The sequence below is a fragment of the Rhizobium mesoamericanum STM3625 genome (assembly GCF_000312665.1).
In the GTDB taxonomy this organism is placed as follows: domain Bacteria; phylum Pseudomonadota; class Alphaproteobacteria; order Rhizobiales; family Rhizobiaceae; genus Rhizobium; species Rhizobium mesoamericanum.
Genome location: NZ_HF536772.1, coordinates 782,821 through 878,716, shown reverse-complemented (window position 1 = coordinate 878,716; position 95,896 = coordinate 782,821). Strand labels below are relative to the sequence as shown.

82 protein-coding genes (1 of these 82 cut by a window edge) are annotated in these 95,896 nt (G+C 58.1%); 43 read left to right on the top strand and 39 right to left on the bottom strand.

Going from position 1 to position 95,896, the window contains the following annotated elements:
• The first annotated feature begins 237 nt into the window (after positions 1–237).
• From hrpB to BN77_RS04200, 3 genes are all read left to right on the top strand, one after another.
• On the top strand, positions 238–2,694 hold the full coding sequence (gene hrpB, locus BN77_RS04210; protein ID WP_040676718.1) for an ATP-dependent helicase HrpB: 2,457 nt from the start codon (positions 238–240) through the stop codon (positions 2,692–2,694).
• A 27-nt stretch (positions 2,695–2,721) separates the two neighbouring features.
• On the top strand, positions 2,722–4,032 hold the full coding sequence (locus BN77_RS04205; protein WP_007528790.1) for an ActS/PrrB/RegB family redox-sensitive histidine kinase: 1,311 nt from the start codon (positions 2,722–2,724) through the stop codon (positions 4,030–4,032).
• Positions 4,033–4,101: 69 nt separating this feature from the next.
• Positions 4,102–4,677, top strand: a complete 576-nt coding sequence (locus BN77_RS04200) for an ActR/PrrA/RegA family redox response regulator transcription factor (protein WP_007528789.1) — start codon at positions 4,102–4,104, stop codon at positions 4,675–4,677.
• 3 nt (positions 4,678–4,680) lie between these two features.
• Here the strand turns inward: BN77_RS04200 and BN77_RS04195 are convergent, their stop codons facing one another.
• Entirely contained in the window at positions 4,681–5,175 is a 495-nt protein-coding gene (locus BN77_RS04195; protein WP_040676717.1) for an MmcB family DNA repair protein, read from the bottom strand.
• A gap of 181 nt (positions 5,176–5,356) precedes the next feature.
• On the opposite strand from BN77_RS04195, the gene BN77_RS04190 reads away from it, so the two are divergent.
• Positions 5,357–6,043 (top strand): L,D-transpeptidase, encoded by a 687-nt coding sequence (locus BN77_RS04190; RefSeq protein WP_007528787.1) that lies wholly within the window; start codon positions 5,357–5,359, stop codon positions 6,041–6,043.
• Between the two features lie 77 nt (positions 6,044–6,120).
• On the opposite strand, the gene BN77_RS04185 is transcribed toward BN77_RS04190, so the two are convergent.
• The 5 genes from BN77_RS04185 to hslV form a co-directional block, all read right to left on the bottom strand.
• Positions 6,121–8,292 carry a malate synthase G gene (locus BN77_RS04185; RefSeq protein WP_007528786.1) on the bottom strand — a complete coding sequence of 724 codons (2,172 nt, stop codon included), beginning with the start codon at positions 8,290–8,292 and terminating at the stop codon, positions 6,121–6,123.
• 91 nt (positions 8,293–8,383) lie between these two features.
• Positions 8,384–9,796 (bottom strand): cytochrome P450, encoded by a 1,413-nt coding sequence (locus BN77_RS04180; RefSeq protein ID WP_007528785.1) that lies wholly within the window; start codon positions 9,794–9,796, stop codon positions 8,384–8,386.
• Positions 9,797–9,847: 51 nt separating this feature from the next.
• Positions 9,848–10,795, bottom strand: coding sequence for a DUF1402 family protein (locus BN77_RS04175; RefSeq protein WP_040677554.1), 948 nt, complete (start codon positions 10,793–10,795; stop codon positions 9,848–9,850).
• 189 nt (positions 10,796–10,984) lie between these two features.
• Complete coding sequence (gene hslU, locus BN77_RS04170) at positions 10,985–12,292, bottom strand: ATP-dependent protease ATPase subunit HslU (RefSeq protein WP_007528783.1); 1,308 nt, start codon at positions 12,290–12,292, stop codon at positions 10,985–10,987.
• 39 nt (positions 12,293–12,331) lie between these two features.
• Positions 12,332–12,859 carry an ATP-dependent protease subunit HslV gene (gene hslV, locus BN77_RS04165; protein ID WP_007528782.1) on the bottom strand — a complete coding sequence of 176 codons (528 nt, stop codon included), beginning with the start codon at positions 12,857–12,859 and terminating at the stop codon, positions 12,332–12,334.
• 179 nt (positions 12,860–13,038) lie between these two features.
• Here hslV and hisB point away from each other — a divergent pair, with 179 nt between their 5' ends.
• The 7 genes from hisB to coaA are packed head-to-tail and all read left to right on the top strand — an operon-like array spanning position 13,039 to position 17,691.
• Entirely contained in the window at positions 13,039–13,647 is a 609-nt protein-coding gene (hisB, locus tag BN77_RS04160) for an imidazoleglycerol-phosphate dehydratase HisB (protein ID WP_007528781.1), read from the top strand.
• A gap of 23 nt (positions 13,648–13,670) precedes the next feature.
• Positions 13,671–14,156: a DUF2628 domain-containing protein gene (locus tag BN77_RS04155; protein WP_007528780.1), complete on the top strand. Its 486-nt coding sequence runs from the start codon at positions 13,671–13,673 to the stop codon at positions 14,154–14,156.
• Complete coding sequence (gene hisH, locus BN77_RS04150; protein ID WP_007528779.1) at positions 14,156–14,806, top strand: imidazole glycerol phosphate synthase subunit HisH; 651 nt, start codon at positions 14,156–14,158, stop codon at positions 14,804–14,806. The genes BN77_RS04155 and hisH overlap by 1 nt, the downstream gene beginning before the upstream one ends.
• 26 nt (positions 14,807–14,832) lie before the next feature.
• A complete protein-coding gene (gene hisA / locus BN77_RS04145) occupies positions 14,833–15,582 on the top strand; it encodes a 1-(5-phosphoribosyl)-5-[(5-phosphoribosylamino)methylideneamino]imidazole-4-carboxamide isomerase (protein ID WP_007528778.1) in 750 nt (249 codons plus the stop codon).
• Positions 15,579–16,361, top strand: coding sequence for an imidazole glycerol phosphate synthase subunit HisF (hisF, locus tag BN77_RS04140; RefSeq protein WP_007528777.1), 783 nt, complete (start codon positions 15,579–15,581; stop codon positions 16,359–16,361). The genes hisA and hisF overlap by 4 nt, the downstream gene beginning before the upstream one ends.
• 14 nt (positions 16,362–16,375) lie before the next feature.
• Positions 16,376–16,699, top strand: coding sequence for a phosphoribosyl-ATP diphosphatase (locus BN77_RS04135; RefSeq protein WP_007528776.1), 324 nt, complete (start codon positions 16,376–16,378; stop codon positions 16,697–16,699).
• Positions 16,696–17,691, top strand: a complete 996-nt coding sequence (gene coaA / locus BN77_RS04130) for a type I pantothenate kinase (protein WP_007528775.1) — start codon at positions 16,696–16,698, stop codon at positions 17,689–17,691. The genes BN77_RS04135 and coaA overlap by 4 nt, the downstream gene beginning before the upstream one ends.
• Here coaA and BN77_RS04125 read toward each other — a convergent pair.
• The 3 genes from BN77_RS04125 to BN77_RS04115 all read right to left on the bottom strand — a co-directional run bounded on the left by BN77_RS04125 (position 17,688) and on the right by BN77_RS04115 (position 20,439).
• Complete coding sequence (locus BN77_RS04125) at positions 17,688–18,296, bottom strand: alpha-ketoglutarate-dependent dioxygenase AlkB (RefSeq protein ID WP_007528774.1); 609 nt, start codon at positions 18,294–18,296, stop codon at positions 17,688–17,690. The genes coaA and BN77_RS04125 overlap by 4 nt on opposite strands.
• A gap of 1 nt (position 18,297) precedes the next feature.
• Positions 18,298–18,732, bottom strand: coding sequence for an alternative ribosome rescue aminoacyl-tRNA hydrolase ArfB (gene arfB, locus BN77_RS04120; protein WP_007528773.1), 435 nt, complete (start codon positions 18,730–18,732; stop codon positions 18,298–18,300).
• A 96-nt stretch (positions 18,733–18,828) separates the two neighbouring features.
• Positions 18,829–20,439, bottom strand: coding sequence for a phosphoenolpyruvate carboxykinase (locus tag BN77_RS04115; RefSeq protein WP_007528772.1), 1,611 nt, complete (start codon positions 20,437–20,439; stop codon positions 18,829–18,831).
• Between the two features lie 341 nt (positions 20,440–20,780).
• Here BN77_RS04115 and BN77_RS04110 point away from each other — a divergent pair, with 341 nt between their 5' ends.
• The 12 genes from BN77_RS04110 to trxA all read left to right on the top strand — a co-directional run bounded on the left by BN77_RS04110 (position 20,781) and on the right by trxA (position 38,421).
• On the top strand, positions 20,781–21,512 hold the full coding sequence (locus BN77_RS04110; protein WP_208856452.1) for a response regulator transcription factor: 732 nt from the start codon (positions 20,781–20,783) through the stop codon (positions 21,510–21,512).
• Positions 21,513–21,590: 78 nt separating this feature from the next.
• A complete protein-coding gene (locus tag BN77_RS04105; RefSeq protein ID WP_007528767.1) occupies positions 21,591–23,381 on the top strand; it encodes a sensor histidine kinase in 1,791 nt (596 codons plus the stop codon).
• Positions 23,378–23,827, top strand: coding sequence for an HPr kinase/phosphorylase (locus BN77_RS04100; protein WP_007528765.1), 450 nt, complete (start codon positions 23,378–23,380; stop codon positions 23,825–23,827). Before BN77_RS04105 ends, BN77_RS04100 begins: the two co-directional genes overlap by 4 nt.
• 157 nt (positions 23,828–23,984) lie before the next feature.
• Positions 23,985–24,386 carry a PTS sugar transporter subunit IIA gene (locus BN77_RS04095; RefSeq protein ID WP_007528763.1) on the top strand — a complete coding sequence of 134 codons (402 nt, stop codon included), beginning with the start codon at positions 23,985–23,987 and terminating at the stop codon, positions 24,384–24,386.
• A gap of 16 nt (positions 24,387–24,402) precedes the next feature.
• Positions 24,403–24,678: an HPr family phosphocarrier protein gene (locus tag BN77_RS04090; protein WP_007528761.1), complete on the top strand. Its 276-nt coding sequence runs from the start codon at positions 24,403–24,405 to the stop codon at positions 24,676–24,678.
• 167 nt (positions 24,679–24,845) lie between these two features.
• Entirely contained in the window at positions 24,846–26,246 is a 1,401-nt protein-coding gene (ahcY, locus tag BN77_RS04085; RefSeq protein WP_007528758.1) for an adenosylhomocysteinase, read from the top strand.
• Positions 26,247–26,450: 204 nt separating this feature from the next.
• Complete coding sequence (locus BN77_RS04080; RefSeq protein WP_007528756.1) at positions 26,451–29,033, top strand: PAS domain-containing sensor histidine kinase; 2,583 nt, start codon at positions 26,451–26,453, stop codon at positions 29,031–29,033.
• Complete coding sequence (locus BN77_RS04075; RefSeq protein ID WP_007528753.1) at positions 29,030–30,529, top strand: bifunctional tRNA (adenosine(37)-N6)-threonylcarbamoyltransferase complex ATPase subunit type 1 TsaE/phosphotransferase; 1,500 nt, start codon at positions 29,030–29,032, stop codon at positions 30,527–30,529. The genes BN77_RS04080 and BN77_RS04075 overlap by 4 nt, the downstream gene beginning before the upstream one ends.
• Positions 30,530–30,554: 25 nt before the next feature.
• Complete coding sequence (locus tag BN77_RS04070; protein ID WP_007528752.1) at positions 30,555–31,286, top strand: nucleotidyltransferase family protein; 732 nt, start codon at positions 30,555–30,557, stop codon at positions 31,284–31,286.
• Positions 31,287–31,289: 3 nt separating this feature from the next.
• Positions 31,290–34,484, top strand: coding sequence for a double-strand break repair protein AddB (gene addB / locus BN77_RS04065; RefSeq protein ID WP_007528750.1), 3,195 nt, complete (start codon positions 31,290–31,292; stop codon positions 34,482–34,484).
• On the top strand, positions 34,477–38,028 hold the full coding sequence (addA, locus tag BN77_RS04060) for a double-strand break repair helicase AddA (RefSeq protein ID WP_040676714.1): 3,552 nt from the start codon (positions 34,477–34,479) through the stop codon (positions 38,026–38,028). The genes addB and addA overlap by 8 nt, the downstream gene beginning before the upstream one ends.
• 72 nt (positions 38,029–38,100) lie before the next feature.
• Entirely contained in the window at positions 38,101–38,421 is a 321-nt protein-coding gene (gene trxA / locus BN77_RS04055) for a thioredoxin (protein ID WP_007528746.1), read from the top strand.
• Positions 38,422–38,478: 57 nt separating this feature from the next.
• Here the strand turns inward: trxA and BN77_RS04050 are convergent, their stop codons facing one another.
• The 10 genes from BN77_RS04050 to BN77_RS04005 all read right to left on the bottom strand — a co-directional run bounded on the left by BN77_RS04050 (position 38,479) and on the right by BN77_RS04005 (position 48,416).
• The gene (locus BN77_RS04050) at positions 38,479–39,831 is read right to left on the bottom strand and encodes a bifunctional folylpolyglutamate synthase/dihydrofolate synthase (protein WP_007528744.1); all 1,353 of its coding nucleotides are present in this window, start codon (positions 39,829–39,831) and stop codon (positions 38,479–38,481) included.
• Between the two features lie 21 nt (positions 39,832–39,852).
• Entirely contained in the window at positions 39,853–40,755 is a 903-nt protein-coding gene (gene accD, locus BN77_RS04045; protein ID WP_007528743.1) for an acetyl-CoA carboxylase, carboxyltransferase subunit beta, read from the bottom strand.
• Between the two features lie 39 nt (positions 40,756–40,794).
• Complete coding sequence (trpA, locus tag BN77_RS04040; RefSeq protein WP_007528741.1) at positions 40,795–41,634, bottom strand: tryptophan synthase subunit alpha; 840 nt, start codon at positions 41,632–41,634, stop codon at positions 40,795–40,797.
• A gap of 3 nt (positions 41,635–41,637) precedes the next feature.
• Positions 41,638–42,858 (bottom strand): tryptophan synthase subunit beta, encoded by a 1,221-nt coding sequence (gene trpB, locus BN77_RS04035; RefSeq protein WP_040676711.1) that lies wholly within the window; start codon positions 42,856–42,858, stop codon positions 41,638–41,640.
• 2 nt (positions 42,859–42,860) lie between these two features.
• Complete coding sequence (locus BN77_RS04030) at positions 42,861–43,529, bottom strand: phosphoribosylanthranilate isomerase (protein WP_007528737.1); 669 nt, start codon at positions 43,527–43,529, stop codon at positions 42,861–42,863.
• Positions 43,530–43,603: 74 nt separating this feature from the next.
• On the bottom strand, positions 43,604–44,365 hold the full coding sequence (locus BN77_RS04025) for a M48 family metallopeptidase (protein ID WP_007528735.1): 762 nt from the start codon (positions 44,363–44,365) through the stop codon (positions 43,604–43,606).
• A 93-nt stretch (positions 44,366–44,458) separates the two neighbouring features.
• Positions 44,459–44,893 carry a DUF2852 domain-containing protein gene (locus BN77_RS04020; RefSeq protein ID WP_007528733.1) on the bottom strand — a complete coding sequence of 145 codons (435 nt, stop codon included), beginning with the start codon at positions 44,891–44,893 and terminating at the stop codon, positions 44,459–44,461.
• Between the two features lie 145 nt (positions 44,894–45,038).
• Positions 45,039–46,316, bottom strand: a complete 1,278-nt coding sequence (locus BN77_RS04015; protein ID WP_007528730.1) for a polyhydroxyalkanoate depolymerase — start codon at positions 46,314–46,316, stop codon at positions 45,039–45,041.
• Positions 46,317–46,520: 204 nt separating this feature from the next.
• Entirely contained in the window at positions 46,521–47,363 is an 843-nt protein-coding gene (locus tag BN77_RS04010) for a fumarylacetoacetate hydrolase family protein (protein WP_007528728.1), read from the bottom strand.
• A gap of 99 nt (positions 47,364–47,462) precedes the next feature.
• Positions 47,463–48,416 carry a glutathione S-transferase family protein gene (locus BN77_RS04005; RefSeq protein ID WP_007528726.1) on the bottom strand — a complete coding sequence of 318 codons (954 nt, stop codon included), beginning with the start codon at positions 48,414–48,416 and terminating at the stop codon, positions 47,463–47,465.
• A 452-nt stretch (positions 48,417–48,868) separates the two neighbouring features.
• Here BN77_RS04005 and BN77_RS04000 point away from each other — a divergent pair, with 452 nt between their 5' ends.
• Entirely contained in the window at positions 48,869–49,462 is a 594-nt protein-coding gene (locus tag BN77_RS04000) for a nitroreductase family protein (RefSeq protein ID WP_007528722.1), read from the top strand.
• Positions 49,463–49,524: 62 nt separating this feature from the next.
• On the opposite strand, the gene gyrB is transcribed toward BN77_RS04000, so the two are convergent.
• The 5 genes from gyrB to BN77_RS03975 form a co-directional block, all read right to left on the bottom strand.
• On the bottom strand, positions 49,525–51,960 hold the full coding sequence (gyrB, locus tag BN77_RS03995; protein WP_007528720.1) for a DNA topoisomerase (ATP-hydrolyzing) subunit B: 2,436 nt from the start codon (positions 51,958–51,960) through the stop codon (positions 49,525–49,527).
• Positions 51,961–52,094: 134 nt separating this feature from the next.
• On the bottom strand, positions 52,095–52,472 hold the full coding sequence (locus BN77_RS03990; RefSeq protein WP_007528719.1) for a helix-turn-helix domain-containing protein: 378 nt from the start codon (positions 52,470–52,472) through the stop codon (positions 52,095–52,097).
• Positions 52,469–53,029 (bottom strand): Smr/MutS family protein, encoded by a 561-nt coding sequence (locus BN77_RS03985; protein WP_007528717.1) that lies wholly within the window; start codon positions 53,027–53,029, stop codon positions 52,469–52,471. Before BN77_RS03985 ends, BN77_RS03990 begins: the two co-directional genes overlap by 4 nt.
• Positions 53,029–54,147, bottom strand: coding sequence for a murein transglycosylase A (gene mltA, locus BN77_RS03980; RefSeq protein ID WP_007528715.1), 1,119 nt, complete (start codon positions 54,145–54,147; stop codon positions 53,029–53,031). The genes BN77_RS03985 and mltA overlap by 1 nt, the downstream gene beginning before the upstream one ends.
• Complete coding sequence (locus BN77_RS03975; RefSeq protein ID WP_007528712.1) at positions 54,144–54,845, bottom strand: Tim44/TimA family putative adaptor protein; 702 nt, start codon at positions 54,843–54,845, stop codon at positions 54,144–54,146. The genes mltA and BN77_RS03975 overlap by 4 nt, the downstream gene beginning before the upstream one ends.
• 125 nt (positions 54,846–54,970) lie before the next feature.
• On the opposite strand from BN77_RS03975, the gene BN77_RS03970 reads away from it, so the two are divergent.
• Together BN77_RS03970 and secB are read left to right on the top strand one after the other, a co-directional pair.
• Complete coding sequence (locus BN77_RS03970) at positions 54,971–55,459, top strand: FxsA family protein (protein ID WP_007528710.1); 489 nt, start codon at positions 54,971–54,973, stop codon at positions 55,457–55,459.
• Between the two features lie 89 nt (positions 55,460–55,548).
• Entirely contained in the window at positions 55,549–56,031 is a 483-nt protein-coding gene (gene secB, locus BN77_RS03965; protein WP_007528707.1) for a protein-export chaperone SecB, read from the top strand.
• Between the two features lie 57 nt (positions 56,032–56,088).
• On the opposite strand, the gene dnaQ is transcribed toward secB, so the two are convergent.
• Genes dnaQ through BN77_RS03940 form a run of 5 tightly spaced genes read right to left on the bottom strand, consistent with a single transcriptional unit; the run spans position 56,089 to position 59,705 of the window.
• Positions 56,089–56,799: a DNA polymerase III subunit epsilon gene (gene dnaQ, locus BN77_RS03960; RefSeq protein WP_007528705.1), complete on the bottom strand. Its 711-nt coding sequence runs from the start codon at positions 56,797–56,799 to the stop codon at positions 56,089–56,091.
• Positions 56,792–57,403, bottom strand: coding sequence for a dephospho-CoA kinase (gene coaE, locus BN77_RS03955; protein WP_007528703.1), 612 nt, complete (start codon positions 57,401–57,403; stop codon positions 56,792–56,794). The genes dnaQ and coaE overlap by 8 nt, the downstream gene beginning before the upstream one ends.
• Positions 57,403–58,260 (bottom strand): shikimate dehydrogenase, encoded by an 858-nt coding sequence (locus BN77_RS03950; RefSeq protein ID WP_040676708.1) that lies wholly within the window; start codon positions 58,258–58,260, stop codon positions 57,403–57,405. Before BN77_RS03950 ends, coaE begins: the two co-directional genes overlap by 1 nt.
• Positions 58,253–58,852: a Maf-like protein gene (locus tag BN77_RS03945; protein ID WP_007528699.1), complete on the bottom strand. Its 600-nt coding sequence runs from the start codon at positions 58,850–58,852 to the stop codon at positions 58,253–58,255. Before BN77_RS03945 ends, BN77_RS03950 begins: the two co-directional genes overlap by 8 nt.
• A gap of 31 nt (positions 58,853–58,883) precedes the next feature.
• Complete coding sequence (locus BN77_RS03940) at positions 58,884–59,705, bottom strand: pyruvate, water dikinase regulatory protein (RefSeq protein WP_007528697.1); 822 nt, start codon at positions 59,703–59,705, stop codon at positions 58,884–58,886.
• Between the two features lie 427 nt (positions 59,706–60,132).
• Here BN77_RS03940 and hemE point away from each other — a divergent pair, with 427 nt between their 5' ends.
• From hemE to BN77_RS03900, 8 genes are all read left to right on the top strand, one after another.
• Positions 60,133–61,161 carry a uroporphyrinogen decarboxylase gene (hemE, locus tag BN77_RS03935; protein WP_040676705.1) on the top strand — a complete coding sequence of 343 codons (1,029 nt, stop codon included), beginning with the start codon at positions 60,133–60,135 and terminating at the stop codon, positions 61,159–61,161.
• A complete protein-coding gene (gene hemJ, locus BN77_RS03930) occupies positions 61,145–61,681 on the top strand; it encodes a protoporphyrinogen oxidase HemJ (protein WP_007528693.1) in 537 nt (178 codons plus the stop codon). The genes hemE and hemJ overlap by 17 nt, the downstream gene beginning before the upstream one ends.
• A gap of 191 nt (positions 61,682–61,872) precedes the next feature.
• On the top strand, positions 61,873–63,138 hold the full coding sequence (rho, locus tag BN77_RS03925; protein ID WP_007528691.1) for a transcription termination factor Rho: 1,266 nt from the start codon (positions 61,873–61,875) through the stop codon (positions 63,136–63,138).
• A gap of 95 nt (positions 63,139–63,233) precedes the next feature.
• Entirely contained in the window at positions 63,234–64,547 is a 1,314-nt protein-coding gene (gene mnmE, locus BN77_RS03920; RefSeq protein ID WP_007528689.1) for a tRNA uridine-5-carboxymethylaminomethyl(34) synthesis GTPase MnmE, read from the top strand.
• Positions 64,548–64,651: 104 nt separating this feature from the next.
• The gene (gene mnmG / locus BN77_RS03915; RefSeq protein ID WP_007528687.1) at positions 64,652–66,526 is read left to right on the top strand and encodes a tRNA uridine-5-carboxymethylaminomethyl(34) synthesis enzyme MnmG; all 1,875 of its coding nucleotides are present in this window, start codon (positions 64,652–64,654) and stop codon (positions 66,524–66,526) included.
• A gap of 31 nt (positions 66,527–66,557) precedes the next feature.
• Positions 66,558–67,175, top strand: coding sequence for a 16S rRNA (guanine(527)-N(7))-methyltransferase RsmG (rsmG, locus tag BN77_RS03910; RefSeq protein ID WP_007528685.1), 618 nt, complete (start codon positions 66,558–66,560; stop codon positions 67,173–67,175).
• 17 nt (positions 67,176–67,192) lie between these two features.
• Positions 67,193–67,987, top strand: coding sequence for a ParA family protein (locus tag BN77_RS03905; RefSeq protein ID WP_007528683.1), 795 nt, complete (start codon positions 67,193–67,195; stop codon positions 67,985–67,987).
• A gap of 27 nt (positions 67,988–68,014) precedes the next feature.
• Positions 68,015–68,899 (top strand): ParB/RepB/Spo0J family partition protein, encoded by an 885-nt coding sequence (locus BN77_RS03900; protein ID WP_007528681.1) that lies wholly within the window; start codon positions 68,015–68,017, stop codon positions 68,897–68,899.
• Positions 68,900–68,908: 9 nt separating this feature from the next.
• On the opposite strand, the gene holA is transcribed toward BN77_RS03900, so the two are convergent.
• From holA to leuS, 3 genes are read right to left on the bottom strand one after another with little or no spacing between them, the layout of a single operon-like run.
• Positions 68,909–69,943 (bottom strand): DNA polymerase III subunit delta, encoded by a 1,035-nt coding sequence (gene holA / locus BN77_RS03895; protein WP_007528679.1) that lies wholly within the window; start codon positions 69,941–69,943, stop codon positions 68,909–68,911.
• A gap of 11 nt (positions 69,944–69,954) precedes the next feature.
• Positions 69,955–70,476 (bottom strand): LPS assembly lipoprotein LptE, encoded by a 522-nt coding sequence (gene lptE, locus BN77_RS03890; protein WP_007528677.1) that lies wholly within the window; start codon positions 70,474–70,476, stop codon positions 69,955–69,957.
• Positions 70,466–73,096 carry a leucine--tRNA ligase gene (leuS, locus tag BN77_RS03885; protein WP_007528675.1) on the bottom strand — a complete coding sequence of 877 codons (2,631 nt, stop codon included), beginning with the start codon at positions 73,094–73,096 and terminating at the stop codon, positions 70,466–70,468. The genes lptE and leuS overlap by 11 nt, the downstream gene beginning before the upstream one ends.
• Positions 73,097–73,295: 199 nt before the next feature.
• On the opposite strand from leuS, the gene BN77_RS03880 reads away from it, so the two are divergent.
• On the top strand, positions 73,296–73,955 hold the full coding sequence (locus BN77_RS03880; protein WP_007528674.1) for a YggS family pyridoxal phosphate-dependent enzyme: 660 nt from the start codon (positions 73,296–73,298) through the stop codon (positions 73,953–73,955).
• A gap of 80 nt (positions 73,956–74,035) precedes the next feature.
• Positions 74,036–75,946, top strand: coding sequence for a propionyl-CoA synthetase (locus tag BN77_RS03875; protein WP_007528672.1), 1,911 nt, complete (start codon positions 74,036–74,038; stop codon positions 75,944–75,946).
• Positions 75,947–76,003: 57 nt separating this feature from the next.
• Here the strand turns inward: BN77_RS03875 and BN77_RS03870 are convergent, their stop codons facing one another.
• Positions 76,004–76,702, bottom strand: a complete 699-nt coding sequence (locus BN77_RS03870; protein ID WP_007528670.1) for a DUF1013 domain-containing protein — start codon at positions 76,700–76,702, stop codon at positions 76,004–76,006.
• Positions 76,703–76,925: 223 nt separating this feature from the next.
• On the opposite strand from BN77_RS03870, the gene acs reads away from it, so the two are divergent.
• A complete protein-coding gene (acs, locus tag BN77_RS03865) occupies positions 76,926–78,881 on the top strand; it encodes an acetate--CoA ligase (RefSeq protein ID WP_007528668.1) in 1,956 nt (651 codons plus the stop codon).
• Positions 78,882–79,288: 407 nt separating this feature from the next.
• Here acs and BN77_RS03855 read toward each other — a convergent pair whose 3' ends face one another.
• Entirely contained in the window at positions 79,289–79,513 is a 225-nt protein-coding gene (locus BN77_RS03855; protein ID WP_007528664.1) for a DUF1674 domain-containing protein, read from the bottom strand.
• 124 nt (positions 79,514–79,637) lie between these two features.
• Between BN77_RS03855 and htpX the strand changes: the two genes are divergently transcribed.
• The 4 genes from htpX (at position 79,638) to purH (ending at position 85,473) form a co-directional block, all read left to right on the top strand.
• Complete coding sequence (gene htpX / locus BN77_RS03850) at positions 79,638–80,600, top strand: zinc metalloprotease HtpX (protein WP_007528662.1); 963 nt, start codon at positions 79,638–79,640, stop codon at positions 80,598–80,600.
• The gene (locus BN77_RS03845; protein ID WP_208856422.1) at positions 80,591–81,985 is read left to right on the top strand and encodes an RsmB/NOP family class I SAM-dependent RNA methyltransferase; all 1,395 of its coding nucleotides are present in this window, start codon (positions 80,591–80,593) and stop codon (positions 81,983–81,985) included. The genes htpX and BN77_RS03845 overlap by 10 nt, the downstream gene beginning before the upstream one ends.
• Positions 81,986–82,096: 111 nt before the next feature.
• Entirely contained in the window at positions 82,097–83,761 is a 1,665-nt protein-coding gene (locus BN77_RS03840; protein ID WP_007528658.1) for a heparinase II/III family protein, read from the top strand.
• Positions 83,762–83,856: 95 nt separating this feature from the next.
• Positions 83,857–85,473: a bifunctional phosphoribosylaminoimidazolecarboxamide formyltransferase/IMP cyclohydrolase gene (purH, locus tag BN77_RS03835; RefSeq protein WP_007528656.1), complete on the top strand. Its 1,617-nt coding sequence runs from the start codon at positions 83,857–83,859 to the stop codon at positions 85,471–85,473.
• 15 nt (positions 85,474–85,488) lie between these two features.
• Here purH and BN77_RS03830 read toward each other — a convergent pair whose 3' ends face one another.
• Complete coding sequence (locus BN77_RS03830) at positions 85,489–86,877, bottom strand: MFS transporter (protein WP_208856451.1); 1,389 nt, start codon at positions 86,875–86,877, stop codon at positions 85,489–85,491.
• Positions 86,878–86,904: 27 nt separating this feature from the next.
• Positions 86,905–91,680: an NAD-glutamate dehydrogenase gene (locus BN77_RS03825; protein ID WP_007528652.1), complete on the bottom strand. Its 4,776-nt coding sequence runs from the start codon at positions 91,678–91,680 to the stop codon at positions 86,905–86,907.
• A 254-nt stretch (positions 91,681–91,934) separates the two neighbouring features.
• Here BN77_RS03825 and pdxY point away from each other — a divergent pair, with 254 nt between their 5' ends.
• Complete coding sequence (gene pdxY, locus BN77_RS03820) at positions 91,935–92,810, top strand: pyridoxal kinase PdxY (protein ID WP_007528649.1); 876 nt, start codon at positions 91,935–91,937, stop codon at positions 92,808–92,810.
• A 71-nt stretch (positions 92,811–92,881) separates the two neighbouring features.
• Positions 92,882–93,523: a carbonic anhydrase gene (locus tag BN77_RS03815; protein ID WP_007528646.1), complete on the top strand. Its 642-nt coding sequence runs from the start codon at positions 92,882–92,884 to the stop codon at positions 93,521–93,523.
• Between the two features lie 51 nt (positions 93,524–93,574).
• Here the strand turns inward: BN77_RS03815 and BN77_RS03810 are convergent, their stop codons facing one another.
• The 3 genes from BN77_RS03810 to BN77_RS03800 all read right to left on the bottom strand — a co-directional run.
• The gene (locus tag BN77_RS03810; protein WP_007528644.1) at positions 93,575–94,396 is read right to left on the bottom strand and encodes a lytic murein transglycosylase; all 822 of its coding nucleotides are present in this window, start codon (positions 94,394–94,396) and stop codon (positions 93,575–93,577) included.
• Between the two features lie 169 nt (positions 94,397–94,565).
• Positions 94,566–95,600 (bottom strand): aspartate-semialdehyde dehydrogenase, encoded by a 1,035-nt coding sequence (locus tag BN77_RS03805; protein ID WP_007528642.1) that lies wholly within the window; start codon positions 95,598–95,600, stop codon positions 94,566–94,568.
• A gap of 112 nt (positions 95,601–95,712) precedes the next feature.
• On the bottom strand, positions 95,713–95,896 hold the 3' portion of the coding sequence (locus tag BN77_RS03800) for a hypothetical protein (protein ID WP_244426159.1). It continues 35 nt past the right edge of the window; only the last 184 of its 219 coding nucleotides appear in the window; its start codon lies off the right edge, out of view; it ends in the stop codon at positions 95,713–95,715.

The window sequence follows — 95,896 nt, the reverse complement described above, 5'->3', positions numbered from 1 at the left end:
TGGCTATCCGCACGAGCCATGGCGGCGACTCCTGCCTGTACTTTCCGTCCAGCTTCCACTCTCAGATGCAGAATCTTCACGGTTTGACATCCGGAGCCTCCGCGGATGACATGACTTGCGCACAACCGCGCTGTGTCAGTAGTTTCACGGGCGATACCCCCGGGCATGACATGGCTGATCCTAAAAGGATAAGCGTGCCATCCTCGCTTATGAAACGAAGACGCGCACGTGACCCGCATGACTTGTCTGCCGGAACTTCCGGTTTCGCATGTTCTCCCTGAGATCGGAGCGGCGCTGGCCACACAGGGCCGCGCCGTGCTTTCCGCCCCGCCGGGCGCCGGCAAGACGACACTTGTTCCCCTTTATCTGCTCGATCAGGATTGGCGGGGTGACGACAAGATCATCCTTCTGGAGCCGCGGCGCCTCGCCGCGCGCGCAGCGGCAGGCCGCATGGCCTCGCTACTTGGCGAGACCGTCGGCGAGACCGTCGGCTATCGCATGCGGCTCGACACCAGGGTATCCGCCAAGACCCGCGTCGAGGTCGTGACCGAAGGTGTGTTCGCCCGCATGATCCTCGAGGATCCTGAGCTCTCAGGTGTCTCAACCGTGATCTTCGACGAATTCCACGAGCGCTCACTGGATGCCGACTTCGGCCTGGCACTGGTGCTTGATGTGCAATCCGCCTTGCGCGACGACCTGCGCGTACTGGTCATGTCAGCAACGCTTGACGTCGCCCGAGTCATGACGCTCCTCGACCAGCCGCCTCTAATCGAAAGCATGGGGCGAAGCTATCCGATCGAAATCCGCTATCAGGATCGCCCAGGCGGCGAGCGCATCGAAGACGCAATGACGCGCGCCATCGTGGACGCCCACGCCAGCGAGAGCGGATCGATCCTTGCCTTCTTGCCTGGCCAGTCGGAGATCGCCCGAACCGCCGAGCGGCTCGAAGGACGCTTTGGGCCACAGACGCTGATTGCACCGCTTTTCGGCAACCTGTCACAGCGGGAACAGGACGCGGCGATCCGGCCGGCCGAGCGTGGGACGCGTAAAGTCGTGCTCGCCACCTCGGTTGCCGAGACGTCGATCACAATTGACGGCGTACGAATCGTAATCGACAGCGGCCTACAGCGGCTTCCGGTGTTCGAGGCATCAACCGGCATCACACGACTGGAAACGGTGCGCGTCTCGCGCGCTTCGGCTGATCAGCGTGCCGGACGCGCGGGGCGAACCGAGCCGGGTATTGCGATCCGTCTTTGGCATCAGGGGCAGACCGCCGCCCTGCCAGCGTTCACGCCGCCGCAGATACTTTCCAGCGATCTCTCCGGCCTGCTTCTCGATCTTGCCCACTGGGGCGTGCAGGATACCCGCGCGCTCTCCTTCGTCGACCAGCCTCCGGAGACGACGCTGTCGGAGGCGCGGAGCCTGCTGCTGCAACTCGGCGCGCTTGACAAGGATGGAGCACTCACGAAGCGCGGGAAGATGATGCGCGACCTTGCGCTGCCACCGCGTCTCGCCGCTATGGTGATCACGGCCGGGGAGACGGGGCATGCGAGGGACGCGGCAGCCCTTGCCGTGTTGCTGACCGAGCAGGGCCTCGGCGGCCTAAGCATAGACCTCGAAGAGCGAATGCGACGCTTCCGGTCGGAGCGCGGCGATCGCGCCGAAGATGCGCGTCAGCTGGCGGCTCGACTGGCCAAGGGTCTCGATGTCGCCAAGGCGACGGAACCCGGCCAGACGGGACGGCTGCTGCTGCACGCCTTCCCTGACCGAATCGCCCTGCAGCGCGGCGGCAGAGGGCGGTTCCTCATGGCGAATGGCCGTGGCGCGGAACTGCCCGAGACCGAACGGCTCGCCGGCAGCCCGATGCTCGTCATCGCTGACTTGACGGGCCGGGCGGCGCAGGGGCGCATCCTGGCGGCAGCCGAGATTTCCCGTGCCGACGTCGAAGAAGACCTGCCCGGTTCAATTTCGACCGGCGATCAGATCTTTTTCGACCGGCAAAGCCGGCAGGTCAGAGCCAGGCGGGCGACCCGGCTCGGCGCCATTGTCTTCGACGAAACGCCACTGCCACGTCCAACCGGCGAAGCTGCCAGCCGTGCGCTGGCAGAAGGTGTGTACGAGCTGGGATTGGAACAGCTGCCGTTTTCCAAAGATGCCATGCAGCTGCGGGAACGCATCGGTTTTCTTCATCGCAGTATCGGCGATCCCTGGCCTGATGTCAGCGACAAGGCATTGCTTGCACGGCTCGATGAGTGGTTCATTCCCTACCAGATCGATGCCCGGGGAATTTCCGAGATTTCCCCCTCCGGTCTTTCGAATGGGTTGATGGCGCTAATACCGCACGAGATGCAGCGGGATCTTTCACGACTAGCACCAACGCATTTCGAAGCACCGACGGGGCAACGGCATCCGATCAAATATGACGGAGAGGAACCGACATTGACGATCCGCGTGCAGGAACTCTTCGGCCTCAAGCAGCATCCGGCAATCGGTGGCGGACGACTGCCGCTGCTTCTCGAGCTGACCTCGCCGGCACACCGGCCGATCCAAACGACCCGTGATCTGCCCGGATTCTGGGCCGGCTCGTGGAAGGACGTGCGCGCCGACATGCGCGGCCGCTACCCCAAACACCCCTGGCCCGAACGGCCGGAAGACGCCATGCCGACGACAAGGGCCAAAGCTCGTGGTACATGAGCGCTAGTACGGTTCAAGGGATGTCAGATGGTCGACAATGTCGAGAGTTCGTCGGAAGAGGACAGGCATAGTAGCAGGCGCCTGAGATTGCAGACACTGGTGCGGCTGCGATGGCTTGCTGTCGGCGGCCAGGCCGTGACGGTGTTCATCGTTGCCTTCTGGTTGAAGTTTCCGCTTCCGCTCGTCGCGTGCGCGGTGCTGATAGCAGCACTGGCAGCGGTCAATTTCTACCTGATGATCCGCTATCCGCCGACCCATCGGCTCTATCCGGGCGCGGCCTTCGCGCTGCTCGGTTTCGACCTTCTGCAGCTATGTGCACTGCTCTTCATCACCGGCGGCCTTGCAAATCCTTTCGCCGCGCTCGTTTGCGTTCCTGTCATCATTTCCTTTGCATCACAGCCGATCCGCTTCAGCACGGTGCTCATTTTCATTGCAATGGTCTGCATCACCATCCTCGCGTTCTCGCCTTTTCCCTTGCCGTGGTTCGATGGTGTTGAGATCAATGTCCATACCGTGATGCAGTTCGGGGTCTGGTGCTCGATCGCATCAACCATGGCCTTTGCCGCTTTCTATGCGTATCGGGTCTCGATGGAAGCGAGCCAGCTGGCCGATGCGCTGGCGGCAACCGAACTCGTGCTGCAGCGGGAAAAGCACCTTTCGCAGTTGGACGGCCTTGCGGCCGCTGCCGCACACGAGCTTGGAACGCCGCTCGCTACAATCAGCGTCGTTGCCAAGGAGATGGAACGGGAACTCAAGGATGACGATCGCTTTCGCGAGGATGTGCAGCTTTTGCGCAGCCAGAGTGAGCGGTGTCGCGACATCCTGAGGCGGCTCGCCACACTCTCCGCTGAAGGCGAGGCCCATCTCCGGCGGCTGCCACTGTCATCGATGATGGAAGAGATCGTGGCACCGCATCGTGAATTCGCAATCAAGCTTGAGCTGATCGAGAAGAGCCCGCGCAAAGGCGAGCCTGTGACCGACCGTAATGCCGGCATCATGTATGGGCTCGGAAACCTGATCGAAAACGCCGTCGATTACGCGCGCCAAAAAGTCACGGTGACCGTTGAGCACGATGCACGGAAGGTCCGCATCACGGTCGAAGACGATGGCGAGGGCTACTCGTCGGATATTCTGACCCGGATCGGCGAGCCCTACGTAACCAAGAGACAGCGGGAAGACCGAGCCGGCGGGCTGGGACTGGGGCTCTTCATCGCCAAGACACTCCTGGAACGATCCGGTGCGTCGCTGGTGTTCGAGAACCGCATGCCGGAGGCGGCCGGAGCCCGGGTCCGTGTCGAATGGCCGCGCATGCTGATCGATGCAAATTCGACAAAATGACGCTATCGGCATAATGAAAGAAGGGAAACTTGACTTATATCAGGCAGGCGATTGCCGGGATTGACGAATATGAACGAGCTTGACCGAGAATCCTCCCACGCAGATGTAGATCATATTGGTCCGGATGCCAGCCTGCTGATTGTCGATGATGACGGGCCGTTCCTGCGCCGCCTGGCACGCGCCATGGAGACGCGCGGATTCAAGGTGGAGACTGCGGAATCGGTCGCCGAGGGTGTTGCCAAGTCGAAGACGCATCCGCCGAAATACGCCGTGGTCGACCTGCGACTCGGCGATGGCAATGGCTTGGACGTGATCGAGGCCATCCGGCAGCGTCGGGACGACACGCGGATCATCGTCCTGACCGGCTATGGAAATATTGCAACCGCCGTTACGGCGGTAAAGCTCGGCGCCGTCGATTACTTGGCTAAACCCGCTGATGCCGACGACGTCTATGCCGCGCTGACGCAGCGGGCCGGCGAGAAGGCGGAGCTTCCGGAAAACCCAATGTCAGCCGACCGGGTGCGCTGGGAGCATATTCAGCGGGTTTATGAAATATGTGAGCGCAATGTTTCTGAAACGGCGCGCCGGCTCAATATGCATCGACGAACGCTGCAGCGGATCCTAGCCAAGCGTGCGCCCAAGTAAGCTCTAAATATCGTCGATCTCGAATGGCTTGCCATTTGACCATTCGGCCATCAGCAATCGCTGGGCGGCTGCTCGGGAGAAATTCAGCGTGACCGATTTGCGGGTGGTAGGCGCAAGGCGATGCTCCGGCGCCTCGCGGATCATGTGAGCGCCGTAGCCGTCAGATAAAAATAGGCCGCAATCCTCAGGAAAGATTTCGAGCGGAACATCCTTGTGTGTCGCGAAGAACAGTCGGTCACAGTGGAGGCGATAATCCGGCCACTTGCGGTCGACTCGGAAGTCTTCGATCGAGGTCTTGATCTCGATGATCCAGATCTCTCCTTTCTCCGAAATGGTGATCAGATCCGCGCGCCGTCCGCTCGACAGCGACAGTTCCGGCAATACAGCGTGACGCATCTCATGAAGTAAAATCTGAGTCCCGCGGCGTACCAACATAGCTCTGTCCGATTGCCGACCGTCTATTAACGGATTGTTATTGTAAACACTCAAAATCGTCATGGAGAACCGTCAGTCTGGTACGCGCGTTGTTGCAAAAAAACCATGCGCTTCTAATTTGCCGCTGCGTATTGGTTTTGCCGCACTGCAACGGCTTGCAAAGGCAAAGTTAATCGAAAATAAACCATAATCAAAGATGGTTCAAAAGACCGTTCCTCCCTTGCCTATTTCCTAAGAGACATCCATGCGCATCCGCAATGCATTTCCTGTATTCGGCCTAATGGCGACGCTCGCTGTGGCCGGTTGCTCCTCGACTACCGAAAGCGCCTTGGTCGAGGAGAAGGTCGCGCCAGGGCCGACCGTCCAGACCGCGCAGATCTTCGATGACGCTTACGGCGTTACGACGGATGCCGGATATTCATTGCCGGCGATCCCGATCCAGAAGGTCAAGCCGCAATTCCGCCGTCAGATCGTATCTTACGAAACCACCGAGCGGCCGGGCACTATCATCGTCAACACTCGCGAGCGTTTCCTTTATTACATTCTGCCCGGCGGCAAGGCGATGCGTTATGGAATCGGTGTCGGAAAGCAAGGCTTCGCCTGGGCCGGCACTGCCTATGTCGCCTGGAAGCAGGAGTGGCCGACCTGGCATCCACCGAAGGAAATGGCCGAGCGCAAGCCCGAAGTCGCCAAATATGTTGAGGATGGCATGGGCCCCGGCCTTAGCAACCCGCTCGGCGCGCGCGCCATGTATCTCTTCAACGAAAACGGTCAGGACACCCTGTTCCGTCTACATGGAACGCCGGAATGGGCTTCGATCGGTACGGCTGCCTCCTCTGGCTGCATTCGTCTGATGAACCAGGACGTTATCGATCTCTACAGCCGCGTGCGCCCGGGCAAGACGACCTCGAAGGTCATCGTTATCCAGTAAGCTGCAAGCCGAAATGGGGTATTTAAAAGGCCGCCGAAACATTGTTTCGGCGGCCTTTGTCTATTTGCGTATTGTCGTCAGATCGTCTGGGTGGCCTTTAGCTCCAGGCGGCGGCGATGCAGGACCGGCTCTGTGTAGCCATTTGGCTGCGCCCTGCCCTTCAAGACCAGGTCAAGTGCCGCCTGGAAGGCGATCGAACCGTCGAAATCGGGAGCCATCGGTATGTAGGCTGGGTCGAATGCATTCTGCTGATCCACTATCGCGGCCATGCGTTTCATCGTTTCAACGATCTGCGCTTCGGTGGTGACCTTGTGATGCAGCCAGTTAGCCATATGCTGGGCGGATATGCGCAGCGTCGCACGGTCTTCCATTAGGCCAACATTGTTGATGTCAGGCACTTTGGAGCAGCCGACGCCCTGATCGACCCAGCGGACAACGTAACCCAATATGCCCTGGGCATTATTGTTGAGTTCGCGCTGGATTTCCTCCGGTGTCCAATTCGGACGAACCGCGACGGGAACTGAAAGAATATCGGAGAGCTTGGCGCGCGCACGATCCTTTAGGCCCTGCTGGACGCGGGCGACATTGACGCGGTGGTAATGGGTGGCATGTAGCGTCGCGGCGGTCGGGGACGGAACCCAGGCGGTGTTTGCGCCGGCTTTCGGGTGCGCAATCTTCTGCTCCAGCATCGCCGCCATCAGATCCGGCATGGCCCACATGCCCTTGCCAATCTGCGCGTGGCCGGAAAGGCCGCATTCGAGACCTATATCGACGTTCCAGTTCTCATAGGCGCTGATCCAGGCTGCTTGCTTCATGTCGCTCTTGCGGATCATCGGCCCGGCTTCCATCGAGGTGTGGATTTCATCGCCGGTGCGGTCGAGGAAGCCGGTATTGATGAAAACCACACGTTCGCGAGCGGCACGTATGCATTCCTTCAGATTGACAGTCGTGCGCCGCTCCTCGTCCATGATGCCCATTTTGATGGTGTTTCGCGCCATGCCAAGCGCATCCTCGACGCGCGAGAAGATCTCGGTGGCGAAGGCGACCTCCTCGGGACCATGCATCTTCGGCTTGACCACGTAGACCGAGCCAGTGCGGGAATTCTTGTGGCGGCCATTCGGGCCGACGTCGTGGAGGGCAATCACGCCGGTGATCATCGCATCCATGATTCCTTCCGGCACTTCATTGCCATCACGATCAAGGACAGCCGGATTGGTCATGAGATGGCCGACGTTGCGGACCAGCATCAAAGAGCGGCGACGCACTTCGAAGGGCGCGCCGGTCGGGCCGTTGTATTCCACATCGGAATTGAGCTTGCGGACGAAGCTTAAGCCGCCCTTGGACACCTCCTCTTGAAGGTCACCCTTCATGAGGCCCAGCCAATTGCGATACACGACGACCTTGTCTTCGGCGTCGACGGCAGCAACCGAGTCTTCGCAATCCATGATCGTCGTGATCGCCGATTCCAGCCAGACGTCGGAAATGTGCGCCGGATCGCTTTTGCCGATCGCGGTCGAGGTATCGACGACGATGTCGATGTGGATGCCGTTGTTCTTGAGCAGGATGTGAGACGGAGCTGCGGCATCACCCTGATATCCCGCAAACTGTGCCACATCGGTCAGCGAAACATGTTCGCCGTCGGTCGAGGTAATGGCGAGAGCACCGTTCTTGACAGCAAAGGACGCAACCTCCTTCCAGCTCCACCCAGCCAGTGGCGCGGCTGTGTCAAGGAAATCGCGAACCCAGGCTATTACCTTCTCGCCGCGCTTCGGATTGTAGCCCTTGCCTTTTTCTGCGCCGTCGCTTTCAGGAATCGCATCCGTCCCGTAGAGCGCATCATAGAGCGAACCCCAGCGGGCGTTGGCAGCGTTCAGCGCGTAACGAGCATTCATGACGGGGACGACAAGCTGAGGACCAGCGATCGAGGCAATTTCTGGATCGACGTTCGTTGTCGTAACCTGGAAATCCGAGCCCTCCGGCAAGATATAGCCGATGCCGCGGAGAAACGCCTGGTATGCTTCGATATCCGTCGGTGCACCGTGCTGGCGGTACCAATCATCAATGCGAAGCTGCAGCGCATCGCGCTTGGCGAGCAGCTCGCGGTTGCGTGGCGCCAGATCGTGAACGATGGCCGAGAAATCAGCAAAGAACTTGTCGGCATCGATGTTCAGGTCGGGCAGCGCTTCCTTCACCAGAAACTCAAGAAGGACGGCTTCAACAGCAAGACCGTTTTTATCGATGCGGCTCATTCAATGTCTCCTAAAAACCCAGGACAGCTTTCGCATGCTGCCACTTTGCCCTGCTTTCATTCATAGTCAATTATGCAATAGTTCGAAAGATTTATGCCAATTTGGGAAAAGACCGTGGCGTAACGCGCATCGGCAGACCGTTCTGCGGCTGGGTCGTCAGCTTCTGAACGGGCCAGGGCTTCGTCTGCTCCGTCATGTCGAAGCGAAAACGGTGCATGAGTACCGCCAGAGCAATGACGGCCTCTTGCAGGGCGAAGGTCGCGCCGATGCAGACCCGCGGACCGGCACCGAACGGCAGGAACTGGAAGCGCCCGATCTTGCCGCGATTCTCCGGTAGGAACCGTTCCGGAATGTATGCTCGCGGCTTGTCCCAATAGAGTTCGTGACGATGCAGCGTCCATGGCATGATGAGAATGGTAACGCCGGGCTCGATCTCGACCGCCTCCCCTTTCGCGTCGGTCCAGCGATCGGCCTCGATGGCAGCACGATTGATCGACGGCGCCGGCGGGTAGAGCCGCAGCGCTTCCTCGAAGGCAGCGCGAGTGTAAGGCATCAGATCCAGCCACTTCACCGGTTCGACATCCTGGGCAAGCACGCGATCGATCTCTTGCTCCATCGCCTCGCGGATGTGCGGCGTGTTGGCGACGCAATAGAGCGTCCAGGCGAGCGCGCGCGCGGTCGTCTCGTGGCCAGCGCCAATGAAGGTGAGGATATTGTCTTCAATTTCATCGTTCGTCAGCCCGCCACTTTCTGCCTGCTCGAGGAGCAAGGTCAGAAAATCATCCGGGGCGGCAGTGCGATCGGCCCGCATCTGGGCGAACCGGGCGTCCATTGTCTGGCGCACGATATTTCGGAACTTGTCGAGTACCTTCTGACCTCCGATACGGGTCAGACGCGGAACCCAGGACGGTGCACGCAAAAGGTCCATCGGATCGACGCGCCCCATGCGGTGCAAAAGCGCGTTGACGTCATCGGCAAAACTATCGGAGGATGTGACGATCTCGCCTGAAAACAGCGTATCGGCGAGAACGGCAAAGGTCAGCTCTGTCATGTCGGCCGCGATCTCGAAGACCTTGCCGTCTCTGTCGGCGGATTCGTATTTCCTCGCATAGTCCTCGGACTGGCGAAGCATCTGCCCCGCAAAGCCGTTTGCATGGCGCGGCGTGAAAACCGGTGCAACCGCCTTGCGGGACCGCTTCCAAACGTCCCCTTCCGCCGTCAGCAGCCCGTCGCGCAAGATCGGACGCAAGATGAGCTGGCGAATATCCGACATGCGGTAATTGGCGGCATTATCGACCAGCACATGGCGGATCAGCCCGGGATCGTTGACAATCAGGGTTCTTTCACGAAAAAACCGTGTCTGAATCCATGGCAGCGTATAGGAAGGCTCACCCCATAGTTCCAGCGGGTTGCGCAAGATGGTGCGGATGATCTCAAACCGGCTCGGCGGCACCGTACGGGGCAACGGTGCAGGCGGCTCAAAGGGATCCGGACGCATGTCCATTGGAACTCAGCCTTTTCGCAGGAGAAGTAAGCCCTCCCGGCAAGGCAAAAGCTAGAGCAGACGCTCCAGCTCGTCCAGCTTATCGTTGATCAGCCAGCCGTAATAGTTCTCTTCCGGCCAAACAGTTTCCCCGGACGCCCGGTTCTTGGCAGCAAGGGCAGCCGCGCGCTGGCGCGAGTTGCCGACGTTGTAGAGTGTCGCTGTCAGGCCCGGATTCTTGGAAATGTCCATGTCGGCGATCTGCTTGTAATCGTCAATCGAGCGCCGGATGGAGGCGGCGACGAAGGCGAGTGAGACATCCGGCTCCATGATCGCCTTGTAGACGGAACCGGCATCCTTCTCGTTGAGCTTCTCGTAGCCCGACACCTTGGAGACGAGATCCGAGAGCATCAGCGCCGTCAGCGGGTTAATCTGCCCGAGACCAAAGGTCTGACCCGCGTAGAAAGGCTGGAAGAAAACCGCGCTGAAGCGGTTGTTCGGGAAGCTCGTGGCGTCGACGGTCTTGCCACGGAAGTCGCTTTCCCAGACGTCTTCGCGGCAGCTCCACAGCATATAGGAATCGCCCTTGCCATTGCATTTAGCAAATTGCGGCCGCTTGATGAAGTCGTCAACGTCCTCGCCATTATAAGCGAAGCGGAAGCTCTCGCCCGCGTAGGAAGCAGCCTTTACATAATAGGACTGCAAGCGGTCATAGGCATCGACATTGTAAGTATGCTCGCCGACGATCGCGCCGATCACATGGATAGGGTCGATGCCGTAAGCTGCTGAGATCTTCTTGATCTTGGCCATCAGCTCGTGATCCGAGGCCAAAAGGTCATGGACCTTCTCGTATTTGCGATCGAACGAGGTCTTCGTGCCCTGCGTGCGGCGGACCGACGCGCCCGGAATATCGGGTTGCTCGGCGTGTCGATTGCCTGGCGGCACCACTTGCATGGCAAAAGCCGGCGCCGAGGTCAGCAAGGCAGTAGCAATCAAGAGATTTGTTAGAAGGCGTCGCACCATCAGCATTCCCGTCGGTTCATGGCATTCTCGCGAAGCGCGCTGACTGGCCTACAATCTTGGCCGAATAATGCTGGCGCCCATAACTAAGCGGGCCCTTCACTAAAAAGTAAAAGGCCCGCTGTCGAGAGTTCAAACTGCCAAAATCGCGGCATCAGATCAGCAAAGACATGACACGATGCTCGTTCATCACAGGATGAAGCGGGACAGATCCGTGTTCTGCGCCAGATCGCCGACGTGCTCGCGAACATAGTCGGCGTCAATCGTCACGGTCGAGCCGCCGCGGTCCGGAGCGTTGAAGGAAATTTCGTCCAGAACCCGCTCCATGACAGTCTGAAGTCGGCGTGCGCCGATATTTTCGACTGACGAGTTCAGATGGACGGCCACGTCAGCCAGGGCATCGATGCCATTGTCGGTGAACTCGAGGAGGAGGCCCTCCGTTTCCATAAGGGCCTTGTACTGCCTGATAAGGCTCGCCTCGGTTTCCGTCAGGATACGGCGGAAGTCTTCCTTGGTGAGCGCGCGCAGCTCGACGCGGATCGGCAGACGACCTTGCAGTTCCGGCAATAGATCGGACGGCTTGGATACATGGAAGGCACCGGAGGCGATGAAAAGGACATGGTCCGTCTTCACCGGGCCGTACTTCGTCGACACGGTCGTACCTTCTACTAGCGGAAGCAGGTCGCGTTGCACTCCTTCTCGCGAAACGCCGGCACCCATGCCGCCGTCGCGAGCGGCGATCTTGTCGATCTCATCCAAGAAGACGATGCCGTCATTCTCGACCGCACGGACTGCCTCGCGTTGGATGACTTCGTTGTCGATCAGCTTGTCGGATTCGTCGCGGATCAGATCGGTGTAGGATGCCTTGACCGTCGTGCGGACCTTCTTAGTGCGGCCACCCATCGCCTTACCGAACATTTCGGAGAGATTGAGCACGCCGATATTGGCGCCCGGCATCCCGGGAATGTCGAAACCACCCATGCCGGTACCAGTGTCGGCGATCTCGATGTCGATCTCCTTGTCGTCAAGTTCACCATTGCGCAGCTTCTTGCGGAAGCTTTCGCGCGTCGCCGGCGAGGCCGTGGCACCGACGAGCGCATCGAGGACGCGTTCTTCGGCACTCATATGCGCCTTTGCCTGCACTTCGCTTCGCTTCTTCTCGCGAGCCAACCCGATGCCGACCTCGACCAGATCGCGGATGATCTGCTCCACGTCACGTCCGACGTAACCGACTTCGGTAAATTTGGTCGCTTCAACCTTGATGAAGGGGGCGCCCGCCAGTTTGGCGAGGCGGCGAGAGATCTCCGTCTTGCCGACACCGGTTGGCCCGATCATCAGGATGTTCTTTGGCATGACTTCATCGCGAAGATCCGGATCGAGCTGGTGGCGGCGCCAACGATTGCGCAGCGCAATGGCCACCGCACGCTTGGCCTCATGCTGGCCGATAATGTAACGGTCGAGTTCGGAAACGATCTCGCGGGGGGAAAATGTAGTCATATCGAATATCCCATGGGGGCGTGAATCTTTGAAACCAGATCAAGCTTCGGCATCGAGCGTTTCCACCACCACATTATGGTTTGTGTATACGCAAATGTCGGCGGCAATATCGAGCGCGCGACGCGCGACCTCTTCGGCCGATTTCTCTGTATCCATCAGGGCGCGCGCAGCAGCGAGCGCAAAATTGCCCCCCGAGCCGATCGCCATGGCGCCATGCTCCGGCTCAAGAACATCTCCGTTGCCGGTTATCGCCAGCGTCACCGATCTGTCGGCGACAAGCATCATGGCTTCGAGATTGCGGAGATACTTGTCCGTGCGCCAATCCTTAGCGAGCTCGACGGCAGCACGCATCAGCTGGCCCGGATATTGTTCGAGCTTCTTTTCAAGGCGTTCGAGGAGCGTGAAGGCATCCGCGGTGGCGCCTGCGAAACCGGCAATGACTTCGCCCTTGCCGATGCGCCGCACTTTGCGGGCATTGCCCTTCATCACGGTCTGGCCAAGGCTGACCTGACCATCGCCGGCCATGATGACCTTGCCGCCCTTTCGAACTGTAATAATCGTTGTCATCCATTACACCTTTGCCCGTCTGCCGGGCTTGTTATGTCGGGCCGCACACCAGCCCTGTCGAGCCCTATGTAAGTGCGGGCACGCCGATTGCAATTGGCATCGTTTTCTGCTGCCGCGGTTCTGGATATTTCACGGCTTGCCTGATAAGGAACCCGCGTATTTCCTGATGGAGCAGCCATATGGCCGAGACCGCAGCAAGCCGCACTGGTACCGTGTCCCGCAAGACGAACGAGACTTCCGTTTCCGTTTCCGTCAGTCTTGACGGTACCGGAAAGTCGAAAATCTCGACGGGCGTAGGCTTCTTCGATCATATGCTCGACCAGTTGTCGCGACATTCGCTCATCGACATGGAGATCGAGACCAAGGGAGACCTCCACATCGACGATCACCATACGGTCGAAGACACTGGAATCGCGATCGGCCAGGCGATCGCGAAGGCGCTCGGCGATCGCCGCGGCATCACACGCTACGCATCGATTGATCTCGCCATGGACGAGACGATGACGAAGGCCGCCGTCGACCTTTCCGGTCGACCTTTCCTCGTCTGGAACGTCGCCTTCAGCGCACCTAAAATCGGAGCGTTCGACACGGAACTCGTTCGTGAGTTTTTCCAGGCGCTTGCCCAGAACGCTGGTATCACCTTGCATATTCTCAACCATTATGGTGCCAACAACCACCATATTGCAGAGACATGCTTCAAGGCCGTTGCCCGCGCACTGCGTGCGGCGACAGAGATCGATCCGAGACAGGCGGGCCGTGTTCCCTCAACGAAGGGCACGCTCGTCTGAGCCCCCTGAGGGAGCTTGACGATATGACTTCCAGCTATCTGGTTCTGACCGCGCCCGGCGGAACGGACGCAAACCACGAGAAGACGCGCTTTGTTCGCGATGGCTTCACGGTGCTCGGGTTCCTCTTCCCCTGGATATGGCTGGCCTTCCATCGCCTCTGGCTCTACGCCATCGCGGCATTTCTCCTGCAAAGCCTTGGCGGCGCGCTGACAGACCAAGCGGACCTCTGGCCAGTCGGCCTCGCGATCACCTTCGGCACAAGTCTTCTGGTAGCGCTCGAGGGTCAGAACCTTCGAATCCGCGATCTGGTCGCGAAGGGCTGGGGTGAAGCCGACCTCGTTTCGGCCGACTCTCTCTCGACCGCAGAAGAGATCCATTTTTCGAATGTTCCGACTGATACCGGCAACAGCCGTCCGGCACCCTCGCCGCAATGGGATCACGCGACCCATGCCCCGCAAAACGGCAATGCCACCTCGCTCGGTCTCTTTGGTTTTGATGGAGGACGCTGATGCGCGTCGCAATTATAGATTACGGTTCCGGCAATCTGCGTTCGGCGACGAAGGCCTTCGAGCGAGCCGCGCGGGAAGCCGGCATCGATGCTGAGATTGACCTAACGGACAAAGCCGAGGCCGTAGCGGCCGCCGATCGCGTGGTGCTGCCAGGTGTTGGCGCCTATGCCGACTGCCGACGCGGGCTCGACGCAGTTCCAGGCATGTCGGAAGCGCTAATCGAAGCGGTCGAGAAAAAGGCTTGCCCGTTTCTCGGCATCTGCGTTGGCATGCAGCTGATGTCATCGCGCGGCCTTGAAAAGACGGTGACGAACGGTTTCGGATGGATACCCGGCGACGTTGTTGAAATGACGCCTGGGGATGCCAATCTGAAGATCCCTCAAATCGGCTGGAATACGCTCGATCTGAAATCCTCTCATCCGCTGTTTGAGGGTATTCCCACGGGACCGACCGGGCTGCACGCCTATTTTGTGCATTCGTACCATCTGGCGGCGAAGGACCCCAGCGATGTGGTTGCAACGGCCGACTACGGCAGCCCGATCACCGCTTTCGTCGGTCGTGACAACATGGCCGGAGCCCAGTTCCATCCCGAAAAGAGCCAGAAGCTCGGCCTCGCCCTGATTGCCAATTTCCTGCGCTGGAAGCCTTGAACCTGCGCACTGCAAGGACTGACAGAATGATCCTATTTCCTGCAATTGACCTGAAGGACGGGCAGTGCGTTCGCCTCAAGCTCGGCGACATGGACCAAGCTACCATTTACAATCCCAATCCTGGTGCCCAGGCAAAGGCCTTTGAAGATCAGGGATTCGAGTGGCTGCATGTCGTTGACTTGAATGGCGCTTTCGCCGGCGAAAGCGTAAACGGCGCTGCGGTCGATGCGATCCTGGAGGCAACGAAGAACCCGGTTCAGCTTGGTGGTGGCATCCGTACACTCGATCATATCGAGAGCTGGCTGTCACGCGGCCTCGCCCGCGTCATTCTCGGCACGATCGCCGTGCGCGATCCGGCACTCGTGATCGAAGCCTGCAAGAAGTTTCCCGGCCGCGTTGCCGTTGGCATCGATGCCAAGGGCGGAAAGGTCGCCGTCGAAGGCTGGGCAGAGGCCTCCGAGCTCGGCGTCATCGAACTCGCGAAGAAGTTCGAGGGGGCTGGCGTTGCCGCGATCATCTACACCGACATCGACCGCGACGGCATCCTCACTGGCATCAACTGGGCGTCGACGCTCGAACTTGCCGAGGCTGTGTCGATCCCGGTGATCGCGTCCGGCGGACTCGCTTCGATCGAAGATGTGAAACGGATGCTCGAACCCGACGCACGCAAGCTCGAAGGTGCGATCTCTGGCCGCGCGCTGTATGATGGACGTATTGATCCGAAAGAGGCTTTGGCGCTGATTTCGGCCGCACGCGCGAAGGAGACTGCGCAATGACCCTGAAGGCACGCGTCATTCCCTGCCTCGACGTCAAGGACGGCCGCGTCGTCAAGGGCGTCAATTTCGTTAATCTGGTAGATGCAGGAGATCCGGTCGAGGCTGCCAAGGCTTACGATGCCGCCGGCGCCGACGAACTCTGCTTTCTCGACATCACCGCTTCGTCGGACAATCGCGAAACGATCTTCGACGTCGTGGCTCGCACTGCCGAGCAGTGCTTCATGCCGGTCACTGTCGGTGGCGGCGTTCGCACCATCGCTGACATTCGTAAACTGCTGCTTTGCGGTGCCGACAAGGTTTCGATCAATTCGGCCGCCGTCAACAATCCAGATTTCGTTGCGGAAGCTGCGGATAAGTTCGGCGACCAGTGCATCGTCGTCTCGATCGACGCCAAGCGGCGGACTAGCCAGGCGCAAGGCGATGTCAGCGGCTGGGAGATCTACACGCACGGTGGCCGCAACGCGACCGGCATCGACGCCGTGGACTTCGCTCGGAAAATGGTCGAGCGGGGGGCCGGCGAACTACTTGTCACCTCGATGGATCGGGACGGAACGAAGGTCGGCTACGATCTCGAACTGACACGCGCCATCGCGGATTCGGTTCGGGTGCCCGTGATCGCCTCCGGCGGCGTTGGTGACCTCGACGATCTCGTGGCGGGCGTCAAGGAAGGGCATGCCAACGCGGTTCTCGCCGCATCGATCTTCCATTTCGGCACCTATTCCGTGGGCGAAGCGAAGCGCTATATGTCGTCCTGCGGCATCGACATGCGCCTGGACTAAGGGAACGCATAATTATGAGCGAATTCACCCTTGCCGACCTGGAAAAGATCGTCGATGCGCGATCGAAGGCCTCGCCGGACGAATCCTGGACGGCAAAACTCGTTTCCGCGGGTCAGCCGAAAGCTGCCAAGAAACTAGGCGAAGAGGCGATTGAAACGGTAATGGCAGCGGTTGCCGACGATCGTGAAAACCTCATCTATGAAGCCGCCGACCTGCTTTATCACCTATTGGTCGTATTGAAGGTGGCGGGCATTCCGTTGCAAAGTGTCATGGCGGAGCTTGAGCGCCGTACCGCTCAGTCCGGCCTGAAAGAAAAGGCGAGCCGGCAAAGTTCATGAGTATCGCAAGACAGCTCACCGGAGCGCCCGAGACGCTCGATCATTTTCAGGCGAATGCCTATTCGCCCTATCACTTCTTTTCTTCGGAGGAGTGGGCGCGCTTCCGTGCGGATACGCCGCTCACCCTAAAGGGGGACGAGGTTAAGCGACTGCGCTCCATGGGCGACCCGATCGACCTTGATGAAGTACGGCGGATCTATCTATCGCTGTCTCGCCTGTTGTCGGCGCATGTGGAATCGTCGCAGCTGCTTTTCGAGCAGCGCAACCGCTTCCTCAGCCTCTCCAACGTCGCAAAGACGCCGTTCGTGATCGGCATCGCGGGGTCGGTGGCCGTCGGCAAATCGACGACTGCCCGTATTCTGAAAGAACTACTATCACGCTGGCCATCCAGCCCGAAGGTGGATCTCGTTACAACTGACGGCTTCCTGCATCCGAACGCCGTGCTGCAACGTGAAAACCTGATGCAGCGCAAGGGCTTTCCCGAGAGTTACGACACCGCGGCAATTCTACGCTTCCTTGCGGCGATTAAGGCCGGACAGCCGAACGTCAAGGCGCCGTCCTATTCGCATCTGGTCTATGATGTGCTGCCGAATGAATACAAAATCGTCGACCGGCCCGACATCCTCATTTTCGAGGGCATCAACGTCCTGCAATCGCGCGACCTTCCGGCCGGTGGCAAGATCGTGCCGATGGTCTCCGACTTCTTCGACTTCTCCATCTACATCGATGCGGACGAAAGCCGGATTCACGACTGGTATGTGACACGCTTCATGCGGCTGCGCGAAACGGCGTTCCGCGATCCCCACTCCTTCTTCCACCGCTATGCTTCGATCAGCGAAGGGGAAGCGCTGACAATCGCTGAAGGGCTCTGGGAAAACATCAACCTAAAGAACCTGCGCGAGAACATCCTACCCACGCGTCCGCGCGCCGACCTGATCCTGCGCAAGGGCAACAATCACCTCATCGAGCAGGTCGCCCTAAGAAAGCTCTAATCCGCTACCCGGCGAAGCGTCAGATTGATCCTGCCGCCGTTTTTCAGCAGCGTCGATGTCGACGGATAGATCTTGTCGACGCCGTGGAAACAAAGGCGCCCTTCCGCGCCTAGGATCACGACATCGCCGCTTGAGAGTCTGAAGGAAAGCGTACGGTCGTTGTGCGCTAGGCCACCGACGCGAAAAAGGCAGCTATTGCCAAGCGATATCGACACGACAGGTGCAGCGAGATCCTGTTCGTCCTTATCCTGATGCAGGCCCATGCGCGCCTCATCGGAGTAGAAGTTGACAAGGCAGGCCTGTGGCGGCTTGTCGTAGCCAGATACGTCGTTCCAGATTTCCAGTAATTCCGCGGGCATGTCCGGCCACGGCTTGCCCGTGATGGGATGGGTCGCTTGGTAACGATAGCCGTGCTCCTTGTCGGTGACCCAACCGAGAGGGCCGCAGCTCGTCATGCGCACCGACATCGGCCTTCCGGTTCGGGGCATGACGGGGATGAAAAGTGGCGCATCCGCAACGATCGACCGGATGGTATCGACCAGCGCCTGCTGCCGCGGGCGACTCAGATAGTCTGGAAGATGACTGACGCCGTTCGGAAGCAGCATATCAATCTCCGAGTGGCCGCCCGCGCATCTTTTTCACCTCGGCGCGACCTGACTTCTCCTTCAGCCGGCGTTCAATCGATCCCTTTGTCGGCTTGGTTTTCTTCCGCGGCGCCGGCGGCGGTTTGGCAGCTTCCAGAATTAGCTCCTTCAGGCGCTCGCGCGCGTCTTCGCGGTTGCGGTCCTGGCTCCGGAAGCGACTTGCCTCGATCATCAGGACGCCCTCCTTCGAGAGGCGCTTACCGGCAAGCTTCACGGCATTCGCCTTCACTCGCTCGTTCAAGGATGGTGAGTTCAGAATGCTGAAGAACAGCTGGACTGCTGTCGACACCTTGTTGACGTTCTGCCCGCCTGGGCCGCCCGCCAGGACGAACTGCTCCGTCAGCTCCCATCCAGCGATGGTGATTCGATCGTTGATGAAAAGCGGGTCGCTGGCCATGCGATTTCTATCTCACATCAGCCGGTCCTTGGGAACAGACAAAGAAACCCGGCGGAGACCGCCGGGTTTCACGTGAATCATCAATGTTTTCGCACATCATTCAGCGGCGGCGCGAAACCCCGGGGCCGCATCGCGCACCCCGCCATCGACGTGGCCCTCGAACTTTGCGAAGTTCTCGATGAACATCGTCACGAGCTTGCCGGCCTGCGCGTCATAGGCGACCGGATCCTGCCAGGTCGAACGCGGATCGAGGATGGCCGTGTCGACGCCCGGCACCGTGACGGGAACCGCGAACCCGAAGTTCGGATCGACGCGGAAATCCGTCTTGCCGAGTTCGCCCGAGAGCGCTGCAGCAAGCAGCGTGCGAGTCGCCTTGATCGGCATGCGCTTGCCGGTGCCGTAAGCACCGCCTGTCCAGCCTGTATTGACCAGCCAGCATTCAACGCCGTGGCGGCCAATGAGATGCTTCAGGAGATTGCCGTATTCCGACGGATGGCGCGGCATGAACGGCGCGCCAAAGCAGGTCGAGAAGGTCGCTTCCGGCTCGGTAACACCCCGCTCTGTACCGGCCACCTTGGCGGTGTAGCCAGACAAGAAGTGATACATGGCCTGGTCCGGCGTCAGCTTGGCGATCGGCGGCATGACGCCAAAGGCATCGGCCGTCAGCATGATGATCGTCTTCGGGTGACCGGCAAGACCGGTCTTCGACGCGTTCGGAATGAAATCCAACGGGTAGGCGCAACGCGTGTTTTCCGTGAGTGAGCCATCGTTAAAGTCAGGCTCGCGCTGGTCGTTCAGAACAACGTTTTCGAGTACAGTTCCGAAGCGCTGCGTCGTTGCATAGATTTCCGGTTCAGCTTCCGCCGACAGGCGGATTGTCTTGGCATAGCAGCCACCTTCAAAATTGAAGATGCCGTCCTCGCCCCAACCGTGCTCATCGTCGCCGATCAGCGTTCGGGCTGGATCTGCCGAGAGCGTCGTCTTGCCGGTGCCCGAGAGACCGAAGAAGACCGCGGCATCGCCCTCAGGGCCGACATTGGCCGAGCAGTGCATCGGCATGACGCTCTTTGCCGGCAACAGGTAGTTCAGCACGGTGAACACCGCTTTCTTCATTTCGCCGGCATAAAGCGTGCCGGCGATCAGCACTTCGCCGTTCGTCAGATCGCAGGCGATAACGGTTTCGCTACGGCATCCGTAACGCGCCGGATCGGCCTTGAAGGTCGGCAGATTGATAATCGTCAGTTTGGGAACGAACGCCTCAAGGGCCAAGCGCTCCGGACGGATCAGCAGATTCCGAATGAACAGCGAGTGCCACGCAAATTCGGTGACGACACGTGTCGGCAGCGCGTTGTTGCCGTCGGCACCGCCGATGAGATCCTGAACGAATAGATCCTTGCCGGCTGCATGAGCAAGCATATCCTGCCTCAACAGCGCGAAGTGCTCAGGCGACATCGGCTTGTTGTTGTCCCACCAGATCTGACCATCGGTGTTGGCGTCACGAACGACAAATTTGTCGCGCGGCGAGCGCCCGGTGTGCTGCCCCGTCAGGGCACGCAGGGCTCCATGGGCGGTCAGCTCAGCCTCGCCCCGGCGAATCGACTCTTCATAGAGAGCGGCGGCCGTAAAGTTATAGCGAGCGCTGTTTGCGCTCCCCAAACCGATCGTCGCCAGCTCTATCGCCGGGTTGTGGACTCCGAACAGCTCCATGGTCATTTCCTTCCTTGAGGCTCGTGCCGTTAAGAACTCCCGGCGACCGTACGGGCGGTTTTTTTAAAACGCAATAGAGCAAAATCAATAAAATCTAGTGATATCAAACTATTAATCGATTTAAATTTTCCCGCGATATTTTAAATCGTTTGAATCGGAATTAGCTCGGCCAAGTTCCCATGCAGCTTTTGGTTGCCATCAAAACTTTACAACAATCCCACCCTTTATCTTTGCCACAATTTGTTCCACCTTTATCCCCATAAGCGCATCCGGTTCAGAAAGGCCGCCTGGGGGACCTTCAAAATTCCTGGAGACGCGCATAGATGACGGAGATGAATACCATGCCGACAATCGCGCTCGTTGATGACGACCGCAACATCCTCACCTCGGTATCGATCGCACTCGAGGCTGAAGGGTATAAGGTCGAGACTTACACGGACGGCGCATCCGCCCTCGACGGTCTTCTCGCCCGTCCGCCGCAGCTTGCGATCTTCGACATCAAGATGCCACGCATGGACGGCATGGAACTCCTGCGTCGCCTGCGGCAGAAATCCGACATGCCGGTCATCTTCCTCACCTCGAAGGACGAGGAAATCGATGAGCTGTTCGGCCTGAAGATGGGCGCCGACGACTTCATCACTAAGCCATTCTCGCAGCGTTTGCTTGTCGAGCGCGTTCGCGCCGTGCTGCGCCGCGCTTCAAGCCGCGAAGCCGCAGCTGCAGCCGGTGGTGCCGCCCCCAAGCCGGGCACGGCACAACAGCTCGCACGCTCGCTGGAGCGAGGCCAGCTGGTCATGGACCAGGAACGCCACACCTGCACCTGGAAGGGCGAGGCGGTGACCCTCACGGTAACCGAATTCCTCATCCTGCACTCGCTGGCCCAGCGTCCGGGCGTCGTGAAAAGCCGTGACGCATTGATGGATGCGGCCTATGACGAGCAGGTCTATGTCGACGATCGGACCATCGACAGCCACATCAAACGGCTTCGCAAGAAATTCAAGATGGTCGATACCGACTTTGATATGATTGAAACGCTTTACGGAGTGGGATACCGCTTCCGCGAAGCAGCCTAACGCCGAAGCGGCGCGGCATTAAGAATTGTCGAGAGCAGGCGATCGCGAAAGCGGTCCGCTCTCCGAAAGGGCGTGTCGTTGGCACAGTTGGTGCAGGAAAGGGATCTGGATGAAGCGGAAGGCGTAAGCAATCCCCGCGTCAGGGGAAGACGCTGGTCGCATCCCTTCACGATCATCCGCCGCATCTTCGGCAACGCCGTTTTCTCGAGCCTGACGCGCCGCATCCTCTTCTTCAATCTTGCGGCGCTTGTCGTTCTTGTCGGCGGGATTCTCTACCTCAACCAGTTCCGTGAAGGGCTGATCGATGCCCGCGTCGAGAGTCTGCTGACGCAGGGTGAAATCATCGCAGGCGCCGTCTCGGCTTCCGCTTCGGTCGATACCAACTCGATCACCATCGACCCGGAAAAACTGCTCGAACTGCAGGCAGGCCAAAGCATTACGCCGGTTCCAAACGACGAGGATCTCGAATTCCCGATTGATCCGGAGAAGGTCGCACCGGTGCTGCGTCGGTTGATCTCGCCAACCAGAACCCGTGCACGAATTTTCGATGCCGATGCGAACCTACTGCTCGATTCTCGCCACCTCTATTCACGCGGTCAGGTGCTGCGTTTTGATCTGCCCCCGGTCGACGACGAGGAGCAGACTTGGGGCCAATGGTTCACGACGATCTTCAACAAGGTGCTGCAGCCTGGAAACCTGCCCCTTTATAAAGAGGCGCCCGGCGGTGATGGCTCTATTTATCCCGAAGTGATGAACGCGCTGACCGGCGTGCGCGGCGCCGTGGTCCGCACCACCGAGAAGGGCGAGCTGATCGTTTCGGTCGCCGTTCCAATCCAGCGCTTCCGCGCTGTGCTTGGTGTGCTGCTGCTGTCCACGCAGGCTGGCGATATCGACAATATTGTCCACGCCGAGCGCCTGGGCATCATGCGCGTGTTCGGGGTCGCGACACTTGTCAACGTTCTCCTGTCTCTGGTTTTATCCTCGACGATCGCCAATCCGCTGCGGCGCCTCTCTGCCGCCGCGATCCGCGTTCGCCGCGGCGCAAAGGAGCGCGAGGAAATTCCGGACTTTTCGGCGCGTCAGGACGAGATTGGCAACCTCTCCATTGCGCTGCGTGAGATGACGACAGCTCTCTACGACCGCATCGATGCGATTGAAAGCTTTGCGGCCGATGTCAGCCATGAACTGAAGAACCCGCTGACGTCGCTCCGCAGCGCCGTCGAAACGCTACCGCTCGCCAAAACGGATGATTCCAAGAAGAGGCTTCTGGATGTCATCCAGCATGACGTTCGCCGTCTGGATCGCCTGATCAGCGATATCTCCGACGCCTCTCGTCTTGATGCGGAGCTCGCGCGCGTCGACGCCGGTTCGGTCGATTTGGAAATCCTGCTTCGCGACCTCATCGAGGTGTCGCGGCAGATCCGCAATCGTAAGAAAGAAGTGCAGATTGAGTTCGCCATCGAGCGCAAACCCGGCGTCAAAACGCGTTTCGTAGTGAACGGCCACGACCTGCGCATCGGGCAAATCGTTACCAACCTCATAGAAAACGCGCGCTCCTTCGTTCCGGAGCACGACGGCAGGATCACCGTTCGACTGGTCAGAACGCGTTCTCGCTGCATCGTTTATGTCGAGGATAACGGGCCGGGTATTCAGGCCGAAAACATCGATCGTATATTCGAGCGTTTTTACACCGACCGACCGGAATCCGAAGGCTTCGGTCAGAACTCTGGCCTCGGTCTGTCGATCAGCCGCCAGATCGCTGAGGCACATGGCGGCTCGCTGCGCGCGGAGAACATCATCGACCCCGAGAGCGAAAAACTACTCGGAGCGCGCTTCATCCTCGCCCTTCCCGCCAACACCACCACATGACGGACACCCCTTCAAATATCCACGCAACCGCCATCGTCGTCGGCAGCACCGGCCTTCTTTTCATGGGTCCCTCGGGATGGGGAAAGTCGATGCTTGCCTTTGCCTGCATCACCGAAGCACAGCGCGTCGGCATGTCGGCGATACTCGTTGCCGACGACCAAGTGCTGATTTCGAAGCACGAGGGAGTGGTGGTAGCCACCTGCCCTGCGTCGATTTCCGGTTTGATTGAATTGCGCGGCACCGGCATCGTTCGTGTGCCGTACGTCGCAAGTGCTGCCATGCACTATGCAGTACTGCCGGGAAACGTGTCTGGAGAAAAACGGCTGCCGCCGGATGGCGAGAGAACGACTATTATCAACGATATAGATCTTCCGGTCATTCGGTTGCTGGCTAATACTCCAGTGCCCCTTGCCGCATTGCTGGCGAAAGCGCCGGATATCGGATGATAATGCCTGCGAAATTGGCAAATCCCGCCCGAAAAGTCGTATTTTTGTCTTGCACTTCGACTTTTCATCGCCAAGATGTGCCCGCACGGTGGACGCGATTGCTGCATTGCGATATTGAGCCCACCGTTTTGCATACGCCACTAGGAGCAGTAATATCATGATCGGACTTGTGCTTGTCACTCATGGCAAGCTGGCTGAAGAGTTTCGTCATGCGGTCGAACACGTTGTCGGTCCTCAGAAATTCATCGAAACGGTCTGTATCGGTCCCGAAGACGACATGGATCAGAGGCGACAAGATATTCTGGAAGCAGTGTCCCGCGCCGACGACGGCCACGGAGTCGTCATCCTCACCGACATGTTCGGTGGCACCCCCTCCAATCTGGCAATATCCGTCATGAGCAGCGGCCACACGGAGGTCATCGCAGGCATGAATCTGCCGATGCTGATCAAACTTGCTGGCGTACGCGGCGAGAACAATATGGAAAAGGCGCTCGTCGAGGCCTCAGAAGCCGGACGGAAGTACATCAACGTTGCGAGCCGCGTCCTCAGCGGCAAATAGTGAGCACATCGCGCCCATGACGGCACTCTCCCGAGAAATTCTGATCATCAACAAACGCGGGCTCCACGCACGCGCTTCGGCAAAGTTTGTTCAACTCGTCGAGAATTTCGATGCCGATATTACCGTATCGAAAGACGGGATGACGGTCGGCGGGACTTCGATCATGGGCTTGATGATGCTGGCAGCGAGCCCTGGTTCAAGCGTCCTTGTTTCTGCAAGCGGCAACCAAGCCGCACAGGCCCTTGATGCGCTTGACGAGCTGATCCAGAACCGGTTCGGCGAGGAAATGTAAGCTCCTTGCCGCTCATATAAACATATAAAGACTTCTTTATATCATTGTTGCCTTCGCCATAGAAGCCTGCTAAACGGCCAGCATAGCCGCGCATGCCGCGTGGACGCTACCTGGCGCACAATACGTGCGCTTTCGAATTTGAGCCGCTTTTCAGCCTGGAGAACCCAATGAGCACTGAAAAAGATTATGTCGTCGCTGACATCGGCCTCGCGGACTTCGGCCGCAAGGAAATTACGATCGCAGAAACCGAGATGCCGGGCCTGATGGCCTGCCGTGCAGAATTCGGCGAAGCAAAGCCGCTGAAGGGCGCGCGCATCACCGGCTCGCTGCACATGACGATCCAGACGGCTGTTCTCATTGAAACGCTCGTTGCACTTGGCGCCGAAGTCCGCTGGGCTTCGTGCAATATCTTCTCGACGCAGGATCATGCCGCAGCCGCAATCGCTGCTTCAGGCGTTCCTGTTTTTGCCATCAAGGGCGAGTCGCTGGAAGACTATTGGGTTTACACCGATAAGATTTTCCAATGGGCTGACGGCGGTCTTTCCAACATGATCCTCGATGATGGCGGCGACGCTACCATGTACATCCTGCTCGGCGCGCGAGCGGAAGCCGGCGAGGACGTGTTGTCGAACCCGCATTCCGAAGAAGAAGAAATCCTCTTCGCACAGATCAAGAAGCGTCTGGCCGCTTCGCCGGGCTGGTTCACCAAGCAGCGCGACGCCATCAAAGGTGTAACGGAAGAAACCACAACGGGCGTCAACCGGTTGTATCAGCTGAGCCAGAAGGGCCTCCTTCCTTTCCCGGCGATCAACGTCAACGATTCAGTCACCAAGTCGAAGTTCGACAACAAGTACGGCTGTAAGGAATCGCTGGTTGACGGCATCCGCCGCGGCACCGACGTCATGATGGCCGGCAAGGTCGCCGTGGTCTGCGGCTACGGCGACGTCGGCAAGGGATCGGCCGCTTCGCTTCAAGGTGCTGGCGCCCGCGTCAAGGTGACGGAGGTCGATCCGATCTGCGCGCTCCAGGCGGCCATGGACGGTTTCGAAGTCGTCACGTTGGAAGACGTCGTGTCGTCGGCGGACATCTTCATCACCACGACAGGCAACAAGGACGTCATTCGGATCGACCACATGCGTCAGATGAAGGACATGGCGATCGTCGGCAACATCGGCCACTTCGACAACGAAATCGAAGTTGCAGCGCTGCGTAACCTGAAGTGGACGAACATCAAGCCGCAGGTCGACCTGATTGAGTTCCCGAAAGGCAATCGCATCATCTTGCTCTCGGAGGGTCGCCTGCTCAACCTCGGCAACGCCACGGGGCATCCATCCTTCGTCATGTCGGCTTCCTTCACCAACCAGACGTTGGCGCAGATCGAGCTCTTCACCAAGACCGGCCAGTACAAGAACCAGGTCTATATCCTGCCGAAGCACCTCGACGAAAAGGTTGCGCGCCTTCATCTCGACAAGCTCGGCGTGAAGCTGACACAGCTTTCTGCTGAACAGGCAGCCTATATCGGCGTCACGCCGCAAGGTCCGTACAAGGCAGAACACTACAGATATTGATCCCAAACTGAATATCCACAACATCTAGAGGCGCGCCAGATTGACAAATGTGGCGCCCTTATTTTTTGACACACATCTTTCCGCCGATTCCCTTCCGAAGTATTGTTTTAACACTCGATTCGTGGCCACGGACGTGTCCGTTTGCTTCGAAAATGGGATGTCTTGTCGTGATGCGGCACATTAAAGGACGGAGACATACCGCGCATGTCGGAAATGATGCACAGCCTGGTGGAACAGGCGGAGGATGGCGCGTACGCTGCCTCCTGCCCGCTTTATCCAGGTGAACGGAAACCAGTCGGCGGCTCAAAGACAATCGCCGGCAAGCCGGGAATACTGGCTCGTGTCGTGCGGATTTTTGCCGCGGGCACCGCAATCGTGTTGGTTGCACCGCCGGTTTTCGCACAGGTCGACACTGCGGCTGTCGCATCTGCGCATCTTTTTACTTCATCGCAGGTCGTTGGTCTCTCCGTCGTTATCGGTGTGATCTCCGCTGCGCTGCTTTCGACTCTCTGGGTTGTACGCCAGCGCGGCAACCTTGAAAGCGAGAGCCGAGAAATCCGCTCGGCACTCTCGGACGCACAACAGCGCATCTCGCAATATCAGGCGCTGATCGCCGACAAGAATCGCCGGATCGTCATCTGGGATGGCAACGAGCGCCCTGAGCTTATCGGCCAGCTGCCGGCGGAAACCGGCGCGCCGCAAGACAGCGAATTCCTTGCTTTCGGGCTGTGGCTCAAGTCGCGCTCCGCGTCCGAGCTGGAGCGTGCAATCGATCGCCTTCGCGGCTCAGCTCAGAGCTTCGACATGGTCGTTGAAACCCATCGCGAGGAAATTCTTGAGGCCCAGGGCCGGGTTTCCGGCGGTCGCGCATTTGTCCGTTTTGTGGCGCTGAACAATCTCCGAGCTGAGCTTGCCGAGCTTAAGATCGAACGGGACAGGCTGCTGTCGTCGATCTCGGCGTTTCAGAGCATGCTCGATGCAATTGATCTGCCGGCATGGCAACGTGACAGCGATGGTCGGTTAACCTGGGTCAACCACGCCTATGGCGAAGCAGTCGAAGCAAGCACGCCCGCGCAAGCGGTCGATGAGGGTCGGGAATTCCTAACGACCGTTGCCCGCGAGCGTATCCGCGCCACGGCCACCACCGAGTCGCCTTTCCACGACAAGATTTCGACGGTAGTGCGTGGCAATCGCACGTTCTTCGACGTTGTCGATGTCAAGGTGCCTAGCGGATCTGCCGGCATTGCTGTCGATGTTTCCGGTATTGAGGCCGTTCGCGCGGAACTCGAGCGAACACTGAAGAGCCACGCCGAGACCCTTGATCACCTCGCGACCCCAGTGGCAATCTTCGACGGCGACCGGCGGCTGCAGTTTTACAATCAGGCGTTCGTCTCGCTCTGGGAACTCGATATTGCGTTCCTCGAGAGCCGGCCCGACAATGCAGAACTGCTTGAGCGGCTACGCGCTGCGAAAAAGCTGCCGGACCAGCTGAACTGGAAATCCTGGAAGGAAGCTGCGCTTTCGGTATACCGGGCACTCGATACGCAGTCGGACCTTTGGCACTTGCCGAACGGTCAGACGTTGCGGGTTTTCGCAACAGCGCATCCGCAGGGCGGCGCCACCTGGGTGTTCGAGAACCTGACCGAGCAGGTCGATCTTGAGACACGCTACAACACGCTTCTCAAGGTTCAAGGCGAGACGATCGACCATCTCTCGGAGGGTGTTGCCGTCTTTGGGCCTGACGGACGCATTCGCCTCTCGAATCCCGCCTTCCGTGCGCTCTGGGGAATCACGGAAGCTGACGCGAAGCCCGGCACGCATATCCGCGCCCTTGGCGATGCATGCTCTCAATCCTATGATCGCCCGGATGGATGGAGGACCTTCGCCGAGCTGATCACCAGCTTTGACGACGAGCGCCGCTCCAGCCAGGGGACGCTCGAGCTATTCTCGGGTCTCGTGCTCGACTATGCTGTCATTCCGTTGCCGAATGCACAGACGATGTTGACCTTTGTCAACATGACCGACAGCGTCCGCGCCGAGCGCGCGTTGACGGAAAAGAACGAAGCACTGCGCAAGGCGGACGAACTCAAGAACGACTTCGTCCAACATGTCTCCTACGAACTGCGCTCGCCACTGACCAACATCATCGGCTTTACAGATCTGCTACGCACGCCCGGACTCGGACCACTGAACGACCGGCAGGCAGAGTATATCGACCACATTTCGACCTCATCTTCGGTCCTGCTGACGCTGGTCAACGACATCCTCGATCTTGCTACGGTCGACGCCGGAATCATGCACCTAAATTACTCACCGATCGATCTCGGCGACCTTTTGGACGACGTATCGATGCAGATTGCCGACAGGCTGCAGGAAAGCGGCGTGACGCTAGAGATCACCGCGCCGGCGCATCTGGGCTCGATCATTGCTGATCCGCAAAGGCTGAAGCAGATCCTCGTAAAGCTGCTTTCCAACGCTGCCAACTTCTCCCCGGAAGGCTCGTCAATCGCACTGGAATGCCAGCGCGACGGGACAGATTTCGTCTTCTCCGTCAGCGATCGTGGTCCAGGTATTTCGCAGGACATGATCGCCAACGTGTTCGACCGATTCGCCACCGGTGCGAAGACTGGCAAGAGGGGCGGAGCAGGACTCGGGCTCTCGATCGTCGACAGCTTCGTCAGTCTCCACCACGGGACGGTCACCATCGACAGTCAGCCCGGCAAGGGCACGGTCGTGACCTGCCGGATTCCTTCAGTCGATCTCCCGACGTCCGTCGCAGCCGAATGATGACCCCTATCATTTCCCTCTTCCTAAAGGATGAGGCGGAAACAACCCGCTTTGGGAATGATCTTGCGCTGGCACTAAGGCAAGGTGACTGCCTTGCCCTTTCGGGTGACCTCGGCGCCGGAAAATCCTCCCTTGCTCGCGCGTTCCTGCGCGCGATGGCGGATGACGACGATCTTGAGGTGCCGAGCCCCACCTTCACCCTGGTGCAGAGCTATGACCTGCGCATACCAGTCTCGCATTTCGATCTCTACCGCCTCGGAGATCCGGCCGAACTGACCGAACTTGGCTTCGGCGAGGCTCTCCAGGACGGCATCTGTCTCGTGGAGTGGCCCGAGATGGCGAGCGAGGAGCTGCCGGCAGACCGGATTGCATTGAAGCTCGAGCACGAGGGCCCAGGTCGGCGGGTGACCATTGCGGCGCCGGACAAAAACGCCGCCCGAATTCGCCGCGTCCTCGCGATCCGTGATTTCCTCGATGCCGCGGGATATCCCTTGGCGAAACGTCGTTTCCTGACCGGTGACGCATCTCTCCGCGCCTACGAGGCGGTCTATCCCGGTGATGGAAAGCGCCGCATCCTGATGGACTGGCCGCCGTTGCCGGAAGGGCCCCCGGTTCTGGATGGCAAGTCATATCCGAAAGTCGCGCACATCGCGGAGAACGCCTATCCCTTCGTCGCCGTAGCGAATGTGCTTCGACGGGAGGGCTTTGCAGCACCCGACGTTTACCACGTCGACTATGAGCAAGGCATTCTGCTGCTGGAGGACCTTGGCGTCGACGGCGTACTGGATGTGCAGGGCCGGCCTATCACCGATCGTTACCGGGCAAGCGTCGCCTGCCTGGCGTTTCTCCACTCGCTGGCAATCCCGCGGGACATCCACGTCACGGAAAGCCATGTCCACCACATCCCGGATTTCGACAAAACGGCGATGAAGATGGAAGTGCGCCTCGTTCTCGACTGGCATCTCCCCTGGAAGCGCGGGGGTACTCCTGCCAGCGGCGCAGAGCGCGATGAGTACCTCGCTATCTGGGATGGGCTGATCGACGAATTGGAGACCTCCGAAAAAGGACTTCTCCTTCGTGATTTTCATTCGCCGAATATCATCTGGCGCGAGAATGAGAAGGGGATTGCGCGCGTTGGCTTGATCGATTTTCAAGATGCGATGATCGGCCCCACTGCCTACGATCTCGCGTCGATCACGCAGGACGCGCGCGTCACGATCGCGCCCGATCTCTTCCAGCAATTGATGGACGACTATCTGGCGTTACGCAGAGCACAGGGCGACTTCGACGAGGTCCGCTTCCTCAAGAGTTGGGCCATCATGTCGGCACAACGCAACTGCAAGCTTGCCGGGCTATGGGTTCGCCTGATGCAAAGGGACGGAAAGCCGGGCTACATGAAGCATATGCCGCGGACGCTCTCCTATCTTTCCGTGGCGTTAGAACACGAAACGCTTGCCCCCTTGCGCGACTGGCTCGTAAGGGCTGGAATAGTGTAAAGCGAATCATAGTTTCTCGGATCAAATGAGCATCAAGCAAGCCATGGTTCTTGCTGCAGGTCTTGGGACCCGCATGCGGCCAATCACCGACACCATTCCGAAACCGCTCGTGAAGGTCGACGGTAAGGCGATGATCGACTATGCGCTGGATTCGCTTGCGGAGGCCGGCGTGGAACGGGTCGTGGTCAATGTTCACCATCATGCCGACCAAATGATGACTCACTTGGCTTGCTACAAAAACCTCGAGATCACTGTTTCCGACGAACGTGAGAAACTGATGAACAACGGCGGTGGGCTTGCAAGGGGCCTGAAGCTGCTTCCACCCGGCAAGGTGTTCGTCACGAATGCCGACCTTTTCTGGATCGGGGAGCGTCCGGGCGCTCCAAGCAACCTGACACGTTTAGCCGGCTTCTTTGATCCACAACGCATGGACATGGCGATGCTTTGTGTAAAATTGGAGGATACCACCGGGCATAATGGCAAGAACGATTTTAATATGGCCGTGGATGGCCGATTGACGCGCTTTACCGAATCCGGGCCCGGCCCAGTCGTCTACGCCGGTGCGATTGCCATGGACACATCGTTCCTTGATGACGCTCCGGCCGATCCATTCAACCTCAATCTCTATTTCGACAAGGCGATCTCTCGTAGGCGACTTTACGGCACAGTCCTCGAAGGACACTGGCTTACGGTCGGCACGCCCGAGGCGATCGGCGAAGCGGAGGAAACGATCCGGCGATACCGGACGTTTGCATGACCAATGGTCGAAGAGCATCGGCCGAGGATTTTGACTATCCCAGCAGGGTTTCCTTTCCTGAAGACCCTTGCCGAAAGCCTCTGTGACGGCAGGCTGACGCGTTGTTTCCGGTATGATCCTGACGACCCTCTGTCGCTTTCAAAGGTAACCATCTATCTGCCGACGAGACGCGCCGCGCGCGTGCTGCGTTCCGAATTCGTCGATCTCCTTGGCGGCCGATCGGCAATCTTGCCGGTCATCCGGCCGCTTGGTGAAACTGACGACGACATGGGGTATTTTGATGAAGCCCTGCCGGCGACGTTGGATCTCGCCCAGCCGCTTTCGAACACCGCCCGCCTGCTAGAACTCGCACGCCTCGTCCTTGCCTGGCGAAATAAGCTGCCGGAGATCGTCCGCAGCATCCATTCGGATTCGCCACTCGTCGCGCCCGCGAGCCCTGCTGATGCCATTTGGCTTGCGCGCAATCTTGCGGAATTAATTGACGCCATCGAAACCGAGGATCGGGATTGGACCGAACTGTCTCGCCTGAACGCGAAAGACTATGCGCTCTGGTGGCAGCTGACCGCCGAATTCCTGCAAATCGCCAGTGTTTATTGGCCCGAAAGATTGAACGAGCTCGGCAAGTCGTCCCCTGCGAGGCACCGCAACGCTATCCTTCGCGCGGAAGCGAATCGCATTGCGACAGTCCCCCCGATGGGGCCCATCATCATTGCTGGATCGACGGGCTCGGTGCCGGCGACAGCCGACCTGATTGCGGCGGTGGCCAATCTTCAGGATGGTGTCATTGTGCTGCCGGGTCTCGACCTCGGGATGCCTGAAGGGCATTGGAGAATGGTGGCGCCGGAGGACCGAAAAGATCAGCCGGCGGACCCGGCAAGTCGCAGCCACTCGCAATACGGCCTCGCTCAACTGTTGAAGCGGCTGCACCTTACTCGTGACGACGTAATGCCGCTTGCGGAGCCTACCGAGGACTTGCGGCTGCGTAGTGAAATCCTCTCGCATGCGCTCGCGCCGGCCGAAGCCAGCAGCGATTGGGGCGCGTGGAAGGCGGGCCTGTCCGACGCGGCCATTTCTTCAGCATTCGCCGACGTCTCGTTGATCGAAGCGGGCAACGAGCGAGAGGAGGCCACTGCCATCGCCATCGCGCTCCGTCTGGCGCTCGAATGCCCCGGCATTGACGGTGAAAGCCGCGCGGCGCTGATCACGCCCGATCGTAATCTGGCGCGCCGGGTGACCACGGAATTGTCACGCTTCGGCATCATCGCCGACGACTCAGCCGGCACCCCGCTGTCAGCGACACCGCAGGGGACATTGCTGCAACTGCTGCTCGAGGCAACGCTTCGCCCGGGCGATCCTGTCGCCATTGTGGGCTTGCTCAAACATCCGCTTGCACATTTCGGGCTGGAGCGCCGCGTGCTTGCCGAAGCGGTAAGGGCACTTGAGCTTCTGGCGCTACGCGGTGGCATCGCCGACGTCGACATCGCTACACTGGAACCGCTCCTCGAAAAACGGTTGTCTGAGCACGCCTTGGATCGCCACGCGCCGCAGTGGCGCAAAGCACTCCCCGTGAATGCCATCGACTTTGCGCGGGAGCTTGCCCGCCGGGTTACTGCAGCCACCGAACCGCTGGCATCCGCGCTTGTCAGATGCCTGCCCGAAAAACGTGGCTTGACGACCAGTTTCGCGCTCTCCGACTGGGCAAGACGCACCGGGCGCACGCTGGAGGCGGTAGCGAGGGACGAACGTGGCGACCTTGCCGGATTATGGTCGGGAGAGGCCGGTAATACGCTGGCTTCAATGCTCGGCGAAGTCATCGAAACCGAAGGGCAGATCGACGCCGACGGTCCGCAATGGATCGATATCGTCGCAGCACTCTTGGCGGGACAGGCGGCAAAACCACGGGCGCTGAGCCACCCTAGAGTGTTCATCTTCGGCACGCTGGAAGCGCGCCTCCAGAGCGTGGACACGCTCATCCTCGGAGGGCTGAACGAAGGATCGTGGCCGGGGCAGACGTCCAACAATCCCTTCGTCTCCCGCACGATGAAGACGGAGATTGGCCTTGAGCCGCCGGAACGGCGGATCGGCCAGCTGGCGCACGATTTTGAAATGGCGAGTGGGACGCGTCATCTCATCTATTCACGCGCCCTGAGACAAGGTTCGACGGCCACCGTCGCATCGCGCTGGCTGCAACGACTGCTTGCCTTCGGGGGCAAGGCGTTCGAAGCCGAACTCAAAAGCCGTGGTGACAGTCTTGTGCACTGGGCAAACCTGATTGACCAAGGTGACCGACAAGCGCCCGCGCAGCGTCCGAGTCCGACGCCGCCGCGGGAGATGCAGCCGAAGTCGTACTCGTTCAGTGAAGTCGGGCGCTTGCGCCGCGACCCCTATGCGATCTATGCGCGCCGCGTTCTACGGCTCGATCCCGTCGCTCCGTTCAACCGAGATCCTGGCGCCGCAGAGCGCGGAACGCTCTATCACAAGATCATCGACCGCTTTGTAAGCGAAGGCCATATCGCTGGAACACCGGCTGCGGAAAGCGCGATGGAGATTATTCTGACTGAGCTCTTCGATACGGAGCAGCTCCCCGCACATATCGATGCGGTTTGGCGTCCGCGTTTCCGGGAGGTTGCCCGTTCTTTTCTTGAGTGGGAGGCACAGCGGCGGCCAGGCATTCGAAGAACGCTGACAGAGGTGCGTGGTGGTATCGAGTTGGAGCCCATCGGTATCCGGCTCAGCGGCGTCGCCGACCGGATCGATATCACTGCAACTGGCACTGCGGACATCATCGATTACAAGACTGGGCATAATCCCTCGCCGGCTCAGGCGCGTGCACTTCTCGATCCCCAATTGGCGCTGGAGGCGGCCGCGCTTCGTGCCGGCGCCTTCCGGGATGTTGGCAGTCTGGTTCCACAGGATCTTCTTTACGTACGCTTGCGGCCGGGCGATCGCTTCCGGGTCGACACGGTCAACAACGAGACCTCGACCAGAGCTGACAGGGCGAAATCGGCTATGGATCTGGCTTCGGACTCGATCGATCAGTTGATCAGGTTCGTTTCGCTTCTGCAGTCGGGCGAGAAGGGTTTCACCTCGCGGCTTGTGCCGGCACAACAGTTTGACTTTGGTGGCGACTACGATCATCTGGCGCGCGTGTCCGAATGGTCTGCTGCAGAAAGCGAAGAGGCAACCGGCGATGAATGACGAACCTTCATTGCCCGAGGACGACGATCCCCTCGCCTGGACGAGTTGGACGACGATCCAGCAATCGATTGCATCGGATCCGCAGCGCTCGGCCTGGGTTTCGGCGAACGCCGGCTCGGGAAAGACCCACGTTCTGACACAGCGCGTCATTCGGTTGCTGCTCGCCGGAGCGCGGCCATCGGCAATATTATGTCTCACCTATACGAAAGCAGCGGCCTCGGAAATGTCTAACCGCGTCTTCGAGCGGCTCGCAGAGTGGGCCGTTCTGTCGGACGAAGAGCTTGAAGAGCGGATCGCGCGGATCGAGGGCAAGGCGCCGGATGCCCTGAAGCGTGCGGACGCAAGGCGGCTTTTTGCCAAAGCGCTCGAGACACCAGGCGGCCTGAAGATCCAGACCATTCACGCATTTTGTGAGGCCCTGCTGCATCAGTTTCCGCTCGAAGCCAACGTGGCCGGGCACTTCTCGGTGCTCGACGATCGGGCAGCCGCAACGCTTTTGGCGGATGCACGGCGGTCTCTCCTCACGGCGACCACGCCGGAGGATGACCCCGCACTCGCGCGGGCCTTTGCCTATGTCCTCAATCTCGGCGATGAATCGGGCCTGGAAAACCTGCTGGAAGAGATCATTGCCAATCGCAATGCGATCCAGAGCTTTATGCGAGAAGCAGAACGAAAAGGTGGTCTCGATACCGTCCTGCGCAAGAAGCTTCGCCTTTCGGCCAATGACACGGCAACTGCAATCGCCGAAGAGTATTGGCCGCTTCCGGGCCTGTGCGGCGGTGTACTTGACCTGTATTTGGGCGTTGCCGGCCAGAAGGGTGGCGTCAAGGTGCAGGATATCGCAGCCGGCTTGCGGTCGGTTGCGCGCGAACATGATGCTGCGCGCCGCGCTTCGCTGCTGGAGAAGATTTTCCTGACCGCCAAGGGAGAACCGAAGGCGGATTCGCAATTTGTCGTGAAGGCAATGTTGAACGAAGCGCCCGAACTGGCCGATGCTGTGGCAACGGCCCGAGCGCACGTCGTGTTGTGCCGAGATCGGTTGAAAACGGCGCGTATGTTCGAGGCCACGCACGCAGCGCTGATTCTCGCTGACCGCCTCAACAAGCACTACGACGACCTTAAGAAGCAACGCAGCCAACTCGATTTCGAGGATCTGATAACGCGGACCGCCGAGCTCTTGAACAAGAGCGACGTTGGCCCATGGATCCACTACAAGCTCGACCAGGGCATTGATCATATCCTCGTGGACGAGGCACAGGACACGAGCCCGATCCAGTGGAGCGTCATCCAGTCGCTGGCCGAAGATTTTTTTTCAGGCGAAAGCGCCCGCAATGCAGTGCGAACCCTGTTTGCCGTTGGGGATGAAAAGCAATCCATCTATTCGTTCCAGGGCGCTCGTCCCGAGCGCTTCTCGCAGGAAAGCCAGGAGACGCGCCGGCGCGTCTCCCAAAGCGGGCTTGCTTTCTCGACGGTCCGGCTTCCGCTCTCGTTCAGATCGACCTCGGATGTCCTCGCCGCTGTCGATCATATCTTCACGCCGGCCGAAAATGCTCGCGGGTTGAGCGCGACGGGCGAGCCGGTAGTTCATCGTTCAAATCGCATCGGCCATCCCGGCGCAGTCGACCTCTGGGACATGGTTGTGCCTGAGGTGGCGATTAAGGAAGAAGACTGGACCGCACCTTTTGATGCGACGCCGGAGAGCGCCCCGCCATCCATTCTCGCGCGTCGCATCGCCCATACGATAGGCAATCTGGTGGGTCGGGAAACCATTGTCGAGAAAGGGAAAGAACGACTGATCGAGGCTGGGGATATCCTCGTCCTCGTGCGCAAGCGGGACGCTTTCGTCAACGCATTGACCCGTGCGCTGAAACGGCGTGGCGACATACCGGTTGCCGGTGCCGATCGCCTGCGCCTGACAAGCCACATCGCAGTTCAGGACCTCGTGGCGCTCGGTCGCTTTCTGCTACTGCCCGAAGATGACCTTTCCCTGGCCGCGCTCATGAAGAGCCCGCTTCTCGATCTGAGCGAAGAGGACGTGTTTGCCGTTGCGGCCCTTCGCTCGGAAGACGCGAGCGCTTGGGTGCACGTGCAAAAGTTCGCCGCCGACGGCAGGGCGCGCTTCGAGACGGCGGTCTCACGTCTCAAGGTCTTCTTGGATGAATCCAAGAGCCTGTCGGTCCACGACTTCTATGCGCGCGTTCTCGGCTGCCATGGCGGACGACGACAATTCCTGGCCCGGCTTGGAACCGAGGTGAGCGATATTCTTGATGAATTCTTGACGTTCGCGCTCGATCACGAAAGTTCGGGTCTGCCCGGTCTGCAATCCTTCATATCCACGCTTGAGATCGAAGCGCCAGAGGTAAAACGCGAGCAGGACAAGGGTCGCAACGAAGTTCGGATAATGACCGTGCACGCATCAAAGGGCCTTGAGGCACCTGTGGTGTTCCTTGTCGATGGCGGATCCAAAGCCTTCACGCACTCGCACATGCCCAAACTCCGGTTGCTGGAGCAGGAGCAGGGCGAACCGCCGATGCCAGCCTGGGTTCCGCTCGGCGACCTCAGCAACTCCCTTACCAAAGCAGACGCGACACGCATCCAGGCATTGGCGGAACAGGAATACCGACGCCTGCTCTATGTCGCGATGACCCGAGCTGCCGACCGACTTACCGTTTGCGGTTACAGAGGTGTCCGGCCCAACACAGACACCTGGCATGCAATGATTTCTGCTGCGATGACAGACAGCCACCCGCACGTATCGGCAGCGACATTTTCTGGACCGGACGGTAGCTGGGCTGGCGTCGAATGGCGGGTTCCGCGGGTCGCGCGAAGCTTTGAACGACTGGGACACGTCGAACAGGCGGCTAGGCAAGAGTCCATCCCGCCCAGCCTCGACAGGCCGCTGCAGTCGCGCAAGCAACTGCCTCGCCCGCTGAGCCCATCTGGGGTGGGAACGATCGTTGATGATGGGGCAGACGATCTCCTAGTCGCCTCCCCACTTTTTGCTGAAAAAGGCAAGCCGGACCGGTCACTGCAGAAGGGAAGGCTTCTCCACCGTATGCTGCAGACGCTGCCAGACGTGCCGCATAGCGTGCAGGCAGATGCGGCCATGCGCTACGTCAGACGTGCGGCGTCTTTCTGGCCGGAAGCCGAGCGACAGCAACTGGTCGATTCAGTATTGAGACTGTTGCGCGACCCGAACCTCGAGCCGGTGTTCTCGGCCCATACACAGCCGGAAGTCTCGATCATGGGCACACTGACGATCGGCGGAGTGGACCACGCCGTTTCGGGTCGCGTGGATAGAATGGCGGTTTTCGACGATCGCGTCGTGGTGCTCGACTATAAGACCAATCGCGTCCCGCCGCAGACGGAAGAGTCGATCCCTTTTGCCCACAAGGCGCAGCTTGCCATCTATCGCGAGATCTTGGCACCACTCTATCCAGGCAAGGAAATCGATTGCCTGCTCGTCTACACCGAAAACGGTTCCGTTCACATGTTGACGCCCGATGCCCTGGCGTCGGCGCTTGCGCAACTCGAAACAAAGTGAAATACCGGGCATTGAAATTGCCGCGCCGCACGCTCACATGAGCTTCAACAGGAATCCGTAAAGGAGCAGCCTATGGCTACCGTAAAAGTCGATATTAACAACTTCCAGTCTGAAGTTCTCGAATCCGCAGAACCCGTCGTCGTCGATTTCTGGGCTGAATGGTGCGGACCATGCAAGATGATCGCTCCGAGCCTTGAAGAACTCGCCGTTGAGTTTCAGGGCAAGGTGAAGGTCGCAAAGCTCAACATTGATGAGAACCCAGAACTTGCCGCTCAGTTTGGCGTCCGTTCCATTCCGACGCTCGCCATGTTCAAGGCCGGCGAAGTTGCTGACATCAAGGTTGGCGCTGCCCCGAAGACCGCTCTTTCGAGCTGGATCTCTAGCGCCGCTTAAATATTTGCCTGCATGCAGATAAGAAGAAGCCCGGCATTTTTGAACTGGCCGGGCTTTTTATTTCGGTGGCGTACCATTGTCGGCAAGCACATCGCCGACGAGATAGAGAGAACCGCCGATCAGAATGCGCGGCGGATGGGCCTGTTCGAAGGCGCCTTCCTTGATTGCCTCCAACGCATCACTGACAGTCGACATCGGCTCTGCTACGAGGCCGGCATCGTAGGCGGCATTCGCGAGGATAACTGGATCGATCATTGCGTCACTGCCACGGATCGGCACGCAATAGACCTTCTCGGCCAATCCCTTGAAAGCCCTGAAGTAGCCCACCGGATCCTTAGTGTTGATCATGCCGATGATAAGGAAGAGCGGCCGCGGCTGCTTTTCCTCGAAATTCGCCATTGCTTCGGCAATGACTTCACCGGCCCCAGGGTTGTGCCCCCCATCGACCCAGATTTCCGCCTTTGCCGGTGCGTTGGCCATCAGGTGTCCGTCGCTCAGACGCTGAAGACGACCTGGCCAGTCGACCGATAGCAGCGCCTTTTCCATCATCGTTTCGGTGACCGTAAAGCCGGCAGCCTTGACCGCGCGGATCGCCGCAGCGGCGTTGGCATATTGATGACGACCCGGAAGGCGGGGTAACGGCAGGTCGGCGAGACCGAACTCATCCTGATAGACGAGACGCCCGTATTCCTCATGTGCCATGTAATCCTGACCAAAGACGGCGGTAGGGCATTTCAATCGCTCGGCAGTCGACATCAGAACGTCGAGCGCGGCATCGTATTCCTGCTTGCCGATGACGACCGGGCAGCCGCGTTTCATGATGCCAGCCTTTTCGGCTGCGATCAGCTCGACCCGATCCCCCAGATAGGGTTGATGATCCAGCGAGATCGGCATAATCACCGAGACGGCGGGGTCAGAGATGACATTCGTCGCATCGAAACGCCCACCGAGACCTACCTCGATAATGGCGGCATCGGACGGATGCTCGGAAAACAGAATGAAAGTGACGGCAGTCAGGATTTCGAAAACTGTAATCTTCTGCCCATCATTGGCAGCCGCCACCCGCTGCACCGCCTCTGCGAAAACAGCATCTCCCACGAGCTGCCCGCGACCGCCCTTGGCGCCGATCCGGTAGCGTTCATGCCAGTTGACTAAATGTGGGGATGTATGGACGTGGGCGCTATAGCCGCCTGCTTCCAGAAGTGCGCGGCTAAAGGCAGTCACCGAACCCTTGCCGTTCGTGCCCGCCACGTGAATGACCGGCGGCAGCTTCTTCTGCGGATCACCAAGGACGGAAAGCAACCGCGTAATACGGTCCAGGGATAGATCGAAGCCCTTGGGATGCAATCCCATGAGCTTATCGATTTCCTGCGCTGCTTCGCTCACGCCGGCCTGACCCCTTGGTATCATCGCACGACCCGCCTAGTTGGATCAGGCGCTCGCGGCTATCGCGAGCGTCCCGCTTTCCTTGTTGAGGTTTGCCGCAGGCTTCTTGGTCAGGATTTTCAGGACGCGCGCCAGCGTATCCGGAATATCGTGGCGCTTGACCACCATATCGACCATGCCGTGCTCCAGGAGGTATTCCGACGTCTGGAAGCCTTCCGGTAGCTTCTCGCGGATCGTCTGCTCTATGACGCGCTTGCCGGCAAAGCAGATTTCCGCGCCCGGTTCGGCCAGATGCAGGTCACCGAGCATTGCGTAAGATGCCGTAACGCCTCCGGTGGTAGGATTGGTGAGAACCACGATATAGGGCTGGCCGGCTTCTTTCAACATGTCGACGGCAACGGTCGTGCGTGGCAGCTGCATAAGCGACAGGATGCCTTCCTGCATGCGAGCGCCGCCCGAAGCCGGAAACATAACCAGCGGGCACTTCTCGGCAATAGCGCGCTCGAAAGCCTTGACGATTGCTTCACCGGCGGCGATGCCGAGCGATCCACCCATGAAGTTGAACTCGTGCACAACGGCAACGAGCTTTAGACCCCGAACCTTACCGACACCGGCAACGATCGTGTCCTCCTGCTCGGTCTTGGTGCGGCTGTCCTTCAGGCGGTCCATGTATTTCTTGGAATCGCGGAATTTCAGCGGATCCTGCGCCACCCTCGGCTGCGGCAGCGCTTCATACGCGCCGTCGTCGAAAAGGTCGGCAAGTCGCGCCTTGGCCGGCATCTTCATGTGATAGCCTGAGGCCGGAATGACCCACTTGTTGTCTTCCAGATCCTTATGGAAGACCATCTCACCCGTTTCCGGGCACTTGATCCAGAGGTTCTCCGGCACTTCGCGGCGGCCCAGCATGGAACTGATGCGGGGGCGGACGTAGTTGGTGATCCAGTTCAAGTCGAAAACTCCTGATTGACTCTTGCCAATGTGGGGAAACTATTCGGCAGCAACAAGGCGCGCCGAACGTGTACCCGTTGACAATCCACGAACAAGGGTGGCGACGGCCTGGACGGTATCGGCGGTTGCCTTCCCATCCTTGGTGAGGCTCGTTGCCACCTGATTGACGATTGCGGTGCCGACAACCACCCCATCGGCCGAGCTGCCGATGACCTTTGCGTGGTCGGCGGTCTTGACTCCGAAGCCAACGCAAACAGGCAGACGGGTATGCTGCTTAATGCGCTTGACGGCACCCGATACCAGCGAGGGGTCCGGCAGCGCCGACCCGGTAATGCCGTTCATCGAGACGTAATAGACGAAGCCGGAGGTGTTCTTGAGAACGGTCGGCAAGCGCTTCTCGTCGGTCGTCGGCGTCGCCAGACGAATGAAATTGATCCCCTTCTTGAGGGCGGGGATGCAGAGTTCGTCATCCATTTCCGGCGGAAGATCGACGACGATCAGGCCATCGATACCGGCCGCCAGCGCGTCATCCAGGAACTTCTCCACGCCGTAGATGTAGATCGGGTTATAGTACCCCATCATTACGATCGGCGTCGCGTCATCGTTCTTGCGGAAATCGGCGGCAAGCTGCAGCGTCTTCTTCAGGGTCTGGCCACTTTTGAGCGCGCGTTGGCCAGCCATCTGAATAGCCGGGCCGTCGGCCATCGGATCGGAGAACGGCATACCAAGCTCGATGACATCCGAACCCGCCTCTGGCAGAGCTTTCATGATGCCGAGCGAGGTTTCGTAATCCGGATCACCGCCCATGAAATAGGTGACGAGGGCGGGCCGGCCTTCCGCCTTCAGATCGGCGAAGCGTTTGTCCATACGTGCGGTCATGACTTACTCACCCATTCCCAAAATCTTGCCGACAGTAAAGATGTCCTTGTCGCCGCGGCCGGAGAGGTTCATGAGGATGATCTCGTCTTTGCCCATCTTCGGTGCGCGCTTGATGACCTCAGCCAGCGCGTGCGACGGCTCGAGCGCCGGAATGATGCCTTCGAGCCGGGTGAGCGTCTGGAAGGCTTCGAGCGCCTCATGGTCCATGATCGGGACGTATTCGACGCGGCCGATGTCGTTCAAGTAGGAATGCTCCGGGCCTATTCCTGGGTAGTCCAGCCCGGCGGAAATCGAATGACCTTCCTTGATCTGGCCGTCACCGTCCTGCAGCAGGTATGTGCGGTTGCCGTGCAGAACACCTGGCGAACCCGCGGTGATCGATGCGCAATGCTCGTCGCCACTCAGGCCCTTGCCACCGGCTTCGACGCCGACAATCTTGACACTCTCGTCGTCAAGGAACGGATGGAAGATTCCGATCGCATTCGAACCACCGCCGACGGCAGCGATGACAAGATCGGGCAGGCGTCCTTCAGCTTCCAGGATCTGCTGACGAGCTTCCGTGCCGATAACGGCCTGGAAGTCGCGGACCATTTCCGGATAGGGATGTGGGCCGGCGGCCGTACCAATTAGGTAGTAGGTGTCGTCGACGTTGGTGACCCAGTCACGCAGCGCCTCGTTCATGGCATCCTTCAGCGTGCCATGACCAGCCGTCACCGGCTTCACCTCGGCACCAAGCAGCTTCATTCGGAACACGTTCGGCGCCTGGCGCTCGACATCGGTCGCGCCCATGTAAACGACGCAGGGAAGACCGAAGCGCGCTGCAACGGTTGCGGAGGCAACGCCATGCTGACCCGCGCCTGTCTCAGCGATGATTCGCGTCTTGCCCATGCGCTTGGCAAGTAGGATCTGGCCAATGCAGTTGTTGATCTTGTGCGAACCGGTGTGGTTCAGCTCTTCGCGCTTGAAGTAGATCTTCGCTCCGCCGAGCTCAGCCGTCAGGCGCTCGGCGAAATAGAGCGGGCTCGGGCGGCCGATGTAGTGGGTACCAAGCTGCTTCAGCTCTGCCTGGAATTCCGGATCGTTTTTTGCGTTATTCCACTCGTCCTGAAGGTCGAGGATCAAAGGCATCAACGTCTCGGCGACGAAACGGCCGCCGTAAATGCCGAAACGGCCGTCTTCGTCAGGGCCGGAACGGAAGGAATTCGGTTTTGGCGTCTGGTTCACTCTCAACTCCCTGAGGCCATCTCGGGCTGACAGGCCCATTCGACCGCATCGAAAAACTCGTCGATCAATGCCACATCCTTGACGCCCGGTGCGCTTTCGACACCGGAGGACACATCGATGCCGGGTGCCCTTGTAATGGCCAGCGCCTCGGCAATGTTAGCTTTGTTCAAGCCACCGGAAAGCATGTAATCCACACTGTCGTCAAGCCAAGAGAGCAGGCTCCAATCGAAGGAAACCCCATTGCCACCGGGCAAATCCGATCCTTTCGGCGGCTTCGCGTCGAAAAGGAAACGGTCTGCAATGCCGATATAGGCCTCCACTCGCTTCAGATCATCGGCCGTCCGCACGGAGAACGCCTTCATGACCGGCAGTCCGTACACCGCCTTTATTGTCAAAACACGCTCCGGGCTCTCGTCGCCATGCAATTGAAGAATATCGGGCTTCAAGAGTGCGACGATCTCATCGAGATCGTCGTTGCTCGGATTGACAGTGACAGCAACGATCTTGGCTTTTCCACGCGCCGGCTCTGCAAGCTTGCCGGCGATATCGGGCTCGACATAGCGAGGGCTCTTTTCAAAGAAGATGAAGCCGATATGCGTGGCGCCTCGCGCCAGAGCACGATCTATCGTTTCGGCCGTCCTCAGTCCACAGATTTTGATATCCTGTTTCATGGCAGCGGAGTGACACGAAAAGCGATTGGAGTCGAGCCAAATCGCGACAAAAGCTGAATTTTACGAGGATTCGATCACTCAAAATCGATGGCGTGAAGCTGGCTGCCATGGCGCTTCAACCAAGTCTTCGCCTCTTCCATGTGCGGGCAGAGCTTCCCGCAAAGCGCCCAGAAGCGTGGTCCATGATTCATTTCCCTGAGATGGGCGACTTCATGTGCCGCCAGGTAGTCGACGACAGACGGCGGCGCCATAACGATGCGCCAGGAGAAGCTCAGATTTCCTTCAGATGAGCAGGATCCCCAGCGGCTGCGGGTATCCTTCATGGAAATCGACTTGATCGGCGCGTTGATAGAGCCGGCGTGCAGCATTGCCAGCCTTTCGAGATCCGCACGGGCTTCCTTCTTCAGGAATGTGGCGATACGCCGCCCGAGATGCTCGGGCATGCCGCTGACCTTCAACACCGGCTTGCCGTCAACAAGAGTCGCTTCGGTAAGACCACGAAGGCTGCCAGTGTGGTGAATGCGGTGCGATACTCCGCGAAAGAGAATGGCGCCCCCGTCCCGCAGGCCAGCGTCCGTTGAGAACTTCGCGAGTTTGGTGAGCAGCCAACCCTGGTGACGGTCCAGAAATGCGTTCACTTCACGCTGCGCCAATCCACTCGGGATCGTCATCTTCAGAGCCCGGCCACCCGGTTCAATGCGCAAGGTGATACGAGTTGCCCGCACGTGCTGCTTGATCGTCAGCGGCATCAGACGCCCGGCCACCTCAAGGGTTCGGGTCTCGGGCGGAGCCGGTTTTCGAACACTTCGACGTGGCTTTGCAAGGAGCGGGAACATAGGCATTTTCTATATGATTCGTGGGAATTCTTTACAAAGAAAAGCCGGCATCATCGATGCCGGTTCAAGTTTCAGTGCTGAAGCCTGCTGGAATTACGGAGTCTGGTATTCTGGTACCGGCCCGTTATCGTCACGCTTGGCGTTCTTACGATCGCGCATAAAGCGGTCGAATTCTTCCTGGTCCTTCGCGCGGCGCAGCTCGCGAACGTAGGAATCGAATTCCTCACGCATCTCGTCAAGCTTACGGCGCTCTTCTTCCAGCCGGTCGAGCTCGGCCTTCCGCCAATCGTCGAAGGCGACATTGCCCGTCGAGAAATGCGGGCGATAGCGGCCATGTGAACGTCGGCAGCCGGCAAAGAATCCGTCGGCGGCGCTGTTGGCGTCGCGCTTGAAACCGCGCAAGCGCTCCCCGAAGATGATGTAGGCTAGCATGGCGAGACCCAGAGGCCAGAAAACCACGAAGCCGAGGATCATCAGGGCAATGGTAGCCGGAGTCCAATCCGGGCGAAGCAATGCTGACTGGTTCATCGTGCGGTGTCCTCGCATTTTCCGCGTCCGGCGAGATACCGAACGCTGGAATCGATGTGGTTACACCCCCACTCAGCTTCAAGGCGGTTCATATCCAAATCGGACAATGCATTGAAATGTCACCGTTAATTCAGCACAATCTAAATCAGCCGGATTTTCCGCCCTTAATAACCCGCTTGACCACAGGCTTTCCTGTCCGTGCGTGTTCCTTCACGAAGCTGACGATGCGCGGCGCGATTTCCCTGCGGAAGCGAGAGCCGTTGAAGACGCCGTAGTGGCCGACATCTGGCTGCAGGTAGTGCATGCGCATGTTCTCGGGAATGTTGACACAAATCGTCTGCGCGGCTTTGGTCTGACCGACGCCGGAGATATCGTCGTTCTCCCCTTCGACGGTGAGAAGTGCCACGTTGCGGATCGCTGCGGGATCGACGAGCTTGCCACGGTGGAGCAACTCGCCCTTCGGCAGGGCGTGCTTGATGAACACCTGGTCGACCGTCTGAAGGTAAAACTCTGCCGTCAGATCCATGACGGCGAGATATTCGTCGTAGAAGTCGCGGTGTTTTTCGGCCGGCTCGCCATCGTTCTTCACCAGATGCATGAAGAATTCCTTGTGCGCGATCACATGACGATCGAGGTTCATAGACATAAAGCCGGACAATTGTAGGAAGCCGGGATAGACCGGGCGCATGAACCCGGGCTGCGGCCACGGCACATTCATGATTACATTATCCGCAAACCATTCCAGGGACCGTTCCTTGGCGAGCTGGTTGACCGCAGTCGGATTGATACGCGTGTCGATCGGCCCGCCCATCAGCGTCATCGAAGACGGCGAGAAGGGGTCATTCTCCGCCTCCATAACGGCTGCGGCAGCGAGGACCGGCACAGAAGGTTGACAGACCGCGATCACGTGCGTGTCCGGGCCGAGGAAGCGCAGCATGTCGATGACATAATCGACGTAATCATCAAAATCAAAAGTGCCTTCCGTCATCGGCACCATGCGGGCATCTATCCAATCCGTAATGTAGATGTCGGCGCTTGGCAGCAGCGCTTCGACCGTGCCGCGCAGCAGCGTCGCGTAGTGGCCGGACATCGGCGCAACAATGAGAATGCGCGGATCGGGCGCGTGCCCGTTTGGAACGTGGCGCGCGAAATGGAGAAGATTGCAGAAGGCCCGCGACCATACGATCTCTTCCCGCACCGCTACTCTTCGGTCGCCAATGACGGTATCGGTCAGATCAAACGAAGGCTTGCCGTAGCGACGTGTCGTACGCTCGAACATTTCGAGACTTGCCGCTACCGTCCGCCCCCAAGGCGTCTGCGAAATGGGATTGAACGGATTGGCATAAACCATGCGCATTATATCGGCGAAAGCCCGATACGGCGCCAATGCGGCATGGTTCAATTCATAAAGTTGATAAAACATGAGATGCGCCACCTTTCTCTAATCTGGAAGACGACGCCGATTGAAAAGGCGTCGGATTCTTTCCACGACGTGCTGGCACCTCAACGCAGATTAACAGGTTTTTGTTGCGCAGCAACATTGCCATCCGCACCGCAATAAGAAATGCCGGGAAATCTCCCCCGGCATCATGGTGCGCTCGAATGCTTAATGATCGCAGAATGGACGTCAGCGATCGGCTAGGAAGGTCTGCTTTTGCGTGCCCAAGCCTTCGATACCAAGCTCCACTACATCGCCAGCCTTAAGGAACCGCGGCGGCTTCATGCCCATGCCGACGCCCGGGGGCGTGCCCGTGGAGATCACGTCGCCCGGATGCAGTGACATGAACTGGCTGAGATAGGACACCACAAAGGCTACACCATAAACCATCGTTTTCGACGAGCCGTTCTGCATAGTTTCGCCATTGACCTTCAGCCACATGGCGAGGTTTTGCGGGTTGGCAATCTCGTCCTTGGTCACGAGCCAGGGACCGATCGGACCGAACGTGTCGCAGGACTTGCCCTTGGTCCACTGGCCGGCACGCTCGGTCTGGAAGGCGCGCTCCGAGACGTCATGGGAAACGCAGTAGCCGGCAACGTAGTCAAGCGCGTCAGCTTCGCTGACATACTTCGCCGTCTTACCGATGACGACACCGAGTTCCACTTCCCAATCCGTCTTCTCCGAGCCGCGCGGGATAAAGACATTGTCGTTCGGGCCCACGATCGCCGATGTCGCCTTCATGAAGATGACGGGCTCCGGCGGCACGGTAGCACCGGTTTCGGCAGCGTGATCGGAGAAATTGAGGCCGATGCAGATAAACTTGCCGGTGCCGGCAACACAGGCGCCAATGCGACCCGGTGCAAGTTCGGGCAGGCTCTTCGGATCGATAGCCTTTAGCTTAGCAAGGCCTTCAGGTGAGATCGTATCGCCGCCAATATCCAAAACGTGCGCCGACAGATCACGGATCTTGCCATCAGAATCGAGTAAAGCCGGCTTTTCGCGGCCAACCTCTCCAACACGCATAAGCTTCATGACATTTTCCTCCTCAGCAAAAACCACGGTTTATTGATCACCTATGAACGAGATATTCACCGGTGTCATCACGGCTTTTTGCCGGAGCGGTACGCTGCTTCAGAAAATATCGCCTAGATCGGGTCCTGACGGGACGATTCTCGTCGGATTGAGGCTTTCAATCGAATAGTACCCGCGCTTGATATGGTCGAAATTGACCGTTTCGGCGACACCTGGCCAGTCGAGCATCCGCCGGCAGAAGCGGCGAAGATTGGCGTAGTCGGACAGGCGCCGCAGATTGCATTTGAACAACCCGTGATAGGCGACGTCGAAGCGCGCCAGTGTCACAAATAGGCGAATGTCGCTCTCGGTTGGGTGATCGGCAAACAAGAAGGTCCGATCACCGATCTCTTTCTCCACCCAGTCGAGGCACTCGAATACGCCGGCACACGCTTCCTCGTAGGCAATTTGCGTGGTTGCAAAGCCTGCACGGTAGACGCCGTTGTTGAGGCTCGAATAGATCCGCTCGTTGAAAGCATCGATTTCACGCCGATGAGCAGTGGGGTAGAGATCGACAGAATTGCTAGCAAGATCATCGAAACCGTCATTCATCATCCGCAGGATGTCAGCTGACTCGTTGTTGACGATCGTCTGCAGTTGCTTGTCCCAGAGAAGGGGCACTGTCGCGCGCCCGGTAAAATCTGGCGCTGCGCTGGTATAGATCTCATGCATATAGGTTGCACCTTGGACATGGTCGTTTGTTGCCCCCTGATAGTCGCCGAACCGCCAGCCCTGCTTCGTCAATGCGGGCTCGACGATCGAAACCGAGATGGCCGATTCCAGCCCCTTCAGCTTTCTGCCGATCAGTGTTCGCGACGCCCAGGGACAGATGTAGGCAACGTAGAGGTGGTAGCGCCCCGCCTCAGCTTTAAAGCCGCCTTCTCCCGTCGGGCCTGCAGCGCCGTCCCGCGTTACCCAATTGCGGAAGCTAGACGTCTGGCGAACAAAGCCGCCCTTCTCATCCGTTGCCTGTACCGGCTGCCAATCTTCCGTCCATTTACCATTTACGAGCAAGACGCTTTCCTCTGATGCTGGTTTTGGACAAACTTAGCGTGCTTTTACGCGCGCGGGAGGCCGCCATTGTTAAACACACTGTCCACCGACCGCGGAGCAACGCTTGCTTGCCAAGTCTTTTGGATGCGGCCTAAAACAGGCGAGATGGAGGTTGATATGCTTGTTTCAACATCTACGGTCGCCACCGCGCACGCCAGCAAATATCTTCGCCAACCCTGCAAGCACTGGAGCCACCAGTTTGGCATCGATTCACGGCGGAGCATGGCCGCGTGCCCTTAAACCGCACGACGGAGGTGACGTTTGTGGCAGACGCGGGTGCCCTTCATGTGACGCTATCGCCGAACCGTGACAACTGGCGACATGAGGGTGTTGTCGCCGACCCTCTCAACGTTTAGCTTTGCGCAAAGAGCCGAAGATTACCTGGATTGCCTGACAACGCACTCGGAAGAGCCATGACAAAGAGCAACAACCGCGAATCCCAATACCCCATCAATCCATTGTTTCTGGAGCGGTGGTCGCCGCGTGCCTTTACCGGCGAAGTGATCGATGAGTCAGACCTTCTGACGATCCTCGACGCCGCTCATTGGGCACCGTCATCTGCCAACCAGCAGCCCTGGCGATTTATATATGCGCTCAAGGGCTCCGAGGATTGGGACAAATTCGTTGGGCTCCTCGTTGAATCCAATCAGGAGTGGGCAAAGAATGCTTCGGCCCTGATTTATCTTGTCTCAAGGGGATTCAGCGGCGATTTCTCCGAAGGAAGAACGAGCTACACGCATTCATTCGACGCCGGTACAGCTTGGGGCTATCTCGCGCTTCAAGCTCTGCTTTCGGGTTTCTATGCCCACGGCATGGGCGGCATCAAACACGAGGAGATCCAGAAAACCTTTTCGATTCCAGAGGGCTATCGGGTCGAGGCAGGGGTTGCGGTCGGGCGTCTTGCTGATAAGAGCATGCTTTCGGAGCGGTATCGGGAACGGGAAGTTCCAAGCCAGCGCAGGCCTCTTTCCGAGGTCGCTTTTCGAGGTAAATTTATCGCGAACTAGTCCTTAAACGGCAAAGCCCCGCGTCGAAACACGGGGCCCACAAAAATCTCGTGTTGCGTTGTTCAAATATCGAGGTTTGCAACGCTCAGCGCGTTGTCCTGGATGAACTCCCGGCGGGGCTCGACTTCATCACCCATTAGGCGAGCAAACAGGCCATCGGCGTCTGTTGCGTCGGAGACCTTGACCTGCAGCAGGGAGCGAACGTTCGGATCGAGCGTCGTTTCCCAGAGCTGTTCGGCATTCATCTCGCCAAGACCCTTGTAACGCTGCATCGTCAAGCCCTTGCGACCACTTGCGAAAATCGCGTCCAACAGCGCCCGCGGGCCGGAAATCTCCACGTCGCCGTCGCGTCGGGAGAGTGATGGAGGTATCTGATAGATCTCCTTCAGGCGAGCCGACAACTGATCGAGAAGCCGCGCGTCCTGTGAACCGATCAACGCCATATCGAGCACGACGACTTCCTTCACGCCGCGGACCATGCGCTCAAGCTTGAGGCCGCCTTCGCTGGTCAGGCCACCTTCCCAACCGCGTTCGGTCTCCTCAGCAATCAGGTCGAGGCGTCTGGCAACGTCACCGGCGAGCTGTTCCGCCCTCGAGCGGTCGCTGACAGCTTCTGCATTGAGGGCGCCTGCAATTGCTGCCTGTTCAACGGCAGCTCGATTGTAGCGTGAGTGCAGATTGTCGAGCAGCGCGCGAAGGCGCAGTGCATCGCTGATCACCTCGCCAAGGTCTTGGCCGGTTCGCACTTCGCCGCTCCCGAGCTTCAAGGCAGCATCTTCGAGACCCTGACCGATGAGATAATCCTCGAGTGCTTTCTCGTTCTTCACGTACTGGATCGATTTGCCGCGCGAGACCTTATATAGCGGCGGCTGGGCGATATAGAGATGGCCGCGCTCGATCAACTCCGGCATCTGGCGGAAGAAGAAGGTCAACAGCAGCGTGCGAATGTGGGCGCCGTCGACGTCAGCATCCGTCATGATGATGATCTTGTGGTAGCGCAGCTTTTCGGCATTGAACTCGTCCTTGCCGATGCCTGTCCCGAGAGCCGTAATCAGGGTGCCGATTTCCTGACTGGACAGCATCTTGTCGAAACGAGCGCGTTCGACATTGAGGATCTTGCCTCGCAGCGGCAGGATCGCCTGATTCTCGCGCGACCGGCCCTGCTTGGCCGAACCGCCTGCGGAGTCGCCCTCGACGAGGAAGACTTCGGACTTCGCAGGATCGCGCTCCGAGCAGTCGGCGAGCTTGCCGGGCAGAGAGGCGATGTCGAGAGCACCCTTGCGGCGGGTGAGTTCGCGCGCCTTGCGGGCCGCTTCGCGCGCAGCGGCAGCTTCAACTACCTTGCCGACCAGAACCTTGGCTTCCGTTGGATGCTCTTCCAGCCACGTGCTCAACGCCTCGCTGACGAGGTTCTCGACAACGGGGCGAACCTCCGAAGAAACCAGCTTGTCCTTGGTCTGTGACGAAAATTTCGGATCAGGCACCTTAACAGAAAGAACGGCGGTCAGGCCTTCGCGGCAATCGTCGCCGGTCAGTGTCACCTTTTCCTTCTTCGTGATGCCCGATGTATCGGCATAGGAGGTGATCTGACGGGTCAGCGCGGCGCGGAAGCCGGCCATGTGCGTGCCGCCGTCACGCTGTGGAATGTTGTTCGTGAAACAAAGGACGTTCTCGTGATAGCTGTCGTTCCACCACATCGCAACTTCAACGGTAATCCCATCCTTCTCGCCGCGGATTGCCACCGGCTTGTCGACGAGCGGCTTCTTGGCACGATCGAGATAGGAGACGAAGGCTTCCAGGCCGCCGTCATAGATCATCTCTTCCTGCTTGACATCCGAATGACGCTTGTCGCTGAGCAGGATGCGAACACCTGAGTTCAAGAACGCGAGCTCGCGAAGGCGATGTTCCAGGGTACCGTAATCGAATTCGGTCATCGTGAAGGTTTCGGAACTCGGCATGAAACTGACTTCCGTGCCGGTTTCATCGCCAGCATCGCCGGTCACCTTCAACGGCGCGTCGGCTACACCGTGCGTGAAGCTCATCTCATGGATCTTGCCTTGACGGCGGATCTTCAGCCTTAGCCAGATGGAGAGCGCATTGACAACGGAAACGCCGACGCCGTGCAGACCACCGGAAACCTTATAGGAGTTCTGGTCGAACTTACCCCCGGCATGCAGCTGCGTCATGATGACTTCGGCTGCCGAAACGCCTTCACCGCTATGGATGTCCGTCGGGATGCCGCGGCCATTGTCGGTGACAGTGACCGAACCGTCCGGATTGAGCGTCACGGTTACGATGTCGGCGTGGCCTGCAAGCGCCTCGTCGATCGCGTTGTCGACGACTTCGTAGACCATGTGATGCAGACCCGAGCCGTCGTCGGTGTCACCGATATACATACCCGGGCGTTTGCGCACTGCATCAAGGCCCTTTAGAACCTTGATTGAGTCTGCGCCATATTCGGTGCTAACGCCGTTTTCCGTCGTGGGTATATCGGTCATACTTTTCGAGAATTTCCCTGTTGTCGGGGCAGAGGAGAGACTTGCGAATCACCTGCCTTTTATATGCCAGAATATAGGGTTTTTGATCCAAGTTCCCAATGCCAGCGCGCCTAAACCGGCTATAAATCAGGGGATTATGACCGTTTTCCGTCCGCTTTTCCGCCGTTTTCGAGAATGCTCGTCAGATTGCCCAGCGTCGTGTGATCAAGATCACGAATGCGACCGGCTAGAAGGTTCGCAAAAGCGGTATGCTCGGACGATAATCCCGATGTATCAACGACCACCCGGGGGTCTGAGGAACGGGCCAAAAGGAAGAGTTCCTCTGCCTCATCCCAGATGATGTTGAAGTAACCCGCGATCCGTTGAAGCAAATCGAAAGTTGGCAAGCCGCGCCGTCCGTGCTCGAGTGCGGATAGGTACGCCGGCGAGACATTGAGAGCCGCGGCCATCTGCTTTTGCGAGACACCCTTTCGTTCGCGCAGCTTGCGAACAGCCTCACCGAACGGCGTCACGATCTCTCTCCGTGGCGGCGTGACAACCGGATGTAGAGCGCGCCCTCACCGCCGTGATGGTGGGCTGCCGTTTCATAGGACGAGATGAAGTACCGAAACTCAGGCTTCGAGAACCACATCGGAACGGCGCGCTTCAGAGCACCTTCGCTGCCAAGCGAACTGCCCTTTCCGGTGATAACCAGGACATGTCTCATTCCCCGCTCATGGGCTCGCATCAGAAACTCGAGAAGCAATAGATGCGCTTCGCTTTGGACCAACCCATGCAGGTCGATACGGGCCTCCAGGGGCAGACGGCCTTTGGCGATCTTGCGTTTGACAGGTTTTTCAAGCGGATGATGAAGACCGGATCGTGACTTGGGAGCTGTCGGCATAACTGAGGCCACGCTTTCCGGCGGCGATTTCGGGCGTGTTGCCCGCTCCTTTTCAACCTCTGCCTCTATCAAGAAAGCGTCTAGTCCAGCCAAGTCGTCCTGCTTGCCGGGCATTGGCCGCGTGCTCCGTGCCACCTTTCCCCAGAGTATCCTCTCATCCGCACTGAGCTTTCGGTCGCGTGCCATCAGGCGAACCTCGTCGCTGCAGCGTTCGGAAGCAGGATAACAAAATCGGCATCATGACGCACCGTCCCGGCAAGCTCTCCAGCCTCATCCCCGGAACCAGTAAAGATATCACCCCTCGCCGGGCCGACGATGGCCGAGCCGGTATCGAGGGCCAACATCAGTCGCGCAAACGGCCGTCCCTCATCTAGATGGACAAGAGTTTCGGAGCGAACGAAGAAGGGGAAGCCAAATGTGTGAATAAGCCGGTCAACGGCCAGCGAACGGCCGGCAATCAACGGCACTTTTGCCGCCGCGATGGGGCCGGCATTCAAATCCGTCGTCGGAACTTCTCGGAAGAAAATATAGGAGCGATTGTGCCAGAGAACTTCGTCGACCTGGTCTGGGTGGCTGCCTAGCCATTGCCGAATGGCTTGCATCGAAATCTCGGAACGGTCGATTTCTCCGCGCTCGATCAGCAACTTGCCGATCGCCGAAAACGGGTGTCCCGCCTTCGCGGCATAGGTAATCCGGCCGATGGTGCCGTCCGGATATCGCAGCCGTGCTGCACCTTGCACATGGACAAAGAAGACCTCGATCTTCGACTTTGCCCAAGCGATTTCCAATCCTCGGCCGGCTAGGAATCCCTCATCGATTGCGCGCCGATCCGGATAAGCTTCAATGCCGGCTTCGCTCCTCCGGCCGAAGGCGTAGCTGTCGGGCAGACAGGCGGGACGGTTGCCCGCGTCAAGATCAATCAGATCATCGGGGCGGCAATACAAGGGAAAGCGATATTCATCGTCCGGCACCGCCGAGACCATAATCTCCGGCTCGTAGAAGGCTGTGACGAAACCCGGATTGCCGTCGGTTCGGCGGATTCTAAAAGGTCGACAATGGGATTGAAAGAAGGCCCGGCCATCGGCTGCCGACGACAGGTTCTGGCGCCGCGCTGCCTCGAGCAACGGCAAAAGGTCCTCGGTGGTCAAGCCGAGTGAACCAGTCCGATATGGCTTGATGTCAATGATCTGCCGTCGGCATGCTTCCATGACTTCAAAAAGGCCGGAGGGATCATCAGTCCTCCAGCCTTCCAGATCATCGAAGGTAATTGCTTGCAGGGCGAAGCCCGGGGTTTCTTCACTCATGCTTCCGATTCGGTGGCCACGAGTTTCCAGTTGGGATCGCGCGAACGGGTGTCGCGCGCAAATGTCCAGAGATCATTGACCTCAGCGACATTCTCCGCATCGCCCTCAATCAGCTTGTCAGCTTTGTCATAAGTTGCCGAGATCAGCTGACTGACAATACGAAGAGTAATCTGCACCTCCGTGCCCTTGATCTCAGCATTGGTGATCTCGGCCTTGTCGATTCCGACGAAGGTCGACTTCACCTTCTCACCCTTGGATTCGCGATCAGCAATGGCGGCGTCAAAACCGTCATAAACTTCGCGCGATAGCAAATTTTTCAGAGCCTTACGATCGCCATCCGCAAACGCCATCACAATCATTTCGTAGGCCATGCGGGCGCCGTTTACGAATTCCTTTGGATTGAATGAAGCATCCGCCTTGTTGATTTCCCGAAGAGATTCGTTCAGCGAGGTGCCAGGCGGAGCGAAGGCGTCGATTGCTGCAAAGCGATCGTCGTCTTCGGCCGACGCCTCACGACGCGGTAATGTCACCACTTTTCCAGCATCCGGCGAGTCGGGGGCAACGGCATCGCGCGGCGTATAGAGATCGCGCGGGGGCTTTTCACTTCCCGTACGACGACCGAGAACGCTGCGCAGCTGCAGAAAAATCAGAACCGCCGCCACAAGAAAAAACAATGTGATGAAGTCGTTTGAACCCATATCCCGCCGCAGCCGCTGTTAACATCCCTGATTTGTACTCCCATATAGTCCGCCTATACAGATGATTCAAATAGGGTGAGCAATGCCAATCCTCCAACAGAGTCCAGTTTAGACGGAATGAAACGATGCCATTGAAGATCCTGCCCGGCTTTCTGCTGCTGCTTCCGATCGCCGAGATTGCCGGTTTCGTGCTTGTGGGAAAAGCGATTGGGCTATGGCCTACGCTGGCGCTTGTTATTCTGAGCTTCATTGCCGGCATGACACTGCTACGCCGTCAGGGCATCGGGATTCTCCGCCATATGTTGACTGAAGGGCGAGACGGCATGATGCCTGGGCGAGAGCTGGTTCGACCGGCCATGTTCGTGATCGCCGCATTGTTGCTGATGGTCCCGGGCTTCATCACCGACATCATGGCGTTGCTGATTTTCGTTCCAGCTGTACGTGATCTCGCCTGGCAATATGTAAGCCGCCGTTTCGCCGTCGTGGGTTCAGCGAGCAGCTTCAAGACGTCAAACCGCACCAACGATTCTAAGATCGTCGACCTCGACGACGAGGATTATCGACGCGAACCCAACGACAACTCTCCCTGGTCGGGGAAGCATCTTGGCAAGTGAGGAAAGGTCCGAGCCGGCCGGGCCCAGGGTTGTAACACCATGCCCGAAATGATAGAGCGGCACCATCCAATGCCCTCGAGGAAAAGCCAATGGCCGACGAAAACAGCAATAACGGTGCAACAAGCCCGAGCCTTACCATCCTTGCCCAATACACCAAGGATCTCTCCTTCGAAAATCCGGGTGCTCCGCGTTCGCTGCAGGCGCGTGACAAGGCTCCGGCCATCAATATCAATGTCAACGTCAACGCCAATCCCCTCTCCGATACGGACTTCGACGTGGTTCTGTCTTTGAATGCCGAAGCCAAGGATGGCGACAAGACGGTCTTCCACACGGAACTCGTCTATGGCGGCGTCTTCCGGATTGCCGGGTTCCCGCAGGAGCACATGCTGCCTGTTCTCTTTATTGAGTGCCCGCGCATGCTGTTCCCGTTCGCGCGTCAGATCATTGCCGACGTCACACGCAATGGCGGCTTCCCGCCGCTTATGATCGATCCAATCGATTTTTCTCAGATGTTTGCGCAGCGGGTTGCCGAAGAGCAGGCGCGTGCCAAGGTTCAGGCGACTCCGAACTGACAGCGCAACTGGCACGCTGAAACAAAATGAAATGCCCGGTTCACACCCGGGCATTTTTTAGTTCGCAAGATCGTATTTTCCCCAAACACCCTTGGCGCCGAGTTTGGCAATCAGCGCGTTATGGGCTCGCTGTTCGGCCTCGGTAAGACGGGCCGCGAGAGGCCGTGGCCGCTCAAGAGTGCCGATAATGATCTCCTCGACGATGATTTCCTGACCGGCCGAGCTGCTCGCTGTGTTTCCAAGCCCAAGTGCAGCCTGGCGACCGCCGATCATCTCGATATAGACATCGGCCAGCAATTCGGAGTCGAGAAGAGCGCCGTGCTTGGTTCGATGGGTGTTGTCAATACCATAGCGGCGGCAAAGCGCGTCGAGTGAATTTGGGCCCATCGGATGCTTGCGGCGCGCCATCGAAAGTGTGTCGAGCACACGGTCGGGTAAGATCGGAGGCAAATCGAGCCGGGCGAATTCCGCGTTTATGAAGCCCATATCAAATGTGGCGTTATGTGCGATCCACTTCGCATCGCCGAAGAAATCGATGATCTGCTGTGCGACATCGGCAAAAGAAGGCTTGTCCTTTAGAAACTCATCCGTGATGCCGTGGACAGCAAGCGCGTCCGGGTGCACTTTCTGGTCGCCCGGATTGATGTAGATGTGGATCGTGTTGCCGGTCGGGAAATGATTGAAAAGCTCGATGCCGCCGATCTCGATAATGCGGTCCACACGGTTATCCAGGCCCGTGGTTTCCGTATCGAAGATGATTTCACGCATTCAGGAAGTCTCCACTGGCGAGACGCCGCTTCAGGTCCGAGAGGATCTCCGCGACTCGTTTTCGAGCCGCTTCGATACTATGCCCCGTATCAATGACGTAATCCGCTCTTGCACGTTTTTCGACATCTGGCGTCTGGCGCGCAAGAATCATATTGAATTTTTCCACTGTCATCCCCGGCCGCGCAAGTACGCGTTCTCGCTGTATCTGTGGATCACAACTGACCACCACGATGACATCGACCCTCGTCTCGGCCCCGGTTTCAAACAACAGCGGAATATCGAGCAGTACCATCTCCGCGCCCCGCCGCCGCTCACGTTCGAGGAACGCCGCCTCACGCTTTCTCACGAGCGGGTGGACGATGGCTTCGAGGCGCTTGAACCCGTCAACACTTCCAGCCAGTTGGCGAGCTAATTCCTGGCGATCGACGGCCCCATCTTTCATGGTTCCGGGAAAGGCAGCGTCGACAAGTGGCGCCGCCTCCCCCTCATAGAGATCGTGAACGACGGCATCGGAATCATTCACAGGCACTCCTGCTTCCGCGAAGAGCTTTGCCATTGTTGATTTGCCCATTCCAATCGAGCCGGTCAGTCCGATCCGCAACATCAGTGCTTGTCCATGTCCCGGATAATGAGCGTTCGTAGCTTCTCATCGACATGGGGGCGATGCCCGAACCACTTCTCGAAGCCTGGAACAGCCTGATGCAACAGCATGCCAAGACCGTCGACAACGGCAAATCCTTGTTGTTCGGCTTGGACAAGAAAAGGCGTCTTCAGAGGGACGTAGACGACATCCGTCACAACTGCATCGGACAGCAGCGGCGAAAAGTCGATCACTGGTGCATCCTCACCGTCCATGCCCAGTGAAGTCGTGTTCACGAAAAGGCCGGCACCGTGCATGACTTCCGACAGAGCCGCCAACGAATGCGCGTTTACGCTCTGTCCGAAGCGATCTGACAATTCCTTGGCACGTTCAATCGTTCTGTTGACCAGATGAATTTCCTTGATGCCTCGATCGCGCAGCGCCTGGATGATCGACCGGCTCGCGCCACCGGCACCGAGGACCACAGCCGACTGGGCCTTGTCCCAGCCGGGATGCTTCTCATCAAGATTTGCAGTAAAGCCACGCCCATCCGTGTTCGTCGCCTTGAGCCGGCCCTCCTCCATCCAAAGCGTATTAGAGGCGCCAAGTTCTTCTGAAAGCGTGTCCGGATCATCGGCGAGTCTGAACGCCATCTCCTTGTGCGGGATGGTCACGTTACCACCGACAAAGCCCGACTCGCCGCTCTTTAATGAGGCAACAAAAGCCGGAAAATCGATCGGCGCAACTTCTTGGGCGCGGTATGATCCTGGCACTCCGAGTGTCTTCAGCCAGTAGCCATGAATGAGAGGTGACCGGGAGTGCTTGATAGGAAACCCCGTGACGAAGGCCCGCGGCCCAAATGTTTCACGTGAATCATCCATCAATCGCACCCAATTCTCTCAGCTTCTCCAACAACGGCAAAAGCGGCAACCCCAGGATTGTAAAATAGTCGCCATCAATCCGTGAAAACAATTGAAGCCCCTCTCCCTCGAGCTGGTAGGCGCCAACGCTCGCAAGCGCTTTCTCTCCGACGCGCTTCAGATGCCGTTGAATGAAGTCGGGGTCGAGCGAACGCATTGTAAGCTCTGCGTGTGAAACATGCTCCCAGACGATGTCACCGTCATAGGCAATCGCAATCGCGCTGTTCAGCCGGTGGGTCTTACCCGACAACATTAGAAGGTGGTTCGCGGCATCGGCCATGTCCCTAGGCTTGTGAAAGGTCTGTGAGCCGAGAGACATCGTTTGATCCGAGCCGATGACAAGGCAGGCCGGAAAACGGTCACTGACCTCCTTCGCTTTGGCCTTGGCGAGAACGAGCGCCACGGTATCCGGCGTTGCGCCATCTCGTGCAAGGGGCGCTTCGACTGCCCGCTCGTCGATCCGAGCTGCATGGGCCTCAAACGCCAGGCCAGCGTTGTGCATCAGCATATGGCGGAACGGACTGGAGGATGCGAGAACAAGTTTGGGTGTCATGAAGCCTCGAACAGATCTGGTGCCGCTGCGCTTAACGCAGCTTAGGACGGAGAGCAACAATTGCAGCCGCCGTCTCCTCGATGGAGCGGCGCGTCACGTCGATGAGTGGCCAATTGTGCCGGGCGCATAGCGATCGCGCGTATTTCAGCTCCTCTGATATGGCGGCTCGGTCAATATATTCCCCGCGATCAAAACCCGGTGTTGCCCCGAGGATACGGTTCTCGCGGACCTGAGAAATGCGGTCAGTCGTGGCGATCAGGCAGACAATCAAAGGCTTGGTCGCCGCGAACAAGGTTTCTGGAAGCGGTACACCGTAAACGATTGGGATATTGGCGGTCTTGATGCCGCGATTGGCAAGGTAGATGCTCGTCGGCGTTTTGGACGTCCGGCTGATGCCGATGATTATAACATCGGCATCGTTATAGTCGTCCGGCATCTGACCATCGTCATGATCCATCGTGAAGTTAAGTGCTTCGATGCGGGCGAAATAACCTGCGTTCATCACGTGCTGGGCGCCGACCCGCCGACGCGACGGTGCACCGAGATAGATCTGGAATGCGTTCATGACGGGTTCCAGCACGTTCACCGACGCAACACCCATCTCTGCGCAGCGTTGGTCAATGAAAGTCGCAAGCTCGCGGTCGACAATCGTGTAGAGAACGATACCCGGCTGGCTGTCGATGGATTGAAGAACCTGCAAAAGCTGCTTGCGATTGCGGACAAGCGGATAGACGTGCTCGATCGGCTGCGCGGACTTGAATTGAGCGGATGCCGCGCGTCCGGCGGAAATTAGCGTTTCTCCGGTCGAGTCAGAAATCAAATGCAGATGGAAGAAGTTCGTGCGGTTCTCCACGCTATTTTCCGTGGCCTGTTGAAAAGACTGGACAATGGAGAGCTAAGAGACCCGACGGCTGTTAGGCAAGGGAAAACATGCCACCTTATCCACAAATCGAATTTCAGGGGAGATGACAAACGCGACGTGTTGGTTCTGTGGATAGCTGCTGACAGTTCGAGCATGATCTATGTTTTTTCCACAGCTCGACCTCACCTGCAAGGCCTTTTATCCATTTGGAATAACTTGCCTTTTTCTAACTTTCCTCGATCTTATGCAAACAAACCGCCGCTCAATTGCTGCGAGCTTGGTAAGGCGCGACAAAAGGCTCCGGCGGTGGATGAATTTTAATCCTTGATAGGAACAGACTCTAAGAAATAGAAACGTTTTAAAATATCTTAGTTTTTTTATAGGGAAGAAGCGCGTGGTTGAAAGCCGCCGGAAAATCATGAGGGTCTTGGACGGCGAAACTCTCAGCCCTCCCCCAATCTGGCTGATGAGGCAGGCGGGACGATACCTTCCTGAGTACAGGGAGACGCGGGTGAAGGCCGGAAGTTTCCTTGATCTCTGTTATTCTCCTGAGCATGCTGTGGAGGTTACTCTCCAGCCCATTCGCCGCTACGGCTTTGATGCGGCCATTCTCTTCTCTGACATCCTGGTTATCCCGGATGCAATGAAGCGCAACGTTCGCTTCACAGAGGGGCACGGACCGGAGATGGATCCAATCGACGAAAGCGGAATCGATGGGATCAAGACAGATCATATCATTGACTACCTCAAACCTGTTCTCGAAACGGTAGAGCGCTTGCGGCGCGAGCTGCCTGCCGAGACGACCCTGCTTGGCTTCTGCGGTGCTCCGTGGACGGTTGCGACCTACATGATCGCCGGCCATGGCACACCCGACCAAGCTCCTGCACGTCTCTTTGCCTACAAGCATCCGAAGGCCTTCGAACATCTGCTTGCCGTCCTGGCAGAGGTTTCGGCCGACTATTTGGTTGCGCAGATCGATGCAGGTGCCGATGCGGTGCAGATTTTCGATTCCTGGGCAGGGGTTCTGGGGGAGCGGGAGTTTGAGGCATTCGCGGTGAAACCTGTTGCGCGGATGATCGCCTCCATCAAGGCGCGTCGGCCTGATGCTCGGGTCATCGCCTTCGCCAAGGGCGCCGGCTTCCTGCTGAAGGATTATCGCCGGAAAACGAAAGCGGATGCGATCGGGCTTGATTGGTCTGTGCCTCTGGATTTCGCCGTCGAGCTGCAAAAGGACGGAGCCGTACAGGGCAATCTCGATCCGATGCGGGTCGTTGCCGGCGGCTTGGCGCTCCGGGAGGGTATCAATGACATCCTTGAGAAGCTTGGTGACGGCCCGCTGATATTCAATCTCGGGCATGGCATTACGCCGCAGGCCGACCCTCAAAACGTTCAGCTGCTCGTCGAGCATGTCCGCGGCTGGAGGCGAGCTGATGGAAAAGCAGACTGACGACAAGCCCGGCGTCTATGCGCGTCGTCGCGCGCATTTCGCGATTCTGTTCTTCGCATTCCTGGCTGTTGGGCTATTTCTCTGGCATCCTGATGATCTCTATCTCTGGATCAAGGCGCTGCATATTATAGCGGTGATTTCTTGGATGGCCGGCCTCTTCTACATGCCGCGGCTGTTCATCTATCATACCGATGCGGAACCGGGTTCGACGCAGTCGGAGACCTTTAAGGTGATGGAGCGTCGCCTGCTCAAGGTAATCATGAATCCGGCGATGATGCTGACTTGGATCCTCGGTCTTTATCTCGCTTGGTCGCTTTATGGTTTTCACGGCGGATGGCTGCACGCGAAGTTAGGCCTCGTGGTGCTTCTGACTGGCATTCACCTGTTTTTCTCTCGTGCCGTCAAAACGTTCGAACGCGATGAAAACCGTAGATCGGCGCGTTATTGGCGTTTCATGAACGAGGCGCCCACCCTGTTGATGATAGCGATCGTCATTCTTGTCGTGGTCAAGCCGTTCTGAGGGAAGCGCCTTCGGTTAATTTGCTTCATTTTGAGGAGCCCTCTTGCGGTGGCGAACCTTACTCGCTATTTTCCCTTCACCTCATCCTTGTGGCATGTATGTAAAGTTTGATCGTCTGCGATCTTTTCGCAGTACCGATTACAGCCTCGACATCGCCTTCCCCCCTAGAATTTAAGAGTAATGGTCACTTCATGGCTGAAATGAAGCTTCAAGAACTTAAGAGTAAGTCCCCGACGGATCTGCTGGCATTCGCAGAATCGCTTGAGGTCGAAAATGCGAGCACGATGCGCAAACAGGAACTAATGTTTGCAATCCTTAAGGTGCTTGCCAGCCAGGATGTGGAGATCATCGGCGAAGGCGTTGTTGAAGTTCTCCAGGACGGCTTTGGCTTCCTGCGGTCCGCTAACGCGAACTATCTTCCAGGCCCGGACGATATCTATATCTCGCCGTCGCAGATCCGCCGGTTCTCGTTGAAGACCGGCGATACTGTCGAAGGCCCGATCCGCGGCCCCAAGGAAGGGGAGCGCTACTTCGCGCTGCTGAAGGTCAACACCATTAACTTCGACGATCCCGAAAAGATTCGTCACAAGGTCCATTTCGACAACCTGACACCGCTGTACCCGAACGAACGCTTCAGAATGGAATTGGACGTTCCGACTTCGAAGGATCTGTCGCCTCGGGTTATCGACCTTGTCGCGCCGCTTGGCAAAGGCCAACGTGGATTGATCGTCGCGCCGCCACGGACGGGCAAGACTGTTCTCCTCCAGAATATTGCGCACTCGATCACTGCGAACCATCCCGAGTGCTACCTGATTGTTCTTCTCATCGACGAACGCCCGGAAGAAGTCACGGACATGCAGCGTTCTGTCCGAGGCGAAGTCATCTCCTCTACCTTCGATGAACCGGCTGTGCGCCACGTCCAGGTAGCCGAAATGGTTATCGAGAAGGCGAAGCGTCTCGTTGAGCACGGCCGCGACGTCGTAATTCTACTCGATTCAATCACGCGTCTCGGCCGCGCCTACAACACTGTTGTCCCCTCCTCCGGTAAGGTGCTAACTGGTGGTGTCGATGCGAACGCCCTGCAGCGACCGAAGCGCTTCTTTGGCGCGGCGCGCAACATCGAAGAGGGTGGGTCGCTTACAATTATTGCGACGGCTCTTATCGATACCGGCAGCCGCATGGATGAAGTGATCTTTGAAGAGTTCAAGGGAACCGGCAACTCTGAAATCGTTCTCGATCGCAAGGTTGCCGATAAGCGCATCTTCCCTGCGATGGACATTCTGAAGTCTGGTACGCGTAAAGAAGACCTGCTGGTGCCGCGTCAGGATCTCCAGAAGATATTCGTACTGCGCCGCATCTTGGCTCCAATGGGAACAACCGATGCAATTGAGTTCCTAATCGACAAATTGAAGCAGACGAAGAATAACCCGGATTTCTTCGATTCAATGAACACGTGATCCTTAGCCGGATTCCTGGATGAAGCCGGTCACCGATGTGGCCGGCTTTGCTATTTCACCGAATATTCTCTTCAGCCTTGAACTGGAGAACGACGATGCTTTCCCACAAGGAAACGATATTCGCTCTATCGAGTGGCGCCGTTCCGGCTGGTCTCGCCGTCATGCGAATCAGCGGAAAGGACGTGCCGGCCGTTCTTGCCGCTCTCATTGGGGGCCTTCCTCCCCCACGGCGTGCGGCACTGCGGTCGATTCGGAGTCGTAACGGTCAGGTGATTGATACCGGCCTCGTCCTTCTCTTCCCGGCGCCGCATTCTTTTACCGGCGAAAATGTCGCGGAATTGCATCTTCATGGAGGTCGCGCAGTGGTCGAGGCCGTACATCGCGAACTCGCGGAATTTCCGAACCTGCGACCTGCCGCACCGGGGGAATTTTCGCGGCGAGCGTTTGAGAACGGAAAGCTTGATCTGATCGAGGCCGAGGGTTTGGCGGATCTTATTGCTGCCGAAACAGAGATGCAACGCCGCCTCGCGGTCGAGCAGAGCTCCGGAGGTCTATCTTCGATCTACTACGGTTGGTCCGACCGACTGACTCGTGCGCGTGCGCTGATCGAAGCTGAGCTGGATTTTCCCGATGAGGACGATGTCCCGGGTTCCGTCTCGGATCAGGTATGGGCGGATGTTTCGCGGCTGATAGAAGAGCTCGCCAGCCATCTCCAGCAGCTGGAGGCCGGGGAAATCATCCGTGATGGCTTCAAGGTCGTTATCGCAGGCAAGCCAAATGCTGGCAAGTCCAGCCTTATGAACGCCCTAGCCAAGCGCGATATAGCGATTGTCACCGAGATCGCTGGTACAACCCGCGATGTTCTGCAGGTTGACTTGAGTATGGACGGGTACCTTGTCAAACTCTACGATACTGCTGGTCTTCGGGACACCGATGAGGTGGTCGAACGTGAGGGTATTCGCCGTGCGGAGAAGATCATCACAGAGGCGGATCTCCTCATATTTATCGAAGACCTGTCGACAGATAGCGTGAGGGCGGAGCCTCCTAAAGGTGCGGTTTTGGTCGGTACTAAATCCGATCTTCCCCGCCGAAGCCTGAGGCAATACGATCTCGTCATCTCTACCAAGGACGGCGTAGGCCTGGACACGCTTCGAGGCCTAATCGTACAGCGTTTAAAGGCAAAAGTGCAGCCTCAATCGATGGCCATCCCGAGCCGCGCTCGCCACAGAGAGGCACTTTCGACATCATTAGCGGCCTTACAGGCATCCCTTATTGCCCCGAGCCGCGGTCTGGATTTGAGGGCCGAGGATCTTCGTGTCGCCAGTGATGCCTTAGGTCGCGTAACTGGACGCGTTGACGTCGAGAACCTGCTTGACGTGATCTTTGGCGAATTTTGTATCGGAAAATGATTCACGTGAAACATCCAATGCCGACCTCGTGCAGGTTTCACGTGAAACGCCTTGACTCGCCGAACGGCATCGCGCATCACCTGACGATCTCAGGAGCTTGAAGAATGGATACCTCACGGTTCGATGTCATTGTCATTGGTGGCGGGCATGCAGGATGTGAAGCCGCTGCCGCTGCCGCGCGTCTCGGAGCTAGGACGGCGCTGGTGACTCATCGACGTGACACCATCGGTGTCATGTCCTGCAATCCGGCAATTGGCGGGCTTGGTAAAGGTCACCTAGTTCGCGAAATCGATGCCATGGACGGGCTCATGGGTCGCGTCGCTGACGCGGCTGGCATTCAATTTCGTATGCTGAACCGGAAGAAGGGTCCAGCAGTGCGCGGCCCGCGCACGCAAGCAGATCGTAAGCTCTACCGGCAAGCAATGCTCGCGGACATTGAGAGCACCCAAAATCTCACCGTTGTCGAGGGCGACGCGTTTGACCTGTCCATAAAAACTGGCCGAGTTACAGCCGTCGTCATGAAAGATAGCCGGATTCTCTCATGCGGATCAGTCGTGTTGACGACCGGCACGTTTCTGCGGGGCCTCATTCATATCGGAGATAACAAGATTCCAGCCGGTCGTGTGGGCGAGGAGCCATCCGTTGGCCTCTCTCAAACGCTATTAAATCTTGGCCTGCGTCTCGGACGTCTGAAGACGGGAACGCCAGCGCGACTGGACGGAACGACCATTGATTGGCAGAGCGTCGGCCGTCAGGGCGCCGATGAAGATCCGATCCCCTTCTCCTTCATGACCGATCGTATTGTTAACCCGCAGATCGATTGCGGCGTTACACGCACTACGGAGGCGACCCACCGCATCATAATCGAGAACCTAAAGCGATCGGCCATGTATTCAGGTCAGATTGAAGGGGTTGGACCACGCTATTGCCCGTCGATCGAGGACAAGCTGGTGAAGTTCGGTGAGCGCGACGGACATCAGGTCTTTCTTGAGCCCGAAGGCCTTGAGGACAGTACAGTCTACCCCAACGGCATCTCGACGTCCCTGCCCGCCGAAATACAGGATGCTTTCATTCATACTATCCCTGGTCTTGAGCGGGCCCGAATTCTGCACCCGGGCTATGCGATTGAGTATGACCACGTCGATCCGCGCGAACTGAAGCCATCGCTTGAGGTTAAGAAGATGCCCGGGTTGTTCCTGGCTGGGCAGATCAACGGTACCACAGGCTACGAAGAGGCCGCGGCCCAGGGGTTGGTTGCAGGTATCAATGCTGCGCGTTCAGCGGGCGGTCAGGATGAGGTCTGCTTCAGCAGAACTGATTCTTACATCGGCGTGATGGTTGATGATCTGACCGCGCGGGGCGTTGCTGAGCCATATCGTATGTTTACATCCCGCGCGGAGTATCGATTGTCGCTCCGAGCGGATAACGCCGATGTTCGCCTGACACCTTTAGCGATTCAGATTGGTGGAGCTTCTGCGAAGCGGGGAGATCGTTTCCGCGCCTATAGCGATGCCTTGGCGGCAGGCCGCGCCAGACTATCATCGCTTTTCCTTACCCCCAGCGAAGCCGGCCACTTTGGTCTAAAGTTGAACCAGGACGGACAGCGTCGCTCCGCGTACGATCTTTTGTCTTACCCTGACTATAATATGGGGGATCTTAAGAGGATCTGGCCGGAGCTGGAAGAGATCGGCGACCGCGAGGCGGAAGCCTTGGAAATTGAAGCGAGCTATGCCGTCTACATGAAGCGGCAGTCCTTGGATATCCTCCATGTGAAGCGGGATGAAGATCGTTTGATACCGCCCGACTTCGATTTTAATGGCCTTTCCGGCCTGTCGAATGAGCTGAAGCAAAAGTTGTGCGGCGCTCGTCCCTACAATGTAGCGCAGGCAGCTAAGATAGACGGTATGACACCGGCCGCAATTTCGCTTTTACTTGTGCATTTGCGACGCGGCCCCATGGACGCGGCGGCGTCTGCCTAGCCGCCTCACTGCAATCTTCGAGAGTCTTACCATGCATCTAAACGGCCGGCGTGTTTCACGTGAAACACAGGAGCGTCTCGAGCACTTTGTGGCCCTTTTTCAGAAATGGGCCAAGTCGATCAATCTTTCGGCACCGTCGACGCTTGACGATGCATGGAGCCGCCACATTGCCGACTCTGCACAGATTTTTCAGTTGCAGCCAGCACCGCTCACCTGGGTTGACTTGGGCAGCGGCGGTGGTTTTCCGGGCATTGTGACGGCCATTATGCTGGCGGAACATGGCGATGGGTGGGTTCATCTAGTCGAGAGCAATCATAAAAAGGCAGCCTTTCTGAGAACGGCTCTTCGTGAGACAGGTGGAAGGGGCTCTATTCACGCCGTGCGGATTGAGGATGCACCATCGATCGTCCAACACTGCGACTTCGTTTCCGCGCGCGCTCTGGCCGACCTCGGAAAACTCTTCGCCTATGTCGAACCGTGGTCACAACGCAATGCAAATCTTCGGGCCTACTTTCACAAAGGCCGGGATTATCGGACAGAGATCCAGAAAGCGCATGGTGGCTGGAGATTCGATCTGTTAGAACATAAGAGTGCTGTTGAGAGGGATTCAGTTATCTTGGAATTCTTCAATCTCCGGCGTGCGTCTTAACAGATCGGGCTTTGGCTATGGCTGGCGAACGAAATCGTATAATCACCATTGCAAATCAGAAAGGCGGCGTCGGTAAGACCACGACCGCCATAAACTTGGCCACAGCCCTCGCTGCAATTGGCGAGCGCGTCTTGATCATCGACCTCGATCCTCAGGGAAATGCGAGCACCGGGCTTGGGATCGATCGTAAGCATCGGCGGCTATCTTCTTATGATCTATTGCTGGAAGACTACGGGATCGAGGAGGTCTCGCAGGAAACTGCTGTGCCAAACCTCTATATTGTTCCGTCGACGATGGACTTGCTCGGCATTGAGATGGAGATCGCTGGGCAAACCGATCGCGTCTTCAAGCTTAAGAAGGCGCTTTCTAAAGAAGAGGCTTTTCGGTTTTCCTATATTCTCGTTGACTGCCCACCGTCCTTCAATCTACTCACGATGAACGCCATGGCCGCCGCTCATTCAGTACTTGTGCCGCTGCAGTGCGAGTTTTTTGCATTGGAGGGGCTGAGCCAACTGCTAGAAACGGTTGATCAAGTCCGGCGCACTGTTAACCCCCGCTTGGACATTCAAGGCGTTGTTTTGACGATGTTCGATTCGCGCAACAACCTTGCGCAGCAGGTCGTCAATGATGTCCGCACTCATCTCGGGGAAAAGGTCTACCATACGTTGATTCCGCGAAATGTTCGAGTGTCAGAGGCACCCTCTTATGGCAAGCCGGCAATCCTCTATGATTTGAAATGTGCCGGTAGCCAGGCATACCTCCAGTTGGCGTCAGAGGTGATACAGCGCGAGCGCCAGCGCCTCGCGGCTTGATCCGAAGAATAGAATGGCGAGTTAGACATGAACGATGACGTCTCTAAAAGAAGACTTGGCCGCGGCCTAGCCGCATTGATCGGCGAGATGGACCAACCGATTCCGGTTGATGCCGCAAGACCAGATGTCAGCGCCGATCGGATGGTTCCGATTGAATTTGTCAGCCGCAATCCGCGCAATCCGCGACGCTCCTTCGATGATGGTGAGTTGCATGAGCTCGCCAGTTCGATTCGTCAGCATGGTATCGTGCAGCCCGTTGTGGTTCGGACGCTGAGGAATAACCAATTCGAGATCATAGCCGGCGAAAGGCGGTGGCGCGCCGCGCAGCTTGCGGGTCTGATCGAGATTCCTGTGATCGTTCGCGACGTTGATGACAGGACTGCTCTTGAAATTGCAATCGTCGAGAACGTTCAGCGTTCCGATCTGAACCCGCTTGAAGAGGCACTGGGGTACGAGCAATTGATGGCGGAGTATGGCTATACGCAGAACGACCTCGGCGAAATCATCGGAAAGAGCCGTAGTCATGTGGCGAATTCGCTCCGCCTTCTGAAGTTGCCTGAGCCGGTTCGGGACCTTTTGGCGGCCGGAAGTCTCTCGGCAGGACATGCCCGAGCCCTTGTGCCGACCTCGGACCCGACAGCGCTAGCCCGAGCGATTGTATCAAAGGGCATGTCAGTGCGCGACGCTGAGCGCTTGGCCCAGAATGACATCAAGGCTCAGTCCGAACCGAAAGCACTATCACATCAAAAGGACCAGAAGGATTCGGATACGCTTGCCTTGGAGCGCACGCTGTCGGATGCACTAGGCCTGGACGTGACGATTAACCACAAAGCAAGCGGTGGTCAGATCCGAATTTCCTATAAGTCGTTGGAACAATTGGAGGAAATCTGCCGGCTCCTTGAGCGTCGCTGAGTGGTTATGCTAACGACGCGCCGACTGGAGCGTCGTTGACAGCAGCGTCTGAAGTGCGATGCTGTCTTCCAGAGATGCGCGCTTTCGAGTCTGCAAGATTGCGGACTGCAGACGATTCGATTCTCTCGCCACCGCCTCCGCGGACCAGGTTCGCAGTGCTTGCTCGATAATCGGCTTTCTCCGGAAATGGAGATGACGACCCAGTGTCTGCATAACTTGCGCTGCCGGCACTCGCTTCTCTTCCATCTCTATCTTCATGGCGTCAAGCAGCTGAAATTGCTTAAGGCATGCTTGAATAACGAGAAACACGGCGGTCTTGGAGGATGTGATCTTCTGCATTGCGTGCAGGAAGCTGCTGGTATCGCCGCTCAGAACGGCATCAACGGCATCATCGATGGATATGGCGCTTGCATCGCCTATGATTTCCGCAACATGGTGTTCTTCGATTGTCGCCTTGTTGCGGCAATAGAGCGCGAGCTTACGCAACTCGTTGCGGGACGCGATGCGATCTCCACCTATGAGTTCCAAGAGGGCTTGGCGGGCCGCTGGCGTGATGCCAAGGCCAGCAGCGGTGAGTTCGCTATCTATCAAGCTGTTGAGCGCGCGAACATCGTCGGCATAGCAGGGGATCGCGACAATGTTACGAGCGGCCTCAACTGTCTTCCGGAGAAGAGAGCCCTTCTTGAGGTCACCGGCTTCGATAATAACCGCTGTTGCCTCCGGCACCTTGTCAGAAAGAAGTTGCAGGGAATCGACCAAGTATTTCTCGTTGGACGCTCCGCGGATCCAGATAAGCTTGTCTCCACCGAAAAGGCCGATCGACCCCGCCTCGTTTAAAAGACGCCCTTGATCGCGCTGCAAATCGGCAATGTCGAGCTTTATCAATGAGAAGGGATCATCGAGCGAAACGCCGGTCTTTCCGGCAATTAAGGCGGCGCGTTCTGAGACAAGACCGCGATCCGGTCCGTAGACGAGGAACAGCCGCCAGTTGCGGGCGGATCGCTCGAGGAAGCCTTCAAATTCGTGCGCCTTGATTTCCGCCACGCATCCGCTCCTCAGCGGCCGAGCGCGGCCGCTATATCAGCACCAACGAACTCTGCAGCCTGCCGTGCCGCGCGGTTTTCTGCGTCGCGTATTGCTCGCTGCTTAGCGAACTCCTGGGCCGGAAAGTCAATCAGCGCGGTCGCATAACGATTGCCTGCTTTGATGACGTGTCCATCCTTCGTCGACTTCAGGGTGTAGTCAACGCTAACAGTTGCGCGTCCAGCCAGCGATTCATCAGATCGTGCCACGAGCAGCGTGCTGATGACATTCGAGCGCACGCTCAGTTCGACTTTGTATTCTGGGTTCTCGGGCTCGCCGGCGCCGCGCGAAGCGATGAAGATCAGACGATTGCGAACTTCCTGCTCAACACGGCTCGTTGCTTCTGAGAAGCCGACAGACGTCAACTTGCCTGCGACCCCGGAGCCTTCGGAATACAGGGGGCGAACCTGGCAGGATGCGAGAAAAGCGGTGGATGCTAGGATTGCGGCAATGCCGGTGCCGCGCACCAGCTTAAAAGCGATATCAAACGACAATGTTCACAATCCTTTGTGGAACCACGATGATTTTCTTGGGCGTCTGACCGTTCAGCGCCTTCATGACGTCATCCAATGCGAGCACGGCCTCGGTAACAGCATTCTGATCTGCGTCGCGAGAAATTGTCAATTCGGCGCGCTTTTTACCGTTGATCTGAACCGGCAAGATCACATCGTTTTCAATGACGAGAGTGTCGTCATAAACTGGCCAATTGGTGTGTGCCAACAATCCGCCGTTACCCAAGGCCGCCCAGCATTCCTCAGCCAGATGTGGCGTCATCGGCGCGACCAGCTGGATAAGGATCTCTGCAGCATCGCGCACTGCGGCGCGATAGGCCTGATCGCCTTCGCCCGCAGCAACCTTTGTCAGCGGTGAAGCAAGTGCATTGACGAGCTCGTAGATCCTCGCGACAGCCTTGTTGAACCAGAGACGATCGTAATCGTTCTGGACTGCCTTCAAGGCTTTATGGGCGAACTGCGAAATCGCCTTAGCATCGCCATCCTTAGCCGGATTCGACAGAACATCGCGGAGATTTCCCGACGCCTCGGCGATCAGCCGCCACAATCGTTGCGTAAAGCGGTGGGCGCCCTCTACTCCTGCTTCCGACCAGATGACGTCACGTTCGGGCGGCGAGTCTGAGAGTACGAAGAAGCGTGCTGTGTCGGCGCCGTAAGAGGCAATGATATCGTCCGGATCAACGACATTTTTTTTCGACTTCGACATCTTCTCGATCGATCCGATCGCGACTTCTTCGCCGTCTGAGAGATGATAGGCGCGGCGCTTTCCGTCCAGTTCCTCAATGCGAATGTCTGCCGGTGCGACCCACTCGCGGCTCATGCCCGAGCCGCGGCTGTATGTTTCGTGCACGACCATGCCCTGCGTAAAGAGACCCTTGAAGGGCTCCTTTGCATCGACGTGGCCTGTTTCGCGCATCGCACGGGTGAAGAAACGTGAGTAGAGGAGGTGCAGAATCGCATGCTCGATACCGCCAATATACTGATCTACGGGCAGCCATCGATTGGCGGCACTCAGGTCAGTCGGCTTGTCTTCCCAAGGCGCAGTAAAGCGGGTGAAGTACCAGCTCGAATCGACAAACGTGTCCATCGTATCCGTTTCCCGACGCGCATCCTTGCCGCACTGGGGGCAGGCGACATGCCGCCAGGTCAGATGACGATCGAGCGGATTGCCGGGCTGGTCGAAGGTTACGTCCTCCGGGAGCTGTACCGGCAGGTCCTTCTTTGGAACGGGAACAACGCCGCAATCATCGCAATGGATCACGGGGATCGGGCAGCCCCAATAACGCTGGCGGGAGATACCCCAGTCACGCAAGCGGAAGTTCACCTTGCGCTCACCTTGGGGAGCGTTGCCGAGTGTCATTGATGACAGGCGGTCGGCAACGATCTCGAAAGCCTCACCTGTCGTTTTGCCGTCGAGGAACCTCGAATTGATCATTATGCCGTCGCCATCATAGGCAACGTCTCCGATACTGAAGGTCGCAGCGTCACCATCTGCTGGCATGACAACCGGAACCACAGGCAAGCCGTACTTGCGAGCAAAATCGAGGTCGCGCTGATCACCTGACGGGCAGCCGAAAATGGCACCGGTCCCGTAGTCCATAAGCACAAAGTTCGCGATGTAGACAGGCAATTCCCATGAAGGATCAAGCGGATGCTTTACGCGAATGCCAGTGTCGATGCCCTTCTTCTCCGCGGTCTCAAGCGCAGCAAGCGAGGTTCCGGCACGGCGGCACTCTTCGCAAAAAGCATCGATGGCCGGATTCGTCGCCGCGGCATCCTTTGCCAGCGGATGGTCGGCCGCGATCGCTAGGAAGGAGGCGCCAAACAGCGTGTCCGGACGGGTCGTGTAGACCTCGATCTCGGTTTCTCCAGCCGGAGCCGTAGCCTCAACGATCTCCCAGCGCAGCATCATGCCTTCCGAGCGACCGATCCAGTTCTTCTGCATCAATCGGACCTTTTCCGGCCATTGATCAAGCGTGTCCAATGCCTCGAGCAGATCCTGGCTGAAGTCAGTGATCTTGAAGAACCACTGAATCAATTCTCGCTGTTCGACCAATGCGCCCGAACGCCAACCGCGTCCGTCGATCACCTGTTCGTTGGCAAGAACAGTGTTGTCGACCGGATCCCAGTTCACCTTCGACTGCTTGCGATAGACGAGCCCCTTCTCGAGGAAATCCAGGAAAAGGCGCTGTTGATGCTGGTAGTAGGCGACATCGCAGGTTGCGAATTCGCGGCTCCAATCGAGCGAGAGGCCCATCGCCTTCAACTGCGACTTCATCGACGCGATATTCTGGTAGGTCCAGGATGCCGGATGCACGCCTCGCTCCATTGCCGCATTTTCAGCCGGCATGCCGAAGGCGTCCCAGCCCATGGGGTGCAGAACGTTGTAGCCGCGAGCGCGCTTGTAGCGGGCGACGACATCGCCCATCGCATAGTTCCGCACATGGCCCATGTGGATGCGGCCGGATGGATACGGAAACATCTCAAGGACGTAATACTTTTCGCGCGGATCGTCGTTATCAGTCTCGAAGACCTTCGCTTCATTCCATTTCTGCTGCCAGCGAGGTTCAGCATCGCGCGGGTTATAACGTTCGGTAGCCATGGTATTCGTATTTCCGAAAAATCAGGGGAAGTTGGTGGTGACCTTCACCATGAAACCACGGTAGCGTCAAGTTTTACGGGTGCCGCCAGCGTCCGATCTCAGCCTGCCCGCGACTATTTCCGACGTGTGGGCCTTGGCAAGCACAGCCCGGACGTTTAGTGCATTGCCATCTTCTCATGCGGTCATGTCGAGGCGATTGATGGAACTTGAAGAGCGATTGAACGACGTGCGCTCGCGCATCTCCGCGGCCGAGCAGCAGGGGGGACGGCCCAACGGTTCGGTTCAGCTTGTCGCGGTCTCAAAGACATTCGACGCAGACGCGATCCGCCCGGCGCTGCAAGCCGGGCAACGAGTCTTCGGGGAAAACAGAATTCAGGAAAGCCAGGGCAAGTGGCCCGAACTGAAATCCGAAACCTCGGGCATTGAACTCCATCTCATCGGCCCCTTGCAGTCGAACAAGGCCGCCGAGGCTGTCGCGCTGTTTGATGTCATTGAAACCGTCGATCGCGAAAAGATCGCTCGTGCGCTTGCGGACGAAATGAAGCGCCAAGCAAAAACCCCTCGCCTCTATGTTCAGGTAAATACCGGGCTTGAGCCACAAAAGGCAGGAATCGCCCCTGATGATACCGTGGAGTTCGTCGCATTTTGCCGAGACCAACTCGGTCTCGCAATTGAAGGCTTGATGTGTATTCCCCCGGTGGACGAAAATCCCGGTCCGCATTTCGCGTTGCTTGCAAGGCTCGCCAAGGCTTGCGGCATCGAGAAGCTCTCGATGGGAATGTCCGGCGACTATGAAACCGCGATTGCCTTTGGCGCGACCAGCGTTCGCGTTGGCTCTGCGATCTTCGGTACCCGCTGATACGCTCCTTTCGTCGGGCTTTTTCTCCTGCCGTGACTCTCCTAGATTGGTAGAATAACGCATGTCCTGGGGAGGAGCAGATGCAGGGAAGCTATCGCCAGACCTATGCCGGGTGGAAGGACGATCCGGAGGGTTTTTGGCGGGAGGCAGCGGCAGAAATCAGCTGGTTTAAGCCGCCGGACCAGGTCTTTTCGCGAGAAGGTGGCCCATACGGCCGTTGGTTCGCCGGCGGCGAAACCAATACCTGCTATAATTGTCTCGACCGCCATGTTCTGGCCGGCCGCGGTAACGATACCGCATTTATCTACGATAGTCCGATTAGCGATACCAAGGCTGCGTTTACCTATGGTGACGTCCTTGCCGAAGTAAGTGCCATTGCAGCGACTCTCCGGCAACGCGGAATAGCAAAGGGTGACCGCGTCATCATTTATATGCCGATGGTGCCGGAGGCGGTGTTCTCAATGCTTGCCTGTGCACGCATCGGTGCGGTCCATTCCGTCGTGTTCGGCGGCTTTGCGGCAAATGAGCTTGCCGCGCGTATCGACGATTCGGGAGCGAAACTCATCATCACCGCAAGTTGCGGCCTGGAGCCGGGACGGGTCGTGCCCTACAAGCCCTTGGTCGACCAGGCTATTGCGATCGCGAAGTTAAAGCCGCCCCATTGCCTTGTCCTGCAGAGGCCGCAGCTTGCAGCTGATCTTACAGCCGAACGCGACGAGGATTTCGAAACTGCCGTCGCAAGGAATCGTGGCGTGACTGTTGAGTGCATTTCCCTCCTGGCAACGGACGAGCTCTACATTCTCTACACCTCAGGTACCACGGGCCAACCAAAAGGGGTCGTGCGCGACAATGGCGGTCACATGGTGGCCCTCAATTGGTCGATGGCGAATATCTTCGGTATCAAGCAGGGCGAGGTGTTTTGGGCGGCTTCCGATATTGGTTGGGTCGTCGGCCACTCTTACATCGTTTATGCCCCGCTGTTGGCAGGCGCCACCAGCGTGATATTCGAAGGAAAGCCGGTGGGCACGCCGGATGCCGGCGTGTTCTGGCGCATCGCTTCAGAACATGATGTTCGCGTTCTCTTTACGGCACCTACCGCTTTTCGCGCCATTCGACGGGAGGATAGCGATGGTGTTCGCCTTAAGGCCTATACGATGCCGAATTTCCGTGCGCTGTTCCTTGCGGGCGAGCGCGCAGATCCCGAAACACTGCGATGGGCCGAGCGCATGCTTGATGTTCCCGTGATCGATCATTGGTGGCAAACGGAGACCGGATGGCCAATGGTGGCCAATCCGCTCGGTCTTGAGGTCCTGCCGGTGAAGCATGGCTCCCCATCGATGCCGATGCCCGGATACAGTATCCACGTTCTTGACGATGCCGGCCATTCGGTTGAGCCGGGGACGCTCGGCAATATCGTCGTCGAACTCCCCCTGCCCCCCGGTTGCCTTCCAACGCTATGGAATAGCGATGAGCGCTTCCGTTCAGCCTATCTGGAAGAATTTCCTGGCTACTATAAAACGGCGGACGCCGGCTATATCGACGAGGATGGCTATCTCTTCATCATGTCGCGGACCGACGACATCATCAACTGCGCTGGTCATCGACTGTCCACGGGAGCAATGGAGGAGGTCTGTGCGACGCATCCGGATGTTGCCGAATGCGCGGTGGTCGGAATTGCCGATCAGGTGAAGGGCCAGGTTCCTTGTGGCTTTCTTGTACTGAAGAAGAATGTTTCACGGGAAACATCGGCGATTGAAACTGAGGTCGTACAGCTCATCCGCGACGTGATCGGTCCGGTGGCGGCGTTCAAGACCGCGATTATCGTCGATCGCCTTCCCAAGACCCGCTCTGGCAAGATCTTGCGCGGCACCATCCAGAAGATCGCTGATGGCGTGCCGTGGAAAATGCCGGCAACGATCGACGATCCCACTATTCTGGAAGAGATTTCCGAAGCGCTGCGCACGCGTGGGTTCGGCTCCCTGCCGATGTAGGCGTAAACGAAAAGGCCCCGCTTACACAGGGCCTTGAGAGTCGTTCATCAAAGACAATCAAAATTGGTCGTCTTCGTCCTCGTCCTTCGGGGAGGACTTCAGAGACTTGAGCTTTGCGAAGACCGCATCGGCGTCGATTTCCTTCTCCTCTTCACGCTCATGGCCCGCAAGGCGTTCGGTTTCATGCGCAGATTGTAAGGTTGCCCCAAGCTCGGCTGCGGTCGGCAGAGGGCGGCCCTTTGCCGCCTTCTCGACTTCCATGTCGAGATCGATCTGGCTGCAAAGTCCGAGCGTTACCGGATCCATCGGCGTGAGATTGGCGGAATTCCAGTGGGTGCGTTCGCGAATCTGCTCGATCGTCGATTTTGTGGTGCCGACGAGGCGGGAAATCTGCGCATCCTTCAGTTCCGGATGATTGCGCACCAGCCAGAGAATGGCGTTCGGACGATCCTGGCGCTTCGAAACCGGTGTGTAGCGGGGGCCGCGGCGCTTGGATTCGGGCACGCGAACCTTGGGCTCGGAGAGCTTCAGCTTGTGCGCCGGGTTCTTTTCTGCGCGAGCGATTTCGTCGCGAGAAAGCTGGCCGGTTGCGATCGGATCGAGACCCTTGATGCCTTGCGCGGCTTCGCCGTCGGCAATTGCCTTCACTTCGAGCGGATGCAGTTTGCAGAATTGGGCGATCTGGTCGAATGACAGGGCTGTGTTGTCGACGAGCCAAATGGCAGTCGCCTTCGGCATGAGCAATTGTTGAGCCATGGATATAGTCCTTCTGTCGTCCGCGCCGGGGTCGCGGTCCGTGGATTGTCACCACAATGTCCGGGAAATATGGCGCTATATAACCGCAGTGACGCAGAATTGCAATTGATCAGGAATGGAAATGACCTTTGTCTAATTGCCGGGCAAACGCGACCTGCTATGAATGCCTAGAGCCACCCCGGACTGCTTCGTTCCGTCCGGTGTCCGAGTGAGGAGGAGTCCTATGTCCGAAAAGATCTACCCGGTGCAAAAGCCGGTGAAGAATCATGCACTTATCGATAAGGCCAAGTACGAGCAGTGGTACGAGGAAAGCGTCGAGAACCCTGATAAGTTCTGGGGCAAGCATGGCAAGCGGATCGATTGGTTCAAGCCCTACACGAAGGTCAAGAACACGTCGTTTACAGGCAGGGTCTCGATCAAGTGGTTCGAGGACGGGCAGACGAACGTTTCGTACAACTGTATCGACCGGCACCTGAAGACAAACGGCAATCAGACGGCCATCATCTTCGAGGGCGATAATCCCTACGTCGACAAGAAGATCACCTACAACGAGCTTTATGAGCATGTTTGCCGCATGGCGAATGTCATGAAGAAACACGGCGTCAAGAAGGGGGATCGTGTCACTATCTACATGCCGATGATCCCGGAGGCGGCGTACGCAATGCTTGCCTGCACACGCATCGGCGCGGTCCATTCAGTGGTGTTCGGAGGGTTTTCGCCGGAGGCCTTGGCTGGTCGTATCGTCGATTGCGAATCCACTTTCGTCATCACCTGCGACGAAGGGGTGCGCGGCGGCAAGCCCGTGTCGTTGAAGGACAATACCGACACGGCAATCCATATTGCAGCTCGTCAGCATGTCATCGTCGACAAGGTTCTCGTGGTGCGGCGTACCGGTGGCAAGACCGGCTGGGCGCCGGGCCGTGACCTCTGGTACCACCAGGAAATCGCTACGGTGAAGCCGGAGTGCCCGCCTGTGAGGATGAAGGCGGAGGATCCGCTGTTCATCCTCTACACATCCGGCTCGACGGGAAAGCCGAAGGGGGTCCTGCATACGACCGGCGGCTATCTCGTCTATGCGGCAATGACTCATGAGTACGTGTTCGACTACCACCCGGGTGATATATACTGGTGTACTGCCGACGTCGGTTGGGTGACCGGACACTCCTACATCGTCTACGGTCCGCTTGCGAACTGTGCAACGACGCTGATGTTTGAAGGCGTTCCGAATTTTCCGGACCAGGGAAGGTTCTGGGAAGTCATCGACAAGCATAAAGTCAACATCTTCTACACGGCACCGACGGCGATCCGGTCGCTGATGGGGGCTGGCGACCATTTCGTCACGCGCTCGTCGCGATCAAGCTTGCGCCTGCTCGGAACAGTTGGCGAGCCGATCAATCCGGAAGCTTGGGAATGGTATTACAGTGTCGTCGGCGACAAGCGCTGCCCTGTCATCGATACTTGGTGGCAGACGGAGACTGGTGGTCACATGATCACGCCGCTGCCGGGCGCGACGGATCTGAAGCCGGGGTCTGCTACGAAGCCGTTCTTTGGTGTGAAGCCGCAGCTGGTCGACAACGAAGGCAATGTGCTCGAGGGTGCGGCCGACGGAAACCTCTGCATTACCGACAGCTGGCCGGGGCAGATGCGCACGGTCTATGGCGATCACGAGCGCTTCATCCAGACTTACTTCTCGACCTACAAGGGCAAGTATTTCACTGGCGACGGCTGCCGACGGGATGAGGACGGCTACTATTGGATCACCGGTCGCGTCGATGACGTGTTGAACGTTTCTGGCCACCGCCTTGGTACTGCCGAAGTGGAATCAGCCCTCGTTTCGCACAACCTCGTCTCGGAAGCCGCCGTTGTCGGCTATCCGCATCCGATCAAGGGTCAGGGCATTTATTGCTATGTCACGCTGATGGCCGGTAATGAAGGTTCGGACGATTTGCGCCAGCAACTGGTCAAGCATGTCCGCAGCGAAATCGGCCCAATCGCTGCACCTGATAAAATTCAGTTTGCCCCGGGTCTTCCGAAAACTCGTTCGGGTAAGATCATGCGCCGCATCCTGCGCAAGATTGCCGAAGATGACTTTGGCTCTCTCGGCGACACGTCGACGCTCGCCGATCCCGCAGTCGTCGACGACCTGATCGCCAATCGCCAGAACAAGGCGACAGCGTAAGCAAAAGGAGCCGCCCCGAACGATTGGGGAGGCTTCAATTCTCTAGGGGGCAGGTTTACCCCGGCGTTTGCGAGAATGCGGCTGAAACATCTGTCGCCGGCAATCTGCGTCACCTGGATCCGGGTGATCCGGATGCCGGGGCTTCCAGGCGTAGCGATCGTCGTTCCTGTCTTACTTCAGCACAGCTGGAGTGCGTCCCAGGCGCATTCGATCCCGCATCCGAACGTAGACTTTTTTGGTTTGCTGCGGCCAAGGGCGCACTTTGACCAGCGAAGTGCCACTCTCGATCACTTTCAGGAATTCAGCGAATGCTGGTCCTTTATTTCGTCGCGAGCAACCGCATAAAGGTCCAGTGCGAGGAAGCAATCTTTCGCGAGAACGAATAAGGGAGCAATAGGGATGTTTACTTAGAAATCGATCGCTCTGCCGTTGATCTCCCAGTCCCCGAAACGGGAAGGATCTGCACCGCCGCGGCCACCTATCTCGGGCGGCATTTCTACTCGCTTCTCGTTCCGCCGACGCTCTTCGGCTTCGGCCAGTGCGCGCTTGGCAGCCGGCGTCAGCAACTTGCGATCAGCCTCGGCGGCCTCAGCCGCCTGGGTATCGTCGTTGTTACTTTCCGCTGCTTGCATCACGCGATTCCGTCCGAAAAATATTGAAAATGACTGGTGAATGACCAAATCATAGAGCGCCGGCGCCGCAATTGAAACCCTCCACCTTTTGCGCGATCTGCTTACCCGTGTTTTGGAGATAGCAATGAACCTTGTCCGTACAGCCATGTTGCTCGCCTTGATGACCGTCTTGTTCATGGCCGTCGGCTTTCTAATTGGTGGACGCGGCGGCATGATGATTGCGTTCGTGATCGCCGCTGGGATGAACTTCTTTTCCTATTGGAATTCCGACCGCATGGTGCTGTCGGCCTATCACGCGCAGGAGATCGACGAGCGCAATGCCCCGGAGTTCTTCGCGATCATCAGGGATCTGGCGCGCAATGCGGGCCTGCCGATGCCGAGAGTCTATCTTTACGACAGCCCGCAACCAAACGCCTTCGCGACAGGGCGCAATCCCGAGAACGCTGCCGTTGCCGCGTCCACAGGCTTGCTGAGCGCACTGACGCCCGAAGAAGTGGCCGGCGTCATGGCCCATGAGTTGGCCCACGTGCAAAACCGTGACACTTTGACGATGACGATCACCGCGACCCTGGCCGGCGCGATTTCCATGCTGGGCAATTTTGCGTTCTTCTTCAGTGGCAACCGGGGAAACAACAACAATCCGCTGGGTTTTATAGGAGTATTGCTGGCGATGATTGTCGCACCGCTTGCCGCGATGATGGTTCAGATGGCCATTAGCCGCACGCGCGAGTATTCGGCCGACCGCCGGGGTGCAGAGATTTGCGGCAATCCCTTGTGGCTTGCCTCGGCACTTGGGAAGATTGCACGTAGCGCCTCGCATGTGCCGAACTATGATGCTGAGCGCAACCCGGCAACCGCCCACATGTTCATCATCAATCCGTTGACAGGTGCTGGCATGGACAATCTGTTCTCTACGCACCCGAATACGGAAAACCGGATTGCGGCTCTGCAGGAAATGGCACGTGGCGGCATGAATGTCTCGACGGCGCCAGCGCGCGCTGATAATCCGATGCGCAAATCGCGCTCGGTTCCGAATACCGGTCTTGATCGCGGTGGTTCACAACCGCCGAAAGGTCCGTGGTCTTGAATTCAAACGGCAAGAAAAAGCCATTTCGGAAAACAAAGTCGTCCAACCCGGGGGCTGTTCCCAGTCCGACAAAACCGGGATTGCAGGTTCGCGCTGCCGCTGCCAAGATCCTGGCGGCCGTGGTCGACCGAAAGCTTCCACTTGACGGCGCCTTGGACAATGAACATGGCAATCCGGCGTACAAGGCTCTCAACGAGGGGGACCGCGCCTTGGTGCGGGCCATTCTCAATGCGACGCTGCGGCATTTGCCGCGAATCGACGCCGCGATCTCCCGTCTGCTTGAATCGCCGCTTCCCGAAGGTGCAAGGGCGCTACACCATGTTCTTGCGATCGCTGCCGCGCAGATTCTCTATCTTGATGTGCCAGACCATGCGGCGGTCGACCTCGCGGTCGAGCAATCAAATCAGGACCCGCGGAATCGTCGTTTTGCAAAGCTTGTGAACGCAGTTCTGCGCCGTCTTGGACGCGAGAAGGATCATATCCTTGCAGAGATCGGCACCATCCCGGTGATGCCGGAATGGTTTCTCGACAGGCTCGAGAAGGCTTATGGCAAGGAAAGGGCGCAATCAATCTCTGAATCGCAGCTCGAGCCGGCCGCGATCGATCTTACGGTCAAAGACGACGCGCAGGGATGGGCGGGACGTCTGGGTGGCGTTGTGCTACCGACGGGCGGTGTGCGGTTGGCCGCCTTCCAGGGTAGCGTTCCCTCATTGGAAGGATTTGCGGAAGGCGCGTGGTGGGTTCAGGACGCAGCCGCCAGTATTCCTGCCCAGCTGTTTCTCGACTTGGCGGGCAAGCGTGTTGCCGATCTATGCGCAGCCCCAGGCGGAAAGACAGCTCAGCTGATTCTTGCTGGAGGCAACGTTACCGCGGTCGAGCAGTCCGAAAACCGTATCAAGCGACTGCGAGCGAACCTCGGTCGGCTTGGATTGAATGCCGAGACGGTTGCCAGCGACCTCACCAAATATGAGCCGGCGGAACTGTTCGATGCGATCCTGCTGGATGCGCCCTGCTCATCGACGGGAACGACGCGTCGGCATCCGGATGTTCTCTGGGCCAAGGGACCGGAGGACATCGCGAAACTCGCTGCGCTTCAGGAGCGACTGCTGCGCCATGCAATAACCCTGTTGAAGCCGGGCGGCACTATCGTCTTTTCCAATTGCTCGCTTGATCCGGCCGAAGGAGAAGAGGTAGCCGCTCGTGTTCTTTCGGATACACCGATCCTCGAGCGTGTCGCCATTGAGGCCGAGCGCTGGCCCGGTTTGGAGTCCGCCATCAGCCCTCTTGGGGAGTTCCGCACGACTCCCGATATGCTCGAGGTTCCCTCTGGTTATGCGCGTGGTCTTGACGGCTTCTACGCCGTCGTGATGCGCCGTGTTGCCTGATCGAAAGGCAACTGTCATAGTTAAGCATCTGTCATAACTTGATACGTAAGTGTCACCGATTCCGGGCTTATTCACTTATTCTTAACGACGTGGGTCAATAGACAATAAAACATGTGGTCCGGGTTCTCGGCTCTTTACGTGGGAGAGGCTTGGCGGCGCACGTTGTGCCGCGGAGCAATTCTGCGGCTGCGCCTCTTCCGCCATACGGTTCACGTTCCGGAACGCTTAATCGTCGCTCCGACGGACCTGCGTGCAGTTGATCCGCATGTGGCCGAAGAGATTTTGAACGGCCGCTTCCCGCTCGCCGGTCGGCTCCTCGAGACCGGCGGCAAGTCGCCCTTCAATTTCAGCCTCCCATCTCGAGCTTTCGCGCTACGGCTTCATAGCTTCGGCTGGCTCCGCCACATGCGAACCAAGAAAAGCGACCTTCATTCAAGCGTTGCCCGCTCCATCGTCAACAACTGGCTGTCGCTGCATGGTGGCCGCATCGAGGGCATCGCCTGGGAGATCGATGTTACCGCACAACGCGTGATTTCCTGGCTCTCGCATTCTCCCGTTGTTCTCCACAATGCCGACCGCGGTTTCTATCGCCGTTTCTTGCGCTCACTCGCCTTTCAAGTGCGATTTCTGAGGCGAATGGCAAAATTTGCGCCTCCCGGCGAGGTTCGCTTTCGTTTGCGGATTGCTCTGGCGATGGCCTCCATTGCAATGCCAACGCGCGCCGGTGCCCTTAGACGCGCTGCCGAAGCATTAGACCAGGAATTCGATAGCCAAATTCTCCCCGACGGAGGCCATATTTCGCGCAACCCACGCGTCGGGTTGGAATTGCTCCTTGATCTCCTTCCGCTGCGGCAAACCTACGTCAATCTTGGTCATGACTTGCCGCAAAAGCTGATCTCGGGCATTGATCGCATGTATCCGGCCTTGCGCTTTTTCAGGCATCAGGATGGTGATCTCGCGCTTTTCAATGGAGCGACGTCGACTCTCGCGACGGAATTGATGTCGTTGCTGCGGTATGACGAGACCGCGGGCGATCCCTTCAAGGCGATGCCCCATTCACGCTATCAGCGGCTGGCGGCGGGAAGAACAGTAATTATTGCGGATACCGGAGTACCGCCTGCCGGGAACCTGTCCCGCACAGCACATGCCGGGTGCCTATCGTTCGAGATGTCCTCCGGACGTCATCGTTTTATCGTGAATTCTGGATCGCCGAAATTCGCGGGCAGGCGCTACGTACAGATTGCCAGAACGACCGCTGCGCATAGCACCGTCACTGTCAACGACACCTCATCAAGCCGTTTTGCACCATCCGAGTTCGTTGCGAATGTGATTACTGATGGCGTCAAAGCCGTGAATGTTGATCGCGCGCTCAGCGATGACGGCCGCGATGTGATCAAGGCAAGCCATGATGGCTACCTCAACGCTTTTGGTGTCCTGCACGAGCGCGAGCTGACCCTGAACGCGACGGGATTGATCGCCACTGGCTGTGATCGACTGGTTGCGCTGGAAGACAAGGTCGATGAGGTCGTGCGCGCAGTGGCACGATTCCACGCCCACCCCTCTATTAATTTGAAGCAAATCGACAAAGAGTCGATCATGATGACGGCACCTGATGGAGAAACATGGCTGTTTTCCTCGCCCGGGAACGAGGTGCTGATTGGCGAGGACGTCTTCTTTGCTGACGCGTCGGGCATTTGCGGATCCGACCAGATCGAGATTGCCTTCTCCTATCCTGACAGGCCGGAAATACGCTGGTTTTTATCGCGCAAGGGCTAGCGACTGTTTCCGTGGGCGCAAAGCTGTGCTAACGCGGCGCCATCATCCGCTTATCCCTCGCCGGATATCTCCTGAAAACCCAATGGAGAAGCCTCATGGCCGTTGTTTCCAAGAAAATTCCCGCACCCGACAAGGTCGCCGTCAACACTGCGTTGCTTTCGGTATCGGACAAAACCGGTATCGTCGAACTCGCGCGTGCACTTGTCGACAAGGGCGTTCGCCTCCTATCAACGGGCGGTACACATAAGGCAATCGCGGCAGCCGGACTTGCCGTGACCGATGTTTCCGACATCACAGGTTTTCCAGAGATCATGGATGGTCGAGTGAAGACCCTGCACCCGAAAGTGCATGGTGGCCTGCTTGCCATCCGCGATGATGCGGACCATCAGGCGGCGATGAAGGCGCACGATATAGACGGAATCGACCTTGCTGTCATCAATCTCTATCCGTTCGAGGATGTCCGTGCTGCGGGCGGTGACTATCCGACAACCGTCGAGAATATCGATATCGGTGGTCCGGCGATGATCCGCGCGTCGGCCAAGAACCACGCCTACGTAACGATCCTGACCGATCCAGCGGACTATTCTGAACTGCTCGAGCAGATCGATTTGAATGCTGGCCAGACCGCTTACGCGTTCCGCCAGCGAATGGCAGCCAAGGCCTTTGCTCGCACGGCAGCCTATGATGCCATGATATCCAACTGGTTTGCCGAGGCTCTCTCCATAGACACCCCGCGTCATCGCGTCATTGGCGGCGTACTCAAGGAAGAGATGCGCTATGGCGAGAATCCGCATCAGAAGGCGGCATTCTATGTAACGGGCGAGCATCGCTCCGGCGTTGCCACCGCGTCACTGCTTCAGGGCAAACAGCTTTCCTACAACAATATCAACGACACCGATGCGGCATATGAGCTCGTCGCCGAGTTCCTGCCAGAGAGGTCTGCAGCCTGTGCGATCATCAAGCACGCAAATCCCTGCGGCGTGGCGACCGGCACCAACCTGCTCGAGGCCTACAAGCGTGCACTTGCCTGCGATTCCGTTTCGGCCTTTGGTGGTATCATCGCGCTCAACCAGACCCTTGATGCAGAAACGGCGGAAGAGATCATCAAGCTCTTCACCGAAGTTATCATCGCCCCAGACGTGACGGAGGAGGCAAAAGCCGTCGTCGCGCGTAAGGCAAACCTTCGGCTGCTGAGTGCAGGTGGCCTTCCGGATCCGCGCTCTGCCGGTCTGACGGCGAAAACCGTCTCTGGTGGTCTGCTCGTGCAGAGTCGCGACAATGGCATGGTCGAGGATTTGGAGCTTAAGGTGGTTACAAAGCGTTCGCCGACCCCGCAGGAACTCGAAGACATGAAATTTGCCTTCAAAGTCGCCAAGCATGTCAAATCAAACGCCGTGGTCTATGCCAAGGATGGACAAACGGCCGGAATTGGCGCAGGCCAGATGAGCCGCGTGGATTCTGCCCGTATCGCCGGACTGAAGGCCGAGGAAGCGGCCAGGGCTCTCGGGCTTGCAGAACCGCTGACGCGCGGTTCGGCAGTGGCGTCGGAGGCCTTCCTGCCCTTCGCCGATGGCTTGCTGTCCATGATCGCAGCCGGTGCGACGGCGGTTATCCAGCCCGGCGGATCGATGCGCGATCAGGAAGTGATCGATGCCGCCAACGAGCACAATGTCGCAATGGTCTTTACCGGCATGCGACACTTCCGCCACTAAGCGGTAGTCCCACCGTTACGCCCTGTCCGCGGGATAGGGCGTACGGAGAAGTAGGATCAGCCCTACGGCCAGGAATAGCACCAGTGTCGCCATTCCAAGCCGCGACGAGCCAGTCATGTAGGTTACGGCGGAAAAGAACAGCGTTGCCATGAAGCTCGTGGCGCGACCGGAAAGCGCATAGAGACCAAAATAGCGACCCGCCTCGTTCAGACTTACGCTGCGTGCGAGGTAGGAGCGCGACGAGGCCTGCACCGGACCGAAGGCAAGGCCAATCAACAGGCCATAGGCAATATAGGCCTTTTCGGCTGCCGTACCGAAGAGACCATTGGAATCAGTGGTTGGCAGCTCAAGCAAGCCAAAGAGCGTATATCCCGGCCCCGTCGATATAATGCCAATGGTGGCGAGCAACAACATCGTGAGGCTGACGATGATCGTCGATTTGGAACCGATGCGCCGATCAACGCGACCGGCAATGATGCAGCCGAAGATTGCCACGACGTTGAGTATGATTCCGTAGATTCCGATCTCGATCGTCGCCCATCCAAACATTCCGGCGGCAAAGGCGCCGCCGAGGATCAGCAGTCCGTTGACACCATCCTGATAAATCATCCGCGCGATCAGAAAATGAAGAATTCCTCGGCGGTGCTTGAGCTCGCCAAGCGTATTTTTCAACTCGGCAAAGCCCGTCCGCACCGCAGTGCCGAACGGAAGGCCCTTGCTGATGTCAGGCGTGAAAAAGAACATCGGAAGAATGAAGATCAGGTACCAGACCGCCGAGATCGGTCCAGTGATACGAGCATCCTCGCCCTGGTGCGGGTCGAGACCGAACAGCGGCTCGAGACCGAATATTGTTTTGCCGGATTCAAGATTGCCCGCAAGCAGGACAACGACGGCTATCAGGACGATCATCCCGCCGAGGTAACCGAGGCCCCAGGCAGTATTGGATAGTTTTCCGACCTCGTCCTTGCCAACGAGCCGCGGCATCATGGAATCGTTGAAAACGATAGAGAACTCAGCCGCGATGGAAGCCAGGATCATGAAGATCACGGGATAAATGAGCGGTGAACCAGGGGCCGCAAACCAAAGGCCGAAGAGGCTCGTAATCTTGATAACCGCAAAGAAAGCGATCCAGGGCTTCCGAGCGCCGGACTGATCGGCGATTGAACCGAGAACGGGCGACAAAATGGCGATGATCACCGAAGAGATCGTCGCCATGTTGCTCCACATTGCCTGGGCGGAGACCGGATCGGCCGTCAGGCGAGAGACGAAGTACGGGCCGAAGATGAAGGTCGTCACAACCGTGAAGAACGGCTGGGCCGCCCAGTCGAAAAGCATCCAACCCCAGATGCCCTTCTCCGATGCCCTAGCCGGCTGAGTACCCGTCCAGTCGATGCGATTCACAATCCGCTCCTGATTCAGAGCGGAACTGTCTCATCTCGTGCCGTCGCGCGCAAGGTCGCTCAGCAGACCGGCGGCTACCGTAATCCGGGCAAGGTTCGGGTCGCCGCTATCGCTCAATCCGGACAACTCTTCTGCTATTCGGTTGATCCTGATGCGATCGCCGGCATGCCAAGCTTGGACCGGAAGCTTGTCCTTGCCATGGTTGGCGAGTGCCGAAATGACGATATCGCGTCGCGCGCTGGCGATCTGGTCAATGCTGCGGGCCAGCGCCAGGTTCTCGTAATGATCGGTTGTGATGATGCGCGATCCAGCGGCGAGCAACCGTCCAATCCGGAATGTCTGCGAGACGGCAAAATAGCTTTCCGCCGCACGCGCCAACGGTTCTCCGGTGCGTTCTGCAATCTGCATGATCTCAGGCACGAGCGCAAAGCGGAGTAACCCGGAGATCTCGGCGGCCAGTTTGTCCGGAACACCGGCCTCGCGATACTCGTGCTGGCGCGATTCGAGTTCCGGCACCGTCTGGTTGGCAAAAATCGGCTTGAGCCTTCTCAGGGCTGTTTGCAGTCCTTCGATCGTAGCGGCCATATCGCCCTTGGCCATCTGCGTTTTCAAGAGGACGCGGGTCAGCACCATGAAGGTGTGGTTAATTTCCTCGTAGATGCGGTTCTGCATCTGACCGCCGATCTTGCCGTCCAGCGCATCCGTTTCCGCCCAGAGCCTTCCGAGATCGAAACCGTCACGGGCTATGATTGCAGCTCGAACCACTTCTGGCGCGGATGCCGCTGTAGCATCCATCATGCTGACGACGAAGCCGGGGCCGCCACGGTTGATGGCCTCGTTGGCAAGCACGGTCGCAATGATCTCGCGTTTCAGACGATGGGCATCGATATCCGACGCATTCGTCTTGCGCATCTTCGCAGGGAAGTAGTTCGAAAGCGTCGCAGCAAAATATGGATCGTCCGGCAACCGGCTGGCGGCCAAAGTATCGAACAACACGATCTTGGCATAGGAGAGCAGAACGCCGATCTCCGGCCGGGTCAGAGGCTTGCCTGCCGCATAGCGCTCGGCGAGGACGGTATCGTCAGGAAGCGTTTCAACCTTGCGGTTCAGTTGCTTGGCACCTTCCAGCACAGTCATGAGCCGGGCAAGTTCCAGTCCGTTGGCCGTGCCTTTTCGCTCCGTCAGCGAAATCGACAACGACTGCAAATAATTGTTCCTGAGCACAAGCTTCGCGACCTCGTCAGTCATGGATGAGAGGAGCTGGTCGCGCTTTGCCCGGGTAAGGCGATTATCGTGCATTGCTGCGGCAAGCGCGATCTTGATGTTGACCTCAACGTCCGACGTGTTGACGCCGGCCGAATTGTCGATCGCGTCGGAATTGCAGCGTCCACCCCTTAGGCTGTAGGCGATACGGCCTTTTTGGGTGACACCAAGGTTCGCGCCTTCGCCGATCACCTTCGCACGCACGTCCTCGGCCGCAACGCGGATGGGATCATTGGCGCGGTCGCCAACCTCGGCATCCGTTTCGAACGGCGCCTTGACGTAGGTGCCGATCCCGCCAAACCAAAGCAGGTCAACCGGGCTCTTCAGAATGGCCGTCATGATCTCAAACGGGGTTGCCACGGTCTTGTCGAGGCCGATCGCGGCGGCAGCTTCCGCCGTTAATGTGACTGACTTGGCCGAGCGGGAAATGATCATGGCGCCCTTCGATAGGGTGCTCTTGTCGAAATCCTGCCAGCTCGACCGCGCCAGATTGAAAAGCCGCTGACGCTCCGCGAACGTCTTTGCCATGTCGGGATCCGGGTCAATGAAAATGTCGCGGTGGTCAAATGCGGCGACCAGCCGGATTTTCGGCGACAGCAACATGCCGTTGCCGAATACGTCACCCGACATGTCGCCCACGCCGGCAACGGCAAAGGGCGTGGTCTGGATGTCGATATCCATCTCGCGGAAGTGGCGCTTTACCGTTTCCCAGGCACCACGGGCGGTGATGCCCATCTTCTTGTGGTCGTAGCCGGCCGAGCCGCCCGAAGCGAAAGCATCGTCCAGCCAGAAACCCGCCTCCTGGGCAAGCGCGTTGGCGGTGTCGGAGAATGTGGCGGTTCCCTTATCGGCGGCGACGACAAAATACGGATCGTCGTCGTCGAGCCTGACGGTGTCCTTCGGCGGCACGATAACGGCGCCATTGATGTTGTCGGTAATCGATAGCAGCGTCCGGATATAGGTCTTGTAGGCTTCGCGGCCCGCGTTGAAGATCTCATCACGGGTGCCGCCGACCGGGAGCTTCTTCGGATAGAAGCCACCCTTCGCGCCAACCGGCACAATGACCGCATTCTTGACCTGTTGTGCTTTCACAAGCCCCAATACTTCCGTCCGATAATCTTCAGCACGGTCCGACCAACGCAGACCGCCACGTGCGACCTTCCCGAACCGCAGGTGCACGCCTTCGACTTCAACACCATAGACGAACACCTCGCGGAATGGTCTTGGTTCGGGCAATGCGTCGACCAAATGCGGATCGAGCTTGAAGGCGAGCATAGCTTTCGGCGAGCCGTCTGGGTTCCGCTGGAAGTAGTTGGTCCGCAGTGTCGCGTCCACAACGTTGACGTAGCGGCGCAGGATTCGATCGTCGTCGAGGCTTGGCACATCGGAGAGAGCCGCCTCTATCCTTTGGTGGTGCTCGGCTGCCTTCTTGATCCGTGCCTTCTCGGAAATCTTCGGATCGAGCGCGTCGTAGAACAGCCGGAAGATCATTGCCGCGATGACCGGATATTTATCCAGCGTTGTCGCGATGTAGTCGAGTGAGTAGGGAATGCCGGCCTGGCGCAGATAACGGGCGTAGGCGCGAAGGACGCTGGTTTCGCGTGCAGTCAGTCCTGCAGAGACGATCAGGCGGTTGAAGTTGTCATTGTCAATGACGCCGCTGAACGCTGCGAGGAAGGCATCCTCCAACATTTCTCCATGACGATGGAGGTCAATCTGGATTCCTCCCCGAGGCTCGAGCTCCATATCATGAAGCACCACCAGCCTTTCCTGGCTACCCCCGAGGGTTACATCGATATCGAATGTACCCTCACTGATAACGTTGAAGCCGAGGTTTTCGAGCAAGGGTACGCGGCGCGACAGGGCTAGCTGGCCACCGGAATGAAAAATCTTCAGGCAAAGCAGCTCAACGCCGTCTTTCTCTCGCGTATAGAACGCAATGCGTATTGGTTCTCCGGCTGCGCAAGCGGCGATATCTTCGAGATCGTAAAAGGTTTCTTCCGGCGGGAAGAGATCCTGGAAGGCGTGGCTCACGTGCAACTGAGGAGCCTTGGGTCCAGCGAGGGCCTGGAAACGGTCGTCCCAGCGCGCGGTGATGGCACGAATTGCCTCTTCCAGCTTTGCCTGTGGCACTCGTGGGGTCTTACCGCCGGACCGGCCAATGATGAAATGGACGCGGGCAACCCCGCCTTCAGGAAAGGCCGGGTAATAAGCCGAGACGCGGCCGTCATAGACCGTCTTCAGATAAGCTCCGATCTTTTCACGCACGATCGAGTCATATTCCTCGCGCGGCACATAAACGATCACGGAAACGAAGCGGTCAAAGTGATCGATGCGCGGTAGCGCGCGGACACGCGGCCGGTCGGCCAGATCGTTGATCTGCTCGGCAAAGCTTGCCAGAAGCGTCGTGTCGATCTGGAAAAGGTCGTCGCGTGGATAGGATTCCAGCGTGTTGTCCAGCATACGGCCGGAGTGACTCATCGGGTCGAAGCCAAAATGCTCCTTCACCCGTTCGATCTTGGAACGAAGCAGCGGAATCTCGCTGGCGAGGGATGTATAGGCGGTTGAGGTGAAAAGGCCGACAATGCGCAATTCGCCAGTCACGTTACCGTCGGTGTCAAAGCGCTTGACGCCAATATAGTCCATATAGGCGCGTCGATGCACGATCGACTTCACGTTCGCTTTGGTAACGATCAGGAAATCTGGGCCGTCGAGGAATGCGAGGATCTCAGGCGTCGTCGTGACAGCGTCCTTGCCGGTCCGCAGAACGAGGACGTCGGGGTTTGAAAGAATGCCGAGACCTGTGCCCTTGTCGCGCTCTACCTTCGCGTTCGCGCCTTTTCCCGAGTAGACGTATTCCCGCATCCCGAGGAAGGTAAAGTTTGCGTCTCGTAGCCAAGTCAGAAAGGCGAGCGCTTCATCCCGCTCCGTTTTCCTGCGGCTGGCGTTATACGCGGAAAGTTCGTCGATGACCGTTGCGAGCTTATCGAGCATCGGCTTCCAGTCGGAAACCGTCACGCGTACCTGCTCGACTACGGTCTTCACCCGCTTGATCAGGTCGGCTGCCTGGGCTGTCGTCAAGGGTGCAAGGTGCAGCTGGATATGGCTGACGCGATTGGCCGGCTCGCTCGGCAGATCGGCAGAGTAAAGTTCCGGCGCTTTGCCGGCTTCCATGACGAGGATCGGATGCACCGCCATATAGAGATCGCGATGGCTGCTGGTGACCTCACCCATTACCGATTCATACAGGAACGGCATGTTGTGATCGGTGACCGAAAGAACGGATACGGCAACGCCGTCGGGCTCAAGGTCGGGGATGGTGTCGATGGTAATGCGCGCCGAGTTGCCTGCCCAAGCCGATAGTTCTTTGGCCGAATGCACGGCAGCAAGCGCCAGCATCTCCGGAGTGTAGTGCTCCAGGTCGTCGCCGCTGGCGCGCCCGAATAAGAACACGGGATCGAGATAGGTTTCCCCTGTCGCAGCGGCGATTCTGGTCGCGCTTTCGAGCTGTTTTTCTCGCTTCGGATTGTTTCGACCAGCCATCGCAGATACTCCCTCATCTCCTCGATTTGGCGCAAGTTAGCAGAAGATTTGACGAAAAAATCTCTAAAAGAGCGCATTGCCGGGCAGCTTTCATGCGTTTTTGGCCATCGGAACGCAAATTTTCGAAAGATTTTGCTTCGTCGTACAAACGTCGGAATTTCTTGCGGCCGATGTTTTTCATGCTGCATGAAGAGCAGTTGACAGTGTAGCTGTAAAAAGGAGATCAACGATCGTCGAAGGCCGAGTAAAGCATCATGTCAGAAATTGCCGCAGGAACCGTTATCGTTATCTCCAGCCATGTTGTGCGCGGGTCTGTCGGAAATCGTGCGGCGGTCTTTGCACTTGAGACGCTCGGCCATCAGGTCTGGGCACTGCCGACGATCGTGCTGCCATGGCATCCCGGCCATGGACAGTCGACACGGCTCACCTTTGCCGAAACCGATTTTGACGCGGCGATCGACGACCTCATTCGCGCCCCTTGGATCGGCGAGGTAACAGCTGTTCTTTCAGGGTATTTCGGCAATGCTGCGCAGGCGCGCTCGGTTGCCCGGCTCGTGACGGCATTACGCGATCGAAAGCCGGAGCTGCTTTACGTTTGCGATCCCGTCATGGGGGATCTGGGTGGACTTTACGTGGCGCAGGCTACAGCCGAGGCAATTAGGGATCATCTGATACCGCTCGCTTCGCTTGCGACGCCTAACAGATATGAGCTCGCCTGGCTCGCTGGTGCTCCGCTGGAAGACAATTCGTCGATCATGGACGCGGCCCTTTCACTTGGGCCGTCCCGCATGCTGGTCACCTCAGCCGTGCCGATGATGGCAGGGGGCACCGGAAACCTCTATCTCTCGGGGCGCCATGCGCTGCTGGCAGAGCATCGCCTGATCGACAAGCCGCCGAATGGCCTCGGCGATCTTCTCGCCGCGCTGTTTCTGTCGCGGCTTCTTTCCGGCATGGAGGACGAGAAGGCGCTTCAGCTAGCAACAGCAAGCGTTTACGAGGTGCTAGCCCGCGCCGTGAAACGAGGGAGTGACGAATTGACACTGGCAAGCGACGCGGCAAGCTTGGCAACGCCCATGGCGATGGTACAGATGCGGCGCCTGATGCATCCGGCTCAAAGGCGCAAGGGCTGACGTGACGACCCGCGCCTGCTATCTTGCAGTGCGATATTGATCTTGTTTGGCACAGGCTGTAATCGAAGACTATGCAGCGTTTTCCAAACATCCTTCTTGACGGTTATCGCAACTTTATGAGTGGGCGTTATGCAGACGCCCGTGATCGCTATAAAGCGCTCGCTGAACACGGACAAAACCCAAGCACGCTGGTGATCGCCTGTTCGGACTCACGGGCCGCGCCCGAGTTGATTTTTGACGCAGGTCCAGGCGAACTTTTCGTCATCCGCAACGTTGCCAACATGGTGCCCCCTTACGAGCCTGATGGCCATTTTCATGCTACGTCCGCCGCGCTGGAGTTCGCTGTTCAGGCGTTGAAGGTTACGGACATCGTTGTCATGGGCCACGGGCGGTGTGGTGGCATAAGGGCAGCGCTCGATCCCAGCGCCGAGCCGTTATCGCCCGGCGACTTTATTGGGCGCTGGATGTCGCTGGTCAGGCCGGCGGCGGAACAGATCGGCGCTAATGACGTGATGACTCCCGCCGAGCGCCAGACCGCCCTCGAGCGTGTTTCGATCCGCAATTCGATCGAGAACCTCAGAACGTTTCCGGAGATCAAGGCCCTGGAAGACGCCGGCAAGATTGCACTTCACGGTGCCTGGTTTGACATTTCGACGGGAGAGTTGTGGGTCATGGATGCTGAAACCCGCGACTTCATTCGCCCCGACGTCTAGGTCCAAAGGAGCGCCCAACCCAAATCCGGCGCTCCTGGTTTGTGGTATACTTCAGTTTCCGTCGATCTGCTGACCGATGTAAGCGATGGCCTGCTGATAGACCGTCGCCGCGTTCCATCCGGCGATTGCTGCGAAGTTGGGCTCGCCTGGCTGATAGCCGGCGCCTGCCTGCCACCCATGACCTTTCAGGAAATTGGCAGTTGAGGCGAGCGCATCAGCGCGCGAGCCGACCATATCGATGCGGCCGTCGCCATCACCATCGGCACCGAAGCGCACGACATTGCGCGGAAGGAACTGCGTCTGCCCAATCTCGCCATGGGCCGCACCGCGCGCCTGTGGATTGAGGTAACCCTCCGAAACGAGCTGCAGTGCTGCATAAAGCTGATCGGTGAAGTAGTCGGAACGTCGGCAGTCGTAGGCGAGGGTCGATACCGCCGACAGCGTATGCTGATTGCCCATATAGCTACCGAATCCCGTCTCCATGCCCCAAATCGCGATCAATGGGCCAGCTGGAACACCAAAGCGGCGTTCGATCGAGGCAAAGAGAGCCGCATTGGCACGCTTCATATTTTTGCCGCGCGAAATGATTGCCGCACCACCGCGCTTCTGCATAAAGGCATCAAAGGAAAGCTTGAAGCTCTTCTGGCCGCGATCGGCGGCAATCGTTGGCCTGTTGTAGGAGACATTTGCGAAGGCACGATCGAGAACGGAGGGGCTGACACCATTTGCGGCCGCCTCTTGCTTGAACTCGCCAACCCACGCCTCGAAACCGGCACCGTTGTTGCCGCACTGGGCTGCCTTGGCTGCTGCTGCCGGAACTGCGTGGAGAATGCAGGCGGCGGCGGCTGCCAGCAAAAATTTCGTCATGCGCATGGAGATATCCCGATCTGACTGGCCTTCAAACCGGGCCATCGGCCCGCTTTCGGCAATATTTTCACCGTCTTTGATTTGGAAGCGCGGGAAGCCGAAAACGGCGAACCCGCGCCAGGAAAAGCCCTTACCTTATTAAGCCGGGCTTAACAAACCATAGTTAACAATTGGTTCAGGCTGCCTGCTTGCGAGGCTTCACAAGTCCGCGATTGATCAGCAGCTCGGCGATTTGAATCGCGTTGAGAGCAGCACCCTTGCGAAGATTGTCGGAAACCACCCACATGTTCAGGCCGTTCTCGACCGTCGCGTCCTCGCGGATGCGCGAGATGTAGGTCGCATCTTCACCGGCAGACTCGTAAGGCGTGATGTATCCGCCGTTCTCGTGCTTGTCGATGACGAGGCAGCCGGGAGCTTCCCGCAGGATGTCACGTGCCTGGTCGGCCGTGATCTCGCTTTCGAACTCGATGTTGACCGATTCAGAGTGGCCGATGAAGACCGGAACGCGAACTGCCGTGCAGGTCACCTTGATCTTCGGATCGAGCATTTTCTTGGTCTCGGCGAGAACCTTCCACTCTTCCTTGGTGTAGCCGTCTTCCATGAAGCTATCGATGTGCGGAATGACATTGAAGGCAATGCGCTTCGTGAACTTCTTGTTCTCGATCGGATCCGCAACAAAGACGGCTCGCGTCTGGTTGAACAGCTCGTCCATGCCATCCTTACCGGCGCCGGAAACGGACTGATAGGTCGAAACGACGACGCGCTTGATCTTAGCAAAGTCGTGAAGCGGCTTGAGCGCCACCACGAGTTGCGCGGTCGAGCAGTTCGGGTTGGCGATGATGTTGCGCTTGCTGAACTGGGTGACGGCGTCCGGGTTGACCTCAGGAACGATCAACGGCACGTCTGCGTCGTAGCGCCATGCCGACGAGTTGTCGATGACGACGCAACCCTGGGCGCCGATCTTGGGCGACCACTTCTTGGAGACCTCGCCGCCAGCCGACATCAGGCAGATGTCGGTGTCCGAGAAATCGTAATTCTCGAGGTTTGCAACCTTCAGCGTCTTATCACCGTAAGAAACTTCAGTACCCTGCGAGCGCGCAGATGCAAGCGCGATGACTTCATCGGCGGGAAAACCGCGCTCGGAGAGGATATTGAGCATTTCCCGGCCAACATTCCCGGTCGCTCCCGCAACTGCAACTTTAAAACCCATTTCTCAAGCTCTCTTTCTCTTCTCTCCTCTTATCCGGTGAGGGGGAAGCCCGAAAATATCGCGGCTTCCTTGTCCCCAGCCGAGCCGGGGAGAGAGCGGCAGGCCAGAGACGTCAGACGTTTTTCGTCGTCGTTTTGGCCTTGGTTTTGGAAGAAACCGGAACGGCAATATCCATCCCGGCACCTTGTGCCCGGTCATTGCATGCAGCAATGGCGTGTTCATTGCGAACCATAGATATTCCTTTTCCGTCGCTGCTCTTAAAAGGTTTTCCACAGGAGTCAAGGTTTTTGCGATGG

Coding starts and splice junctions, on each gene's coding strand:
- BN77_RS04125 (WP_007528774.1), bottom strand. CDS start 18,296: ATGCTGCTTCCGAACGGCGTCAGTCATCTTCCAGACTATCTGAGTCGC.
- BN77_RS04190 (WP_007528787.1), top strand. CDS start 5,357: ATGCGCATCCGCAATGCATTTCCTGTATTCGGCCTAATGGCGACGCTC.
- BN77_RS03825 (WP_007528652.1), bottom strand. CDS start 91,680: ATGGCTGGTCGAAACAATCCGAAGCGAGAAAAACAGCTCGAAAGCGCG.
- hisB (WP_007528781.1), top strand. CDS start 13,039: ATGGCCGAGACCGCAGCAAGCCGCACTGGTACCGTGTCCCGCAAGACG.
- BN77_RS04050 (WP_007528744.1), bottom strand. CDS start 39,831: ATGATACCAAGGGGTCAGGCCGGCGTGAGCGAAGCAGCGCAGGAAATC.
- trpA (WP_007528741.1), bottom strand. CDS start 41,634: ATGACCGCACGTATGGACAAACGCTTCGCCGATCTGAAGGCGGAAGGC.
- BN77_RS03840 (WP_007528658.1), top strand. CDS start 82,097: ATGTGGTCCGGGTTCTCGGCTCTTTACGTGGGAGAGGCTTGGCGGCGC.
- leuS (WP_007528675.1), bottom strand. CDS start 73,096: ATGGCTACCGAACGTTATAACCCGCGCGATGCTGAACCTCGCTGGCAG.
- mnmE (WP_007528689.1), top strand. CDS start 63,234: ATGCTTTCCCACAAGGAAACGATATTCGCTCTATCGAGTGGCGCCGTT.
- BN77_RS04095 (WP_007528763.1), top strand. CDS start 23,985: ATGATCGGACTTGTGCTTGTCACTCATGGCAAGCTGGCTGAAGAGTTT.
- addB (WP_007528750.1), top strand. CDS start 31,290: ATGGTCGAAGAGCATCGGCCGAGGATTTTGACTATCCCAGCAGGGTTT.
- BN77_RS04195 (WP_040676717.1), bottom strand. CDS start 5,175: ATGACGATTTTGAGTGTTTACAATAACAATCCGTTAATAGACGGTCGG.
- BN77_RS04025 (WP_007528735.1), bottom strand. CDS start 44,365: ATGTTCCCGCTCCTTGCAAAGCCACGTCGAAGTGTTCGAAAACCGGCT.
- pdxY (WP_007528649.1), top strand. CDS start 91,935: ATGTCAGAAATTGCCGCAGGAACCGTTATCGTTATCTCCAGCCATGTT.
- BN77_RS03870 (WP_007528670.1), bottom strand. CDS start 76,702: ATGGCTCAACAATTGCTCATGCCGAAGGCGACTGCCATTTGGCTCGTC.
- BN77_RS04010 (WP_007528728.1), bottom strand. CDS start 47,363: ATGAAGCTTATGCGTGTTGGAGAGGTTGGCCGCGAAAAGCCGGCTTTA.
- BN77_RS04030 (WP_007528737.1), bottom strand. CDS start 43,529: ATGAAACAGGATATCAAAATCTGTGGACTGAGGACGGCCGAAACGATA.
- secB (WP_007528707.1), top strand. CDS start 55,549: ATGGCCGACGAAAACAGCAATAACGGTGCAACAAGCCCGAGCCTTACC.
- acs (WP_007528668.1), top strand. CDS start 76,926: ATGTCCGAAAAGATCTACCCGGTGCAAAAGCCGGTGAAGAATCATGCA.
- trxA (WP_007528746.1), top strand. CDS start 38,101: ATGGCTACCGTAAAAGTCGATATTAACAACTTCCAGTCTGAAGTTCTC.
- BN77_RS04200 (WP_007528789.1), top strand. CDS start 4,102: ATGAACGAGCTTGACCGAGAATCCTCCCACGCAGATGTAGATCATATT.
- BN77_RS04155 (WP_007528780.1), top strand. CDS start 13,671: ATGACTTCCAGCTATCTGGTTCTGACCGCGCCCGGCGGAACGGACGCA.
- coaA (WP_007528775.1), top strand. CDS start 16,696: ATGAGTATCGCAAGACAGCTCACCGGAGCGCCCGAGACGCTCGATCAT.
- addA (WP_040676714.1), top strand. CDS start 34,477: ATGAATGACGAACCTTCATTGCCCGAGGACGACGATCCCCTCGCCTGG.
- mnmG (WP_007528687.1), top strand. CDS start 64,652: ATGGATACCTCACGGTTCGATGTCATTGTCATTGGTGGCGGGCATGCA.
- BN77_RS04205 (WP_007528790.1), top strand. CDS start 2,722: ATGGTCGACAATGTCGAGAGTTCGTCGGAAGAGGACAGGCATAGTAGC.
- BN77_RS03855 (WP_007528664.1), bottom strand. CDS start 79,513: ATGCAAGCAGCGGAAAGTAACAACGACGATACCCAGGCGGCTGAGGCC.
- BN77_RS04000 (WP_007528722.1), top strand. CDS start 48,869: ATGACAAAGAGCAACAACCGCGAATCCCAATACCCCATCAATCCATTG.
- BN77_RS03975 (WP_007528712.1), bottom strand. CDS start 54,845: ATGGGTTCAAACGACTTCATCACATTGTTTTTTCTTGTGGCGGCGGTT.
- htpX (WP_007528662.1), top strand. CDS start 79,638: ATGAACCTTGTCCGTACAGCCATGTTGCTCGCCTTGATGACCGTCTTG.
- rho (WP_007528691.1), top strand. CDS start 61,873: ATGGCTGAAATGAAGCTTCAAGAACTTAAGAGTAAGTCCCCGACGGAT.
- hisA (WP_007528778.1), top strand. CDS start 14,833: ATGATCCTATTTCCTGCAATTGACCTGAAGGACGGGCAGTGCGTTCGC.
- BN77_RS04185 (WP_007528786.1), bottom strand. CDS start 8,292: ATGAGCCGCATCGATAAAAACGGTCTTGCTGTTGAAGCCGTCCTTCTT.
- hslV (WP_007528782.1), bottom strand. CDS start 12,859: ATGACAACGATTATTACAGTTCGAAAGGGCGGCAAGGTCATCATGGCC.
- BN77_RS04090 (WP_007528761.1), top strand. CDS start 24,403: ATGACGGCACTCTCCCGAGAAATTCTGATCATCAACAAACGCGGGCTC.
- BN77_RS04110 (WP_208856452.1), top strand. CDS start 20,781: ATGCCGACAATCGCGCTCGTTGATGACGACCGCAACATCCTCACCTCG.
- BN77_RS04020 (WP_007528733.1), bottom strand. CDS start 44,893: ATGAACCAGTCAGCATTGCTTCGCCCGGATTGGACTCCGGCTACCATT.
- BN77_RS04015 (WP_007528730.1), bottom strand. CDS start 46,316: ATGTTTTATCAACTTTATGAATTGAACCATGCCGCATTGGCGCCGTAT.
- gyrB (WP_007528720.1), bottom strand. CDS start 51,960: ATGACCGATATACCCACGACGGAAAACGGCGTTAGCACCGAATATGGC.
- hslU (WP_007528783.1), bottom strand. CDS start 12,292: ATGACTACATTTTCCCCCCGCGAGATCGTTTCCGAACTCGACCGTTAC.
- hemJ (WP_007528693.1), top strand. CDS start 61,145: ATGGAAAAGCAGACTGACGACAAGCCCGGCGTCTATGCGCGTCGTCGC.
- BN77_RS03950 (WP_040676708.1), bottom strand. CDS start 58,260: ATGGATGATTCACGTGAAACATTTGGGCCGCGGGCCTTCGTCACGGGG.
- purH (WP_007528656.1), top strand. CDS start 83,857: ATGGCCGTTGTTTCCAAGAAAATTCCCGCACCCGACAAGGTCGCCGTC.
- coaE (WP_007528703.1), bottom strand. CDS start 57,403: ATGTTGCGGATCGGACTGACCGGCTCGATTGGAATGGGCAAATCAACA.
- hisF (WP_007528777.1), top strand. CDS start 15,579: ATGACCCTGAAGGCACGCGTCATTCCCTGCCTCGACGTCAAGGACGGC.
- BN77_RS04100 (WP_007528765.1), top strand. CDS start 23,378: ATGACGGACACCCCTTCAAATATCCACGCAACCGCCATCGTCGTCGGC.
- hisH (WP_007528779.1), top strand. CDS start 14,156: ATGCGCGTCGCAATTATAGATTACGGTTCCGGCAATCTGCGTTCGGCG.
- BN77_RS03905 (WP_007528683.1), top strand. CDS start 67,193: ATGGCTGGCGAACGAAATCGTATAATCACCATTGCAAATCAGAAAGGC.
- BN77_RS03815 (WP_007528646.1), top strand. CDS start 92,882: ATGCAGCGTTTTCCAAACATCCTTCTTGACGGTTATCGCAACTTTATG.
- BN77_RS04075 (WP_007528753.1), top strand. CDS start 29,030: ATGATGACCCCTATCATTTCCCTCTTCCTAAAGGATGAGGCGGAAACA.
- BN77_RS04115 (WP_007528772.1), bottom strand. CDS start 20,439: ATGGAGCTGTTCGGAGTCCACAACCCGGCGATAGAGCTGGCGACGATC.
- rsmG (WP_007528685.1), top strand. CDS start 66,558: ATGCATCTAAACGGCCGGCGTGTTTCACGTGAAACACAGGAGCGTCTC.
- BN77_RS03880 (WP_007528674.1), top strand. CDS start 73,296: ATGGAACTTGAAGAGCGATTGAACGACGTGCGCTCGCGCATCTCCGCG.
- hrpB (WP_040676718.1), top strand. CDS start 238: ATGACTTGTCTGCCGGAACTTCCGGTTTCGCATGTTCTCCCTGAGATC.
- BN77_RS03805 (WP_007528642.1), bottom strand. CDS start 95,600: ATGGGTTTTAAAGTTGCAGTTGCGGGAGCGACCGGGAATGTTGGCCGG.
- BN77_RS03900 (WP_007528681.1), top strand. CDS start 68,015: ATGAACGATGACGTCTCTAAAAGAAGACTTGGCCGCGGCCTAGCCGCA.
- BN77_RS04080 (WP_007528756.1), top strand. CDS start 26,451: ATGTCGGAAATGATGCACAGCCTGGTGGAACAGGCGGAGGATGGCGCG.
- mltA (WP_007528715.1), bottom strand. CDS start 54,147: ATGAGTGAAGAAACCCCGGGCTTCGCCCTGCAAGCAATTACCTTCGAT.
- BN77_RS03970 (WP_007528710.1), top strand. CDS start 54,971: ATGCCATTGAAGATCCTGCCCGGCTTTCTGCTGCTGCTTCCGATCGCC.
- BN77_RS03985 (WP_007528717.1), bottom strand. CDS start 53,029: ATGGCACGCGACCGAAAGCTCAGTGCGGATGAGAGGATACTCTGGGGA.
- dnaQ (WP_007528705.1), bottom strand. CDS start 56,799: ATGCGTGAAATCATCTTCGATACGGAAACCACGGGCCTGGATAACCGT.
- ahcY (WP_007528758.1), top strand. CDS start 24,846: ATGAGCACTGAAAAAGATTATGTCGTCGCTGACATCGGCCTCGCGGAC.
- BN77_RS03810 (WP_007528644.1), bottom strand. CDS start 94,396: ATGCGCATGACGAAATTTTTGCTGGCAGCCGCCGCCGCCTGCATTCTC.
- BN77_RS04070 (WP_007528752.1), top strand. CDS start 30,555: ATGAGCATCAAGCAAGCCATGGTTCTTGCTGCAGGTCTTGGGACCCGC.
- BN77_RS03875 (WP_007528672.1), top strand. CDS start 74,036: ATGCAGGGAAGCTATCGCCAGACCTATGCCGGGTGGAAGGACGATCCG.
- BN77_RS04135 (WP_007528776.1), top strand. CDS start 16,376: ATGAGCGAATTCACCCTTGCCGACCTGGAAAAGATCGTCGATGCGCGA.
- BN77_RS04180 (WP_007528785.1), bottom strand. CDS start 9,796: ATGGACATGCGTCCGGATCCCTTTGAGCCGCCTGCACCGTTGCCCCGT.
- arfB (WP_007528773.1), bottom strand. CDS start 18,732: ATGGCCAGCGACCCGCTTTTCATCAACGATCGAATCACCATCGCTGGA.
- hemE (WP_040676705.1), top strand. CDS start 60,133: ATGAGGGTCTTGGACGGCGAAACTCTCAGCCCTCCCCCAATCTGGCTG.
- BN77_RS03945 (WP_007528699.1), bottom strand. CDS start 58,852: ATGACACCCAAACTTGTTCTCGCATCCTCCAGTCCGTTCCGCCATATG.